General features: G+C 49.2%; 105 protein-coding genes, 7 tRNA genes and 2 pseudogenes (2 of these 114 only partly in view). 47 read left to right on the forward strand and 67 right to left on the reverse strand.

Features of this window, described 5'->3' with window-relative positions; translation table 11 throughout:
• The 6 genes from HA49_RS14900 to HA49_RS14925 form a co-directional block, all read right to left on the reverse strand.
• Positions 1-1,948, reverse strand: the 5' portion of a protein-coding gene (locus HA49_RS14900) for a calcium-binding protein (RefSeq protein ID WP_169748778.1). 539 nt of this gene lie to the left of the window's left edge; only the first 1,948 of its 2,487 coding nucleotides appear in the window; it begins with the start codon at positions 1,946-1,948; its stop codon lies off the left edge, out of view.
• The gene (locus HA49_RS21620; RefSeq protein WP_038018952.1) at positions 1,860-2,336 is read right to left on the reverse strand and encodes a hypothetical protein; all 477 of its coding nucleotides are present in this window, start codon (positions 2,334-2,336) and stop codon (positions 1,860-1,862) included. The genes HA49_RS14900 and HA49_RS21620 overlap by 89 nt, the downstream gene beginning before the upstream one ends.
• Positions 2,326-2,973, reverse strand: coding sequence for a hypothetical protein (locus tag HA49_RS14910; RefSeq protein ID WP_038018954.1), 648 nt, complete (start codon positions 2,971-2,973; stop codon positions 2,326-2,328). Before HA49_RS14910 ends, HA49_RS21620 begins: the two co-directional genes overlap by 11 nt.
• Positions 2,974-3,064: 91 nt before the next feature.
• A complete protein-coding gene (locus HA49_RS14915) occupies positions 3,065-3,715 on the reverse strand; it encodes a hypothetical protein (RefSeq protein ID WP_038018957.1) in 651 nt (216 codons plus the stop codon).
• Between the two features lie 92 nt (positions 3,716-3,807).
• Entirely contained in the window at positions 3,808-4,455 is a 648-nt protein-coding gene (locus tag HA49_RS14920; protein ID WP_038018959.1) for a hypothetical protein, read from the reverse strand.
• 92 nt (positions 4,456-4,547) lie between these two features.
• Positions 4,548-5,195, reverse strand: a complete 648-nt coding sequence (locus HA49_RS14925; RefSeq protein WP_046791846.1) for a hypothetical protein — start codon at positions 5,193-5,195, stop codon at positions 4,548-4,550.
• A gap of 440 nt (positions 5,196-5,635) precedes the next feature.
• Between HA49_RS14925 and HA49_RS14930 the strand changes: the two genes are divergently transcribed.
• From HA49_RS14930 to HA49_RS14940, 3 genes are read left to right on the forward strand one after another with little or no spacing between them, the layout of a single operon-like run.
• Positions 5,636-7,420, forward strand: a complete 1,785-nt coding sequence (locus tag HA49_RS14930; protein WP_052752522.1) for a type I secretion system permease/ATPase — start codon at positions 5,636-5,638, stop codon at positions 7,418-7,420.
• A gap of 1 nt (position 7,421) precedes the next feature.
• The gene (locus HA49_RS14935; protein ID WP_046791847.1) at positions 7,422-8,747 is read left to right on the forward strand and encodes an HlyD family type I secretion periplasmic adaptor subunit; all 1,326 of its coding nucleotides are present in this window, start codon (positions 7,422-7,424) and stop codon (positions 8,745-8,747) included.
• Positions 8,747-10,081 (forward strand): TolC family outer membrane protein, encoded by a 1,335-nt coding sequence (locus tag HA49_RS14940; RefSeq protein WP_038018963.1) that lies wholly within the window; start codon positions 8,747-8,749, stop codon positions 10,079-10,081. Before HA49_RS14935 ends, HA49_RS14940 begins: the two co-directional genes overlap by 1 nt.
• 174 nt (positions 10,082-10,255) lie before the next feature.
• Here the strand turns inward: HA49_RS14940 and HA49_RS14945 are convergent, their stop codons facing one another.
• Positions 10,256-11,161 (reverse strand): alpha/beta fold hydrolase, encoded by a 906-nt coding sequence (locus HA49_RS14945; protein ID WP_038018965.1) that lies wholly within the window; start codon positions 11,159-11,161, stop codon positions 10,256-10,258.
• Between the two features lie 340 nt (positions 11,162-11,501).
• On the reverse strand, positions 11,502-12,407 hold the full coding sequence (locus tag HA49_RS14950) for a LysR family transcriptional regulator (RefSeq protein ID WP_052752523.1): 906 nt from the start codon (positions 12,405-12,407) through the stop codon (positions 11,502-11,504).
• Positions 12,408-12,505: 98 nt separating this feature from the next.
• On the opposite strand from HA49_RS14950, the gene HA49_RS14955 reads away from it, so the two are divergent.
• The gene (locus tag HA49_RS14955) at positions 12,506-13,411 is read left to right on the forward strand and encodes an alpha/beta fold hydrolase (protein ID WP_038018968.1); all 906 of its coding nucleotides are present in this window, start codon (positions 12,506-12,508) and stop codon (positions 13,409-13,411) included.
• A 75-nt stretch (positions 13,412-13,486) separates the two neighbouring features.
• Here HA49_RS14955 and kdpE read toward each other — a convergent pair whose 3' ends face one another.
• The 6 genes from kdpE to kdpF are packed head-to-tail and all read right to left on the reverse strand — an operon-like array spanning position 13,487 to position 21,264.
• A complete protein-coding gene (gene kdpE / locus HA49_RS14960) occupies positions 13,487-14,167 on the reverse strand; it encodes a two-component system response regulator KdpE (protein ID WP_038018971.1) in 681 nt (226 codons plus the stop codon).
• Between the two features lie 5 nt (positions 14,168-14,172).
• Positions 14,173-16,851: a two-component system sensor histidine kinase KdpD gene (kdpD, locus tag HA49_RS14965; RefSeq protein ID WP_038018974.1), complete on the reverse strand. Its 2,679-nt coding sequence runs from the start codon at positions 16,849-16,851 to the stop codon at positions 14,173-14,175.
• Between the two features lie 8 nt (positions 16,852-16,859).
• Positions 16,860-17,435, reverse strand: coding sequence for a potassium-transporting ATPase subunit KdpC (gene kdpC / locus HA49_RS14970; protein WP_038018977.1), 576 nt, complete (start codon positions 17,433-17,435; stop codon positions 16,860-16,862).
• Positions 17,432-19,462, reverse strand: coding sequence for a potassium-transporting ATPase subunit KdpB (gene kdpB / locus HA49_RS14975; protein WP_425427738.1), 2,031 nt, complete (start codon positions 19,460-19,462; stop codon positions 17,432-17,434). The genes kdpC and kdpB overlap by 4 nt, the downstream gene beginning before the upstream one ends.
• 33 nt (positions 19,463-19,495) lie before the next feature.
• On the reverse strand, positions 19,496-21,175 hold the full coding sequence (gene kdpA / locus HA49_RS14980) for a potassium-transporting ATPase subunit KdpA (protein ID WP_038018983.1): 1,680 nt from the start codon (positions 21,173-21,175) through the stop codon (positions 19,496-19,498).
• On the reverse strand, positions 21,175-21,264 hold the full coding sequence (kdpF, locus tag HA49_RS14985) for a K(+)-transporting ATPase subunit F (RefSeq protein ID WP_038018986.1): 90 nt from the start codon (positions 21,262-21,264) through the stop codon (positions 21,175-21,177). Before kdpF ends, kdpA begins: the two co-directional genes overlap by 1 nt.
• 550 nt (positions 21,265-21,814) lie before the next feature.
• Between kdpF and HA49_RS14990 the strand changes: the two genes are divergently transcribed.
• From HA49_RS14990 to HA49_RS15000, 3 genes are all read left to right on the forward strand, one after another.
• Positions 21,815-22,198 (forward strand): hypothetical protein, encoded by a 384-nt coding sequence (locus HA49_RS14990; protein WP_245610211.1) that lies wholly within the window; start codon positions 21,815-21,817, stop codon positions 22,196-22,198.
• Between the two features lie 278 nt (positions 22,199-22,476).
• Positions 22,477-23,295 (forward strand): sugar phosphate isomerase/epimerase family protein, encoded by an 819-nt coding sequence (locus HA49_RS14995; RefSeq protein WP_038018992.1) that lies wholly within the window; start codon positions 22,477-22,479, stop codon positions 23,293-23,295.
• A gap of 143 nt (positions 23,296-23,438) precedes the next feature.
• On the forward strand, positions 23,439-23,810 hold the full coding sequence (locus HA49_RS15000; protein ID WP_038018995.1) for a hypothetical protein: 372 nt from the start codon (positions 23,439-23,441) through the stop codon (positions 23,808-23,810).
• A 71-nt stretch (positions 23,811-23,881) separates the two neighbouring features.
• Here the strand turns inward: HA49_RS15000 and HA49_RS15005 are convergent, their stop codons facing one another.
• Positions 23,882-24,598 carry an AraC family transcriptional regulator gene (locus HA49_RS15005; RefSeq protein ID WP_038018998.1) on the reverse strand — a complete coding sequence of 239 codons (717 nt, stop codon included), beginning with the start codon at positions 24,596-24,598 and terminating at the stop codon, positions 23,882-23,884.
• A gap of 93 nt (positions 24,599-24,691) precedes the next feature.
• On the opposite strand from HA49_RS15005, the gene HA49_RS15010 reads away from it, so the two are divergent.
• The 3 genes from HA49_RS15010 to HA49_RS15020 all read left to right on the forward strand — a co-directional run bounded on the left by HA49_RS15010 (position 24,692) and on the right by HA49_RS15020 (position 26,358).
• A complete protein-coding gene (locus HA49_RS15010) occupies positions 24,692-25,081 on the forward strand; it encodes a nuclear transport factor 2 family protein (protein WP_038019001.1) in 390 nt (129 codons plus the stop codon).
• A gap of 74 nt (positions 25,082-25,155) precedes the next feature.
• Positions 25,156-25,584: a secondary thiamine-phosphate synthase enzyme YjbQ gene (locus tag HA49_RS15015; protein ID WP_038019494.1), complete on the forward strand. Its 429-nt coding sequence runs from the start codon at positions 25,156-25,158 to the stop codon at positions 25,582-25,584.
• Positions 25,585-25,776: 192 nt separating this feature from the next.
• Entirely contained in the window at positions 25,777-26,358 is a 582-nt protein-coding gene (locus HA49_RS15020; RefSeq protein WP_038019003.1) for a YceI family protein, read from the forward strand.
• 34 nt (positions 26,359-26,392) lie between these two features.
• Here HA49_RS15020 and HA49_RS15025 read toward each other — a convergent pair whose 3' ends face one another.
• Positions 26,393-26,965, reverse strand: coding sequence for a sugar O-acetyltransferase (locus HA49_RS15025; protein ID WP_038019006.1), 573 nt, complete (start codon positions 26,963-26,965; stop codon positions 26,393-26,395).
• A gap of 218 nt (positions 26,966-27,183) precedes the next feature.
• Here HA49_RS15025 and leuA point away from each other — a divergent pair, with 218 nt between their 5' ends.
• Entirely contained in the window at positions 27,184-28,869 is a 1,686-nt protein-coding gene (gene leuA, locus HA49_RS15030; RefSeq protein ID WP_038019008.1) for a 2-isopropylmalate synthase, read from the forward strand.
• Between the two features lie 7 nt (positions 28,870-28,876).
• Here the strand turns inward: leuA and HA49_RS15035 are convergent, their stop codons facing one another.
• Complete coding sequence (locus tag HA49_RS15035) at positions 28,877-29,650, reverse strand: AraC family transcriptional regulator (RefSeq protein WP_038019011.1); 774 nt, start codon at positions 29,648-29,650, stop codon at positions 28,877-28,879.
• A gap of 92 nt (positions 29,651-29,742) precedes the next feature.
• On the opposite strand from HA49_RS15035, the gene HA49_RS15040 reads away from it, so the two are divergent.
• Positions 29,743-30,159 carry a lysozyme inhibitor LprI family protein gene (locus HA49_RS15040; RefSeq protein ID WP_038019013.1) on the forward strand — a complete coding sequence of 139 codons (417 nt, stop codon included), beginning with the start codon at positions 29,743-29,745 and terminating at the stop codon, positions 30,157-30,159.
• Between the two features lie 66 nt (positions 30,160-30,225).
• On the opposite strand, the gene HA49_RS15045 is transcribed toward HA49_RS15040, so the two are convergent.
• Entirely contained in the window at positions 30,226-30,522 is a 297-nt protein-coding gene (locus HA49_RS15045) for a hypothetical protein (RefSeq protein WP_038019015.1), read from the reverse strand.
• A 42-nt stretch (positions 30,523-30,564) separates the two neighbouring features.
• Here HA49_RS15045 and HA49_RS21505 point away from each other — a divergent pair, with 42 nt between their 5' ends.
• The 3 genes from HA49_RS21505 (at position 30,565) to HA49_RS15055 (ending at position 34,170) form a co-directional block, all read left to right on the forward strand.
• Positions 30,565-30,723 (forward strand): hypothetical protein, encoded by a 159-nt coding sequence (locus tag HA49_RS21505; protein ID WP_156994674.1) that lies wholly within the window; start codon positions 30,565-30,567, stop codon positions 30,721-30,723.
• A 298-nt stretch (positions 30,724-31,021) separates the two neighbouring features.
• Entirely contained in the window at positions 31,022-33,142 is a 2,121-nt protein-coding gene (locus HA49_RS15050; protein WP_084706434.1) for a TonB-dependent receptor, read from the forward strand.
• Positions 33,142-34,170: an ABC transporter substrate-binding protein gene (locus HA49_RS15055; RefSeq protein WP_084706441.1), complete on the forward strand. Its 1,029-nt coding sequence runs from the start codon at positions 33,142-33,144 to the stop codon at positions 34,168-34,170. Before HA49_RS15050 ends, HA49_RS15055 begins: the two co-directional genes overlap by 1 nt.
• Positions 34,171-34,209: 39 nt before the next feature.
• Here HA49_RS15055 and HA49_RS15060 read toward each other — a convergent pair whose 3' ends face one another.
• Complete coding sequence (locus HA49_RS15060) at positions 34,210-35,274, reverse strand: NAD(P)-dependent alcohol dehydrogenase (protein WP_038019019.1); 1,065 nt, start codon at positions 35,272-35,274, stop codon at positions 34,210-34,212.
• A gap of 128 nt (positions 35,275-35,402) precedes the next feature.
• Here HA49_RS15060 and HA49_RS15065 point away from each other — a divergent pair, with 128 nt between their 5' ends.
• Positions 35,403-35,804 carry a winged helix-turn-helix transcriptional regulator gene (locus HA49_RS15065; protein WP_038019021.1) on the forward strand — a complete coding sequence of 134 codons (402 nt, stop codon included), beginning with the start codon at positions 35,403-35,405 and terminating at the stop codon, positions 35,802-35,804.
• A 118-nt stretch (positions 35,805-35,922) separates the two neighbouring features.
• On the opposite strand, the gene HA49_RS15070 is transcribed toward HA49_RS15065, so the two are convergent.
• Positions 35,923-36,342: a DoxX family protein gene (locus HA49_RS15070; protein ID WP_038019023.1), complete on the reverse strand. Its 420-nt coding sequence runs from the start codon at positions 36,340-36,342 to the stop codon at positions 35,923-35,925.
• A 310-nt stretch (positions 36,343-36,652) separates the two neighbouring features.
• Complete coding sequence (locus HA49_RS15075; RefSeq protein WP_038019026.1) at positions 36,653-37,606, reverse strand: aldo/keto reductase; 954 nt, start codon at positions 37,604-37,606, stop codon at positions 36,653-36,655.
• Positions 37,607-37,902: 296 nt separating this feature from the next.
• Between HA49_RS15075 and HA49_RS15080 the strand changes: the two genes are divergently transcribed.
• The 5 genes from HA49_RS15080 to HA49_RS15100 all read left to right on the forward strand — a co-directional run bounded on the left by HA49_RS15080 (position 37,903) and on the right by HA49_RS15100 (position 42,160).
• Positions 37,903-38,229 (forward strand): YnfA family protein, encoded by a 327-nt coding sequence (locus HA49_RS15080; RefSeq protein ID WP_038019028.1) that lies wholly within the window; start codon positions 37,903-37,905, stop codon positions 38,227-38,229.
• A gap of 90 nt (positions 38,230-38,319) precedes the next feature.
• Positions 38,320-39,126, forward strand: a complete 807-nt coding sequence (locus HA49_RS15085; RefSeq protein WP_038019497.1) for a shikimate dehydrogenase family protein — start codon at positions 38,320-38,322, stop codon at positions 39,124-39,126.
• A 489-nt stretch (positions 39,127-39,615) separates the two neighbouring features.
• Complete coding sequence (locus HA49_RS15090) at positions 39,616-40,452, forward strand: ABC transporter substrate-binding protein (protein ID WP_038019033.1); 837 nt, start codon at positions 39,616-39,618, stop codon at positions 40,450-40,452.
• 124 nt (positions 40,453-40,576) lie between these two features.
• The gene (locus HA49_RS15095; RefSeq protein WP_038019035.1) at positions 40,577-41,440 is read left to right on the forward strand and encodes a phytanoyl-CoA dioxygenase family protein; all 864 of its coding nucleotides are present in this window, start codon (positions 40,577-40,579) and stop codon (positions 41,438-41,440) included.
• A 159-nt stretch (positions 41,441-41,599) separates the two neighbouring features.
• Positions 41,600-42,160 (forward strand): YbhB/YbcL family Raf kinase inhibitor-like protein, encoded by a 561-nt coding sequence (locus HA49_RS15100; protein WP_038019037.1) that lies wholly within the window; start codon positions 41,600-41,602, stop codon positions 42,158-42,160.
• A 67-nt stretch (positions 42,161-42,227) separates the two neighbouring features.
• Here the strand turns inward: HA49_RS15100 and HA49_RS15105 are convergent, their stop codons facing one another.
• The 6 genes from HA49_RS15105 to HA49_RS15130 form a co-directional block, all read right to left on the reverse strand.
• The gene (locus tag HA49_RS15105) at positions 42,228-42,749 is read right to left on the reverse strand and encodes a Csu type fimbrial protein (RefSeq protein WP_038019500.1); all 522 of its coding nucleotides are present in this window, start codon (positions 42,747-42,749) and stop codon (positions 42,228-42,230) included.
• A gap of 393 nt (positions 42,750-43,142) precedes the next feature.
• Positions 43,143-43,661 (reverse strand): Csu type fimbrial protein, encoded by a 519-nt coding sequence (locus HA49_RS15110; protein WP_038019040.1) that lies wholly within the window; start codon positions 43,659-43,661, stop codon positions 43,143-43,145.
• A gap of 13 nt (positions 43,662-43,674) precedes the next feature.
• A complete protein-coding gene (locus HA49_RS15115) occupies positions 43,675-44,751 on the reverse strand; it encodes a spore coat protein U domain-containing protein (RefSeq protein WP_046791848.1) in 1,077 nt (358 codons plus the stop codon).
• Positions 44,742-46,640, reverse strand: coding sequence for a fimbria/pilus outer membrane usher protein (locus tag HA49_RS15120; RefSeq protein ID WP_156994675.1), 1,899 nt, complete (start codon positions 46,638-46,640; stop codon positions 44,742-44,744). The genes HA49_RS15115 and HA49_RS15120 overlap by 10 nt, the downstream gene beginning before the upstream one ends.
• A 299-nt stretch (positions 46,641-46,939) precedes the next feature.
• Positions 46,940-47,176 (reverse strand): hypothetical protein, encoded by a 237-nt coding sequence (locus HA49_RS15125; protein ID WP_046791850.1) that lies wholly within the window; start codon positions 47,174-47,176, stop codon positions 46,940-46,942.
• Positions 47,177-47,219: 43 nt separating this feature from the next.
• Positions 47,220-47,849: a fimbria/pilus periplasmic chaperone gene (locus HA49_RS15130; protein WP_084706436.1), complete on the reverse strand. Its 630-nt coding sequence runs from the start codon at positions 47,847-47,849 to the stop codon at positions 47,220-47,222.
• A 712-nt stretch (positions 47,850-48,561) separates the two neighbouring features.
• Between HA49_RS15130 and HA49_RS15135 the strand changes: the two genes are divergently transcribed.
• Positions 48,562-49,650, forward strand: coding sequence for an endonuclease/exonuclease/phosphatase family protein (locus HA49_RS15135; RefSeq protein WP_038019046.1), 1,089 nt, complete (start codon positions 48,562-48,564; stop codon positions 49,648-49,650).
• 70 nt (positions 49,651-49,720) lie between these two features.
• Here the strand turns inward: HA49_RS15135 and HA49_RS15140 are convergent, their stop codons facing one another.
• The gene (locus HA49_RS15140) at positions 49,721-50,800 is read right to left on the reverse strand and encodes a malate/lactate/ureidoglycolate dehydrogenase (protein WP_038019049.1); all 1,080 of its coding nucleotides are present in this window, start codon (positions 50,798-50,800) and stop codon (positions 49,721-49,723) included.
• Between the two features lie 464 nt (positions 50,801-51,264).
• Between HA49_RS15140 and pagP the strand changes: the two genes are divergently transcribed.
• The 3 genes from pagP to tatE all read left to right on the forward strand — a co-directional run bounded on the left by pagP (position 51,265) and on the right by tatE (position 52,603).
• Positions 51,265-51,792 carry a lipid IV(A) palmitoyltransferase PagP gene (gene pagP / locus HA49_RS15145; RefSeq protein WP_046791875.1) on the forward strand — a complete coding sequence of 176 codons (528 nt, stop codon included), beginning with the start codon at positions 51,265-51,267 and terminating at the stop codon, positions 51,790-51,792.
• 149 nt (positions 51,793-51,941) lie between these two features.
• Entirely contained in the window at positions 51,942-52,151 is a 210-nt protein-coding gene (cspE, locus tag HA49_RS15150) for a transcription antiterminator/RNA stability regulator CspE (protein WP_038019505.1), read from the forward strand.
• A 248-nt stretch (positions 52,152-52,399) separates the two neighbouring features.
• The gene (gene tatE, locus HA49_RS15155) at positions 52,400-52,603 is read left to right on the forward strand and encodes a twin-arginine translocase subunit TatE (protein ID WP_038019054.1); all 204 of its coding nucleotides are present in this window, start codon (positions 52,400-52,402) and stop codon (positions 52,601-52,603) included.
• Positions 52,604-52,795: 192 nt separating this feature from the next.
• Here tatE and lipA read toward each other — a convergent pair whose 3' ends face one another.
• The 22 genes from lipA to miaB form a co-directional block, all read right to left on the reverse strand.
• Complete coding sequence (lipA, locus tag HA49_RS15160) at positions 52,796-53,761, reverse strand: lipoyl synthase (protein WP_038019057.1); 966 nt, start codon at positions 53,759-53,761, stop codon at positions 52,796-52,798.
• 140 nt (positions 53,762-53,901) lie between these two features.
• On the reverse strand, positions 53,902-54,564 hold the full coding sequence (gene lipB, locus HA49_RS15165) for a lipoyl(octanoyl) transferase LipB (protein ID WP_038019060.1): 663 nt from the start codon (positions 54,562-54,564) through the stop codon (positions 53,902-53,904).
• Between the two features lie 75 nt (positions 54,565-54,639).
• A complete protein-coding gene (gene ybeD / locus HA49_RS15170; RefSeq protein ID WP_038019064.1) occupies positions 54,640-54,903 on the reverse strand; it encodes a DUF493 family protein YbeD in 264 nt (87 codons plus the stop codon).
• A 94-nt stretch (positions 54,904-54,997) separates the two neighbouring features.
• Entirely contained in the window at positions 54,998-56,209 is a 1,212-nt protein-coding gene (gene dacA / locus HA49_RS15175) for a D-alanyl-D-alanine carboxypeptidase DacA (protein ID WP_038019069.1), read from the reverse strand.
• A gap of 117 nt (positions 56,210-56,326) precedes the next feature.
• Positions 56,327-57,532 carry an endolytic peptidoglycan transglycosylase RlpA gene (gene rlpA, locus HA49_RS15180; RefSeq protein WP_038019072.1) on the reverse strand — a complete coding sequence of 402 codons (1,206 nt, stop codon included), beginning with the start codon at positions 57,530-57,532 and terminating at the stop codon, positions 56,327-56,329.
• Positions 57,533-57,542: 10 nt separating this feature from the next.
• A complete protein-coding gene (gene mrdB, locus HA49_RS15185) occupies positions 57,543-58,661 on the reverse strand; it encodes a peptidoglycan glycosyltransferase MrdB (protein WP_414716486.1) in 1,119 nt (372 codons plus the stop codon).
• Positions 58,662-58,663: 2 nt separating this feature from the next.
• Entirely contained in the window at positions 58,664-60,568 is a 1,905-nt protein-coding gene (gene mrdA / locus HA49_RS15190) for a peptidoglycan DD-transpeptidase MrdA (protein WP_038019075.1), read from the reverse strand.
• A gap of 35 nt (positions 60,569-60,603) precedes the next feature.
• Positions 60,604-61,074 (reverse strand): 23S rRNA (pseudouridine(1915)-N(3))-methyltransferase RlmH, encoded by a 471-nt coding sequence (gene rlmH / locus HA49_RS15195; RefSeq protein WP_038019080.1) that lies wholly within the window; start codon positions 61,072-61,074, stop codon positions 60,604-60,606.
• Positions 61,075-61,077: 3 nt separating this feature from the next.
• Positions 61,078-61,395 carry a ribosome silencing factor gene (gene rsfS / locus HA49_RS15200; protein WP_038019511.1) on the reverse strand — a complete coding sequence of 106 codons (318 nt, stop codon included), beginning with the start codon at positions 61,393-61,395 and terminating at the stop codon, positions 61,078-61,080.
• Positions 61,396-61,487: 92 nt separating this feature from the next.
• Positions 61,488-62,132 carry a nicotinate-nucleotide adenylyltransferase gene (gene nadD, locus HA49_RS15205; protein ID WP_038019083.1) on the reverse strand — a complete coding sequence of 215 codons (645 nt, stop codon included), beginning with the start codon at positions 62,130-62,132 and terminating at the stop codon, positions 61,488-61,490.
• A complete protein-coding gene (holA, locus tag HA49_RS15210) occupies positions 62,125-63,156 on the reverse strand; it encodes a DNA polymerase III subunit delta (RefSeq protein ID WP_038019513.1) in 1,032 nt (343 codons plus the stop codon). The genes nadD and holA overlap by 8 nt, the downstream gene beginning before the upstream one ends.
• Entirely contained in the window at positions 63,156-63,752 is a 597-nt protein-coding gene (lptE, locus tag HA49_RS15215; protein WP_038019085.1) for an LPS assembly lipoprotein LptE, read from the reverse strand. The genes holA and lptE overlap by 1 nt, the downstream gene beginning before the upstream one ends.
• Before the next feature lie 14 nt (positions 63,753-63,766).
• Positions 63,767-66,349 carry a leucine--tRNA ligase gene (gene leuS / locus HA49_RS15220; RefSeq protein ID WP_038019087.1) on the reverse strand — a complete coding sequence of 861 codons (2,583 nt, stop codon included), beginning with the start codon at positions 66,347-66,349 and terminating at the stop codon, positions 63,767-63,769.
• Between the two features lie 260 nt (positions 66,350-66,609).
• Positions 66,610-67,335: an amino acid ABC transporter ATP-binding protein gene (locus HA49_RS15225; protein ID WP_038019089.1), complete on the reverse strand. Its 726-nt coding sequence runs from the start codon at positions 67,333-67,335 to the stop codon at positions 66,610-66,612.
• On the reverse strand, positions 67,335-68,012 hold the full coding sequence (gltK, locus tag HA49_RS15230; RefSeq protein ID WP_038019091.1) for a glutamate/aspartate ABC transporter permease GltK: 678 nt from the start codon (positions 68,010-68,012) through the stop codon (positions 67,335-67,337). The genes HA49_RS15225 and gltK overlap by 1 nt, the downstream gene beginning before the upstream one ends.
• Positions 68,012-68,752 carry an amino acid ABC transporter permease gene (locus HA49_RS15235; RefSeq protein WP_038019093.1) on the reverse strand — a complete coding sequence of 247 codons (741 nt, stop codon included), beginning with the start codon at positions 68,750-68,752 and terminating at the stop codon, positions 68,012-68,014. Before HA49_RS15235 ends, gltK begins: the two co-directional genes overlap by 1 nt.
• Before the next feature lie 150 nt (positions 68,753-68,902).
• Positions 68,903-69,811, reverse strand: coding sequence for an amino acid ABC transporter substrate-binding protein (locus HA49_RS15240; RefSeq protein ID WP_038019095.1), 909 nt, complete (start codon positions 69,809-69,811; stop codon positions 68,903-68,905).
• Positions 69,812-70,230: 419 nt separating this feature from the next.
• Positions 70,231-71,763, reverse strand: coding sequence for an apolipoprotein N-acyltransferase (lnt, locus tag HA49_RS15245; protein WP_038019098.1), 1,533 nt, complete (start codon positions 71,761-71,763; stop codon positions 70,231-70,233).
• 6 nt (positions 71,764-71,769) lie between these two features.
• Complete coding sequence (gene corC, locus HA49_RS15250; RefSeq protein ID WP_038019101.1) at positions 71,770-72,651, reverse strand: CNNM family magnesium/cobalt transport protein CorC; 882 nt, start codon at positions 72,649-72,651, stop codon at positions 71,770-71,772.
• Between the two features lie 86 nt (positions 72,652-72,737).
• The gene (gene ybeY / locus HA49_RS15255) at positions 72,738-73,217 is read right to left on the reverse strand and encodes an rRNA maturation RNase YbeY (protein ID WP_038019104.1); all 480 of its coding nucleotides are present in this window, start codon (positions 73,215-73,217) and stop codon (positions 72,738-72,740) included.
• On the reverse strand, positions 73,214-74,266 hold the full coding sequence (locus HA49_RS15260; protein ID WP_038019106.1) for a PhoH family protein: 1,053 nt from the start codon (positions 74,264-74,266) through the stop codon (positions 73,214-73,216). Before HA49_RS15260 ends, ybeY begins: the two co-directional genes overlap by 4 nt.
• A gap of 195 nt (positions 74,267-74,461) precedes the next feature.
• Complete coding sequence (miaB, locus tag HA49_RS15265; RefSeq protein WP_038019516.1) at positions 74,462-75,886, reverse strand: tRNA (N6-isopentenyl adenosine(37)-C2)-methylthiotransferase MiaB; 1,425 nt, start codon at positions 75,884-75,886, stop codon at positions 74,462-74,464.
• A 171-nt stretch (positions 75,887-76,057) separates the two neighbouring features.
• On the opposite strand from miaB, the gene ubiF reads away from it, so the two are divergent.
• On the forward strand, positions 76,058-77,230 hold the full coding sequence (gene ubiF, locus HA49_RS15270) for a 3-demethoxyubiquinol 3-hydroxylase (protein WP_038019109.1): 1,173 nt from the start codon (positions 76,058-76,060) through the stop codon (positions 77,228-77,230).
• A gap of 213 nt (positions 77,231-77,443) precedes the next feature.
• Here the strand turns inward: ubiF and HA49_RS15275 are convergent.
• From HA49_RS15275 to nagB, 12 genes are all read right to left on the reverse strand, one after another.
• Positions 77,444-77,518: transfer RNA gene (locus HA49_RS15275), tRNA-Gln, on the reverse strand.
• Between the two features lie 25 nt (positions 77,519-77,543).
• Positions 77,544-77,618, reverse strand: a tRNA-Gln gene (locus tag HA49_RS15280).
• 8 nt (positions 77,619-77,626) lie between these two features.
• Positions 77,627-77,703 (reverse strand) — tRNA-Met (locus HA49_RS15285).
• Positions 77,704-77,722: 19 nt separating this feature from the next.
• Positions 77,723-77,797 (reverse strand) — tRNA-Gln (locus HA49_RS15290).
• A 34-nt stretch (positions 77,798-77,831) separates the two neighbouring features.
• Positions 77,832-77,906, reverse strand: a tRNA-Gln gene (locus HA49_RS15295).
• A 28-nt stretch (positions 77,907-77,934) separates the two neighbouring features.
• Positions 77,935-78,019 (reverse strand) — tRNA-Leu (locus tag HA49_RS15300).
• Positions 78,020-78,025: 6 nt separating this feature from the next.
• Positions 78,026-78,102: transfer RNA gene (locus HA49_RS15305), tRNA-Met, on the reverse strand.
• Between the two features lie 333 nt (positions 78,103-78,435).
• Positions 78,436-80,100: an asparagine synthase B gene (gene asnB / locus HA49_RS15310; protein WP_038019112.1), complete on the reverse strand. Its 1,665-nt coding sequence runs from the start codon at positions 80,098-80,100 to the stop codon at positions 78,436-78,438.
• A gap of 359 nt (positions 80,101-80,459) precedes the next feature.
• On the reverse strand, positions 80,460-81,212 hold the full coding sequence (locus HA49_RS15315) for an HAD-IIA family hydrolase (protein WP_038019115.1): 753 nt from the start codon (positions 81,210-81,212) through the stop codon (positions 80,460-80,462).
• A 38-nt stretch (positions 81,213-81,250) separates the two neighbouring features.
• Positions 81,251-82,471, reverse strand: coding sequence for a DNA-binding transcriptional regulator NagC (gene nagC / locus HA49_RS15320; protein WP_038019118.1), 1,221 nt, complete (start codon positions 82,469-82,471; stop codon positions 81,251-81,253).
• Positions 82,472-82,478: 7 nt separating this feature from the next.
• Positions 82,479-83,627 (reverse strand): N-acetylglucosamine-6-phosphate deacetylase, encoded by a 1,149-nt coding sequence (gene nagA, locus HA49_RS15325; protein ID WP_038019121.1) that lies wholly within the window; start codon positions 83,625-83,627, stop codon positions 82,479-82,481.
• Positions 83,628-83,698: 71 nt separating this feature from the next.
• Positions 83,699-84,499, reverse strand: coding sequence for a glucosamine-6-phosphate deaminase (gene nagB / locus HA49_RS15330; protein ID WP_038019122.1), 801 nt, complete (start codon positions 84,497-84,499; stop codon positions 83,699-83,701).
• Between the two features lie 336 nt (positions 84,500-84,835).
• Between nagB and nagE the strand changes: the two genes are divergently transcribed.
• Positions 84,836-86,872 (forward strand): N-acetylglucosamine-specific PTS transporter subunit IIBC, encoded by a 2,037-nt coding sequence (gene nagE, locus HA49_RS15335; RefSeq protein ID WP_038019519.1) that lies wholly within the window; start codon positions 84,836-84,838, stop codon positions 86,870-86,872.
• Positions 86,873-87,024: 152 nt separating this feature from the next.
• A complete protein-coding gene (glnS, locus tag HA49_RS15340; RefSeq protein ID WP_038019125.1) occupies positions 87,025-88,692 on the forward strand; it encodes a glutamine--tRNA ligase in 1,668 nt (555 codons plus the stop codon).
• A gap of 388 nt (positions 88,693-89,080) precedes the next feature.
• On the opposite strand, the gene fur is transcribed toward glnS, so the two are convergent.
• The 4 genes and pseudogenes from fur to HA49_RS15360 form a co-directional block, all read right to left on the reverse strand.
• Positions 89,081-89,527 carry a ferric iron uptake transcriptional regulator gene (gene fur / locus HA49_RS15345; RefSeq protein ID WP_038019128.1) on the reverse strand — a complete coding sequence of 149 codons (447 nt, stop codon included), beginning with the start codon at positions 89,525-89,527 and terminating at the stop codon, positions 89,081-89,083.
• A gap of 340 nt (positions 89,528-89,867) precedes the next feature.
• On the reverse strand, positions 89,868-90,398 hold the full coding sequence (fldA, locus tag HA49_RS15350) for a flavodoxin FldA (RefSeq protein WP_038019132.1): 531 nt from the start codon (positions 90,396-90,398) through the stop codon (positions 89,868-89,870).
• Positions 90,399-90,531: 133 nt separating this feature from the next.
• Positions 90,532-90,807 (reverse strand): LexA regulated protein, encoded by a 276-nt coding sequence (ybfE, locus tag HA49_RS15355; protein ID WP_038019138.1) that lies wholly within the window; start codon positions 90,805-90,807, stop codon positions 90,532-90,534.
• A 146-nt stretch (positions 90,808-90,953) separates the two neighbouring features.
• A pseudogene (locus HA49_RS15360) lies at positions 90,954-91,737 on the reverse strand (alpha/beta fold hydrolase).
• 240 nt (positions 91,738-91,977) lie between these two features.
• On the opposite strand from HA49_RS15360, the gene seqA reads away from it, so the two are divergent.
• The 9 genes and pseudogenes from seqA (at position 91,978) to aroE (ending at position 100,989) form a co-directional block, all read left to right on the forward strand.
• The gene (seqA, locus tag HA49_RS15365; protein ID WP_038019142.1) at positions 91,978-92,529 is read left to right on the forward strand and encodes a replication initiation negative regulator SeqA; all 552 of its coding nucleotides are present in this window, start codon (positions 91,978-91,980) and stop codon (positions 92,527-92,529) included.
• A 29-nt stretch (positions 92,530-92,558) separates the two neighbouring features.
• A pseudogene (gene pgm / locus HA49_RS15370) lies at positions 92,559-94,198 on the forward strand (phosphoglucomutase (alpha-D-glucose-1,6-bisphosphate-dependent)).
• A 207-nt stretch (positions 94,199-94,405) separates the two neighbouring features.
• On the forward strand, positions 94,406-95,188 hold the full coding sequence (locus HA49_RS20675; protein WP_169748779.1) for a YbgA family protein: 783 nt from the start codon (positions 94,406-94,408) through the stop codon (positions 95,186-95,188).
• Entirely contained in the window at positions 95,185-96,639 is a 1,455-nt protein-coding gene (phrB, locus tag HA49_RS15380) for a deoxyribodipyrimidine photo-lyase (RefSeq protein ID WP_038019145.1), read from the forward strand. The genes HA49_RS20675 and phrB overlap by 4 nt, the downstream gene beginning before the upstream one ends.
• A complete protein-coding gene (locus HA49_RS15385; protein ID WP_038019148.1) occupies positions 96,632-97,375 on the forward strand; it encodes a type 2 GTP cyclohydrolase I in 744 nt (247 codons plus the stop codon). The genes phrB and HA49_RS15385 overlap by 8 nt, the downstream gene beginning before the upstream one ends.
• A 291-nt stretch (positions 97,376-97,666) precedes the next feature.
• Positions 97,667-98,323: a 5-oxoprolinase subunit PxpB gene (gene pxpB, locus HA49_RS15390; protein ID WP_038019150.1), complete on the forward strand. Its 657-nt coding sequence runs from the start codon at positions 97,667-97,669 to the stop codon at positions 98,321-98,323.
• Positions 98,317-99,246: a 5-oxoprolinase subunit PxpC gene (gene pxpC / locus HA49_RS15395; protein WP_038019152.1), complete on the forward strand. Its 930-nt coding sequence runs from the start codon at positions 98,317-98,319 to the stop codon at positions 99,244-99,246. Before pxpB ends, pxpC begins: the two co-directional genes overlap by 7 nt.
• A complete protein-coding gene (gene pxpA / locus HA49_RS15400; protein ID WP_038019155.1) occupies positions 99,243-99,977 on the forward strand; it encodes a 5-oxoprolinase subunit PxpA in 735 nt (244 codons plus the stop codon). The genes pxpC and pxpA overlap by 4 nt, the downstream gene beginning before the upstream one ends.
• Before the next feature lie 157 nt (positions 99,978-100,134).
• Complete coding sequence (gene aroE, locus HA49_RS15405) at positions 100,135-100,989, forward strand: shikimate dehydrogenase (RefSeq protein ID WP_038019158.1); 855 nt, start codon at positions 100,135-100,137, stop codon at positions 100,987-100,989.
• A 34-nt stretch (positions 100,990-101,023) separates the two neighbouring features.
• Here the strand turns inward: aroE and HA49_RS15410 are convergent, their stop codons facing one another.
• The gene (locus HA49_RS15410) at positions 101,024-102,307 is read right to left on the reverse strand and encodes a citrate synthase (protein ID WP_038019159.1); all 1,284 of its coding nucleotides are present in this window, start codon (positions 102,305-102,307) and stop codon (positions 101,024-101,026) included.
• Between the two features lie 594 nt (positions 102,308-102,901).
• On the opposite strand from HA49_RS15410, the gene sdhC reads away from it, so the two are divergent.
• The 10 genes from sdhC to cydB form a co-directional block, all read left to right on the forward strand.
• Complete coding sequence (gene sdhC, locus HA49_RS15415) at positions 102,902-103,291, forward strand: succinate dehydrogenase cytochrome b556 subunit (protein ID WP_038019162.1); 390 nt, start codon at positions 102,902-102,904, stop codon at positions 103,289-103,291.
• The gene (gene sdhD, locus HA49_RS15420; protein ID WP_038019165.1) at positions 103,285-103,632 is read left to right on the forward strand and encodes a succinate dehydrogenase membrane anchor subunit; all 348 of its coding nucleotides are present in this window, start codon (positions 103,285-103,287) and stop codon (positions 103,630-103,632) included. The genes sdhC and sdhD overlap by 7 nt, the downstream gene beginning before the upstream one ends.
• The gene (gene sdhA, locus HA49_RS15425) at positions 103,633-105,399 is read left to right on the forward strand and encodes a succinate dehydrogenase flavoprotein subunit (RefSeq protein ID WP_038019167.1); all 1,767 of its coding nucleotides are present in this window, start codon (positions 103,633-103,635) and stop codon (positions 105,397-105,399) included.
• Between the two features lie 17 nt (positions 105,400-105,416).
• Entirely contained in the window at positions 105,417-106,130 is a 714-nt protein-coding gene (locus HA49_RS15430) for a succinate dehydrogenase iron-sulfur subunit (RefSeq protein WP_038019170.1), read from the forward strand.
• Positions 106,131-106,529: 399 nt separating this feature from the next.
• The gene (gene sucA, locus HA49_RS15435; RefSeq protein ID WP_038019173.1) at positions 106,530-109,337 is read left to right on the forward strand and encodes a 2-oxoglutarate dehydrogenase E1 component; all 2,808 of its coding nucleotides are present in this window, start codon (positions 106,530-106,532) and stop codon (positions 109,335-109,337) included.
• Between the two features lie 15 nt (positions 109,338-109,352).
• A complete protein-coding gene (odhB, locus tag HA49_RS15440; protein WP_038019178.1) occupies positions 109,353-110,573 on the forward strand; it encodes a 2-oxoglutarate dehydrogenase complex dihydrolipoyllysine-residue succinyltransferase in 1,221 nt (406 codons plus the stop codon).
• 67 nt (positions 110,574-110,640) lie between these two features.
• Positions 110,641-111,807 carry an ADP-forming succinate--CoA ligase subunit beta gene (gene sucC, locus HA49_RS15445; protein ID WP_038019181.1) on the forward strand — a complete coding sequence of 389 codons (1,167 nt, stop codon included), beginning with the start codon at positions 110,641-110,643 and terminating at the stop codon, positions 111,805-111,807.
• Positions 111,807-112,682 carry a succinate--CoA ligase subunit alpha gene (gene sucD, locus HA49_RS15450; RefSeq protein ID WP_038019184.1) on the forward strand — a complete coding sequence of 292 codons (876 nt, stop codon included), beginning with the start codon at positions 111,807-111,809 and terminating at the stop codon, positions 112,680-112,682. Before sucC ends, sucD begins: the two co-directional genes overlap by 1 nt.
• A gap of 723 nt (positions 112,683-113,405) precedes the next feature.
• On the forward strand, positions 113,406-114,974 hold the full coding sequence (cydA, locus tag HA49_RS15455; protein WP_038019187.1) for a cytochrome ubiquinol oxidase subunit I: 1,569 nt from the start codon (positions 113,406-113,408) through the stop codon (positions 114,972-114,974).
• 15 nt (positions 114,975-114,989) lie between these two features.
• Positions 114,990-115,343 carry the 5' portion of a cytochrome d ubiquinol oxidase subunit II gene (gene cydB / locus HA49_RS15460; protein ID WP_038019190.1) on the forward strand. Its footprint extends 786 nt past the window's final position, so the window shows 354 of its 1,140 coding nt (coding positions 1-354); its start codon is at positions 114,990-114,992; the stop codon falls past the right edge of the window.

A 115,343-nucleotide genomic window follows, 5' to 3' on the forward strand; every position in this document is an offset into this window, starting at 1 on the left:
GCCATTCCACACCGGTCTCATAACGGCCCGAAGCGGCCTGACCCACCAGCCGTACCGAGCCGCCGTCACCGGCCCCGGCGCTACTTTCGGCAATGATCAGCAGCATATCGGCCCCGTCACGACTGACCGTCACCTGCGAGGCGGTAATGTCTTTCAGCCACAGCCGGTCGTCAGTCCCTTTGTAGGAAGATTCCTCAATTGTGTCATGGCCGTCACCGCGGGCGTAGATATACAGGTCATTGCCGTAGCTGCCATTAAGGTAGTCGTCGCCTCTGTTGCCATATAACGTATCAGCAAATTTTGAACCGGTGAGTGTGTCGTTGCCATCCAGTCCATACATCACAGAGGCCTGATTCCCGGCGGAAAGAGTGTCGTTACCGAAATTACCAGTCAGCCGGTGGGATGAAAGATCGGGCAATAATAGATCCAGTAATCGCTCAAAAGTATCCCCCTCTGCATTGCTAAGCACCGAGAGTTGTTCCGTCAGTTGACGGGTAAAATCAGTGTTCAGGGATTTTATAACAATGAATAAATCGACTAACTGATCCCCGGCGGTCAGATCGGACTGATTTATCCCTTCGCGGAGTGTCCTGATAAGTTCGCTACTATCAGCAACGATCTGCTGGTTTTCTATATCCCAGTTAACCTGACCGATTAACGGGGCCAGGTGGGTTTGCACGGTTAATTGCGCATAAAAGTTATTCAGTAAAATATCATAAGCAGATTCAAGACGTTCGGCTGCCTGACTCAAGGGATTAGGATTACCATTTTGTCTGAATTCACTGCCTAAAAAGGCTTCCAGAGCAAACAGCTTCTGGCCATTAAAAAATGGCCCGCGACTGTCTTCAGCGTAATTACTGGCTCCGCTCATCTGTCGCATGATTTTATCGGCCAGCTGATAACGTAATTGCTGGTCAGGTTGCTGAATAAACTGTTCCACCAGATCTCTGAGGACATTGTCCCCCCGGGCGATAAGCTGATGTAAATTACTGACATTACCGGTAGCGGTAATATCTGGCAGGCTGGCAATATCGTCACTCACCGCGACTTTGTGTTTATCCCGGGTGTGACTGCTGGTTTCTCTGAACCAGACATCGGTGATTTCTGCCAGACTGCCATCGGTTTTAATGTACTGGCCTTGCTGGCGGAACTCATTTCCGTATTCATCGGCGAGTTTACTGTTTCTCCAGTTCAGCTGAATAGCCGCAATCCCTGCCTGTTCCATACTGAGAAGTTCACCTTCATCGGTCATGCCGTTTCCGTTACGATCCTGCCAGACTTGCAGGCTGGTGAAAATCTGGTCTTCGCTGTTAATCATCCCATCGCCATTGCTGTCATAATCTGCCAGCGCCAGGAAACCATTCGCTGCTTTTTTGCCGGTGGAGTTTAACGTGTTATTACCAAACAGCTCACTGCCATCATCAATGATATGGTTACCGTTACGGTCCAGCACCAGTAAACCATCGTCTTTACCAACCCAGCCGGAAAGTTGTGCGTAACCATTGCCGTCGTGGTCGAAATAAACCGGATCTTCTGCCGTTTCCACACCGTCACCGTCAAGATCGACAATCAGCGGGCTGGCCTGGCTGGCAGCATCGTCAGCGGCATCCGTTGCCTGGCCGGCAGCGCCATTGGCGGCATCTTCGGCCGCATCGCCGTAAAAAGACCTGGCAAGATCGGCGAGCGATTTCATTGCATCGTTCATATAATCCGTCAGCGCATCAAAGGCATTAGCTGCGGAATCCAGCCCGGCCGACAGGGTTTTTATGGCACTATCATATGCATCGCCCAGCGAATCACTGAGTGGTTTTAAGGCATCCCTGATATTTTCTATATACTTAGCGGGGTCGATAGCGCCGTCAGCCGCCATACTGGCGATTGATAGCACACCTGCAATAACGGTTAATACTCCGGCAGCTCCCAGCGCAAGGGGGGGCAGAGGCTGCACCTGCGGCGACAGCCAAAGCGACTGCACTGGCGACAGAAGCAACATTCCCGAGAGCTGAGTAAATATCACTGGTTTTAATCTTTCCTTCGGATTCTAATGTTGTCTGCATAGAAGATAAATCTGTCAAAACTCCTAGCATTGACAAAATCACTGAAGCAGCCGGAATACTTTTTCCGGCGATATTCATTAAAGGCAGTTTTTTTCCCATCATGCTTAAAAAGGATTCGGCGGTTTGTGAGGTACTGACTCCCACTTTAAGATAATCATTTAGTGATGCGTTATCTTTATTAGCATTAACAATATTATAAATTGATGATGCAGTGTTGGTCTTGGTGCTAATCGCTGATAGTAAATTACCAAATCCTGCCTCGATTACTTTATTGCTCATTTTTAATCTCCTTATTTAATATTACCTGCCTGGTTATTACAAAGGTGAATAATATGAATGGCAATGACATTGCTATATTAATCCACCAGTCATCATGATTGCTGATAATGGTTTTTCTTACATTTTCACCTGAAACGACCTCTTCGCCATCGATGATGACCCGGATAACTTTTTTGTCGATGCCAAATATACTGTATCGCTGCCAGAACCAGCTAATTATTGCTGGTTTATCCTGCCATTGTTGATATAGTTTTGGTTCTAATATTACGTTCGTCCTTTTATTATTCTTTTTTAAATGTTCTTTTAGCTTGTCGTAATATTTGCGATCTATTTCGCAAAGGTTAGGGCTAAGATAAGATGATTTGCAAGAGAAAAATTCAGTGCTACTACCTGTCCTGACGCCAATCTGATAGTTTTTATTGACTGCATCCCTGTAAGTAAACAGGCCTTCGGAATAATGAATGTCTTTTTCTTCCGGAAAATCAGTCGCTAATGCATAAAATATCGGAGTAAGTACGCAGTAAACACAATAAAATATAGTTATCAGACAAAACAAAACATGCCCGGCAGGGCGGTCCAGTATCAGATAACGATGTTCAGTAATATTTTTAGGCTTTTCGCTATGTTGATTATTCATAATTTATACCTACCTGCCATTAGGAACAGTAAGTAACTTTAATGTTTCAAAGGGATAACGTAAGTTGCCAAAGAATACGGCTTCTATGATTCTATTCTCCATAGAAAATATCCTTTTTGTTTAAAATTAAATTTATGGTGAGGTAGAGAGTAAGAATTAAAAAAGGTGATGAGGTTATTATATTAAAAACCCAGTCGTTATTACTCCTAAGCATATCTTTATTTACGCTCTCATTTGAAACTATTTCTTTACCATCAACGATGACCTGGATAACTCGTCTGTCGGTGCTGAATAAGCTATATTTTTGCCTGAACCAGCCAATTTTTGCTGGTTTTCCCTGCCATTTTTTATATATTATTGGTTCTAGAATTACGTTAGTTGGTTTTTTGTTTTTCTTTAATTCTTCTTCTAATTGCGTACGGTATTGTCGATCTATTTCGCAAAGGTCTGTACCAAAATAAGATGACTTGCAAGAAAAGAATTCAGTATTATTCTCTGTTTTTACCCCAACTTGGTAATGTTTCCTGCCGGACTCTCTGTAAGTAAATAAACCTTCAGTGTAGTGGATATCCTGCTCTGTCGGGAAGCTAATTGCTGATGCATAATATATCGGGATAAGTATGCAATACAGATAATAGATGATTGCACCCAGACAAACTAACAATCGGTCGGCAGGGCGGCCCAGTATCAGATAACGATGTTCGGTAATATTCTTAGACTTTTCGCTATGTTGGTTATCCATAATTTATACCTACATGCTATTTAGGAACAGAAAGTAACTTGAATTTTTGTAAGGGGGGATGTGAGTTATCTAAGCACTCTGATGTGATGGATTTATTTTTCATCATTAGTTCCCTTGTTTGAAATTAATACTGTAGTGAGATAGGCTATCCCTATGAGAAAAGGGAGTGACACGATAAGATCAATAAACCAGTTTTTTTTTCGCTTGTTAATGATATTTTTCACACTCTCATTTTTAACAACCTCTTTACCGTCAACGATGACCTGGACAACTCTTCTCCTGGTGCTTAACAAACTATACCTTTGACTGAACCAGCCAATTTTTGCTGGTTTCCCCTGCCATTGTTGATATAGTTTAGGTTTAAGGTCTATATTCGTCCGTTTATTATTTTTTTCTAAATATTCTGTGAGTTGGTCGTAATAAATTTTTTCTATTTCACAAAAGTGTGGTCCGAGATAATTTTGTTTGCATGAGAAAAATTCAGTTTCTCTACCAGTTTTGACGCCTATCTGATAATATTTTCTGCCCACCTCTCTGTAGGTAAAAACACCTTCAGTATAGTGGATATCTTTGTCCGTCGGGAATTGAGTTGCTAATATGTAAAATACCGGTATTAGTATGGAGTAGACGTAATTGACGATTGCAGCCAGACAAAGCAACAATAATCCAATCGGTCTTCCCAATATCAGATAACGATGTTCGGTAATATTCTTAGACTTTTCGCTATGTTGATTATTCATAATTTATACCTACCTGCCATTGGGGAACAGATGGTGACTTTAATGTTTCAAATAGATGATATAGGTTACCTAAACATCTTGCTGAGATTGATTTATTTTTCATCTTTAATCTCATTATTTAAAATGAGATTCCTGATAAGATAGAGGATAATTATCAGCATGGGTGATGACACTATTACACTAAAATACCAGTCATTGTGATTTCTTTTTATGCGTTTATTTACATTCTCGTTTGAAACTATCTCATTACCGTCAATGATTAACTGGACCACTCTTCTGTCGGAACTAAATAAATTATACCTCTGTGTGAACCAGCCAATCCTTGCTGGTTTGTTTTTCCATTGTTGATATAATTTTGGTTCGAGTGCAATGTTTGTATTTTTATTGTTTCTTTTTAATTTATCTTCCAATTTTTTATAATACTGACGGTCTACTTCACAAAGATCAGGTGCAGGATAATATGGCTTACATGAGAAAAATTCATTACCAGTAGTTGTTCTGACGCCCACCTGGTAATTCTTTCTTCCCACTTCCCTGTATATAAACAGGCCTTCAGTGTAGTGGATATCCTGTTCTTCCGGAAAATGGGTCTTTAGTACATAAAATATCGGGACAGGTACGCAGTACAGGTAATAGACGATCGTGGCCAGACAAAATAACAACTGGCCGGCCGGTCTTCCCAGTATCAGGTAACGCTTTCCGGTAATAACTTTCGGATTTTTTCCAGTACTATTATCCATAATGACCTTTTCCTTGTACCCTGAAAAAACGTCAGACACTGATTCCTAAAAAACTTCCTGTTGTGAGAAGTCTGATATAATAAGTATGATAATCTGTCGATGTTTTAATGATTGGCGATAAAATAACACTGCTGATATCCTTCCAGGAATGTGAGTATTTCAATAAAAAATAAAAAATACGCAATATTCTTAATGGATAAACACCCTGGGTGGAGTATTGAGAGTAAAATTAATTTGTTCGTGGCTTTAATTTAATGAATTTATTAATGATTTTAAAATAAACAGTGAGTAAATCAGTAATCATGACCCGGGGGTCTCGACAAAAAATTATTTTCTTGCCATTATCCGGGTATTCACTATGGACAGTTAATACCAGCATTCAAACCGTTGTGCCGCCGGGGAGTCAGGCTTTGAGGTGTTATCACTGACAGGGATAGTCAATGGAAAAAATGAGACATTACTTTTCTGAATTTTCCGGGAAGAACGAGTTAGTCGCTTGTGTATTACGCTGCAAAAAAGAGCTGTGGAGTATCGGTTTTTTTAGTGTAATTATTAATCTTCTGATGCTGACTCCCTCGGTGTATATGCTCCAGGTGTATGACAGGGTATTATCTTCCGGAAATAAAGTAACCCTTATTATGTTAACGCTCATAGTTATCTGGTTATTTTTTTCAATCGGTGTTGTCGAATGGATTCGAAATATATTACTGATTCGACTGGGGGCTTATTTAGATACCAGAATAAACAAACGTATATTTTTCAGCGCATTTGAAGGTTTTCTTCGTCAAAGTACCGCACATGCCTCACAGTCTCTGGCTGACCTGACCCTGTTAAGGCAGTTTGCCAGTGGCAATGCATTATTTGCGTTTTTTGATGCCCCCTGGTTTCCTGTTTACCTGCTGATCATATTTTTGCTTCATCCCTGGCTGGGAATTATGGCACTGGTCGGAGCCATAATTTTAATTCTGCTGGCGTGGCTGAATCAACGTCTGACACACGATGCCATGAATCAGGCAGGATCGATCTCTGCCGCAGCGACTCTGCAGGCGAATACCTGTTTACGTCAGTCAGAAGCCATAGCAGCGATGGGCATGCAGGAGGCGATGTATCGTAAATGGCTGACACAGCATGAGGCATTTTTACAGCAACAAAATCTGGTCAGTGAAAAAAGCGCCCTGGTCGCGGCGGCGACCCGCTTTATCAGACTGGCGTTACAGTCCGGAGTTTTAGGGCTCGGCGCATTGCTGGTACTGAAAGGCGAGATTACCCCGGGGATGATGATTGCCGGGTCAATCCTGTCTGGTCGGGTTCTGGCGCCTGTCGATCAACTGATCGCTGTGTGGAAAGGCTGGGTGCAAGCCCAACAGGCATGGCAACGATTAAGTGCACTGTTAGAACAGTTCCCGCCAGGTAAACAGGCGATGCCTCTGCCTCCACCTGACGGAAACCTGCGGGTGGAGAATCTCTCGGCAAAACTGCCTGGTCTGGCTAAATATCCGCTTCGTGATATCAGTTTTGAATTGCAGCCTGGTGACGTGATGATGGTTACCGGTCCTTCCGGTGGCGGGAAATCGACGCTTGCCAGGTTGTTAGTGGGTGCCTCTGAACCTTTTGCGGGGTCAGTCCGGCTGGATGGCGCAGAGATTCATCAGTATGACCCGCTGACCCTGGGGCCTTACCTCGGCTATCTTCCCCAGGATATTCAACTTTTTGAAGGCACTGTGGCTGAAAATATTGCCCGTTTCGCTGAGCCGGATGAAGAAAAAATCGTGGCGGCAGCCCGTCATGCAGGTATCCACCGGATGATACTGCAACTGCCGGCAGGTTACGATACGCCACTGGGACCGGGCGGGATAATACTGTCAGGCGGTCAGAAACAGCGTTTGGGCCTGGCCAGAGCCCTGTATCATTCTCCACGGCTGATAGTGCTGGATGAACCGGATGCCAGCCTGGATGATGAGGGAAAGCAGGCATTAATTACCGCCATCAGGAGACAACAAGCTGCCGGCAGTACACAAATCATCATCACTCATACCCGATTGCTGCTGCCCTGCAGTAATAAAATACTGATTCTCAATAACGGACGGATCAGTCATTGCGGCACTACTCAGCAGTTTATGCAGCGCGTGGCCACTCCCGGTCAATCTCTGCCAGGTCGCGCCGGCAAAAAGAATCGCTCCCCGGACAGCATGCCTGATTCCAGCCGCCCAGCGGGAATTAACTGACATGCTAAAACCGCGACCGGAGCAGAGAGCTCAGTTTACCCGACCGCTGAAGCTGGTGCGTTACGGTGTCGTCAGCGTGGCTTTTTTATTTACAGGCATGCTGGTGTGGGCATTATGGGCACCGCTGGATAAAGGCGTGATGGTTCCCGGCGTGGTCATGGTGGCGGAAAACAGAAAGGCGGTACAACCCGTGTCGGGAGGCAGGATAGCCAGGCTGGATGTGCGTGAAGGGCAATATGTCCGGCGCGGTCAGGTACTGGTGGTACTCGACAATACCTCCGCACGGGCACTGCGGGATAATCTGTTACATCAGCGATTTGAGGCCAGGACCAGCCAGAGTCGCCTGCTGGCAGAACGTGATGATTTGCCCGTGGTCATCTTTCAGGAGGAACCGGTTAACACAGCGACAGTGCCTGACCCGCAGTTTATGTCAGAGTTACGCGCAGCAGAGCAACAGCTTTTCCTCAGCCGCCGGGTTTCACGCCAACAGGAAACCACCGCCATACGTTCAGCCATTGACGGAACGACTGCGCAAATCTCCGGCGCGCAGGCCATGGCAGATAACTACCAGTCACAATGGCAACTGCTTCGCCAGCAGATCCAGCGATTACGGCCGCTGGCAGAGCAGGGGTATGTAGCGACTAATCGCCTGTCAGAGCTGGAGCGACAATGTTATCAGTTATCCGGGGCCCGGCAGCAGGAAAGCAGCAATATTGCCAGGCTGCAGCAACAACGTACTGAACTGCAACACACACTGGTACAACGTAACAGCGATTACCAGAAAGAGATTCACGGCCAGTTGATTGATATTCAAAATATTCAGCAGGACCTGAGTCAGCGTTTACGGGCTGCTGAATATGAACTCGATAATACAGTGATTACTGCGCCGGCCAGTGGCCTGGTGGTGGGGCTGGCATTACATACCGAGGGGGGCGTTGTCGGTAGCGGTCAGGTACTGATGGAAATTGTTCCTGATAAACAACCGTTACAGATAGCCGCGCAATTGCCGGTGAACCTGATAGATAAAGTTTCACCGGGCGCTCAGGCAGAACTGCTGTTTACCGCGTTTAATCAAAGCACGACCCCACGCATTAATGGCCGTATTACGTTAGTCGGCGCAGACCAGTTACAGAATCCTGCCACGGATCAGCCTTATTACGCGCTCTATATCCGGGTGGAAGGAGAGAATAATGACTTTATTAACACCTTCAATGTTCGCCCGGGCATGCCTGTCGAAGCTTTTATTCGAACCGGTGAGCGCTCATTGTTCAACTATCTGTTCAAGCCGTTGTCCGACCGCCTGAAACCGGCTTTCACGGAAGAGTAATGATGAAACTGACTTCGCAACAGGCAAAATATTGCTTTTGGCTGATCCTGATATGGACTCAGTCAGTTGATGCATTGGGGATCACAGAAGCCTGGCAGCGTGCCCTGGTGAATGATCCGCAATACCAGTCGGCGCTTCAGGCCAGCCAGGCCGGCAAGGAGCAGGAGCTTATCGGGCTGTCGGCACTATTGCCTAAAGTGGTTTATGACTATCAGAAGTCGTATAACGATTCCAGGGTGACTTCAGGCAACCGCAGTAGTGAACGCCAGTATGGCAGTTATGTTTCGTCATTATCCTTACGTCAGCCACTGCTGGATTATGAAAGCTGGTCGGTTTACCGGCAGGGGATAGCGGGGGCAGAGCAGGCAGAGCAACTGCTGCGTGATCAGCAGCAGAGATTACTGTTGCGGTTGTTCAACGCCTATACGTCAGCATTGTATCAGGCAGAACTGACTCAACTGGTTGAGCAGCAACAACGCGTTTTTACCGAACAGTATCAACTTAACCAGCGCCTGTATCAGGCCGGTGAAGGAACACGGACCGATATTCTTGAAACTGAGGCGCGACTTAATCTGGCCAGTGCTGAAAAAATAGCTGCACAAAATAATCTGGAGCTTAGTCTGCAGGACCTGGAGTTAATCACCGGAACTACAGTAAATATTGCAGAACTTACTCCACTGCTGAAAAATCCAGCGGTACTGCGTTCAGAATCAAAAAGTTACCAGCACTGGCTGACGTTGGCGATCAGGCATAATGCACAACTGCTGGCGCAGAATCGTTCTCTTGAGATGGCTAAGCAGGAAATTGAGAAGCAGCGGGCCGGGCATCTTCCGCGCGCCACCTTAATCGCCAGTTACAGAAACACTTACTCAGAGGGTGAATCAAATTACCTTCAGCGCTATGACACCGGCACTGTAGGAATACAAATCAGTGTGCCGATTTTTTCCGGCGGCGGTACCGCAGCGGCGACCCGCCGGGCTCAGGCGCAATATCAGCAAGCGATTTACGGTAAGGATTTACAGACCAATGAAATCCGCAAACAGATAGCTAAACAATATCATTTGCTGAAGAGCTCGCGGGCAAAAATTACCGCCCTTCAGCTTGCGGAGAAAACTCAGCAGACCCTGATAGTGGCGACAAAGAGCAGTGTTCAGGGAGGAGAACGTATCAATTCTGATGTGCTGAATGCAGAGTTACAGCTTAGCTCGGTACAAAGAGATCTGTCGGAAGCGCGCTACACTGCAGTCTCTGCCTGGCTGGAACTGCATTATTATGCCGGGGTCCTGGATGACGGGGTGTTAAAGCAACTGGCCTCATTATTTGAGCGCCGGTAAACCGAAGTCCGGTGGCGATGAATACTGGCTCAGCGCCGCTCTGGCGGTTACCGGCGGATAACGCGTTGTCAGTGAGGTTAATCCCCGCCATGCCGGCAATGACTGCTGAACTGCCAGCACCTGATAAGTGACCACGACAGACGGGAGACACTCTGTTGCCGCCAGTCCGACTTGTTAACTGAAAAACTCATTCAGTGCACTGCCCAGGGCGGCGGGTTGTTCATCCGGAATAAAGTGGCCACTGTGAGCAATGGTGATGCCGGTAACATTCTCTGAAAACTGACGTAACGGGGCCGCCATATCGGTGATCGAGCCCTGATCAGCACTGATTGCCAGCAGAGGAACTGTCAGTTTACCCTGGTCACGCAATTGTCGGTTTTGTTCTGCCGACAGCGCTATTTCACGGTAAGGGGCCAGCCCTGCACGCAGTGCTCCATCCTTGCGAAAAATTCGCAGATATTCCGCCATATCACTGTCACTGAAAGCCATCGGACTGACCGTTTTACGGCGTAAAAACCATTCCAGATAAATGTCCTCACGTCCGCGAATCAGTGATTCAGGTAAATCAGGCACCAGATGAAAGGCGAAGTGCCACAATTTCCAGGCATTATCCGGAGAAACCGGTAAAGCCTCGGGTAAGGTAATCCCGGGAATACCGGCATCCAGGAGTGCCAGTTTAGTGACCTGTTGGCTGTATTTCATAGCATAGGGCCAGGCCACCCAGGCGCCCACATCATGTGCGGCCAGAGAGTAACGCCCGATACCTAAAATTTGCATCAGCCCATGAATCTTTCCTGCCAGCGCCAGCGTATCGTAACCATGAAGGGGTTTGTCTGAATCGCCCTGACCAGGTAAGTCGGGGGCAATAATCCGGAAGCGCTCAGCCAGATGTGGCATCACTTTATGCCATGCAAACCAGCTTTGGGGAAACCCCGCCAGCAGTAACAGGACTTCACCTTGCGGATTACCGCCACTGACATAATGTATTCTTACACCTCCCACCGTCTGATAGTGATGATGGAATCCCGGCAGATGATCGACCGGCTGTGACCAGCCCTGTGTGAGAGTGGTGTCTGGCATAAAATAACCTCCTTAATTATGGATTAATCGTTTCCTTATTTTTCGTGATTTTTCAGAATGTCAGCAAGATTTCTGTTAGCTGATATCAACTGGTGTGTAAAATAAGGAAATGAACGATTCCTTAATGGTTGCATATTCCGGTAAAAGAGAAAAGCGCTAATTTTTGGGAGTAAGGAGAAGTCAGTGAGAGTCCCCTGCCGGTGAGAACAATTGTCCCGGAGCTGCCTGAATAGCGGGAAAAGCTATTTATTCACCCGGCGTAATGAGGGTATGACGGGACTGCTGAAGCGGGTCTGTTACCCGCAGACACCGGTTCAACGGTAAGACAGATGCTGGCGGGTTATCTCTGAAAAGAGTACCCCGCCGGGTGAGAGAGTCTGTCCCGGGGGAAAGTTAATTCACTCGCGGCCATCATTTCCATAAATCGTTGTACCCCGGGTTTACCTTCTGAGGATTTTGCTATCGTCAGGGTAAAATAAACTTCTGGCAAAGTCGGCAAACCGGTACTGATTTTGCTGAGTTCTGCAGGAATAAAGCACTCAGCGAGTGGCGCTATAGCAACCCCGGCACTGACCGCTGCATGGATAGCACTTAGCCCCGGACTGGTTACCGTTGTTTCCCAACGTCGTCCCGTACTATTTAATGCGTTGACTGCCGCACGGCGATAGACACAGCCTTCACCGAATAATGCCAGTGGTATGGGCTGTTGCGGATCACGGATAAGTCCCGGGTCTCCTGCCCAGACCAGCGGAGAACTGCCAATGATTCTGCTGTTAGCGTTCAGTTCCAATGATTTAGCCAGAACAATATCACAGGAACCGCGGTCACCACTCTCCAAAAGCTGATCGGTGATACCCACGTTGATTTCCAGACGTACGTTCCGGGTACACTGATGGTAGCGGCGAATGACGTCAGGTAACCAGTAACAGGCAAGGTCATCGCAAATTGCCAGCGTTAAGTGGCCGGTGAGCGCATTGTCCAGCATTCGTGTATGGGCTTCATTCGCCAGTGTTAATATAGAGCGGGCATAATCAATCAACAGGTGGCCGTCTGCCGTCAGGTTTACCGAACGGGTTGAGCGCAAAAACAGAGTTTTGCCTACCCGTTCCTCCAGCCGTTTAATCTGCTGGCTAATCGTTGACTGAGTCAGACTCAGTCTGTCGGCTGCCAGGGTAAAACTTCGACAATCCGCTACGGTGACAAAGGCATTTAGTGCGTCAAGTTCAAATACCGCGGCACTATTCATTAAAATTACCACTTAATTAGTCAATTTATTATTAATTTAACAAATCAATGGGCTGACAGCCATAATCCTGACGAATATTGTTCACTCAGGAGTTAGTTATGTTTGAAGGTTTTGAGGATACCAACATCACCCTGCCGTCAGGACTCAAGCTGCGTGTGCGGATGGGCGGGCAGGGGATACCATTGTTACTACTGCATGGCTACCCACAGACTTCTGCCTGCTGGCACAAGGTTGCACCGGCTCTGGTGGCTCAGGGATTCCGGGTCATAGCTCCTGATCTGCGGGGCTACGGCGGTTCAGATAAACCGGCTTCTGATGCAGAGCATATGACCTATTCTAAACGGGTCATGGCTGAAGACCAGATTAGCCTGATGAAAGTTCTGGGATATCAGTCTTTTATGTTAGCGGGACACGACAGAGGTGCACGGGTAGCATTCCGTATGGCTCTCGATTACCCACAGGCTGTTGAAAAGCTGGCATTGCTGGATATTGCGCCCACCACAGAGATGTACGCCCGCACCAACAGAGAATTTGCTACCGGCTATTATCACTGGTTCTTCCTGATTCAACCCTCCCCGTTACCTGAAAGGCTTATCGGCGCACAAGCCGATTATTATCTGGAAAGTAAACTGAAAGCGTGGGGAAGAAGTGGTATGGCCGTTTACTCGGGCGAAGCGTTAGAGGAATACCGGCAAAGTTTCCGTGATCCTGACGCGATCCATGCCAGTTGTGAAGATTACCGGGCATCTGCAGGAATCGATTTGCTTCACGATGAGGCCGATGTGGGTCACAAGCTGGCGATGCCATTACTGGTACTGTGGGGCACCCGGGGATTGGTCGGCTCGTTGTATCAGGTTGAAACATTATGGCGTCAGCGGGCTGAACAACTGATCGCCAGGGGATTGCCCTGCGGACATTTCCTGCCCGAGGAGCAGCCTGAGGAAACGAGCAGACTGCTGGCTGATTTCTTTAGTCTGGCCGAACGCTCAACAGTAAAAGAATAAAACGCCCGACATCAGGCTTAACGCTGACTAACCGGCTATCAGGCGGAAGGAGGAGGTATTTCCCTTGCGTCTGAATTACTGCAAAATAAACCGATAGCCGATGCCGCTCTCTGTAAGTAAATGACAGGGCCTGGCAGGATCGCTTTCCAGTTTTTGCCGCAGGTGCCCCATGTAAATCCGCAGATAGTGGTTACTTTCGACGGCATTGGGCCCCCATACCTGACTCAGTAACTGGTATCGGGTCAGTACTTTGCCGTGATTCTTCAGTAATACGGCCAGCAGACGAAACTCAATCGGAGTCAGATGCACATGGCTTCCATTGCGGGTTACTGTCCGGGCGGCAAGATCGACGGTGACCTGTGAAAAGGTATAAACCGCTTCACCGGTATCTGGCTGATGTATTCGTCGTTGCAGAACCCTCAACCGGGCGAGAAATTCGCCAATACCAAAGGGCTTACATAAATAATCATCGGCCCCGGTATCCAGTGCAGTAATCTTATCCGCCTCATCGCTACGGGCAGAAAGGACGATAACAGGAGCCTGACTCCACTGACGAAATTCACGGATAAAATCCACACCATTCCCGTCGGGCAGCCCGAGGTCGAGGATCACCAGTTCAGGTTTACGGGTGGCGGCTTCAATCAGGCCCCGTTGCAGGCTATCCGCTTCGTGGACCCGGAAAGATTCAGCTTCCAGTGCTATGCGCAGAAAGCGGCGAATATGCGGTTCATCTTCAATAATAAGTACTGAAATCACCCTGTTTACTCCAGACAGTCCAGCCGTGGTGGTTCGGGCTGCGGCAGAATCACCGTAAATACCGCACCACCTTCCGGACGGTTAGCTGCGGTTATCGTCCCTTCATGCACACTGACAATGGCCTGGCAAATGGCCAGCCCCAGGCCAATACCCGGGATAGTCGACTCTTTATTCCCCCGGGTAAATTTATTAAATATATCCTGCGATAGTCCGGATGGAATACCCGGACCATCATCCAGAATATCGACACGAAATTCGCCCTGATGGATCATAGCCTTTAGCTCTATACTGGCATGTTCACCGGCATATTTAGTGGCATTTTCTAATAAATTCATCATTACCCGTTGAAATAATGCACCGTCCAGCCATACCAGCGCCAGAGGATCCGCCAGGGTTAATTTAACCGCATCGCGCTGAGTTACCTCTGGCATTGACTGCAGGGCGCTGCCGGCCACTTCCTGTAAGGTGATCCATTCTTTATTCAGTACAAAACCGTCAGACTGGAACCGTGCCATATCCAGCAGGTTATTCACCAGCCGTGAAGTACTGATAACCTGCTGGTGAATCTGCTGCGCCTGAGCGGTATGAGTCGATTGTTCACGTAACAGATCGGCGGATAGCATTTCGGCCTGACCGGAAAGTACGGTGAGCGGAGTACGCAGATCATGTGAAAGAGCGGCAAGAAAAGCATTGCGTAATTGTTCCCGTTCGCTGTTCAGGCGAGCCTGCTGTTCACTGCTTATCAGGCGTTGCCGCTCAAGAGCACTGGCAATCAGCATGATAAAGGTCTCCATCAGACGTTGTTGTTCGGGGATCATTAACTGGCGCAGACTAACGGGCTCAATAATCACCAGACCATGGGTTTTGTCAGCGCTGTTCAGAGGGATAATCTGGTAGGGGACTGCGGGCAGAGTATCTGTCCCGGCACCGGCAATCAGACCTTTATCTGCACTCCAGCGGGCAATGCTTTCGTCCCAGGGGGGCATTGACTGCCGCGGAGTCAGTGGCTGCAGGTTGCCCTGTTCATCCGGTAACAATAACTGGCAGGTGGCATTGAAAGTCGCAGCGATAAAATTTTCGCTCACTGTGGCCAGTTCTGTGTTATTTCGGGTATGAGCCAGGGCTTTCGACATTTCATACAACTGGCGGGTTCTCTGTTCCCTGTAGCGGGCAATCCTGGCCTGATGACGGACCCCGGCGGTCAGATTTCCGATAACAATTCCTACCGTCAGCATTACGCCAAAAGTGACCAGATACTGGATATTGGCTATCTCCAGGGTTCCTTTTGGAGCAATAAAAAACAGATCGAAACTGATGACATTAATGATACTGGCAATGACCGATGGCCAACGTCCATACAGCAGAGCGATAATCACCACATTCAGCAGATAAAGCATGACCAGATTAGAATTATCAATCTGTGGCAACCAGCGGCTGGTGATCAGTGTGGTCACGGCGCACAAAAGCAGCGCTATTGCCGAACCCCGAAAATAGCCGCGCCATGAAGTACGGGATAGCGGGGTATCGTGGTTTTTCGCGACCTGAGAACCGGCCGCCTCCTCCGGGGCGATAACGATGATATCCGGCCCCTGCTGACGACGGGTCAGCTGTTCAGCCAGGGTTTTGCGTGGATCCCAGCGAGGCTTTTCTGTCCGTCCGACCATGATTTTTCCCAGCCGGTGTTCACGGGCATAGTGCATAATCGCCTGCGCCCGATCCGGATCGGATAATGTGGCAGTTTCTGCCCCCATATCACGAGCCAGACGTAGTGCTTTAAGAATAGCCCTGCGGCGTTGTTCTGAGAGTTTGTAGAGCGCTGGGGTTTCGACGTATACGGCATGCCATTCGCCACTGAGTTTTCCTGCCAACCGTGCCGCGGTACGGATCAGTTTTTCGTTACCCCGTTCAGAGTCCAGACACAGCAATAATGTATCGCGGCTGTGCCAGAGCTGATCGTGTTCAGGGGTGTTCTGCCACAGGCGGGCCTGCTCATCCACTCTGTCAGCTGCACGGCGCATCGCCAGTTCACGCAGTGCAATTAAATTCCCTTTACGGAAGAAATGTTCAATGGCCCGTTCGGCCTGTGCCGGAATATAGATCTTACCGTCTGCCAGTCGTTGCCTGAGATCGTCAGCGGGCAGATCCACCAGAATAATTTCATCGGCAGCATCAAAAAACGGATCAGGGAGGGTTTCCCTGACTCTGATACCGGTCATAGAACTGACCAGATCATTCAGACTTTCCAGGTGCTGAACATTCAGGGTGGTCAGCACATCGATGCCGGCTTCCAGTAACTCTTCAACATCCTGCCAGCGTTTTGGATGACGGCTGCCAGCAGGATTAGTAAATGCCAGTTCATCCATCAGGATCAGTGCCGGATGGCGGGCGAGGGCAGCATCCGGATCAAATCCGCTGATACGTTTCCCGCGGTGCAGATATTGCTTTGGGGGAAGCTGTGGTAACCCCTGTAACAGACGGGCGGTTTCTTCACGCCCATGGGTTTCTACCACTCCACACAACACTTCCAGTCCCTGATCCCGCAGTCGCCGGGCTTCCTGCAACATGGCGTAGGTTTTACCCACTCCGGCACTGGCGCCAAAGTAGATTTTTAACTTGCCACGGCGGCGGCACTCAGCTTGTTGCAGCAGGGTATCCGGGTCAGGGCGCTGGTTGTGCACTGTCATCAATCAGGTTACCTGGAGTTCAGATTATCGAGATCAGCATTTAACCGGGTCACATTGACATAGGTATCCCCGATAAATGCCGGCCAGGGATGGACGGTATTTTTCTCTATCATAATCTGCAATTGGTGTTCCGTCATTCCCCGGGCTTTCGCCACACGGGGTAACTGCCACTGTGCCGCCGCGGGTGATATCCCATTATCCAGGCCACTGGCAGAGGTGGTCAGTAAATCGGTGGGAATTTTGCCATGGGCTGACGGGTTTTGCTGACGTAACAGCGTAACCTGCCGCGCGATCCTGGAATCAAGCAACGGATTGCTGATAGCCAGGTTGCTGCCACCGGAGGCCAGCGGATTGTAAGCAAATCCGCTGGTGGCTGAAGGCCGGCCTTGAAAGTAGCCGGTTGAGGTAAAATCTTGTCCCAGCAGAGCCGAACCACGGATCTGGTCGCCGGTTCTGATCAGTGATCCCCGGGACTGGTACGGAAACCACCACTGGCCGATCAGCGTGGTCAGTAACGGATAGACTCCGGCGGTCATCAGAAATAAGCTGGTAAATACAATAAGTGCAGGGCGTAGCTGTCTCATAACACCTCCGGGATCCGTTCGAAAAATGTTAACAACAGATCGATAATTTTGATGCCAACAAAGGGTACGACTAATCCTCCCAGCCCGTAGATCCACAGATTACGCCGTAACAAGGCTGAGGCACTCATCGGTTTCCAGGGCACTCCTTTCAGTGCCAGCGGGATAAGGAAAACGATGATCAGTGCATTAAAAATGACGGCACTGAGGATGGCGGATTCCGGCGAATGAAGTCGCATAATATTCAGCGTATTTAGCTGAGGATAGCTGGCCGCAAAGGCCGCCGGAATAATAGCGAAATATTTCGCTACATCATTGGCAATACTGAAGGTGGTCAGTGAGCCCCGGGTCATCAGCATCTGTTTTCCAATTTGAACGATTTCAATAAGCTTGGTGGGATTCGAATCAAGATCAACCATGTTTCCGGCTTCTTTTGCGGCACGGGTCCCGGAGTTCATCGCCACCGCGACATCGGCCTGAGCCAGTGCAGGGGCATCGTTGGTACCGTCACCGGTCATGGCAACCAGTCGTCCTTCTTTTTGATACTGACGGATAAGTGCCAGTTTGGCTTCAGGGGTCGCTTCAGCCAGAAAGTCATCAACTCCTGCCTCTGCCGCAATTGCCGCAGCCGTCAGACGATTATCCCCGGTAATCATCACGGTTTTAATCCCCATGGCCCGCAACCGTGCAAAACGTTGTTTAATGCCTCCTTTGACAATATCTTTCAGGGCGATCACTCCCAGAACATGACTACCTTCTGCCACCACCAGAGGGGTTTCTCCCCGCCGTGCGACCTCACTGACCGCCTGTTCGACAGCAGCAGGAAACGGGTTGCCCGCGGCTTCGATATAGCGTTGAATAGCATCCACCGAACCTTTGCGGATGATCCGCTCGCCTATATTGATACCACTCATTCTGCTCTGGGCGGTGAATGGTACAAAGGTGGCTGCACCAACATCCCGCTCTTTCAGACCGAACCGTTGTCTGGCAAGAACCACGATACTGCGTCCTTCCGGAGTTTCATCTGACAGTGACGACAGCAGTGCGGCATCTGCCAGTTGTTGCTGACTAATCCCGGGGGCAGGAATAAAATCGGAGGCCTGACGATTCCCCAGGGTGATGGTGCCGGTCTTATCCAGTAATAACACATCGATATCTCCGGCGGCTTCCACCGCCCGGCCACTGGTCGCGATAACATTTGCGCCCAGCATTCGGCTCATTCCCGCCACACCAATCGCCGATAATAAACCCCCAATGGTGGTGGGTATCAGACATATCAGCAGCGCTATCAGCGAGGTGACTCCGACGGCAGTACCGCTGTAGGCCGAAAATGGCCATAAGCTTGCCGTGACTAACAGAAAGATCAGAGTTAACGCGACCAGCAGGATAGTCAGGGCAACTTCATTTGGCGTTTTACGGCGCCGGGCACCTTCTACCATAGCGATCATCCGGTCGAGAAAAGTTTCCCCGGGGTTGGCTGTACAACGAATCACCAGCCAGTCAGACAGTATTCTTGTGCCTCCGGTAACTGACGCAAAATCCCCCCCGGATTCGCGAATGACAGGAGCCGATTCACCGGTGATCGCACTTTCATCGACTGACGCGCCCCCCTGAATGACTTCACCGTCGCATGGGATGATGTCTCCGGCTTCCGCCAGTACCACATCGTCTTTGCGTAACGCAGAAGCAGGGGTAAGTTGCCTGGCTGAACCGTAATAAGCATCGGCCAACTTTTTAGCCATTACCGTTTGTCGCGCATCCCGTAACGCGCTGGCCTGAGCCTGACTGCGGCCTTCGGCCAGTGCTTCGGCAAAATTAGCAAACAGCAGTGTCAGCCAGAGCCAGCCGCTGATGGACAGGGTAAACATCAGATGACCCCCGGTCAGGCCAGATAAGGCCAGCAGGGTGGTGAAAATGCTGCCAGCCAGTACAATAAACATCACCGGATTACGCCACTGGACCCGCGGATTCAGTTTGGTGAATGAGACGATGATTGCCTGACGAATCAGCTGTGGATCGGCAAACAGCATGGAAGATGATTTCATAGCTAAGCTCCGGCTTGCTCAGTGTGAGGATAAGTAATCTGCGACCGGGCCTAATGCCAGGGCAGGGACAAAAGTCAGAGCACCAATCAGCATGACGCTGCCAATCAGTAAGCCGATAAATAACGGACCGCAGGAGGAGAGTGTTCCCGGTCCCGCCGGCTGGCTCTTTCTGACTACCATCGACCCGGCAATCGCCAGCACCGGGACTATCACCGCAAACCGACCCGCCAACATGCAGAATGCTAACAGCAGGTTCCAGAATGGAGTCGTGGCGTTAAGTCCGGAAAAAGCGCTGCCATTGTTATTGGCGGCAGAAGAGAGGGCATAGAGGATTTCGGTAAATCCGTGCGCCCCGGGATTAAGAATCGCGCTCTGCCCTTCACCGGTCAGCAGCACCAGGGCGGTACCTGCCAGTACCAGTGCCGGGCTGACCAGGATGGCGAGTGCAATCAGTTTCATTTCACGGGCAGTGATTTTTTTGCCCAGATACTCGGGTGTGCGTCCAATCATTAACCCGGCAATAAATACCGCCAGCAGCACAAACAGTATCATGCCGTAAAATCCGGAGCCGACACCGCCAAAAATGACTTCGCCAATCTGCATCAGCCAGAGGGGGATCATTCCGCCCAATGCGGTGAACGAGTCTGGCATTGCGTTAACTGCCCCACAGGATGCCGCTGTGGTGATGACGGTAAATAGCGCACTGACCGTAATCCCGAAACGGCTCTCTTTGCCTTCCATATTGGCCGCGGATAATGCGCCCCGGGTCAGTAAATCGGGATTACCCTGCCATTCGGCATGGATCACCAGTAACGCACAGAAAATAAATACCAGACTCATTGCCCACAGCAGGCTATGCCCCTGACGATGATCGTTGACAGATTTACCGAAGGCAAAACAGAGTGCGGCCGGAATAAGAAAAATGGCCAGCATCTGTGCGAAATTACTCAGTGCGGTTGGATTTTCGAAGGGGTGAGCTGAGTTGGCGTTAAAAAAGCCTCCTCCATTAGTCCCCAGCATTTTAATCGCTTCCTGAGAGGCTACAGGGCCCATTGGCAGACATTGATGTAATCCCTGCAGGGTAGTGATCGGCTGGCAGGCCGAGAAATTTTGTAATGATCCCTGCCAGATGAAGAATATTGCCAGCAGGAAAGCGAGCGGGAGCAGCAGGTAAAGCGTGATACGCAGCAAATCATACCAGGCATTGCCTAACATGTGGGTCTCACGTCGACTGAAGGCCCTTATCAGTGCAAAAGCGACGGCGATTCCCGTGGCCGCTGACAGGAAGTTTTGTACGGTAAGCCCTGCCATCTGGCTGAAATAACTGAGGGTGGTTTCGCCGGCATACGCCTGCCAGTCGGTATTCGTCACAAAACTGACTGCGGTGTTCAGTGCGAGGTGCCAGCTCATCCCGCGGAAATGCTGAGGATTCAGAGGGAGATGGCCCTGAGTCATCAGAATCAGGAACAGTACCACCAGACCTGAGAGATTAATCAGTAGCAGGGCAGACAGATACTGACGCCAGTTCATCTCATTATCACGAATCCCGGTCAGTCCTCCGACCCACTGCTCCAGCCTGGCCACCGGTTTTCCGGGAGAGCCGGCGATCAGTAGTGCAATAAAATGACCCAGTGGTTTTGCCAGCAGCATCAGAATACCCATAAAGGCTGCCAGTAAATAAATAACAGAGGTATTCATCAGAATTCCTCCGCATGGATCAGAGCATAAATCAGATAACCTGAAAGCAGGATTACCAGAATTACGCCACCCACAATATAAGCTGTCATTGCCGTTCTCCGGGGCAGAATTAACAGCTGACGAGTGTAGGATTTCAGAGGAAAAAAAAGGGTAAAAATGTACCGGTGATGCCGTAAAAAAAATATAAAAATTGCCGGTTTTATCCTCATCCTGGCCCTAAGAATTGCAGAACAGCGCAACTGAAATAGCAGACTTCGACAGAGAAACGTCACATCCCTTACCGGGCAATTTGTAGATCTCACTATTAATACCGGGTGTTTTCACCAGTTCGCCTGCGGATGACCCGGGTATTTTGGATGCAGGTTCCGGTAAGCGACAGCGTTATCAATTGAGTCACCAGAGTTACCGGATTGAACAGGGATATTGAAAGTTTCGGGGGCATTGATGAAATATCATTTTTTTATACTGGTGCTGGTATGTATTACCCTGGCGGGTTGTACCACACTTTATTATCGGTAGCAGGGGATGAGAGGCGTAATCATACTCTGTGTGCTCCTGCTGAGCGGTTGCATTAATATTTATGGTCCGGAGAAAAGTGAAGGTCAGGAAAATAAAACGAGCGATGCTGGTAACACAGGAATGCCAGAAAAAGTACAAACCTTAACCCTGTCCAACCGATCACCTGAAGAACTGACCTCAGCTGTGGTCCGTTATTATCGCCTGAAGGGAGTTTCTCTGTCGGTCCAGGATAGCGGAAGCGGAATAGTGGCTGCCAGTGGAAATGATCCGCAACAAGCTGCTCAATGGCTTGACTGCGGATCGTTCAGCCAACCGGACAAACTGACGCTGGATTATCGGCTGGTAACACAAGTCTGGTCGGCGGGTGAGGGGAGCCATGTCATGATCCAGGTAACCGGTACTGCCGGTAAAGTCGGCGGAGATGGAAATGACAAGGTGAAACCACTGGAATGCTCCTCAACCGGAGCCTTTGAGAGAGAGTTGGCGGAGGTGCTAAGAAAATAACTTTATCCTGCTTTCTCTGTCTGGCATTAATCACCGATATTCAGAAAAAATTTGGCATTATTATCTCCACTGAGAGTTTGACATTTTATCTCAACTCTTTAAGGTCTGTAATGCGTTTTATCGCACGGAGATATTTATTGTGCGTTTAATTATCTATGATTCATCGCCATAAATATATTACAGACTAGCTGGCAGGTGTTTAATAATCTTTCTGAAATTATACGGAATGTGTTTTTTTATTTCAGTCAGAGAGTAACACCCTGCCTGAGGAGGATTAAATGACAGGTAAACATCCGTTATTCCTGAATACCATTTTGCTGGGGGGGACAACAGAGCAAAAAATTGAGGCTGCCGCCGCCGCCGGATTTTCGCAGATTGAGCTTTGGCAACAGGATGTCTGGCAAACAGAGGGAAAAGCTCATCAGGTAAAACAGTGGCTGACAGAGTCAGAGATGACGCTCACCGACTATCAGGTTTTGCTGGATTTTGATGGTGCCTCAGAAACTCACCGGCAAACTAAACGTCAGGAAGCGCTGGATATACTGGATACTGCAGTCTGTGTCGGGGCGCATACGGTGCTGGTTCCGGCCAACACTTCTGCGGATTGTCAGCAAAGCAATATTATTACCGATTTACGCTGGCTGGTGGATCAGGCTGTGCAGAGAAAATTGCGGATTGCCTATGAGGCGATGAGCTGGAGCACTTTTATTAACACCACACCGAAAGCCTGGAAGATAGTTCAGGAAATCGACTCGCCGTCAATGGGACTGGTGATTGATGCCTTCCATATTTTTGCCCTGAACAGAACGGCCGATGATCTCAGGGATATTCCGGCTGACAAAATTTTTCTGGTGCAACTCTCGGATGTCAGTGAAATTCCATCACGTGACCGTCTTATCGGGGTAGCCAGACATAACCGTCTGTTACCAGGGGACGGTGTTTTTCCGATAAACACATTATTACGTCGCCTCGCTGAGATGAATTATCAGGGGCCTGTGGGTCTGGAAGTCTTTAATGAAAAGCTGAAAGCACAGGAACCTCATCAGGTGGCGCGCCAGGCCTTCGCCGCACTGAATAACATTTTTAGCAGTGATTAACAGATGACTGACCAAAATGCGGTGAGAGATAACTTACCGCTTATTATTCTCCCCGTTTTTGCTGAAACAGGGGGCAATTTTCTTTTCTGGCAGAAAATTACTGCTATTCTGAAACTAAATAGTCCTGACAGAATCTCTGTTTAATGAAAGATCTGCTGCTTATCCTGGTGTTTAGCCTGACGATGCTGACTTTGGTCGGAATGTCTCTGTTGGGGACATGGATAGCTCAGATAAATATTGGGTTTGATGAAGATCAACGAGCCTGCCCGGGTTTAACCTCGCAGCAGGTGGTTGACGGCGTGATGAGTAATCTGCTGCGTAAGCGTGAAACCCGCGGGGAATGGTATTTGCTGAGCCGTGACGAGATTATTATCAACCCTGCCGACGTTAAGATTGGCAAATCAGATTTCTTCGTACCCTTTCATTATACCCGTAAACCTGGCATGGTATATGACGCGATGGGGGGATGTGCTTACCCGAATTCGGTGGAATACGCTGCAGGTCATCCTGACTAACATCATGACCCGCAATCTGTGACCGCACCTTTTGAAATCCTGCTTTCAGCAGGTGATAGCGGATGCCGCTGCTATATCTGTTGCCGGAATTTTGCCGGTGTCTGCCCAAAGTGCCGCCGGAATGCTGCAATATAAGCACTAATATTAGTGTAACCAAAGTCGGCCGCAATCATTTCAATTCGCCCTCCCGCCAGTACCGATTCCAGAGAAGCGACCAGTTTCGCCTGTTGCCGCCACAGGCTGAAACTCAGCCCGGTTTGCTGGCGAAATAGTCGGCTGAGGGTCCGTTCGCTGAGCCCTTGTTTTGCTGCAAGTTCTGTCCGGGTCAGAGCAGAATCCGGATGGTTAATGATAAATATTGCCACCGCTTTTGCCCTGCGATCCCCTGGCAGAACAATATGATGTGGCAGTGACGGAGCCGCTGAGATTTCATAAGCCAGCAGCGCCAGCCCTGACTGACCATAGCCCTTGTCGGGATTATCGCGGAGTCTTTCCAGTAATTGCGGAATAAATGTCCCTGCGCGAAACAGGTGTGGAATGGCCGGAAAGCGCAGATTATCTGTGGCATGAAAATAGATATTTATTCCTGACACCTGATTGCCGGCTGTTGAACGGTGATCCGTGCCGGGCGGAAACCAGGCCAGAGTTCCTGGCGTAACCAACCATTGTGCACTGAAGGTTTCGATCATCATGGTTCCGGATAGCGGATAATAAAGCTGACCGCAACTGTGCTGGTGCCAGTCGGTGTGCTGCTGTGGCTGATATTCAAAGTCACGAAAGGTCAACATGGCCGGTTATCCGTATTTTTTGTCCTGATCAGGATAACAGGTCATCACCGCACTGTGCCAGACTGGTTTTGGGTCAATATTTGAGGAACTGAGATGAATAATTCTCTGAAACTGGTTAGCCAGGCATTAGAAACCGTGATTGCCAGTGTCGTGCATGATGAGTCTGTATTGCAGCAATTTTTTAGTCATGATTATCAGCAGTATGTAGATGATAAGGTACTTAATTTTCGTCAGTTTGTGAGTCATATGCAGACGCTGAAACAGCACAGTCTGCAGAGGCAACTCCGGATAATCGCCTGTGCCGCAGCGCAGCAGACAGTATTTACCCGCCATCGGGTGGCAGTGACCCACGACGACGGACAGGTCAGTGAATTTGAGGTCATGGCTCAGTTTGAATTGCGCGACGGCAAAATCTGTCGCTGCCATGAACTCACCCGACAGATCTTCGGCCCTGAGCAGCATCGGGATTTAGGCAGCCGCTAAAACACCGGCGGAGATGAACTGTGATAACCGCTAATGATATCCTGTCTGCGAACTCTGTTATTGAAGGTGAGCTTATGTGGATTCAGAAAACCGTAAAACTTGCCCCGCGTAGTCGGGGTTTTCACCTGATCACTGCTGAAATTGAGCGGTCCTTGCCTGAGATGGCACAAATAAGGACAGGTCTGTTGCATATTTTTATTCAGCACACATCAGCCTCTCTGACCATTAATGAAAATGCTGATCCGACGGTCAGAGGGGATTTCGAACGTTTTTTTAATCATGCTGTGCCGGAAAATGAGCCTTATTACCAGCATACTTATGAAGGCAGTGATGATATGCCAGCGCATCTGAAAAGTAGTCTGCTGGGGCCGGCGCTGATGATCCCACTGACTCATGGCGAGCTGAATTTAGGGACATGGCAGGGTATTTATTTATGTGAACACCGTAATCATGGTGGTAGCCGGACTGTGGTACTGACATTACAGGGTGAACCGTTCCGTTAAACTTTGCATTTAATTACATTGTTAAATACGGAAAATTAGTTTTTATGAGTTATTGTTTACTACTGATATTACTGAATGAATTTGATGATAATCAGCAAAAATATTGGCTATGAATTTGGTTATGAATAAAGCTTAAATGATTAGAGTGTTGCAAGGATATCAATATCACACTTCATTTATCCGGAGTATTTAATGAGACTCAATAAAGCCCTTTTACCTCTGATGACGTTAGCAAGTTTGTATATTCCCCTGTCACAGGCTCAGGAGTTGACCTATCAACTGGACCCTAATCACACTTCAGTCATTGTGACATGGAACCATTTTGGTTTTTCTCACCCGACAGCCAATATTCCCTCTACTTCAGGGACTCTGGTATTTGACCCTCAACATCCGGACAAAGCTAAACTTGATGTGACTATTCCGGTGAATCAGATAGATACACATGTTCCTGCGCTGACCTCTGAATTTCGCGGTGACAAATACTTTGATGTTGCCAAATATCCGACCGCGACTTTCCGCAGCACCAAAGTGGTCGAGAAAGGCCACAATAAATATGATGTTTTTGGGGAGCTAACCTTAAAAGGCATTACAAAACCAGTCACGTTGCACGCCACACTGAATAAACTGGGTGAACAGCCGATGCTGAAAAAACCCGCGGTAGGATTTGATGCAACAGCCACACTTAAACGTTCTGAATTTAAACTGGATCAGTATGTCCCGCAGGTTGCTGATGAAGTGACACTGACTATTTCTACCGAAGCACACGGTCAGTAATCAGACAATAAATTTACGGTAAAAGAGCCGGTGATTAATTCACCGGACTCTGATTAATTTCACGTAACACTCTGCAGGGGTTACCTGCGGCTACCACATTTGCCGGGATATTTTTAGTCACCACGCTGCCGGCACCAATGACACTGTTATCCCCCACAGATACTCCGGGAACGATATTCACGCCTGCCCCAATCCAGACGTTATTACCAATAGTGACTGGCAGTGCATATTCCAGTCCCTGGTTGCGGGTCGGATAATCCAGCGGGTGGCCCGCAGTATGTAATCCGACATTGGGACCGATAAACACATTGTCGCCAATGGTAACTTTGGCGGCATCAAGAATAATCAGGTTGTGGTTGGCATAGAAATTTTCGCCAAGAAAAATATGCGAGCCGTAATCACAATAAAATGGGGGTTCGATAACAATATTCGGTCCGCATTTTCCGAGCAGATTTTTTAACATACGGCGCCTTAACTCAGTGTCCTCGGCCGGCGTCTGGTTGTAACGAGCACAGGCCTGTTTTACATGCGTTCTCAGCGCCAGAATGGCCGAATCGTGGTTAGCATCATACAACTGACCATCAGCGACCCGGGTAATCTTATTCATGGTTATTATTCCTTGTCATAGGGAAAGTGGAATTTTCACTGCGCCTGATGAGCATAGGGTAATTATCTGTCTGTGTAGTGTTCTTTTTATCTGAATTGCGCGATGAGAGGGCAAATTGTCCGTTATGCAAAGATGGCTGTCAGTTAAGGCGGCGCAACTGCTTATCGTTTGGGACATACTCTGTGTATATTCCGATGTTGAGCAAATGGAGCGTCATTATGTTAGCTGACCCGTCAAAGAAATATTTGGCCTATCCGGTCGTCAATCTGCCCGATCGTCAGTGGCCCGGTAATACGTTAACTAAAGTTCCCCAGTGGTGCTCCAGTGATTTACGTGACGGTAACCAGTCACTGGCAGAACCCATGGATAACCCGCGTAAACGACAGTTTTTTGAGATGCTGGTTCGTTGCGGGTTTAAGCAAATTGAGGTGGCTTTTCCTTCAGCTTCGCAAACGGATTTCGATTTTGTTCGTGGCCTGATTACTGATAAGGCTGTTCCGGACGATGTGATTATCCAGGTGCTGACTCCTTCGCGTAATGATCTGATTGAACGTACTTTCGAAGCGTTAAAGGGTATTCCTCAGGCGATTGTTCATCTCTACAACGCCACCTCACCGTTGTTCCGTGAAGTCGTGTTTAACCAGGATAAAGCAGCGACCCGGGAACTGGCGGTCAGAGGCGCAAAACATATTCGCCGGCTGGCTGAGCAATATCCGCAGACCCGCTGGACCTTCGAGTATTCACCAGAAACCTTCTGTTTTACTGAACTGGATTTTTCGCTGGAAGTGTGTGAAGCCGTCGCTGAGGTCTGGGACCCTTGTGACGAACGACCGATGATTATTAATTTGCCGGCGACGGTTGAGGTCAATACTCCGAACGTTTATGCCGACCAGATTGAGTGGTTCTGCCGCCATTTCAGCCGCCGGAAACAGGTGTCCATCAGTGTCCATCCACATAATGACCGGGGCACCGGCGTCGCCAGTGCAGAACTGGCGATGCTGGCCGGAGCCGATCGCGTTGAAGGTTGCCTGTTTGGTAATGGTGAGCGCACCGGTAATGTGGATCTGGTCACTCTGGCACTGAATCTCTATACCCAGGGGATTTCACCCGGGCTGGATTTTAGTAATCTGCCGGAGATTGTTGAACTGGTAGAGCAGTGTAATCAGTTACCCGTACACCCACGTCATCCTTATGCCGGTGAGCTGGTGTTTACCGCGTTCTCAGGTTCTCATCAGGATGCTATCAAAAAAGGCTTTGCTGTCCGCCAGCAGAATCCGGATCAGCCGTGGCAGATCCCTTATCTGTCACTGGATCCCGTCGATGTCGGTTGTAATTATGAAGCCGTGATCCGAGTGAACAGTCAGTCCGGCAAGAGTGGGGCGGCCTGGTTGCTGGAACAGAATCATGGACTGAAATTACCGCGAGGGGTACAGATCGATTTCAGCAAAGTGGTACAGCGCGAAACGGATGCTACCGGTCGGGAGATGAGCAGTGGCGATATCTGGCGGTTATTCCGTCAAAGTTACGGGTTGAATGAACAACCGGTCATTGAATTGCTGAGCTATGAAATTCGCAGTGATGAGCGTGATATTCGTCATTTCACGGCTACGGTCGGATATCAGGGAGGGCAGCGCCAAATCCGCGGTAGTGGTAACGGGCTGCTGTCGGCGGCGGTGGATGCCGTATGTCACAGTTTTGATATCCAGGCGCAGATTGGTGATTACGATGAGCATACTTTGGGTCATCAAAGTCACAGCCGGGCGGTGGCTTATGTCAGTTGCCAGTCCGGCAACGGTGAACGCTTAATCGGTGTAGGTATTGATAACGATGTTTCTGCTGCATCTTTGCAGGCTCTGTTTAATGCCTGCGGTCAGTTGGAAAGCATTAAAGGCGTTAAGGCCTGACGGTCGGTTAGCCTGGTGACAGCCCCGGTGAAGCACTGTATTCACTGGGGGAAACTCCCAGTACCCGCCGGAACATCACACTGAAGGCTGCCGGACTGTCATAACCGGCTTCCAGGGCAGCTTCCAATACCGAATGACCCTGGCTCAGTGCATTCATAGCGGCAATAATTTTTGCCCGTCTTACCCAGTCACTGAAACTCAGGCCGGTTTCGCGCTGAAAGCGGCGCGACAGGGTTCTGCCGCTAATACCAAGCTGGTTTGCCACCTGTTCGAGTTCGTAGTTTTCCGCGACATTCTGTTTTATCTCTTCACATACCGCCAGTAGCTGCAGACAGACAGGTTCGGGTAAATTTAGCGGGAGTATTGGCATTATCCGAAGCTCATCAAGAATCAACTCAATAATTCGTTCATCACGGCCGCCGGAGAGAAAGTGGGCCGGAATACCCAGTGATGCATTAATCAGTTCCCTGAGCAACGGGGTGATTTGTACCACCTGACACTGAGCTGGCAGGTCAGCACGGGCCAGCGGGTCGACAAACAACGTCCGGGCCCGGACATGGCCGGTAAATTTCAGGCTGTGAACTGTTCTGGCGGGTAACCAGACACCGCGGCCAGGCGGGACCAGCCAGTCTCCGGCAGGCGTGGTGACTCTGACCAGACCACTGAGAAGATGAATCAGCTGACAGCAGCGGTGGCTATGGCCGGGTTCTGCGGCACCATGCGGATAATCTATCGCGACGGTCGTCAGTGACTGGCCGGGAGCCAGAAAGTCATCGTGCATGAAGTTACCTTTACACATCCGTGGGCTATTATTGACTGAAACTATAGTCGGTTTGGGAAAGACTATAACCGGTAATCTCCCGGGGAGTGGTGATGATGTTGAAAATGATAATAGTGAGTGGGCTATTTTTTTCTCTGCCGGCACTGGCAGAGCCGGAATTTGCCGTATCGATCGAGAGTTCGTTGAAAGAGTGTAGCCAGAAAGCCGTCACTACGCTTGACAGTGTGGACTGTTATTCTGCGGCTGAAAAGGCATGGGATAAAGCTCTGAATCGGCAGTACCGGTTGCTTATCGAGGGGCAGTCGCCGGAATTCCGGGCGGCAATGAAAATCTCACAGCGCGCATGGCTAAACTACCGCGACCATTATCTTGATTCCTTACGGTCATTTTACCGGCAGCAACAGGGCACTATCTGGTCGATTATAATGAGTGAGGCCAGTATGCGTCTGACCCGTAACCAGGCGATAGAGCTATATACATTACGCCACAGTACTGATCTGCAAGGCTGAGTATGCCCCCGCGTGAGTCGTCCGGAGGCATAACACGACTCTGCAGATCAGATAAAACACATTATATTAATGTGCAGCCGCTGGTTTTTCGGGTTTTGGCGGCAGTGGTAACACTTCGATCCTTACCTGGTATTTACCGGCATCGACCTGAGGAACCTGAGCCACCAGATTTTTCAGTGTTTCGGCGGGTGTCGAGGTTGTTTCGGTCACTGCGTAGACCGGCATGGGATGCGGAGGATGCATGCCACCGTACATGTGATGTTCAAAATCATGGTGGTCATCAGACTGTGGGCCCGGCGCAGCATAAGACAATGCTGAGACCAGTAACAGTGGTGCAGTAAGACAAATCGCCAGTTTTTTCATGATGAACTCCTTAAAATTTAAGTCCTCAGCAGGATCGGTGAAGTGCTGCCTGTTCTTCAACCGTTTTTGCATGTTGTTTACCTGTTTTTCGATATCCCAACAGTTGTTTCTGTTGGCGGAAAAAATGCGGTTTTGGTCGCCAGCGGGCTTCTGGCTGAGAGCATTTTCAGTGGGGGCGACATCTCCGAATCATCAAAATAGCGGCGGTGTTTTCTGCTGTAGTAAACGAGGTTCAATCTGCAAAGCTGCATGCCGTCAACTCAGTGGTCCCGGGGGGATAACTGAGAGTGGCATCAGGTGCAGGTGACTGCGTGGGACATCACATTCAGAGTTTTTGTGAAAAGCCGGATAACGGCGAATAAACATCCTGAAACGTTTTAATTTATTTAATCGTTATATAACTTGTTATACAGCGTTATATTGCTTTCCTGGCTCCCGAAAGGCAATGACAACCCTTTGTTTCGGGAAAAATTAAATAAAAAAAGTAGCGAAAATAATAATGCTAATCTGTAAGCAATTTCAGGGAAAAAAAAGTCTGCTGTGTCTTTCGTTGTTGGCCAGTATCTCAGCATCGGCTGCGGTTCAGGAACCCGGAAAAACGCTGGTGGTCTCAGCAAAACCTACCCAGGGTGCTGATGCCACCCAACAACAGGCCACTCCCGGTAACCTGGGAAAAACCCGCGTTAAAGATGTCCCCTGGTCTGTACAGACGGTTTCTGCGCCCATGATGAAAGCTCAGCAGTTAAAGAGCGTTAATCAACTGTACCGGTATATGCCCTCGGTCCAGGGAGATGGTGCCCGGCCACAGACCCGTGGGATGCAAGGTAGTGTGGTACAAAACAGTATGATTGACGGATTAAATGTGGTGTCGACTACCGATTATCCGGTAGAACAGTTTGACCATATTGAAGTTCTCGATGGTCTGGCGGGATCACTCTATGGACCCGCAAATCCGGCGGGGCTGTTTAATTTCGTCTCAAAACGCGGCACGGATACTCCATATCATTCCATTACCCTTGGCGGAGGGACCGGACTGACCCATAAGCTGGCTGGCGATTTTAGTGGTCCGCTCGACAGTAATGACAGAATCCGCTACCGCGCTAATGTGCTGGATGATGAAGGTGACGGTTATGTTAAAGGCAGCAAAATTCGTCGTCAGATGTTTAGCCTGGCGCTGGATGCTAACCTGACCGACAACACCCTGCTGGAAACCAATTTCAGTTATTACCACTATTACGATAAAGGTCTGCCGGGGAAATTTGCGCTGGCCAGCGGAGTTTCTTTCCCTTCAGCCCCGAACCCGAAAACAGCGCATCTTGGGCAGTCGTATGCCGGTAATAACAATCATACGCTGACTGCCGGCATCCATCTGAAACATGATTTTAATGGCAACTGGCTCGGCGAGATTGGTTTTTTGCGTCAGATTGCCGATCGTGAATCTACCGCAGTCACCAATACCCTGACCGATAACGCCGGCGACTACACCACGACATCTTCAACCAGTACAGCCAGCCGTTTCACCATTAACAGTTATATGGCGAATATCAGTGGCGAAGAGGAGACCGGACCGGTGACTCATCAGATTTCTGCGGGGATTCGTGGTTTTTCATGGAAAAACTATAACCCGGTGGCGGGTGGGACTAAAACGCTGGGCAGCGCCTCACTGGATAATCCACAAGCTTTTACTGAGCCGGAATATCCTGACTTTACTCACCGTTATCATTCGGCCAGTACCACTCAGACGTCATTGCTACTCAGCGACACTCTGACGTTTTCACCAAAGTGGAGTACTATTCTGGCAGGCAGTGAAAGCCAGTTAGCGACCTCAAACTATGGGGCCAGCGGATCAAGGACCAGCGATTCGTCTGACAGTGGTTTCAGTGGTTCTGCCAGTCTGTTGTATAAACCCATCGAACCCCTGACACTTTACGTAACCTATGCCGACAGCCTGCAGCAAGGGGATACGGCACCCACTGGCGCCACCAATGCCGGTAACATTCTGGCCCCTTACCGCAGTAAACAAATTGAAGCCGGCAGTAAACTGGCCTTAGGCCGGATGCTGCTGACTGCCGCGCTGTTTCAGATTAAACGTCCGTTTGCTTATACCGACAGTGATGGCGTGTATGCGTTGGACGGTGAACAACGCAACCGGGGTCTGGAGTTAATGGCTGAAGGTGATGCCACCCAACGAATTCATATTTATGGGGGGATGACCTGGCTCGACCCTCGTTTGCTGGATACGGCGACTACCACTACCAGTAATAAGCAGGTGGTCGGTCTGCCCCGTTATACTGCCAGCCTGTTCGCTTCTTATGATCTGCCGCTATTGCAGAGTTCTGAAATCCATGCCGGGGTACGTTATGTCGGACGTCGCGCCACGGATAACACGAATACCCGCTGGGTAGGTAGCTATACCACTCTGGATGTGGGGAGTTCATGGAAAACCCAACTGTTTGCCAAAGCAACAACCTTCCGGCTGGATATCACTAACCTGACTAACCGCCATTACTGGACCAACATTGTACCTGGTGGCCTTAACGGTTATACCGGTGCGGGTTATGCCAGTGCCTCTGTAGGTGAACCACGGATGGCCGAAGTCTCAATGCAGGTGCAATTTTGATAAAAATTAAACTACCGGGAAAACTTCCGGCCTTAACGACCTTGCTGTTCAGTCTGTCTGTCAGTCCGTGGGCAGCCGCACAGACGGTTACGGATGATGCAGGACACCAGGTGACGGTGCCTGCCAGTGCTCACCGGATTGCTGATGGCTGGTTTGCTCACCACTCACTGTTGATGACGTTAGGGGCAGGAGACCGTATTGTGGCTACGGTAAACCACCCTAAAGATCGTCCCTGGATGTTCAAAGTGCAACCTTCTTTGTACAAAGCACTTCAGACGCCTGGCCATGAGTTTTCCAGTGAAGCGCTGGTACTCAGGCATGTGGACGTGGTGTTTGTATCGAAAAATGATCCGGCAGCGCAGAGCTACCGTCAGGCCGGAATTCCCGTGCTGATGATGAATTTTGATGACTTTCCCTCTATGGAGCGTTCGTTACTGACGACGGCGGCGGTCGTGGGTACGCCACAGGCCCGTCAGCGTGCCGAAGCTTATAACCATTACCTTAACCAGCAAATTGCGATGATTAGTCAGAAAACCCGTGGGCTGAGCCAGCAACAGCGTCCGACAGTGTTACATATTCAGTCGCTGAAACCGCTGAAAGTTGACGGACGCAATACGCTGATAGACACCTGGATCAGGCTGGCGGGGGGCAGAAATGTTGCCGCGACAGTTGACGGTAATATGAAGGAGATTACCCCTGAACAGGTCCTGGCCTGGCAACCGGATTATATTATTCTGGATGCGTCGGCAGGAACCCTGGAGCAGTCACCCTTTCAGGGGATTTTTAGTCAGTTACGCGCGGTTAAGCAACATCATGTAGTGCGTAATCCTTCCGGGGTGTTTCCCTGGGATCGCTACGGAACCGAAACTGCCCTGCAAATCCAGTGGGCCGCCCGGTTACTGCACCCTGCATTATTCAGGGAGCTGGATATGGTTCGCCAGACCCGTGATTTTTATCAGCAATTTTTCGACTACCCACTGACTGACGATCAGGCGAAGCGCATCCTGGCTGCTTTGCCACCACAATAAGCAGTATGCCGCCCGTCAAATATACGGGCGGCACGATACTTATCCGGCAGCGACATCCCAACGGGTTCGTTGCATATCAATGACGAAGCGATACTTAATTTTTCCCGCAAGCATACGGTTAAATGCTTCTTCAATGTCCTCACCCCCTATCACTTCAACGTCTGCCGTAATATTGTGCTGTCCGCAGAAGTCGAGCATTTGCTGAGTTTCTGCAATGCTACCGATGGACGAGCCGCCGATGCTCAGACGTCTGAAAACCATTGGAGTGATTTCCGGGCCCGGATGTGGATTATCAGGAATACCCACCAGCACCATCCGACCATTAGTTTTCAGCGTGTTCAGATAAGGATCCAGCGAGTGTGGGGCAGCAACGCAGTCAATAATCATATCCAACTGCTGGCTGTACCCGGCCATCTGCGCCGTGTCCGTTGAGACCACCACCTGAGTGGCACCCAGCCGCAGAGCATCGGCACCTTTCTGCGGGGAAGTTGTGAATAAGGTCACTTCAGCACCGAGAGCACTGGCCAGTTTGACCGCCATATGACCGAGTCCCCCTAATCCAATCACCCCCACTTTCTGGCCGGGTTGCAGATTGTAATGTTTCAGGGGAGACCAGACCGTGACTCCGGCACAGAGCAGTGGCGCCACGGCATGTAAGGGCAGATTGTCAGGAACCGAGACAACAAAATTCTGGTCAACGATAATCTGCTCAGCATAGCCGCCGTAGGTTGTTTTTCCGGTGTGACGATCGGTACCGTTATAGGTGGGCGTAAAACCCTGGCGGCAATATTGTTCTTCCTGCTGCCTGCAGAACTGGCACTCTCCGCAGGAATCAACCATCACTCCGACACCGACGTAATCACCGGCCTGAAACCGGCTGACCGCCGCTCCCGTTTCTCTGACTCTGCCGACAATCTCGTGCCCCGGCACCAGGGGATACTGGCTGACTCCCCATTCATTGCGTGCCATGTGTAAATCGGAATGGCAGACGCCGCAATAGAGAATATCAATACGGATATCCCCGGGCTGAAGAGGGCGGAGAGAGAGGGAACCGGTTGTCAGTGGCGCTTCAGGGTTCAGGGCCATAAGAGAGTTAATTTGCATAGGATACCTGCCAGCGGGTTATTGCCGCGTAGTGTTATAGGGTAAAAAGAGTGGCACACTATAGATATGCAGAACCTTTAATGGTAGTAGTTACCTTTTGGTGACCATGGATTATCGCGGAGCAGAACATGCCGGAATGGGTCGGAGATAAGCTGTTTTTTTATGCAGATTCGGGGCCGCGCAGGCTGATGGATCTTTTTTCGGTGAAATGGAGCAGTATGGTACTGCATGCTCTCTGGCACTGGCCTCAGGGCGCAGCCAGAACAGGGGAGCTACAACGCAGTCTGCAGGGTATTTCCAAAAAAATGTTGTTTCAGACGTTGAAAGAACTGGAGATGCGTGGACTCATCCATCGGGAAGTGTTTAGTGTTGTCCCGCCGAAAGTGGAGTATTCGTTGACTGCGCTGGGTAAAACAGTGGCAGAGCCTGTCGAACAGTTATATTTGTGGGGACTGGCTAATCAGCAGGCACTGGATGAAATGTCTGAAAACCTGCTGCGTAATACCCAACGTCATGCAGGGCAGGAGTAGGTGCCGGATAAAAAAACTGCCGGCAGATTCGCCGGCAGTCAATGACAACAACTGATGACACTGTCAATATTTCCTGTTGGACACAGACTGGCAGGAAATTTTTGGGTAATAACAATAGTTACTGGCGGGAGATACTGTATTTACCCGCGCCGAGCAGCATAATGATCAGACCGCCAAAGAAATAAAGGGCTTCAGTTTCCAACGCCCAGGCTCCCACGTCGGTAGTTTTGAAGAAGTTACCCCCCACCACCAGTACCACCGCAAATACCAGGTTAATGGCATATACCAGCCCGGCGACGCGGGTCCAGACGCCCAGGATAATTAATAACGGTGCCGCGATTTCGCCAATGTAAGCACCATAGGCTACAAACCCTGGTAAGCCATGGGCCGCCAACATCGGTTTTATCCAGTCGACCCCATGTACCAGTTTAAAACTGCCGTGAAACAGCATCAGCAAGCCAAACACCAGGCGCAACAGGAGTTTGGCAAAATCAGGATGATCTACAGCACGATCAAAACCAGTAATCAGCTTATTCATTAAAAATTCCCCGTTTAAAAGGCGTAAGGTACGTTAAAAGCTCTTAAAACATCACCGGTATTTTTTGAAAGAAAACATCAAAAATTTAGAGTGGTAATTTTTATTTTTGCGCATCGCAGGCTATCCTGTCGGGCAGTCCGGAGAGATGATGCTCTGCGACGAAGCCCCTCTTTAAATAACGAGGGGATTTCACCGCTGAGGAGCATTATTAGCAGTAAACGTAGTCTCTGGCAGGCAGTCAGAGGATCACGGATATAAAGAGATTTAAGGGGCCAGCATGGCCCCTCTGAATGGCTTTGAGCTCAGCAGACTATTGGCTGACGGTATCCAGTAGTGATAACTGTTGAGGTGTCAGCGAAAGCTGCAAAGCTTTGGCAAAGCTTTCGACCTGACTGATGCTGGTGGCACTGGCAATCGGTGCCGTAACGCCTTCGCGTGCAATCAGCCAGGCCAGTGCAACCTCAGCCGGCTTGACATTATGTTCTTCTGCCACGCTGGTCAGGGTATCCACAATTTTAAAGCCACGTGGATTCAGGTATTTACTGATTCCTGAACCGCGTTTGCTTTGTTGTAAATCGTCCTGTTGGCGATATTTTCCGGTCAGAAAACCCGATGCCAGGCTGTAATAGGTCACAACACCAATATTTTTCTTAATACACAGATCGCGCAGTGGGCCATCAAAACTGCTGCGATCATATAAGTTATACTCCGGCTGTAGCACCTGATAGGCCGGTAGTGAGTGTTGAGCGGCAACATTAAGGGCATCAGACAATTGGGTGGCATCCAGATTGGAGGCACCTACTGCACGAATTTTTCCTTCTGCCAACAGGGTTTTATAGGCTTCCAGCGTCTCTTCGTAGGGAGTTTCAGGGTCCGGCCAGTGGGAAAAGTAGAGATCGATATAATCGGTGTTCAGACGGCGTAAGGAATCTTCTACTGCCTGGATGATCCATTTTTTAGAAAGTCCTTTATGGCCTTCAATCCCTAAATCTGCACCGACTTTGGTGAATAATTTTATCTGCTCACGGCGGCCCGGGTGGGCTTTCAGCCAGCGACCGATGATGGTTTCGGATTCTCCCCCCTGGTTACCTTCAGCCCATCGGGAATAAACGTCGGCAGTATCGATAGTATCAAAACCGTGATCGATAAAAGCATCCAGTATTTTAAAACTGGTTGGCTCATCAATGGTCCAGCCGAACACATTGCCGCCAAACACTAGTGGGGTGATGGACAAATCAGTCTGCCCGAGAAGTCGTTTAGTCATCTCTGAAATTCTCCTGATAGTCATACATAGTCAGTCACTGACAGCGACTCAGCCTGATATTTACTGTATCCGCTCAGCGGCGGGATTTTCTGAAGACACTCCTTAGCATAACGTGACTTTTGCTACCTGGCAGAACCAATGTTGCGAAATAACCTGAAAATGCCTCAACTTCTGACGGTCAAAAATGTTCAAAACAGATACACTAAAAGAGAAGAAACACTGCCAGCCCCTGAAAAGACTGGCTTGTGACGAATAGTGCATAGCAAAAAATAATCTCCGGGAGTTTATCAGGACGCATGTTGTTACTAAAAACTGGTTTGTTATTTGTACTGACTGCCGTCGCTGAAATCGTCGGATGTTGGTTTCCGTATCTGGTATTACGTGAACATAAGAGCCCCTGGCTACTGCTGCCCGGGCTGTTCAGTCTGATGATATTCGCCTGGCTACTTACGTTTCATCCGACCGGAGCAGGCAGGACCTATGCGGCTTACGGCGGGGTTTATATTTGCGTTGCTCTGGGATGGTTAAGAATTGTCGAAGGAATTGTGCTGACCCGCTGGGATATCGCTGGTGGCCTGGTGGCACTTGCAGGGATGCTGATCATTGTCTGTCAGCCATCCTAAAGAGTCACCGTTTCCGGTGCAATGGCAAATCTGCGCGGTCTGTTATACTCAGGTGAGGCCCTGAATTCTATTATTCACGGAGAAAGGAATATGTCATCTGTTGAGTCTGTGAGTGGGTTAACACGATTATTGGCGATTATCGGTGACCCTATTGCCAGGGTCAGGGCTCCACAGTTAATCAACCGGGAGCTGATTTCTCAGCAGCGCGAAAATGTGCTGATGATTCCTTTGCATGTTGCCGCTGACGGACTCAGGGAGACACTCGAAGGGCTACGGCATTGTCAGAACTTTTCCGGGGCAGTGATTACTATGCCGCATAAACGTGCGGTCATCGATCTGTTGGATGATATTTCGCCCGAGGCTCAACTGGCGGGGGCTTGTAATGTGATTAAACGGCTTCCTGACGGAAAATTAAGCGGTACCCTGTATGACGGTGAAGGATTTGTTGCTGGGTTGCAGTTGCGGGGATACGAGGTTGCCGGTAAGCGGGTCTATCTGGCAGGTGCTGGAGGCGCAGCCAGTGCTATTGCTCATGCGCTGGCGAGTCATGGTGTCACCGAGCTTATTATATACAATCGTTCAGAACCTGCGGTGCTGGAACTGGCGGCGAACCTGGCCCGTCATCATCCGGGGTTAGTGGTTATCCATGGCACCCATAGCCCTGCCCATTGCGATATTGTGATAAATGCGACACCGGTCGGTATGGGTGAAGATACAGAGCAGGCATTCTCGTTGCAACATTTAGCCCCGGGTACTCTGGTGTGCGACATTATTATTTACCCGGAGAAAACGCCATTGTTGCTGGCTGCTGAACAGGCCGGACTGCCGGTTCATACCGGGGAGGCCATGCTGTCGGCCCAAATTTCTCTGATGCTTAAATTTATGCTGGAGTCCTGACTCTAATTTTTCACCCTGTTTATCTGAGAATACCTGAAGGCAGGATCCTGACTTTTAGGGGCCTGTCATTTTTGGTTCTGCTGCTTATAGCAGGTATAAGTATTTACTTATATATCGCTAAATGGACTCCGTATTTCCAAATGTCCGTTTATTGCAGTATCTCCTGTCTGTGGGTTTTTAATTAATTCCGACCTTTGTTTACTATGACATTTTTTTATTATTTTGTTCTCCCCCCTGGCGATATTTGGCAGTCGCATTTATTTGAGGGGCGATGGGGATAATAATTTTTTCCTCTGGATAACCGGGGCATTTTTTTTCGTGGATCTGACAATAAATTTCGTACTTTCCCTGCAGGCAATATTTGGATGAAAGTAGTTACAGCCGCAAAGTTTCTGCGGATGTTACCGGGGAAGTAATGATCTGCCCCCTTGAGCTACCCCCCGACAGAAAAATGTTATTCCACGGCAATTGTCTCAGCAGGAGAGTCTTATGAACGTAAATCATTCGTTGTTCTCAGCACGGTATCTAAAAGCAGCGTTAGGTTTAGGATTGCTGACTTTAGTCAGCCAGGCGAATGCTGACTTTCTGAAACCAGGGGTAATCACCGCCGGTTCAGATATTACTTTTGCGCCCTACGAATATATGCTGAACGGAAAGCCTGCCGGATTCGATATCGAGATGCTGAAGGGTATCGCTGCGTCCTTAGGAAAAACCTCAGTCAATGTGGATACCCGTTTTCCCAATTTGATTCCGGGACTGCAAGGTAAACGTTTCGATATTACTAACTCTTCAATGTATATCACGGCAGAACGCCTGAAAGTCATTGATATGATTCCTTACCTGAAAACCGGTGAGAAGATTGTGACTTTGTCAGACAGTCAATATAAGCCTGAAGATCCTGCCGAAATGTGTGGTCATAAAATTGGTACTATGGCGGGTACCTCTTTCCTGCAAGGCTTGATGAAATTCTCTCAGGACTCCTGTGTAGCTAAAGGCAAACCGGCCATCACCATTAGCGAATACCCGACTGACCCTCAGGTGACCCAGGCATTGCTGTCCAAGGCGGTAGAAGCACAGATTACCGATGTTGCAGTGGCACAGGGTGTCGTTGAGCGGCTTAAAGGTCGGGTGGTTATCACCTCGGACAAATTGCTTTATCCGGTTCTGATTGGATTCGGGGTGCGTAAAGATGATCCGGTAGTGAAAAAAGCGATGGAAGAAGGGTTAAGTAAATTCAGTAAGACGGCAGAGTACAAGCAACTATTTGAAAAATATCATTTTACTCCGGTGACCGCTGAAGATATTAAAACGATTGAAGCCAGCTAATTTAATTTCCGCACCAGCAAAGGTTTAACGTCAGTCACTCCTGCCAGCGTTAAACCTGCTGAATGCATCAGTTTAATCGCCGTGGTGGTAAGGCAGGTAGCTCTGCGGCAGTGAAGAGGCAGTTATGATTGAACAATGGCAGGTCGATCAGTTTCATGAGCAGGGCGTACTGGTAGTAAATCAGGTATTTTCAGCTGAAGAGATTGATGCACTACAGACGGTATTTGCCGCCTGGGCTGAAGAGAGTCGTCAGCATAGCAGTGCCTATGGCGAAACGATCGACGGGCGTCCGCGCTTTGATGTTGACAGCGATCACTCAGCAGATCATCCTTCCTTACGCAGGATTGCCTCGCCCACAGAAATATCAGGACTCTATTATCAGGCGGCTTGCCAGTCGCGGATGAGCGAGATTGCAGCACAGTTGATTGGCCCCGGAGTACGTTTTCACCACAGTAAAATTAATTCTAAATTACCCGGCACCAAAACCGAGGTGAAATGGCACCAGGATTTTCTGTTTACCCCGCATACCAATGATGACCTGGTCACGGCCTTACTGATGGTCAGTGAAGTTACGGCAGATAATGGCCCGTTGCAGGTCATCCCGGGCAGTCACAAGGGGCCCCTACATAACCACTGGCAGGCAGGTAAATTTACCGGTGCCGTGGATGAGCAGGTGGTGCAAGAACTGTGTGCAGAGCCGGTAGCCTGCCTGGGACCTGCGGGTAGCGTCTGCTTTATGCATACCCGTCTGTTACATGCTTCGGCACCCAATAACAGCCCATTGCCGCGGACTTTGTTTATTACTGTCTATTCAGCCGAAGATGCATTACCGCTGGCTGAAAATCCGTTGCCTTCACAACATGAACGTCAGGTCGTTGCAGGTGAAGAGAGTGGGAACATTCGTTGTGTGGACAATCAGTTCCGTTTGCCACAAAAGCCTAAAGGTGCTTCATTTTTTGTGCAGCAGGCCGGAGAAGACCCGCGTTGATCGCTGTTAACCAAATGTTTTTCTGAAATTTTACGTCGCCGGGGCGCAGGTCCCCGGCACAACCATTGTGTTTTTCGGTATTTTGGTTCAGGGTGGAGCGACAGATTTGTATTCAGCGCTTGCCGGTATGGCCGGCAGAACCTTTTACCGGAATGACTGATGAATAAAACGTTGACCAGTGTGTTGTTTGCCAGCCTGAGCATAGCGGTAGCCTCTGCCGCCGTAGCGGCACCTTTCACTTTATCTTCCCCTGATTTTACTTCCGGTCATTTTATGCCGTCGGCAATGGGGGGAAATTTTCCCCATATCAAAAGCTGCCACGGACAAAATATTTCTCCGCCACTGAGCTGGGAAAATCCGCCAGCAGCCACACAAAGTTTTGCACTCATTATTCAGGATGCGGAAGGGCGAAACGGATTGGGGGCGACCCATTTAGTTGCTTATGGTATTCCGGCGACTCAGCATCAGTTTCTCAGAACAGCTCTGGCTAATGGCCAGGGTTTTACTGGCGGGAAAAATAGCTTTGGAAAACTGGCGTATAATGGCCCTTGTCCTCCGACGAATGGTGATACCCACACTTACACCTTTACTCTGATAGCCACAAATTTACCGGCGGACAGTTTGCCGGAAGGCCTGACTCAGGCGGAACTGTTGCAAAAACTGGAAGGGCATGCACTGGGGGCAGCGGGGATGTCGGGATTATTTTCAGGTAAAAAATAGTCTGCCCGCATAAACGGGCAGACCGGGGATGACTACCGGTTACGGAGGACTGATGCCTCCGTCACACTTAGTAAGTAATCGTCATGGTGACGGTATCAGAGTAGGCACCTACTGAAGGCAGGGTGCTACCGGCAGGAATACGACCATAAATATCGTAAGACTGCAGGGTACCCGTCCCTGTACCGGACAGCGCAGTAGTGTTAACCCCAATCGCCGTGGTGTAGCCGCTGTCAGAGTATAGGTTATAAGGGATGTATTCGGTATCGCCCCCTTCCATCTGACGCTGTGTTGTTCCGCTGATATTAGAACCACCATCCATTGCCAGAGTCCATGCAGTACCGTTGTTACACAATACTCCGACCTGGCTTCCGCCGGTAGAAGAGGTGTTGGCATCAGTATTTGCGGCGAAAGAAGACACAGTACCAAAGTTCAGTACCGCGTTAGTGGTTGTCCCGGTAGAACTGGTATTGACTGTACAGCTTGCGGCAACGGTGGCCTCCACTGTTAAAGTACCACTATTTGTTGCTGCTTCGACTGCAGGGACTGCGAAAACAGTGGCAGCTGCAGCTGTTATTAATAATTTACGCATAAAAACCTCGATTATCAGTATGTTACGGTTACCACGACCGTATCGGTGTAACTGCCAGGCGTGGTCGGGATTTAACTCCCTTAGGTTTACGTCCATAAACGATAAACGTCTGGTTAGCCCCTGAGCCGGTGAATGTTACGCCTCAACTTCCCCCGGAAAATTTATCGTTACCCGGGTATTTCCCGCACAGTGGCAAGTGCGGAATCTGGTACTGAGTTTGCTTGCAAATATCGGCAGCATAACCCCCTGCCAGTCACGCTGTGAGTAGTGCTTAGCGACTACACAAAGCGGAATGGCGCTATCTTTTACAGACACAGCGGGCTGGATACTGCCTGCTGAACGACAGAAGTGGCTTTGAACGTTATTTGCGTTCGCCTCAACACCCGGCTCTGATTAATAAGTCAGTGTCATAGTTACTGTGTCGGTATAAGCCCCTGGTGTCGCCAGAGTACTGCCGGCAGGAATACGCCCGTAAATATCGTATGACTGCAGAGCTCCGGTGCCGGTACCGCTCAGTGCGGTAGTATTAATCCCGATGGCAACGGTACGGGCACTGTCTGAATACAGGTTATATGGCACATACTCCGTGTTTCCGCCCAGCATCCGGCGCTGTGTGCCACTGACATTCGATCCGCCATTCATCGCTAATGTCCAGCCGGTACCGTTACTGCACAGCACAGTCACTTTGCTACCACCGGTAGACGAAGTACTGGCATCAATATTGGCCGCCATTGAAGTGACGGTACCGAAATTGAGGACAGCAGTGGTAGTGGTCCCGGTGGTACTGGTGTTTACAGCGCAACTGGCCGCCAGCGTTGCCGAAACAGTCAGGCTGCCGGTCACAGTGGCGGCCTCAGTAGCAGGTATGGCTATCAGGCTTGTAACAGTCGCTGCAATTAATAGCTTACGCATTTGTTTTCCCCGGTCAGTAAGTGACTGTGACGACTACCGTATCGGTATAAGATCCGGGCACCGTCGGGAGGGTGACTCCCTTTGGTATCTGCCCGTAAACCACAAAGGTTTGATTAGCTCCGGTGCCCGATGATGTCACACCACCGCTGCCACCGGTCGCGGTGGTTCCTCCGGTGGCATCCCAGACACTGGAGTATGTCGAATCCTTATAAAGCTGATAGGGCATCAGATAACTGCCATAAGCCATCCGACGGTAGCTGCCAGAGATACGGTTATTCCCGTCACCCAGATAGATGGTATAAGCCGTGCCGTAATTGCACTTGGTGACTACCGCACCGGTGGCATTATGGTTTGTCAGTGCGGTGCCAATGTCAGTAATGGTGCCAAACGCAACAGTACTGGTGGACACCAGCGAACAAACACTGGGAACCACTATGTTAAAGGTGAGTACCTGAGTACCAGAGTCCCAGCCACCACCGGAGGCTCCCTCACAAACAGAGCTGCTGTTGGCCTGCATATCCACGTAAAGGCTGACGGTGGTGGTATAGGTTCCCGGCGGAAAAAAGGTGGTTGAGGCCGGTGCCGTTATGGTGACTGTACTGGCAAGGTTTTTGGTACCGCTCACCGTCGTGGTTGTTGCAGGGCCGTAATAAGTTCCGGAGACTGCGCTGGCGGCAGTTACCGCTCCACCTGCCGCAGCATACGTGGTGTAGGAGATCGCGCTTCCATTAATCGTGTTAGTCGTGCCGGTAAACGTTGCCCGGATACAAATATACGGGCTGGTTGAAGCAGTGGTCGTACTGCCGTTATAACAGGCCCAGTTGCCGGTAATCGTCATCGACGATGCGGAAGATATTGTGGCTGATGTCAGCGTCTGCGTCTGTGAAGTTCCCCCGGTGGAGGTTGCCGTGAACGTGCATGTAGCCCAGGCTTTACCCGGAAGAAACAAGCCTGCCAGTAGCAATAAACCAAAAACTGCTAACCGGAACAGGGGGGAAGCAGTGGCTTTGCAGACAAATGACTTCAGAGCACCCGTTAACGGTGCAGAATCAAATCTGCTATAAGCCGGATAATTAAGGGTTACTGACATACATAAGGCCCTATTTTAACTGTAGATGAATTTGCAGAATCGTAACTAAAACGGGTGGTACAGGTCCCTTTATCCAGCAGATTGACTGTCAGGGTGTTATTACGTTTAAGTTGTTGCAAATAAACTTCACCGCTGTAGCCCGTCATGCTTTCGCTGCTGTCGTTTAGCATCACTTTATAGCCAGGAGGCAGTGGCTGATGGTTGATGTCAACCAACAGCACTGTTGCTGAAACAACCTTTTCGCTTTTGAAATTCACTAAGCTTCCTTGCTGATACGCCGAGATAGCGGTTTGCTCTGTATCCTGTGTCTGCCAGTCAATCGGCAGGTTGGTGGTATCCAGGAAAATATGGTTGGCGATATAAGGTGTCATATCGGTAATCAGGAAATGACCTGAACTGTCCGCCGTCCCTAAATCCACCCCGCCGTTAAGAATATGTGTACCGGGGCCCGCGTTTTTAACCAGTGCGAAACTCTGACCCACTTCGTTTGCAGGATAGACACCCATATCAGCAAATATCAGGGCACCGGTGGTCGATACCGTGGTTTGTGTCTGGCTGCCGTACTGCTGTACGCTGGCGTTATAAGTGCCGTAACGGCCACGGAAATTACCGTACAGTTGGTAATCATTATCTCCACCCTCATACTGAGTGGCAGAGGCACCCCAGGATCCGGTATTAATCCCCGAATCAGCAATACTGTTAATTTGTTCGGTGTAGCCATTACGGCCATTATCACGACTGACAGAAGAAGAAATATTGTATTTATTATCAAAGTTATAGGTCAGTACGATATAACCACCGGTATCATTCCCTGAAAGATTTTTATACAGGTTGGCCGAAATATTCAGGTTTGGGATAATCCCGGTATTTACGTTAAACGAAACAAGATTATAACGACTACCTGAATAAACTAACCGGTTGAAGTAAGTACCAAAGGTCCAGCCCAGAAAAGGAGAGTAGTTAATGCCCGCCCGGGTGATTTCATTAGCCTGTGAAGTATAGGTGATAGCCGTATATTCGTCCTCATCGACATTTCTCTGGTATTTCTCCTGGTAAATTAAATTAGAAACTCGTGCGAGGTCATAATAATTGCTGTTTGATTTCTGATAACTGGAGTTAAAGGTAATATTGTCAGAGATGCGACCATCAAGGCTGGCCTGACCCAGCATACCGCTCCTGTCTTTATAATGACTGCCTGCGGCGGCAAGGCTTAATACACCGTGGCCAAATAAACCCTGCGCAATACCAATACCACCATTGCTTAAGCCATTGGTGGTGCCCTGGCCATTAACTGTCAGTGTCGTGCTGTCAGATAAACCATATTTACTGGATGCTGAACCAAAGACCACTTTGTTGTCGTAGTCAGAGGATTCGGCATCGTAGTTAAACCGCGGAATACCAATATCCACAGAAAACTCATTAATCCCCTGACGTAACAGGTCCGGGGAGTAGTAATAGGCGTGGGTAGAGCTGACCTGCTGGCCGTTAGCGTCCTTCGTGACTATGGTGACATCATTACCGGAGACAAAAGGCAGGTTTTTAATGTCAAAAGGTCCTGAGGGGATATCCCCGGAATAGATCTTCTGCTGATCAACGAACAAATCGAGTGTCGAAGGAACAGCCGAAGACCCTGAAAACTGCGGCAGGGCAGTGGTGACGATATCCGAACGCTGTGAATAGGCACTGGCCCACTGAAATCCAGCTACCCTGACGCTGGTGCCCCAGTTAACGGTATTAGTCGTGAAATCACCCAGCGTATAAGAACGTATTTTTTCAGGATCGATATACTGCCAATACGAATCCAGCCGTACGGTACCTTCGGTGCCGTAATAAGATTTATTGTTATACACGCCGGAGGTGTAAAAGTTACCGACACCGGTATTCAACAATCCCTGCACACTGGCAGAGATAAAGTCGTCACTATTGTAGTGAGTGTTATACAGGCTGTAGTTAATGATAGCCGATGTCAGGGCATTTTTTTTCAGTAACTTGTAATTAGTCTCCGGGCCATTGTTCAGCGAGATTTGATAAGGTGTCAGCCTGGCGTCCGGGATATATAAATTCAGTATCTGATCGTCGGGGACATAAACGGTTTTAACTCCGGGTAATTTGCTGACATCAACCCAGGGATTACCAGCCGGAATGTCCTTAAAGTTGAGGCGTAAACTCTTCAGGTCTTCGGCACGAATTAAAAATGTTTTTTTTGCTGGTTGTACTTAACATTCACCAGGCTCTGAGTCGAAGCGTCATTTATTTTAATTAATAAATATAATGACATATCACCGGATTGCTGCTGGCCGCCCGGTGGTATTGTGGGAATGTCATTTAAGCTATATACCTGAGACGCCATTACAACCCCTGAAGATAATGCTTCACAGGTGAATAAAGTGCAGATAACGGCTTTTTTAGTGTTGCGCTTACTCATGGTAGCTGCCGTTCCTTACTATCATCAAAATTTTATTTTTGCGCTAAAGGGTGCTCTTCTCAGGCTGTCGGTTAACTTTGTAAGTCACCTGATATTTATCCCCCGGAATATAAAATCCGCGAGCTATTGGATAGTTTTTATATGAATTTTGTAGGACATATCCGTTAACGGTATTCACTGTCAGCCTGAGCTTTTTTTGGGTGTTTAGATTAGTTATCTCAACATCGGACAATAATGCATGGCGGGTACCATTATTGGTCATTATCAACCCTGAATCTGAAATCGAAGGCTGAACCTTTGGTATCGCGGAATCGTTTACGACAAACAGTGGCAATGAGTTCCTGATAAGAATACCGACACCAGTACCGATACTGCGTTTATCCTGAGGTTTTGGTAGTTCATCGATAATGACCCGATAACTCTGTTCAGCATTCACTTTCGCATCGTTGGTTCTGACGACTCTGAAATTAAATGACCCGCCAGGCGGCAGAGTAATAAATGGCGGACTGGCGATAATGTCATCCGTATCCGTCAGATTATCGTTACCGTTAGACTGGGTCCACTTGAATACGCGCACCTGCAGATTACTCGTTTCATCAGACATATTAAACAATGTAATCAGGCTTGCCCGATCCTGAGACGCGATGTCCACAGTAATAGGAGAAATACGAATCCCTCCCGCCTGACTGAAGAGAGGCTAGGTCAGTAATGAGAATGATGCTGGAATAATTATTTTTTTAATCAATGAGTTATATAACTTCATTGCTGTGCTCAGTGTGTTGTTATTGAGTTAAATATAGAACACTATTTATGGTTTTCCATCAACTATTTATTATTTAGTTGTTAAGGTTTTGAAAATAAATGATACATATTATGATAACCTGCTCTCATTTGTTTATTATTCCTTATATGTTGATTTGTGTGATATTTAGGTGTTTTATACTGAATTTATTGGTATTTGTGGTTTTATAAACTAATTTGGTTTTTTTACTGATTCCTGAAATTAATTGATCTGATTAAAAATCAATCACTTTAGTAAGGGAGAGTAATAGTTTAATTAACCTGATATTTAAAAGATGAAATTCCAGGCGGTGCAGGTTTTTTATGCTGGCTTTTGCATAGAGTTTCGTGTTGTTAATCTTGTTTGTTTGATAATTTTAAATTAATTATCTGTTGATAATTTTATCAACGGGGCACGAACTTTTGCATAACACGATTAAATGTAAGGTTATGGTGAAGATTAGTGTCTGCAGGAATACTGGTTCGACCTTTACATAACTGTTGGCCGGAAAATTGCCGGCATCAGCTGCCATACTGATAATCTGTACTATTATCAGCTGTAATTGCTCAAAAGTCGTATAACTGGCATCGCGGAAGGAGTGGTTGTGATCTATCTGGATTGTTTTTTAACTTTACTACTGATGCTGGTAAGTCTGGCATCTCTGTCACGTCATTCTGCCTGGTGGGTAAGGATCTGGGATTTTCCCAGGGTACAGCTGCTGGTAATTTCCGGGGGGCTGATTTTGATGCAATTCTACGTATGGCAAGATGCACCATTGCTTTGCGGAATCTTATTGATAATTACCTTACTATGTTTTGTTTATCATGGCTGGTGGGTATTGCCTTACACCGGTTGGGGTAAGAAGCAGGTCAGAGATGCCAGCGGCTATATCAGACAACCTGGAATACGTCTGCTGGTGTCGAATGTTCTTACGCCAAACCGTGGCGCGGACAAACTCCTGAAACTGGTAAGTACTGAACGTCCGGATATTCTGGTGGCTGTGGAAACTGATTTGTGGTGGGAGCAGCAACTGAATGTGCTGGACGGAGATTATCCATACAGTCTTAAGTGCCCGAAAGATAACCTTTATGGCATGCATGTCTGGTCAAAACTCCCTCTGAGTGATGTACAAATTCAGTATCTGGTCGATGATGAAATTCCGTCAATGCATATGCTGGTAAAACTTAATGATGAGGTTTCAGTCCGCCTGCATTGTCTTCATCCTATGCCGCCAAGTCCTACTGAAAATGATGAGTCGACTGACAGAGATGCAGAACTGGTGATGGTAGGGAAAAGTGTCGCAAATACCCGTCTGCCAACCATTGTCACAGGTGATTTGAATGATGTGGCATGGTCGGCCACCACTCGTTTGTTTCTTAAGCTCAGTGGCCTGTTAGATCCGCGCAGAGGCAGAGGGATGTTTTGCACTTTTCATGCCGGTTACCCGATTTTCCGCTGGCCCCTTGACCATGTGTTTCATAGTCAGGATTTTGTACTGGGTGCTCTTCGACGTCTGGAGAGTATCGGTTCCGATCATTACCCTTTTCTTGCCCATCTCATCTATTCACCAGAGAAAGGGGAGGAACAGCAAAGTCTCGAAAAGGCCCCTGAGGATGAGCAAATGGCCCGGGAGATTCTGGCACAGACTGATTCAGAAGTCTCTGCAGTTCATACGCCTGGTGAACGGTTTTAATTTAGTTTCAAACAGGGTTTCAGCCAGTGTCAGCTGGCTGAAACCAGGATGAAATGTCCTATCCACCACCTCAGCGGCAAACAGGAATTTCATTCTCAGGCATACCGGCAATCCTGGCAGCAGCCACGATATCGTTCCAGCTTTGAATATCCAGAGGTATGCCCTCCCGCTGTCTGATTTCACGATTCATAGCTTCCCATTCGCCCGGCACTTTAATTTGCTGATGACCGGCTTCAGGGGATTTTTTCACCCACTCGATAAAAGCTTCTGCTTCCTGTTCCATATGTGGAGCCCCGAAAGCTTCAGGATTAATAATGACTGAGGTCATACAGTTGAATATTGCGTCATGGCTGGGTTGTAGTGTTTCAGTGTAGGTTGTCTGACCACCGGAAAGTGCACCTCCCAGTATTTCGCACATGACTGCCAGGGCATAACCTTTATGGTGGCCGAAAGGCAACAGGGCACCATAAGGAGACTGATGCATGACAGCAGGTTCGCGGGTGGGTTGTCCGGTGCTGTCAATCAGAGAACCTTCGCCCACCAGGACACCCTTGTTCCATGCCACTCTGGTTTTACCGAAGGCGATAGCGCTGGTAGCAAAATCAAGCAACAGGGGTGGTTTGCCGGGTCTGGGGAAAATGGCACAGAAAGGATTGGTGCCGAAACGACGATCACTGCCACCAAACGGAGCTACCATCGGGTCACCGGTGACATTAACAAAGTGAAATGATACCAGTCCATGTTCAGCACAGGCCTCCGCCCAATAACCGATGCGTCCGATATGGTGAGCGTTATGCAAACCGACGGCTGACATTCCAAATTTTCGGGCCCGGTCGATACCCGCGTCAATAGCCTGGCGGGCGGCAACCTGTCCGAATGCTGACTGACCATCAAAGGTCAGAATAACACCGCTGTCTTTCACCAGGCGTGCTTTCTTATTGAGTTGCAGATGCCCCTGCTGTAAGGATCTCATATAAGAAGGGACCATGCCTGCTCCGTGAGAGTCATGTCCGACAAGATTAGCGGAAATCAGATGGTCTGCAATGAGTTGTGCTTCTGTAGCTTCACTTCCCGCATATTGCCAAAGAGAAAAAATAAACTGGTGTAGTTCACTGGCTGAGATAACCACTTCATTTTCTGAGACTGACATCTGTTAACACTCCTGTCTGAAGGTACAGTAAATAAACACCGCCGGCTGACGGCTAACCGTTTGTCGGGAACCCTGTATTACCCATTTTCTGGCATCTGGTGACATTCCAAAACTCTGCACCTCCTGTCGGTTAGCATTTTTTTACAACCGATAACTGGCATTTTTGGGAAATCTGTCTGATACCCATAGAGATAGTGAAATTTTATCTATCATATACAGCACGTTATTTAAGAAATGTCGTCTTTTTTCTGACCAATGCCTGGTGTTTAATTTCCGGCTAAGGTGGAAGGAATATGATGACATGCTCCCTCAGGGCGTTTCTGGCGGGGAGATAATATCGTTAATCGTCGGGATCTGAACGAGCCACTGGGCCTTCAGGGAACCACAATTTAGAAATCATTATCTGGCAGGTCAATCTGGTGTATACAAAGAGAACGATCAAAATGGCTGTGGTGCTGGCAGGAATGCTGGGAGTTTCAGGGGTACAGGCCGCGGGAGTCGGGCAGACAATATCTCAGAACTGGGATACTTTTACCGGCAATGTTGCTGAAACGTGGAAATCACCGCAATCTGTCGATTTATATCTGCCTGCCATCACATGGCATAACCGTCTGACTTACGATCGTGAGCATATTGACCGGTATAACGAAAGACCCTGGGGCGCCGGGGGGGGTATTTCGCGTTATGATGATAAGGGAAACTGGCAAGGTCTTTACCTGATGGCGTTTAAAGACTCCTTTAATAAATGGGAGCCGATAGGTGGATATGGATGGGAGGCCACATGGCGGCCATTCAGTAACCAGAAGTTTCATCTGGGGGCCGGCTATACTGCCGGAGTAACGGCGCGGAATAACTGGAACTATATACCAATTCCGCTGGTATTACCGCTGGCATCAATTGGTTACGGCCCGGCAAATTTTCAGATGACCTATATTCCAGGTACGCATAACAACGGAAACGTTTACTTCGCGTGGTTAAGATTGCAGTTTTAGCTATCGTTGTTGTGCAAAAAGTGCCCTGTTGTGAAAAAATTGGGACATTTATCACTTTTTCTTTAAATGGCGCTGGACAAATTGCACCGGAATTGATGTACTGGATGCCGACACAGTTTAGTGTCCATTTTTCATGTAAAGGTAATAAGATGTCCAAGATTAAAGGTAACGTTAAGTGGTTTAATGAATCTAAAGGATTCGGTTTCATTACTCCTGAAGATGGCAGCAAAGATGTATTCGTACACTTCTCTGCAATCGTGAGCAATGGCTTCAAAACTCTGGCTGAAGGTCAGCGTGTAGAGTTTGAAATTACTGACGGTGCTAAAGGCCCATCTGCTGCTAACGTTATCAGCCTGTAATTTTCAGTCAGAATCTCTAAAACCCGCCACTGGCGGGTTTTTTATTGCCTGAATTTCACCAGAATAGCCTGCAGCGGTAGAGAAAATCAGAGAGTGGCTACCGGGTTTGGGTCTGTTCTGTAAGGATTGGGAAGGCTTTCGGTATGATTAGTGCTATTCGTAGTCTGTTACAGAATTGTTTTGTGTTATACTCAGAATTGCGTATTAATGTAGATGTAACGATCTTCGCAGAGGTTTAAAGGTATATTATGGAAGGTATCAGTATTGCAAAACTGCTGATCATTGGTGCTCTTATCGTATTGCTTTTCGGCACTAATAAATTACGCTCATTAGGCGGTGACCTGGGTAGCGCAATTAAAGGCTTTAAAAAAGCCATGAAAGATGATGATTCAGCCGTTGTCAAAAGTGAAGCAGAGGAAATCCCTGCGGAACGTGTGACTCATAAAGAATAATGGTAAGTCCCGCAATAAATACCCGTATTTATTGTCAGTAAAAACCAGATAGCCAGACTGTCTGGTTTTTTTGTTTTCTCAGGCATCGCAACAGTATGCCGTATCACCAAATCTTTATTAACGCAGTTATTCGGTAACCTTCCCCGGGAAGAACAGCAGAGGCCGCTTTCGTTTGCCCCTGCGCCAGCGAAATTACTTAATCTCGATGCCCTGTGCCTGCATATCGGCGTGGTAAGAAGACCGCACAAAGGGTCCGCAGGCAGCATGAGTAAAGCCCATTGCCATAGCTTCAGCTTTCATTTCATCAAACTCATCCGGACTTACATAGCGCTGTACCGGCAGGTGATGTCGGCTGGGTTGCAGGTACTGGCCGAGAGTCAGCATGGTAACGCCGTGACGGCGTAAGTCGCGCATAACCTCAATAATTTCCGAATTGGTTTCACCCAGACCGACCATCAACCCTGATTTTGTCGGGATATCAGGATGGGCCTGCTTAAATCTTTCCAGTAATGTCAGCGACCATTGATAATCGGCTCCTGGCCTTACCTGACGATAAATCCGTGGCACGTTTTCCAGATTATGGTTAAACACATCGGGCGGGGTTGCTGTCAGAATATCGAGTGCACGGTCCATCCGGCCCCGGAAGTCCGGGACCAGAGTTTCAATTTTAATATCAGGGCTCTTTTCGCGAATTGCCGAGATGCAGTTAGCGAAATGTTGTGCACCGCCATCCCGTAAGTCATCTCTGTCAACGGAGGTGATGACCACATAGCGCAGTTTCATATCGGCGATAGCCTGGGCCAGTTTACCCGCTTCGGCAGCATCCGGAGGCAATGGTCGCCCATGAGCAACATCGCAAAACGGGCAGCGACGGGTACAAATAGCCCCCAGTATCATAAAAGTCGCTGTACCATGATTAAAACATTCTGACAGATTCGGGCAGGAAGCTTCTTCACAGACGGAATGCAGACCATTTTTGCGCATGGCCGCTTTGATACCCTGAATCCGGCTGGAGTCAGCAGGAAGCTTGATTTTCATCCATTCCGGTTTTCGCAGTAATTCCTGGCGCTCACTGACAACTGTTTTAACAGGGATCAGGGCCATCTTATCTGCATCACGATATTTGACGCCGCGTTCTATCTGAACAGGTTTACTCATTTCTGCGGGTTCCGTTTGCTGATTGTCTACAGGACTGTCTGTATTCAACTAATTTCGTAACATTGAAAAAAGTATATCATTTTGCCTGCAACGGAGCAGCCCCGTGAGGCTGCAAAAGTTACATATTTGTAAAGCTATGGTCAAAGTAACAGTGGGGCTTGCTGTGTAAACCCGATATGCTGATAGCTTACCTGTTGGGTAAAATGATCCACCAGCCGGTGGGGGACTTCACTTAACCGTTGGTCATCGGCCAAATCCGCCAGCCGCGTCATTTCCATTCCGGCATAACCACAGGGGTTAATTCTCAGGAATGGTCCCAGATCCATATCAATATTCAGCGCCAGTCCATGAAATGAACAGCCTTTGCGGATTCGCAGGCCCAGAGAGCATATTTTTTTTCCGTCAACATAGACACCCGGGGCATCTTCACGCGAACGGGCTGTCACAGAATAATCGGCCAGTGTATTAATCACCGTTTGTTCAAGTATCGTGACCAGTTGCCTGACTCCAAGCTTACGACGGCGAATATCGATCATCACGTAGAGAATTTGCTGACCCGGCCCATGATAGGTAACCTGGCCTCCTCTGTCGCTTTGCATTACAGGGATATTACCGGGAGATAACAGATGTTCCGCTTTACCCGCCTGGCCCTGGGTAAATACGGCAGGGTGCTGAACCAGCCATAGCTCATCACTGGTCTCAGCCGTTCGCTGATCGGTAAACTGATGCATTGCCTGAGAAACAGCATGCCAGTCACGTAATCCTAGCTGTCGGACAATAAGATGTTCAGACAAGGGGTTAATCCGGTAGAGAACAGGTAAGGGGAGTATAGCGCCGGGAGTCGAGGCTGAACATCAGCCATTACCCGGCGCAGGGGGTTACAGCACCATACGAACAATTTCGATGTTGCCGAGTTCTTCGTAAAGCGTTTCGACCTGTTCGATATGAGTCGCATTAATCGTAATAGAAACTGAGTGATAATTGCCTTTGCTGCTTGGTTTCACATCCGGTGAGTAATCACCGGGGGCATGGCGTTGTACCACTTCAATCACCTGATCAACCAGCTCTGGCTGTGCCAACCCCATAACTTTATAGGTGAACGGGGTAGGGAATTCGAGCAATTCATTAAGTTTGGTTTTCATAGTGACTCCGTGAACAAAAGATGCCCCCGAAAATTCGGGGGCATGGTAATACTTTACTATATTGGGGTGGTTACGGGGAATTCAACCCGCCAGGTTACCCCAGCCAGTGGTGGAACATCAGTTTAATATAATCGATTATCCGGCTAAAGAAACCACCCTGTTTCACCTCATTCAGCACCACCAGAGGTTCTTTGGCAATTGTTTTACCATCAAGCTGGAAGTCAATGGTGCCGATGACCTGATTTTTAGCCAACGGAGCATGCAGCTCAGTATTATTCAGCACATAACTGGCTTTAAGATCTTTAGCCCGACCCCGCGGTACAGTCAGCCAGACATCTTTTTCTACACCGAGCTGAGCATGATCACTGTTACCAAACCACACCGGCTCTGATGCGAAATCTTTTCCTGCTTTCAGCGGCGACACTGTTTCAAAGAAGCGGAATCCCCAGGTCAGCAATTTCTTGCTTTCGGTTTCACGGCCTTTATAGGTACGCCCGCCCAGGACAGCTGAAATCAGCCGCATCTGTCCTTCTTTCGCTGATGCCACCAGATTATAGCCGGCTGAGTTAGTATGGCCGGTCTTTATGCCGTCGACATTCAGACTGGTATCCCATAACAGCCCGTTACGGTTAGTCTGACGTATATTATTGAAGGTAAATTCTTTCTCTTTATAGATAGCATACTCTTCAGGAACATCGTGGATCAGTGCACGGCCGATAAGTGCCATATCACGGGCTGAGCTGTACTGACCCTCGGCATCCAGTCCGTGGACCGTTTTAAAATAAGTGTTCTTTAACCCCAGAGCCTTAACATAGTTATTCATCAGTCCGACAAAAGCGTCCTGTGAACCGGCAACATAGTCAGCCATAGCGACACAGGCATCATTACCGGATTGCAGCACAATGCCCCGGGTAAGTTGTGAAACAGGGACCCGGTCACCCGGTTTCAGAAACATCAGAGATGAACCTTTAAACACAGGATTACCGGTAGCCCAGGCATCCTGACCAACCGTAACCATATCATCCTGATGAATTTTACCCGCTTTTATTGCCTGGCCAATAACATAACTGGTCATCATTTTTGTCAGGCTTGCGGGATCGCGGCGGGAATCGGCATTCTTTTCGGCCAGCACAGTGCCGGAATTATAATCGATCAGAATATAGGCTTCTGCATCGATGTCCGGTACACCCGGGATCATAGTTTTTAAATTAACTTCATCAGCCAGAGCTGAGTGGCTCAACAGTAACGCGGCCAGAGATACTGCACTGAATTTAGAAAATAAGTTAAAAGAGGTCTTTCTGTTCATTTTTAGAATAACTTTATCTGCGGACAGGAATGTTTGTCACAAACTATAACAGGATGCCTGACAGACAGGCATCCTGCTTTACTTAAGTTTATGCTTTTACACGCAGTAAAGGGAAAATTAATGTGCGGTGGTCACAAATGAAGCGATTTGCTCACTTGCTAACCGTTGCTGTAACGCGACGGCTTGCTTGCGATCGGTATAACCGCCCAACTGAACACGGTAGACATTTCCGTTGACGACTTCAGTACGGCCGGTAACGCCAAAACGCTGCCCCAGTTTTTGGGCCAGTTGTGTTGCACGTTGCTGATCATTGATAGCTGCCACCTGAACCACAAATCCATGACCTTTGCCGGCAGCAACCGCAGGGGCTTTAGCTGCCGGGGTTTTGGCTGCAGGTACAGGTGAAAAGACGGGACCGGGGTCTGGTGCTGTTACCGCTGCTGCTTCTGCAGCCGCTTCTGATTGTGGTGCCGTATGGGCTGGTGCTGCGGCAGTAGCCGGAGCCGCCGGGGTGTCGGATTCCAGAACACCACTGGCCAAGGGTTGTGGTGCACCAAGGAAGCCATTGCTGTGTACCGGCGCACCCATACTATTATTCGTTTGCAGGGTACTGTTAGACACTGGCATTACGTTATTCTGAGCATCACTATTTTCTGCCGCAGGTGCTGTTTCAGGCAATGCAGTACTGCTGCCACTTATGGCAGGGGCGGATGGCATCGGGCTGTCAAGATTTGGTCGTGCCGGCAGATCATAACTCTGGATAGCGACTTTAGTTCCCACGGTGCCCGGGCCGGATAACGTTCCGTCCGGCGACACGATAATGGGATCGACACGCACGCGGGTGTTGTCAGAGATATTCAGACGGTTAGCAGAAGATGAAGACAGGTCAATGATTCTCCCCTGGACAAAAGGACCCCGGTCATTAATTCGAACCACCAGTTGGCGACCGTTAGCCAGGTTAGTTACCCGGGCATAGCTGGGAATTGGCAGGACAGGGGAGGCCGCAGTGTAAGCATTAGGATCAAAGGGTTCTCCGGAGGCTGTGGTATTTCCGGCAGACTCCTGACCATAAGAGCTGGCAAGGCCGACCTGGCTAAAATTAGAGGTATCTTTTACTACGGTATAACTGGAACCATTGACCTTATAATCCTGATTAGCCGATGGGATTAATGCTTCATACTTTGGCTGTACCCCCGGAATTTCGACCACAGGGCCAGTCCAGGCGGGTTGAGGAGGAGCCGCATACTGTTGCTCCTGGTTGCCGGAACACCCCGCCAACACTAACGATGCCAGTCCAATACTGATCAGCAATTCCTTACGCATGTATCGCCTCTTAAACGCTTTTTGATAACATTTTTCGATGAGTATGGATCGACATTACGATGCCAAATCCTGCCATTAATACAATCAGTGCTGAACCGCCGTAGCTGATTAACGGTAGCGGAACACCTACAACCGGCAAAATACCACTTACCATACCAATATTAACAAAGACATAGACAAATAATATCAGCATGATGCCACCCGACAGCACACGACCAAAGGTTGTTTGTGCTTTGGCTGCAATCACCAGCCCGCGCATAATTAATAACAGATACAGTGCCAGTAATGCCAGTACACCGACCAGCCCCAGTTCTTCTGCCAGTACCGCAAAAATGAAGTCAGTGTGTCGTTCAGGCAAAAACTCAAGTTGTGACTGTGTGCCGTGCAACCAGCCTTTACCGTGAAGGCCGCCTGATCCAATAGCAATTTTTGACTGAATAATATGGTATCCAGCCCCCAGCGGATCACTTTCAGGATTGAGCAACATCATCACCCGGTCACGCTGATAGTCGTGCATCAGAAAGAACCAGAGAATAGGGATAAAGGCAGCAACCAGTATTAGCGCAATGGCAATCAGTTTCCAGCTCATTCCAGACAGGAACAGTACAAACAGCCCTGAAGCTGCGATCAGAATAGCCGTACCGAGGTCGGGCTGAGCGGCCACCAGCAAAGTCGGTAAAAAAATCAGTATCAATGCTAATGCGGTATTTTTGAGTGTCGGCGGACAGACATCCCGGTTGATAAACCGGGCTACCATCAGAGGAACCGCGATTTTGGCTATCTCAGAAGGTTGGAAACGAATAAAACCAAGGTCAAGCCAGCGCTGCGCCCCTTTACTGATATGTCCAAAAGCATCGACAGCCACCAGCAGGATAATACTCAGGATATACAGGTAGGGCGCCCAGCTTTCATAAACACGTGGCGGAACCTGGGCCAGTACCAGCATCAGGGTCACTCCCATAGCTATCTGGCCCAGCTTACGTTCCATCATCCCGGGATCCTGACCACTGGCGCTCCAGATCACAAATCCGCTATAGGTGAGCAGGGCAAAAATTATCAGTACGAACAGAGGATCGATATGGATACGGGTCCAGATCGAATTCTTCTGCGGACTATCACTCAAAGACATATTTACTCACCTTCGTAACCTGGAGGAAGCGGTGCAGCCTGCGGGAGATCTGTGTTGTTGTCTCCCAGCATAATGTGATCCAAAATCTGTCGCATAATGGTGCCGACTGCGGCACCCGCACCGCCGTTTTCTAAAATCATAGTGACAGCAACCCGTGGATTATCGTAAGGAGCAAAGGCTGTCATAAGCTTATGGTCCCTGAGTCGTTCTGCAATCCGGTGGGCATTGTAGGTTTCATTCTCTTTAAGACCAAAAACCTGGGCGGTGCCCGATTTGGCCGCGATTTTGTACGGAGCATTGTCAAAACTTTTACGCGCCGTGCCATTTGGCCGGTTCGCGACGCCATACATGCCATCTTTGGCAATTTCCCAGTAACCCGAATCGATTTCACCGACGCGACCCGCCTCAGCCGGTCGGAATGGAATAATTTCGGAGCCGCGGCTTTCAGCGACCAGAAAATGAGGAACTTTGACCACGCCATCATTAATCAGTGTCATTAATGCCTTATTCATCTGCAACGGTGTGGCTGTCCAGTAGCCTTGTCCTATCCCCACCGGAATGGTATCTCCCTGGTACCAGGGTTTTTTATAGCGGCGTAACTTCCATTCACGGGTCGGCATATTGCCGGCACTTTCCTGGGGTAAATCAACCCCGGTACGGGAACCGTAACCGAATTTCTGCATCCATTCTGACAACCGGTCGATCCCCATATCATAGGCGACCTGATAGAAAAAAGTATCTGCAGATTCTTCAAGAGATTTCGTGACATTTAGCCGGCCATGACCCCATTTTTTCCAGTCACGATAGCGTTTATCGGAGCCCGGCAGTTGCCACCAGCCAGGATCGAATAATGAGGTGTTACGATTAATTACACCTGCGGATAATGCTGAAACAGCGACATAAGGTTTTACCGTAGAGGCTGGCGGATAGGCGGCCTGGATGGCCCTGTTGTACAAGGGACGGTTCTGATCGGTCAGGAGTCCTTTGTAGTCGGTAGCCGAAATACCGTTAACAAACAGGTTGGCATCGTAACTCGGGTTTGAAACCATCGCGAGTATTTCGCCGTTGCGGGGATCGGTCACGACCACCGCGGCACGACTGCCCTGTAACAACGTTTCAATATATTGTTGTAGTTTCAGGTCCAGGCTCAGGTAGATATCGTGACCAGCAACGGGTGGTTCCTGATTTAGCTGACGAATTACCCTGCCACGATTATTGACCTCGACTTCTTCATAACCTGTTTTCCCGTGCAGCGTGTCTTCGTAGTAACTCTCAATACCCAGTTTTCCGATATCATGAGTCGCCGCATAGTTACCGGTTTTCCCTTCCTGATCGAGCCGCTGGACGTCACGATCATTGATTTTTGAAACGTATCCCACGACATGGGTTAGGGTGGCACCATAAGGATAATAGCGCCGCTGATACCCTTTAATTTCAACCCCGGGATAACGATACTGATTGACGGAAAAACGGGCTATCTGCAAATCGTTAAGATTACTTTTCAGCGGGATAGAGGTAAAACGCCGGGAACGTTTACGCTCTTTTTCAAATGCATCAAGATCTTCCTGGCTTAAATTCAGGACCGCCTGTAACTCACGTAAAGTTTGTGACAGATTAGCCACTTTTTCAGGAACCAGTTCAGCCTGGTAGATGGTCCGGTTGACTGCCAGCGGAATTTTGTTCCGGTCGTAAATGATTCCCCTGCTGGGGGCAACCGGTACCAGTTTAATACGGTTCTGATTCGACCGGGTACTGTAATCATCAAAATGCAGAATTTGCAGATGCCAGAGATTAAACGCCAGAATCGCACTCAGCATAAAAATACCGAGAAAAGCAATTAACGCCCGTCTGGCGAACAATTGTTGTTCGGCACTGTAATCCCTGAAAGCACTTCTGGTTAAATTCATCCGCGGCCTGTCAGTCCGGAAGTTACCTTATCGGGCTATTCGCGGTGATAAGGGTGGTTGGTAGTAATACTCCACGCCCGGTAGAGGCTTTCTGCGACCAGAACACGCACCAGCGGGTGAGGGAGTGTAAGTGCTGATAAAGACCAGCTTTGTTCGGCGGCAGCTTTACAGGCCGGAGCCAGTCCTTCCGGCCCGCCGATGAGCAGGCTGACATCCCGACCGTCCTGTTTCCAGCGCTCCAGTTGCTGTGCCAGCTGTGGGGTTTCCCAGGGGTGCCCCGGGATATCAAGAGTGACAATCCGGTTACCTTTTCCGACAGCAGCCAGCATTGCATCGCCTTCTTTTTCCAGAATGCGTTTAATATCTGCATTTTTACCCCGTTTACCGGCAGGAACTTCAGTCAGTTCAAACGGCATATCTTTGGGGAAACGGCGCAGATAATCCATAAATCCGGTCTGGACCCAGTCAGGCATTTTAGTGCCGACGGCGACAAGTTGCAGTTTCACCCATCAGCCCCAGAGTTTTTCCAGTTCGTATAACTGGCGGCTTTCTTCCTGCATCACATGGACAATAACTTCACCGAGATCGACAACCACCCAGTCACCGCTCTCTTTACCATCGGTGCCCAGCGGGCTGACTCCGGCTGCACGTGATTCCTGGACCAGGTGATCAGCAATGGACACTACGTGACGGTTGGAGGTACCGGTACAGATAACCATACAATCGGTGATGCTGGATTTACCCCGGACATCAATAGCTATGATATCCTGAGCTTTAAGGTCATCGACTTTATCGATAACAAAGGATTGGAGTGTCTGGCCTTGCAAAAGGTTCCCCTCGTGATGAACTGACAAAACAGAATGCCCGTCGTTTCTGCCGACCGGCTGAATTTGAAGCGGCGCAGTATAGCATGCCACAATCAATCGCGATATAAGCCAGCCTGTTCGATGTAGTTTATCACCGGTTGCGGTAATAAATCCGCACAGGAAAGACCTGCATGACGACGTTGACGAATTTCGGTCGCTGATATTGAGTATAGCGGAGTATCCGCCAGCAGGATCAGTCCGGAAGGTTGCTGATGTAATTGTTGTACATCATGGGTCAGATGCTGGTTGATCCAGTGCTGTAGTTCAGCAGATTCAGGGGGGTGCTGATAGCCAGGACGACGGCAAACCAGCAAGTGGCATAATGATGTCAGTTCCTGCCAGCGGTGCCAGGTATTCAGAGTCAGCAAAGAGTCCTGACCAATAATAAAAGCCAGGGGCTGTGTGGCTCCGCGTTCGGCACGTAACATTTCCAGAGTGGTGACTGTCCGGGATGGTTCATCGCGCCGCAATTCCCGGTCATCAATCTCAAATAAGGGTAAGTCAGCTATGGCACAACGCAGCATCGCAAGACGTTGTTCAGCACTGGCATCCGGCTGCGGCCGGTGAGGCGGCAGATTGTTCGGCAGCAATGTGACTTTATGCAACCCGGTATCAGCGGCCAGAGCTTCCACCGCATGCAGATGACCATAATGAACAGGATCGAAGGTGCCACCAAACAGCGCATGAAGTTCAGACATGATCAAGTGCCGGTGAACTTTGGTCAAGGGAGAGTTGCAGCGTCAGAGTGCTGAGTGCCGGCCAGACATCACTACCGAAATCCTGTTTGATCATCAGTTCGATAGCTGCCAGCAGACGAATTGACTGATGAAGCCGTGCTTTATTCAGCCGTTGGAGGGCTGCACTAAACAGCGGCCTACGGTTTTGCCAGATACGGTGCTGGTCCATCAGTTGACGAACCGGCTGAGAGCCCTGGTCCTGCTGTAAACGAAGCAGTGTCATGACTTCGCGCTGTAATGTCCTTAGCAGAATGACGGGTTCGACAGCTTCTTTTTGCAGTTGCTGTAAAATATGCAACGCCCGTTTACTTTTTCCACCAAGGATCGCATCCACCCAATGATACGGGGAAAAGTGAGCGGCATCATTGACTGCCTGCTCGACTCTGGGCAAGGTGAGCTGACCTTCCGGCCACAATAAAGATAGACGCTCCAGTGCCTGTGAAAGCGCCAGTAGATTTCCCTCATAGCAGTAACACAATAAATTGATGGCCTGTGGGTCCACTGACAGCCCGAGTGCAGTACAACGCTGGCTCACCCAACGTGGCAGTTGCGCCTGTTCCGGGGTTGTGCAGGGAACCATGACTCCGTTGCCGGACAGGGCCTTAAACCACTGGCTGTTTTCCTGAGCCTTCGAGAGCTTATTCAGATGAACAATCAGTATCAGATCGCTGTGCAGCATTTCGGCCAGTTGTACCAGCCGGGTGGCCAGCGCCGTGGCCGGGCCATTTTCCGGCATTTCAAGTGTCAGTGTCTGACGCTGGGTGAACAGGCTAAGGGACTGGCAGGCAGTAAAAAGGGCATCCCAGTCAGTGTGGTTGTCCACACTGAATCTGAGATTTTCGAGAAACTGATGCTGTCGGGCAGCCGCGATAATGGCATCGTGGCTCTCCTGACGGAGTAAGGGATCATTGCCACACAGAAAATAACTGCCGCGCAATCCCTCAGAGAGTTGCGCGGCGAGTTGTTCAGGGTAAATCCTGATCATCATTGTGAGGTCGCGGAACCTGCAGTATCACTCTGCTGCCCGGAGTGCGATGTGATCGTTTCCGGGGCTGGCAAAGTTTCTGCTGTGTTGAGCTGTGCCGCGTGTACCGCGATTAACTGCCGAACCAGCTGCTCAGCAGCCCGCACCCGCATTTCCTGATAAATCATGTCCTGCTCAGAATCCTTCGCCAGCGGAACCCCGGAGTTATCAAAGAAAGTCCGGTAAACCGTAGTACTCAATGGATAGATTCCTTTACCCGGTAACAGGACCTGTGCTGTCACGGTCAGGTGCAGCTGATACTCTGCAGCGGTACCATCAATGAAGACAGAGGCAGTAGAGCGACCGGTATTTTCTGCCTCAAGACGTAATGACGGAATGCTATTACGTCGGTCAGCACTATCATCAACCAGAGTAATCGCATTTAACCGTAATTCCTGACGCACGGTTCTGGCCAGAGGGCCATAGGGATCATTACTGGTTAAAATCATGGTCTGCATTTCCTTCGGGATCTGTGTTGTCCCGCGGGTATGAAAACCACAGCCTGCGGTGGCCAACACAGCCACCGCAAGTATCAGGGTTGAAAAAAATTGTCGCACATTGCCTCCTGCGCTTAACCTACAACCAGGTTAAGCAGTTTACCCGGAACGTAAATAACTTTACGTACAGTCACGCCTTCCAGATATTTTGCCACAAGATGTTCTTTAGCAGCCAGTGCCTGAACCTGTTCCTGGGTTGCGGTGACCGGGACTGTAATTTTGCCACGAACTTTACCATTCACCTGAACCACCACCAGTAAGGAGTCTTCAACCATGGCACTCTCGTCAGCGACCGGCCATTCGGCATTATCGATAGTGTCTGTGTGACCCAGTGTCTGCCATAATTCAAAGCAGGCATGTGGAGTGAATGGATACAGTAACCGGACCACAGAATCCAACGCCTCCTGCATCAGTGCCCGATCCTGATCGGTATCCTGAGGCGCCTTCAGCAATTTATTCATCAGTTCCATGATAGCAGCAATGGCGGTGTTAAATGTCTGACGACGGCCAATATCATCCGATACTTTCGCAATAGTTTTATGAACATCGCGACGCAGTGCCTTCTGGTCTTCGTTGAGTACATCAGCCTGCAGAGCAGGAGCGCTGCCTTTACTGCTGTGATCGTAAACCAGTTTCCAGACACGTTTCAGGAAGCGGTTAGCGCCTTCAACTCCGGACTCCTGCCATTCCAAAGTCATATCTGCCGGAGAAGCAAACATCATAAACAGACGTACGGTATCAGCACCGTAGCGCTCAACCATCAGTTGTGGGTCAATACCGTTATTTTTAGATTTTGACATCTTACTCATACCGGCGTAAGTCACTTCACGCCCGTCTTTGTCTGTTGCACTGGTAATCCGGCCTTTGTCATCGCGTACCACTGAGACATCGACCGGGGAAACCCAGTTACGCTCTCCGCTGGCACCGGTGTAGTAGAAGGCATCAGCCAGAACCATTCCCTGACATAACAGGCGTTTGGCTGGTTCACTGGAATTCACCAGACCTGCATCACGTAATAACTTGTGGAAGAAGCGGAAATACATCAGGTGCATGATGGCATGCTCGATACCGCCTACATACTGATCCACCGGCAGCCAGTAGTTAGCCGCCGCCGGGTCCAGCATTCCTTTATCATAATCAGCACAGGTGTAGCGTGCGTAGTACCATGAGGATTCCATAAAGGTATCGAAGGTATCTGTTTCGCGCAGCGCCGGCTGACCGTTGACGGTGGTTTTCGCCCACTCAGGATCGGCTTTGATCGGACTGGTGATACCATTCATTTCGACATCTTCCGGCAGAATGACCGGCAGCTGGTCTTCAGGTGTCGGGATAACGGTACCGTCTTCCAGGGTCACCATCGGGATCGGCGCACCCCAGTAGCGCTGGCGGGAAACACCCCAGTCACGCAGACGGTAGTTGACTTTACGTTCGCCTACACCTTTGGCTGCCAGAGCATCGGCAATGGCATTAAAACCGTCTTGATAAGAGAGACCATCGAACTGTGCAGAATTAAACAGAGTTCCTTTGCTGGTCATTGCTGCTTCAGAAATGTCCGGTTCACTGCCATCTTCGTTGAGGATCACCGCTTTGATTGGCAGGTCATATTTATGGGCAAATTCCCAGTCACGCTGGTCATGGCCAGGTACTGCCATCACCGCACCGGTGCCATATTCCATCAGGACAAAGTTAGCGACCCATAGCGGTAATTTTTCACCGGTCAGCGGGTGAACCACAAACGTCCCGGTCGGGTGACCTTTCTTCTCCATGGTTGCCATGTCAGCTTCGGCAACTTTGGTATTCCGGCATTCATCAATAAATGCTGTCAGGTCCGGGTTATTCACCGCTGCCTGCTGCGCCAGTGGGTGTCCGGCGGCGACTGCCACATAAGTCGCCCCCATAAAAGTGTCCGGACGGGTAGTATAAACGGTCAGTGTTTCGCGGCTGTCCGCGACATCAAAGGTGATTTCAACCCCTTCGGAACGACCGATCCAGTTGCGCTGCATGGTTTTAACCTGTTCAGGCCAGCCTTCCAGCGTATCCAGGTCATTTAACAGCTCTTCTGCGTAGGCAGTAATTTTAATGAACCATTGCGGGATTTCTTTACGTTCAACTTTGGTATCACAACGCCAGCAACAGCCTTCGATAACCTGTTCGTTCGCCAGTACGGTCTGGTCATTCGGGCACCAGTTCACCGCAGAGGTTTTTTTGTAGACCAGGCCTTTCTCGAATAATTTGGTGAAGAACCACTGTTCCCAGCGGTAATATTCCGGCTGACAGGTGGCCAGTTCACGGCTCCAGTCATAACCAAAACCCAGCAGTTTCAGCTGGTTTTTCATGTAGGCAATATTTTCGTAGGTCCATGGGGCAGGGGCGGTATTGTTTTTCACCGCAGCACCTTCCGCAGGCAGACCGAAAGCATCCCAGCCTATCGGCTGCAGAACATTTTTTCCGAGCAGTCGCTGATAACGGGCAATAACATCACCGATAGTGTAGTTACGCACGTGTCCCATGTGTAGACGACCAGAAGGATAGGGTAACATTGACAGGCAGTAGTACTTCTCTTTCCCTTCCTGTTCAGTGACTTTAAAGGTTTCCTGATCGTGCCAGTGTTTCTGGACTTTAGATTCTATCTCTTCCGGGCGGTATTGCTCTTGCATGGCAGCCTGTGGTCCTTGTTGAATTGCGCGAAGCTAACTGCAGTGATTTTTCTACGATCCGCATAGCATACCCATAAGCCCGGTGCGCAACAACACCCGCATGACTTCGGGAGGAGATTTATCCGGTAAACCGGAGAAGGACCGCGTTGGAAAACGGAGTATTTCAGGGCGGAAGAACAACATCAGTAAGCAAAAAGCGATTGCTGTGCCAGTAATAACGGCATTTCACCGCCGCTGCAGTGAAATGCCGGAACTGAAGATTAGTGAATTATTTTCGCCAGGAAATCTTTGGCCCGGTCTGAGGCGGGATGATTAAAAAATGCATCCTTATCAGAATCCTCGACAATTTTTCCCTCATCCATAAAAATGACCCGGTTTGCTACCTTACGGGCAAAACCCATTTCATGGGTGACTACCATCATTGTCATGCCTTCATTGGCCAGTTCTACCATGACGTCCAGCACTTCATTAATCATCTCCGGGTCCAGTGCCGATGTGGGTTCATCAAACAACATGGCGATGGGATCCATACAAAGTGCTCTGGCTATTGCCACCCTTTGTTGTTGTCCACCAGATAACTGTCCGGGAAATTTCTCTGCATGAGCTGCCAGCCCAACCCTGGCCAGGAGTTTCAGTCCTTTCTCCCGGGCTTCTGTTTTATTTCTGCCCAGGACTTTCACCTGAGCCAGCGTCAGGTTATCGACAATACTCAGATGCGGAAACAGTTCAAAGTGTTGGAATACCATGCCGACTTTACTGCGCAGTTTCGCCAGATTAGTTTTCCGATCATTGACTTCAGTACCGTTGACCAGAATACTTCCCTGCTGAACCGGCTCCAGACCATTCACTGTTTTGATCAGTGTTGATTTTCCCGACCCTGACGGGCCGCACACCACCACAACCTCACCTTTTTTAACTTCCGTGGTGCAGTCTGTCAGCACCTGAAAGTGACCATACCATTTAGAAACATTTTTCAGGTTAATCATCAGACGGCCCTTCTCTTTTTCATATAACTGACCAGCAGCGAAATGCTCAGACTGATAACAAAGTAGACCAGACCGGCAAACAGTATCATTTCTACCTGGGTACCATCCCGATCGCCGATGGTGGAGGCGGTACGGAAGAAGTCAGCCAGGCTGAGGACATAAACCAGGGAAGTATCCTGAAACAGTACTATCCCCTGGGTGAGCAGTAATGGCACCATGGCACGGAAAGCCTGGGGCAGAATAACCAACCGCATGGCCTGCCAGTGGGTCATTCCCAAAGCCAGTGCTGCACCGGACTGCCCCTTGCCAATACTCTGAATTCCGGCGCGGATGATCTCGGAATAGTAGGCGGCTTCAAACAGCGAAAATGCCACCATCGCGGAAATCAGCCGGATATCGGTTTTCGGTGACAAACCGAGTACCGATTGCAGAAACCCGGGAACTATCAGGTAAAACCATAACAGCACCATGACCAGCGGTACCGCCCTGAAAAGATTGACATATAGTCGCGCCAGCCAGCTAATGACCCTGACTCCGGACAAGCGCATAACGGCAAGTAATGTGCCCCACAGAATGCCGAAGACGATGGCACAGACGGTAATTTTAAGCGTCACTATCATTCCGTCAGCGAGGAAGGGAAGGCTTGGCGGTATGGAGCTCCAGTCAAATGAATACATTATTTACTCCCTATATGGCCAGGTAAGCGTAGTTTGCGTTCCAGCAGACTCATGACCAGCATGATGGCAGCATTGATAATGATATAAGCCACAGTAATGGCGGTGAACGACTCATAGGCGTGCGCAGAGTAGTCCAGCAATTTACCAGCCTGTGCAGCCATATCCACCAGCCCGATAGTCGAGGCAATGGCAGAGTTCTTCACCAGGTTGAGCATTTCTGAAGTCATTGGCGGGACGATGATGCGGTAAGCATTTGGCAATAACACGTAGCGGTAGCACTGTGGGAGTGTCATACCCAGAGCCATACTGGCATTTTTCTGACCACGCGGCAGTGACTGGATAGCGGTCCTGACCTGCTCACACACACGGGCCGCAGTAAACAGCCCCAGGCAAATCACGGAACTGATGAAAAACTGAATATTTGGGTCGAGTTCAGATTTAAACCACATCCCGAGGTTTTCCCCCACCAGTTCCGGAGCGACCAGATACCAGAAGAAAAACTGAACGATCAGTGGAATGTTACGAAACAGTTCGACATAGCAGGCTCCGATGGCTGAAAAAAAGCGATTCGGCAGGGTACGCAAAATTCCAAACAGCGAACCGACCAGAAATGCTACCACCCATGCACATAACGAGACAGCAATCGTGACCTGGAAACCGGACCATAACCAACCCAGATAAGTGGTATTGCCGAACGGGGCCTGTTCAAAAAATATGCCCCAGTTCCAGTTTGTGCCCATAATCAACTCCCGGTAAAAAGGATAGCATGGCTACCCCGAAGACTGATGAACCCAGCCATATTGACGCCACCGCTGGCACTAAGCTGTGCGAACGGTAGCGCCAGAAGCCTCAGTTATTTCTGAAGCACTTCATTGCTTTCAGGGTTGTGGTTAGTTGAGTGCTTTATCATTAGGCGATTTAAACAACGCTTTCATGTCTTCAGACATGTCGAAGTTCATAATCATATTTTTTGGCGGAATAGGCTGTTTGAACCAGCGATCATACCATTTGGCGGCTTCACCAGAGGTCTGTGCCTGAGCAATGGTGCTGTCCATCAGTTGTTTAAAGTCAGGATCATTTTTGCGCAGCATACAACCATAGGCTTCATGGGATTGTGGGGTACCGACGATCACCCAGTCTGCAGGTTTTTTAGCCTTGGCTCGTTCACCTGCCAGTAACGCATCATCCATCATAAACGCGACGGCGCGGCCTGTCTCCAGAGTACGGAACGAATCGCCATGATCTTTGGCACTGATGATCCGCATCCCCATTTTTTTCTCATCATTAAGTTTATTCAGCAGAATTTCTGAAGTAGTTCCTGAAGTCACCACCACCGTTTTACCTTTCAGATCGGGGAAATCTTTAATCGGGCTGCCTTTTTTAACCAGCAGTCGAGTACCCACGACGAAAATAGTATCCGAGAAATCAGCCTGCTTTTGCCGTTCCAGGTTGTTAGTCGTTGAACCACATTCAAAATCATAGGTTCCGTTTTGCAGCAACGGGATACGGTTCTGTGAGGTTATTGGTAACATTTTTACCGTCAGATCGGGTTTATTCAGTTTCTTTTTAATCGCGTCGACAATGGCGTTGGAATAATCCTGTGAATACCCCACGACTTTCTGTTGATTATCGTAGTAAGAAAAGGGCACAGATGACTCGCGGTGGCCTACTACGACGACGCCATTTTTAGCAATTTTATCGAGCGTCGGGGATTGGGCTGAGGGGGCATCCGCGGCATATACCACACCAGACAGAATACCAGTGATCGCAAGGCCAAGGGCCAGTTTCCGTAATTTCATATCCGGGCTCCTTTTGTCTCCCGCTTTCAGCCAGCGGGAGGCAGAAATAGATGATTGAGTGAGTTTGCTGTAACTGGTTACAGTTTTACCTTAGTTGATTGTTAATTAAATGAAACACTATTGTTTCTTAACTGAGACGCCGAACGCAATCTGAACAATAATCTGCATAATTAACCATCAGGTGTCAGTGTTTGCACAATATTGGTGCGAATTGCGCCTTGCCGGGCTATTTCAGTATGTTTCTAAGCATCGCTAATCATTAAGCAATATGTATGCCATCAGTGAGGCAGTAAAAACAATCAATTCAGGTACAACGAAGAGAGCAGATGAGGTGGGTAATAAGAGAGAAGATTTCCGGGAACCAGAACGGACAGGAGCAAACCGAGGATAACTGCCGGAGTCAGGCTCCGGCAGTTAGTTTAACGTCGGCGGCGCAAGACTAGTGCAGCAACGACAGCGAATGCCGAAATCAGCCAGACGGTCAGATTACCGGTACGGGCGTAAGGGGTAATCCCCCGTGTCGGGGTCACTTCAGCCTGCAGGACACCTTCACTAAATTGTGGGATTTCCCGGGTAATATTACCCTGTGCGTCAACTATAGCGGTGACACCGTTATTAGTATCTCTTAGTAAAGGCCTGCCAAGTTCCAGTGCGCGCATTCTTGCCATTTGCAGATGTTGCCATGGACCGATGGAGTGACCAAACCATGCATCATTAGACACCGTCAGCAGAAAATCTGTATCGGGACGGAAGTTATCTCTGACATGTTCACCGAGGACGATTTCGTAACAGATGGCAGTGGTTAGCTGATAACCATCAAGATTTAAGGGGGGTTGAACATACTTTCCACGACTGAAACCGGACATCGGTAAATCGAAAAATGGAGCCAATGGCCTGAGCAGGCTGGCCATGGGAACAAATTCGCCAAAGGGTACCAGATGATTTTTCTGATAACGATCCTGGCTCTGATAACTGTAAGGCTGTGGATTACCCAACACGACAACACTGTTGTAATCATGGTAACGGTTATCCGACTGCAATCTTGAATCAACAATACCGGTTGCCAGTGTACTTCCGTGATTGCGCAGTACCTGATCCAACTGAGTCAGGAAGGGCTGTTGATTGGTCTCAAGGTCTGTGATGGCAGATTCCGGCCAGATGATAATTTTAGCACTACCCAGCAGCGGACGGGTCAGGCGCAGATATGTGTTGAGTGTGGACTGTAGTTGTTGAGGGTCCCATTTCATCGACTGGGGAATATTGCCCTGAACTAACGCGACCGAAACCTTGCGGTCGTATTGTGGCTGATACCACTGCAGATAGCGCAACGGCCAGCCAATAATCAGGATAGCTACGGCAACCAGCAACGTCCGCAGCTTTCTCTGTACCAGGCTATAGGTAATCAGCCCGGCGATGACCATTAATACCAGAGTGATACTCTCAACCCCGGCGATAGGTGCCAGACCTTTCAGAGGACCCTCTATCTGGCTGTAACCGAACTGCAGCCACGGGAATCCGGTCAGGACCCAGCCACGTAAAAATTCAGTCACCTGCCATAATGCGGGTGCAGCCAGAACCAGGCGAGTCAGACTTGCTGCAGGCCAAAACCGGTTCAGCACGGCGCTGAATAGCATCGGAAACAGAGACAGCCAGGCCGCCAGCAACACGACAAGGAAGACGTTCACAGGGCCTGGCATGCCGCCAAAGGTCGCTATGCTGACATATACCCAGTTAACTCCTGAACCAAACAGACCCATACCCCAGACAAAGCCAATGGCCAGCGCCTGTGGAGTGGAGCGTTTCAGCGTTAATGCCTGCAGTCCCGTAAGGGATAACAGAGCCGCAGGCCAGAAATCATAAGGAGAGAACGCCAGGGTGCCAACGGCACCCGTAAGTAAAGCCAGCAACAAGCGCATTTTCTGTTGCCGGAGTAACTGATTCAATGCCGTCATAGGCTGTTATTCATCTTCCGGTTGAGGTGTAGTCGCATCGTCTGGAATTTTTACATGAACCTGCAGGATCCGACGTCGGTCAGCCATCGCTACTTTAAACTGATAACCTTCCAGGGTAATACTTTCGCCTCTGGCCGGCAGGTGGCCAAAGCTTTGCATGACCAGACCGCCAATGGTATCAACTTCTTCATCGCTGAAGCTGGTACCAAATAGTTCGTTAAAGTCTTCTATCGGGGTCAGGGCCCGTAACGAATAAGTATGGCGGCTGAGCTGGCGAATATCGCTGTCATTTTCTTCGTCGTACTCATCTTCAATTTCGCCGACGATCAGTTCAAGAATATCTTCGATGGTCACCAGTCCCGAAACACCCCCAAATTCATCGATGACGATCGCCATATGATAGCGCTGTGAGCGGAATTCTTTCAGCATACGGTCGACACGTTTACTCTCCGGCACGACCACCACAGGGCGCAGAACATCAGCAATACTGAACGGAGCAGAATTACTACGCATAAAGGGCAGTAAATCTTTGGCCATCAGAATACCTTCCACATGATCTTTATCTTCACTGATCACAGGGAACCGGGAGTGTGCAGACTCAATAATCACGTCCAGGCACTCTTCGAGTGACTGCTCTTTTTTCAGGGTGATCATCTGGGAGCGGGGGATCATAATATCTCGTACCCGTTGCTCGGCGATTTCCATCACGCCTTCCAGCATGTCGCGGGTATCCTGGTCAATCAACTCATTCTGTTCAGAATCCCGGATTAGCTCCAGTAATTCATCACGGTTTTGCGGCTCACCGTGAAACAGTTGATTAATCAGTAATGAGAAGAATCCCTTTTTACTACCGGGGGTGTCGCTGTTTTGAGAATGGTCATCGCTCATGGCGTATTTATTTAGTACTCACTGTATTTGAATTTTACGCTGTCAGGTAACGACACTGACAGCAGGGGGCCGGGGTTAACCGGACATCAATCGATGTCTTTCTCGGAAATGTACGGGTCAGGATAGCCCATAGCAAGCATTATCTCAGTTTCTATCCCTTCCATCTCTTCAGCTTCTTCATCTTCTATGTGGTCATAGCCTAACAGATGCAGAGTTCCATGCACGACCATATGTGCCCAGTGGGCTTCAGGCAACTTCTGCTGCTCTGCGGCTTCCCGCTCTACCACCTGTCTGCAGATTATCAGATCGCCAAGTAGCGGCAGGTTATCGATGCCTGGCGGTGCCTCAAACGGGAACGACAACACATTGGTGGGTTTATCCATTCCCCGATAAGTCAGGTTCAGTTCATGGCTTTCGGCTTCATCCACCAGCCGGATAGTCACCTCACTCTCCGGCTGAAACGGGGAAACCGCTGCCGTCAGCCAGCGCAAAAATAATGCTTCATCGGGCAACCCCTGAGTGTCTTCACAGACATTCTGCAAATCCAGTGTTACGGTACTGCTCATACATTCTCCTGAGGGGGGGACAGCGCATCACGTTTACGCTCTTCAGCCAGGCGCTCACGGCGTTTCTGGTCTGCTTCTTCCCAGGCTTCATAGGCCACCACAATCCTTGCAACAACAGGATGGCGTACCACATCTTCGCTGTGGAAGAAATTAAAACTAAGTTCTTCTACTCCGGACAACACTTCAATCGCATGTTTCAGTCCGGAACGGGCATTTCGCGGTAAGTCGATTTGTGTCACGTCGCCGGTGATCACCGCTTTAGAGTTAAAGCCGATACGGGTCAGAAACATTTTCATCTGCTCGATGGTGGTGTTCTGGCTCTCATCCAGGATGATAAAGGCATCGTTGAGAGTACGTCCACGCATATAAGCCAGTGGAGCGACCTCGATAACATTACGCTCAATCAGTTTTTCAACCCGTTCAAAGCCGAGCATTTCGAACAAGGCATCGTAAAGGGGGCGCAGATAAGGGTCTACCTTCTGGCTAAGGTCCCCCGGTAAAAAGCCCAGTTTCTCACCGGCCTCTACCGCAGGGCGGGTCAGCAAAATACGACGAATTTCCTGGCGTTCCAGTGCATCGACAGCGGCGGCTACCGCCAGATAAGTTTTACCGGTACCGGCAGGACCAATGCCAAAGGTAATATCATGATCCAGAATATTGGCAATATAGCTGGCCTGATTAGGTGTGCGCGGTTTTATCACACCACGTCGGGTCTGTATGTTGACCGCTTTACCATAGTCCGGCACGCTCTCCGCGGTTTGTTCCAGAACGCGACTCTCTTTGATGGCCAGGTGAATATCTTCAGGATCGATATCCTTATTCTGACCACGGACCGGGGCAGTATCGACATACAATGTCTTCAGAATATGTTCTGCGGCATCGACGCACAGAGGTTTCCCTGACAACGTAAAACGGTTATCACGCCGGTTAATTTCTATCCCCAGTCGACGCTCCAGATGTTTCAGATTATCGTCAAAAGGGCCGGTCAGACTGAGCAGACGTTGATTGTCTGCGGGTTCGAGGGCAATTTCGCGGGTTTCGATATTCAAAGTAATCCTATGGGTCGCTTAGGGCCGGTTAGTCAGCAACGAATGTTCCTTCTGATTCAAGGAGACATAGCAAAGTATTTATGCTGTTTACGAGAGATGCAATGGTAAAACAAGATATCGGGGCTGGATCGGGAAATTCCAGCCCCGGACAGGTAAATTTGCGGCAACAGAGTGCAGCCGCAACAGACAGGCAAATCAGGGTTGCCAGACACCAACGCCGGATTCATTCTCTTTACGGGTACGGGCGATGACAGAGGCCGGTGATTCAGTGACTCGCAGTCCCATATCTTTTTCGGTCAGTACTACCACACCACGTAGTGAGTTCGGATAAACATCGACAATTTCGACATCAACAAACTTACCGATCATCTCCGGAGTCCCTTCGAAGTTAACCACACGGTTATTTTCGGTACGTCCTGACAATTCCATCAGATTCTTACGGGAGGTACCTTCTACCAGCACACGCTGAACGGTTCCCAGCATCCGACGACTCCATGCCATGGCCTGTTGATTGATTCGTTCCTGCAATACCCACAGACGCTGTTTTTTCTCTTCTTCACTGACATCATCAGGCAAATCCGCTGCCGGTGTTCCCGGACGGGCAGAATAAATAAAGCTGAAGCTCATATCGAAATTAACATCAGCGATCAGTTTCATTGTCTTTTCAAAATCTTCGCTGGTTTCACCCGGGAAACCGACAATAAAATCTGAGCTGATCTGAATATCCGGACGGGCCACCCGCAGTTTACGGATGATAGCCTTAAATTCCAGTGCGGTATGGGCGCGTTTCATCAGTGTCAGGATACGGTCGGCACCACTTTGTACCGGCAAATGCAGGAAACTGACAAGTTCCGGAGTATCACGATAGACATCGATGATGTCATCGGTAAATTCAATCGGGTGGCTGGTGGTAAAGCGAATGCGGTCGATCCCATCAATAGCGGCCACCAGACGTAATAAGTCAGCAAAACTGCACTCTGAGCCGTCAAAGTTTTCACCACGATAGGCGTTAACGTTCTGGCCAAGCAGATTGACCTCACGTACGCCCTGTGCGGCCAGTTGGGCAATTTCAAACAGAATATCATCGCTTGGACGGCTGACTTCTTCACCACGGGTGTAAGGCACCACGCAGAAAGTACAGTATTTATTACAGCCTTCCATAATCGAGACGAAAGCCGTCGGGCCATCGGCCCGTGGTTCCGGTAAACGATCGAATTTTTCAATTTCAGGGAAACTGATATCGACTACCGGGCTGCGGTCACCCCGGACGCTGTTAATCATTTCCGGCAGGCGGTGCAGAGTTTGCGGACCAAAAACAATGTCCACATAATGGGCGCGCTGACGAATATGGTCACCTTCCTGGGAAGCAACACAACCTCCGACCCCGATAATCAGGTCCGGATTCTTCTCTTTCAGTGTTCTCCAGCGTCCCAACTGGTGGAACACTTTCTCCTGGGCCTTTTCCCTGATGGAACAGGTATTGAGCAACAATACATCGGCTTCTTCCGCATTTTCGGTCAGCGTAAAGCCATGGGTAGTGTTCAACAGGTCTGACATTTTAGATGAATCATACTCATTCATCTGACAGCCCCAGGTCTTAATATGCAATTTTTTTGTCATCAAACTGGCCATTAATTCAGTGCAAGGATGTGCAGGCGACACATTGTAATGCTTTGCTGCTGTTGTGACCAGTGTAGCGGCTTTTCTGATTGTCAGAGAATTTTCCGGTACACTGTCCTGAGTAACGTTACCCGGTCATCAGCGGGTATCTGTCTTGGGAAGGATAATAACATGCAGCAACAGCAGTTTGACGTGGTCATCACCGGTGCAGGCATGGTGGGTGCCGCACTGGCCTGCGGTCTGGCCAGACATCACTTCAGAGTGGCGGTCATTGAGCATCAGCAGCCACGTCCTTTTGACTCCCGGCGCCCACCAGATGTGCGGATTTCAGCGATAGGTGCTGCGTCTGTCGCTCTGTTGAAAGAACTTGAAGTCTGGGAGTCTATTGCAGCGATGCGCTGTGCGCCTTATCGCCGTCTGGAAACCTGGGAGTGGCAAAACGCCCACGCAGTATTCGATGCAGATTCGCTCGGGTTACCCGAATTAGGCTATATGGTGGAGAACAGTGTCCTGCAATGGGCGCTGTGGGAAAAAATGAAGGAACAGGGCATCACAGTGATTTGTCCGGCAGCCATATCTTCTGCGCAATATCAGGGAGACTCCTGGCAACTGACCCTGGATAATCATCAGCAGTTAACCACCCGACTGTGGACCGGGGCTGACGGAGCCAATTCGCAGGTTCGGCGTCAGGGCGGGATTGGCGTCAGTGGCTGGGACTATTCACAATCCTGCATGCTGATTTCGGTGGAATGCGAAGACGCGCCGGGTGACAGCACCTGGCAGCAGTTCACCCCTCAGGGGCCACGGGCTTTCCTGCCACTGTATGGAAATTTTGCTTCTCTGGTATGGTACGACAGTGTGTCGCGCATTCGCCAGTTAGTGAAAATGACGCCGGAACAACTCACGGAAGAAGTTTCCCGTCATTTTCCATCACGACTGGGTAAAGTCAGGGTGCTGTCTGCAGGCGCATTTCCCTTGACCCGACGTCATGCCAGCCAGTATGTTCGCCCGGGACTGGCTCTGGTGGGTGATGCGGCTCATACCATAAACCCTCTGGCGGGGCAGGGCGTTAACCTGGGTTACCGGGATGTTGATGCACTGATTGAGGTACTGGCCGACGCCAAACGTACTGGCAGTGAATGGTGGCAAATGTCGGTACTGAAACGCTACCAGCGCAAACGCTATAAAGATAATCTTCTGATGCAGAACGGGATGGATTTATTCTATCTGGCATTTAGTAACCAGAGCCATCCGTTGATGCTGGCAAGAAATCTGGGACTGATGGTTGCTCAGCGCGGAGGGTGGCTAAAGAAAAAGGCCCTCAGTTATGCTCTGGGATTATAATCACGCGATGATACGGCAATATCAGCCCGCTCTGCGGAAACTAAAACGACCCTTGGGTCGTTTTTTTACGTCTTATGCAGGATGCATCAGGGGCTGACAGAGGCGCTTTGCTGGCAGTAATCAAGGTTTTTAGCCGGAAAGTTCAGGGAGCAGCGCGGAACGATGAAAGAAGAGGTTAAAAAGAAAAAAGCCCACCGAAGTGAGCTTTCAAAATGGCTGGGGTGCAGGGATTCGAACCCCGGAATGCTGGTATCAGAAACCAGTGCCTTACCGCTTGGCGACACCCCATTTGGTGCTTTTTTAATTATAAAATTGGCTGGGGTGCAGGGATTCGAACCCCGGAATGCTGGTATCAGAAACCAGTGCCTTACCGCTTGGCGACACCCCAATAGTGTCTGGTGGCTACGACGGGATTTGAACCTGTGACCCCATCATTATGAGTGATGTGCTCTAACCAGCTGAGCTACGTAGCCATAATACAACTATTCAATGTGGCTGGGATACCTGGATTCGAACCAGGGAATGCCGGTATCAAAAACCGGTGCCTTACCGCTTGGCGATATCCCATCTTCGATTTAGGGAACTCAAAGCACATCAAAATTGGCTGGGATACCTGGATTCGAACCAGGGAATGCCGGTATCAAAAACCGGTGCCTTACCGCTTGGCGATATCCCACCTGCTAAACTCTGAAGATAACGTAAAATGGTGCGGGAGGCGAGACTTGAACTCGCACACCTTGCGGCGCCAGAACCTAAATCTGGTGCGTCTACCAATTTCGCCACTCCCGCAAAAACTGGTGGCTACGACGGGATTCGAACCTGTGACCCCATCATTATGAGTGATGTGCTCTAACCAACTGAGCTACGTAGCCATGTTTTTATGCGTTACCTTCATCGGCGTTGCGGGGCGCATTATGCGGAGTTGACCCATGATCGTCAACAAATTTTTTGACGTTTTTTGCCAGAATGGGTTTGTTTGACTGGTGAATAACCATTATGGCGAATTGTTAATCGCTTTATGCGACAACTTTGCTCCGGGGCGGTTTATTGATGTCGACAATGCGTGACAGGAGTAAAAGGGATTCAATACGTTGCGGATGAAAGCCAGAGGGAAAACTGAACTAAAAGAGGCCAGTAAAAAGGATATAACACCTGAAAAAAAGGCCGCGATGAGCGCGGCCTTAGAGTGAAATTGTTTACAGAGCTCAGTAAGCGGACTGGTGGACGCCTACCGCACGTCCTGAAGGATCGTCCATGGTTTTGAACGCTTCGTCCCATTCAATCGCTTTAGCGGAAGAACAAGCCACCGACGGGCCGCCCGGTACACATTCTGCGGCGCTGGCGACAGGGAACAATTCTTCAAAGATTTCACGGTACAGGAACGCTTCCTTTGAGGTTGGCGTATTGTACGGGAAACGGAAGTGTGCCATCTCCAGTTGCTGGTCAGTGACCTGTTTTGCAGCGACTTCTTTCAGGGTATCAATCCAGCTGTAACCCACGCCGTCAGAGAATTGCTCTTTCTGGCGCCAGGCAACATTGTGGGGCAGATAAGAGGAAAAGCATTCGCGCAGGATGTGTTTTTCCATCTTGCCATTGCTGCCACACATCTTATCTTCAGGGTTGATACGCATTGCCACATCCAGGAAGTTCTTATCCAGGAACGGGACTCGTGCTTCTACGCCCCAGGCAGACATCGCTTTGTTTGCTCTGGCACAATCGTACATGTGCAGTGCCGCCAGTTTGCGCACGTTTTCTTCATGAAACTCTTTAGCGTTTGGCGCTTTATGGAAATACAGATAACCGCCAAACACCTCATCAGCCCCTTCGCCCGACAGGACCATTTTGATACCCATCGCTTTGATCTTACGTGACATCAGATACATCGGGGTCGATGCCCGGATAGTCGTGACGTCATAAGTCTCAATGTGATAGATAACATCACGGATCGCATCCAGACCTTCCTGTTCGGTAAAGTGAATTTCATGGTGTACGGTACCCAGTGAATCCGCGACTTCTTTAGCTGCTTTCAGGTCTGGTGCACCTTTCAGACCAACCGCAAATGAGTGCAACTGAGGCCACCAGGCATCACTTTTATCCTGATCTTCAATACGTTTAGCCGCAAAACGTTTGGTCACTGCGGAAATGATCGATGAATCCAGACCGCCTGACAGTAAAACACCATAAGGAACATCAGACATCAGGTGACTTTTCACCGATTCTTCCAGGGCTTCTTTCAGTGCTGCTGCATCGGTTTTGTTATTCGCGACATTTTCATATTCCATCCAGTCACGCTGATAGTACTGGCGAATTTCCCCGTCGGTGCTGGACATATAGCTTCCCGGAGGGAATTCACTGATAGTACGACACACTGGGACCAGCGCTTTCATTTCAGAAGCAGCAAACAGGTTACCGTGCTCATCATAGCCAATGTACAGAGGAATAATGCCGATATGGTCACGGCCGATAAGCCAGCTGTTTTTCTCTTTGTCGTAGAGGATAAAAGCAAACATCCCCTGCAGATCATCAAGGAAATCAATGCCTTTTTCCTGGTACAGCGCCAGAATCACTTCACAGTCAGAATCGGTCTGGAACTGATAACGGTCGCCCAACTCTGCGCGTAATGCACGGTGGTTATAGATTTCACCGTTAACGGCCAGAACATGAGTTCCGGCAGCATTGTACAGTGGCTGCGCTCCGTTATTGACGTCTACAATTGATAAGCGTTCATGTGCCAGAATCGCCTTATCATCGGCATAAATACCTGACCAGTCAGGGCCACGATGGCGCATCAGACGGGAAAGTTCCAGCGCTTTTTTACGCAATTCAACGGGATCAGTTTTCAGATCCAGAACCCCAAAAATCGAACACATAATCTACTCCTGAGTTCACATACGGTAATATTGTTGATACAAAAATCGTGATTTATAGCCGCCTGTCCGGGCGCGATGTATAAGAAAATGCGCTATTTCACCTAACCATTGCAAGATATTTAGCCCGGGAATTGAAAATAATCGCAGCCCAGCAATAAATTTTGATTTTCATTCATTTTTTTGGCTGATTTTTTGGATGAAATTTAATAAAAACCCCTGTGTGATTGTTTTTTAATCTACAGGGTATCAGGCAGCAGAAGAGCAAACCGGTGAATACAAGACTGGTTTAGGTCTGACAAACCGGTGCCACAATCGCTGACTGCGATTGGCGGGCCACCGGTTATCAGTAAAAGTTATGATCAGAAAAGATCAATATCGGCAACTGACGGGAAAATCCAGTCCGGGCGGAACGGCATATCGTTGACATCTGCCGCCTGAGAAACACCCGATAACACCAGAATAGTTTTGAGTCCGGCCTGGAATCCGGCCAGAATATCGGTACGCAGATTATCGCCAATAATGACAGTGTCTTCTGAGTGAGCATGCATTTTATTCAGTGCAGCCCGCATAATATATGGGCTCGGTTTGCCCACCACAAAGGGACTACGTCCGGAAATTCGTTCAATACCTGCACACAATGCACCGCAGGCTGGCACATATCCCCGGCCATGAGAATCGGGATTAGTGGCAATAAACCGGGCACCACCGGCAATAAAAAATGCTGCTTTGTGCATCATTTCCCAGTTGAAAGAGCGCGTTTCACCGACGATCACAAAATCGGGATTGATATCGGTAATGGTAAAACCGGCTTTATACAGTTCATGGATCAGCGCGCCTTCGCCAATCACATAGGCTTTTTTCCCTTGTTGCCGTTGCATAAAATCGGCAGTCGCCATGGCAGAAGTATAAAATACTGACTCTGGCAGGTTTATTCCGGCTGAGGCGAAACGATTCGCCAGGTCCTGTTCTGTCTGGGAAGGGTAGTTGGTAAGTACCACCAACGGAATCTCTTTCTCCAGTAATCCATGTAAAAACTCTTTTGCGCCTTTGACGGCGGTGTTGTCATGCATTAACACACCATCAATATCGCAAATCACATTTTTAAGCGTCATCAGTTGTCGTCCGGAAGTAGCAGTACAAAGTTGAGAGATTATTCTTCGAGTAAATGCTGGAGCAGTACACCATTAAGCATTGCTCGCTTAGCCAGGGCAAAAGCACCGATGGCGGAGCGGTTATCCAGTTGCGAACGGACGACCGGCAGATTCTGACGAAAATCGCACAGTGCCTGGGTATCAATACAACGCTGGATTACCGGGAACAGGATGGCTTCAGCCTCGGTTAATTCACCGGCCAGTACAACTTTTTGAGGATTAAACATGTTAATGGCAATGGCTAACGCCTTGCCAAGATGAGTGCCGACTTCTTTAATTAATCCCTGAGCCAGGGGATCCCCCTGGTTTGCTGCCTGACAGATATCTGAGATGGTCATCGTCGACTCGTTCAGTTTGCCGGGATATCCCTGTGCGACCAGCGTTTTCGCTTTCTGCAGGATAGCATTATTCGATGCGATAGTTTCCAGACAGCCAAAATTGCCGCAGTAGCAGCGTTCCCCCAGTGGATCGACCTGAATATGCCCGATTTCACCAACATTTCCGTTAGTGCCCAGGAAAATATTACCATTGACGATGATTCCGGCACCGGTTCCACGATGAATCCGAACCAACAGTGAGTCAGCACAATCCCGGGTAGCACCAAAATAGTGTTCGGCAAGTGCCAGGCTTCGGATATCGTGGCCGACAAAACTGGCGGTATTAAAGCGGGCGGTAAGATTGTCGACCAGAGGCCAGTGGGTTTTACCAATATGCGGCATGAAACGTACAATGCCCTGAACCGGGTCGACCAGGCCTGGCAGAATAACCGAAATAGCGATCAGTTCATCCAGCAGAGGCCGTTGCTGAGCAATAAATGCCTCAATAGCGCTAAACAATGCCTGTTCAACCGCCTGTTGATCGGTCTGATCAATGGGGTAGTGCTGTTCAGTCAGCAACTGACCGCCAAGATCAAACAGGGCCAGTGTGGCATCCTGGCGCCCCAGTCGTACCGCAATGGTATGAAAACCGCGACTTTCAGTGATAATGGAAATGGCCCTGCGTCCACCGGTGGAAGCTTGCTGATCAACTTCTTTAATCAGACCACGCTCAATCAGCTGACGGGTTATTTTAGTGACACTGGCGGGAGCAAGCTGGCTTATCTCTGCAATCTGGATACGGGATATGGGTCCCTCCTGATCAATCAGCCGATACACTGCTGCGCTGTTTAACTGCTTTACAAGATCAATATTGCCAATTTGCGTCTGTCTGCCAGTGCCCATTAAATACTTACCCGCTGAAAACCTCGTTACCGTTAACGATGGTTTTTAATATTTTAAACTCACGTGAAAATACAGTCAGGTTAGCCACTTTATCTTGCTGAATGGTTCCCAGCTGTTTTTCTACACCCATGGCGCGGGCAGGATACAGGGTTGCCATTCTCAGTGTCTCTTCCAGAGAGATACCGAGATGTTCAACGCTGTTACGTACTGCCTCAATCATGGTCAGAGAAGAACCACTCAGCGTACCGTTTTCATCCACACACAAGCCGTCACGATAGTATATTGTTTTACCGGCAAAAATGAACTGTTCTATGTCAGCACCTGCCGGAGCGGTCGCATCTGTGACGAGGATCAACTTATCGCGTTTCAAATGTTTAGCATTTCGAATATTTGCATAGTGGACATGCAGGCCGTCAGCAATCACTCCACAATAGACCTGTGGGGCATCAAATATAGCCCCTGCCAGTCCGGGTTCACGCCCGGAGGCTGCGCTCATCGCGTTATACAGATGGGTAGCGCTGGTAATTCCGGCATCGAATCCGGCCATCGCTTCGGCGTAGGTTGCATTAGAATGTCCGGCTGAGACCACGATACCCGAATCGCATAGTGCACCAATATCCTGAGCGCTGACATTTTCGGGGGCCAGCGTAATCTGGCAAACGGCATCGGCGTTATCACAGAGAAATTGCAATAGCTCAGGTGAACAGGGACGAATCAGATCCGGATTATGAGTCCCTTTTTTGGCTTTGTTCAACCAAGGGCCTTCTATGTGCAACCCCAGAGCCTGATGCTTATGCTTTGCCAGCCATTGCTGCATAGTAGCGACTGCTTTATGGATCATTTCGTCCGTGCTGGTGATAAGCGTTGGCAGAAAACTGGTACAGCCGGACTTCTCGTTAGCACGCTGCATGATCTCCAGTGTTTCGATGCTCAGCGCTGACAGATCATCATTGAACTGTACGCCTCCACAACCGTTCAGTTGCAGATCAATAAAGCCGGGAGAAATAATGGCCCCGGCGACATCACAGCGACGGGTATTTTCCGGTAACTTGCTGACGGGGCAAAGCCGTTCAATCAGTCCGTTATTGATCACTACCGCATGATCATCAAGCACCTGGTATCCGGTATAAATACGGCCATTAACTAAAGCGTACATTCGATTTCTCCACGAGATAACCAATACCTGTTTTCACCGGCAGGTATTAGTTATCTGCATTACTTACTGAGTTAAATATCTTTAATATTATCGGCTTCCATCTCACGGAAGTACTTCACTGTTTTGACTTTGAGTTCCTGGGTGGCAGGTTCATCGCAGACGATAATCGATTTCGCATGAAGTTGCAGACAACTTATGGTCCACATGTGGTTAACATTGCCTTCGACGGCAGCCTGCAGAGCCTGAGCTTTTACCTGACCATTGACCAGAATCATCACTTCTTCGGCTTCGAGCAGGGTACCGACGCCGACAGTCAGAGCATGTTTAGGCACCAGGCTGACATCTCCCCCAAAGAAGCGGGAATTTGCCACCCGGGTTTCATGGGTCAGTGTTTTAATTCGTGTTCTCGACGCCAGAGAGGAAGCCGGTTCATTAAAAGCAATGTGCCCGTCGTTACCCACGCCCCCCATAAACAGATGAATTTTGCCGTACTGGCGAATTTTATCTTCATAACGACGGCACTCTGCATCGACGTCTGCCGCGGTGCCATCCAGTAAATTAATGTTTTCAGCGGGAATATCAATATGATTAAAAAAATTCTGGTACATAAAGGTATGATAGCTTTCCGGATGGTCGACCGGTAACCCGACATATTCGTCCATATTAAAGGTGACAACATGTTTGAAACTGACCTCACCATTTTGGTGCATTTCGATCAGGAATTTGTACGTTTGCTGAGGTGTGCTGCCGGTCGGAAGACCGAGAACGAAAGGACGGTCAGCCGTTGGGCGAAAAGCGTTAATACGTTGCGTGATATGTCTGGCTGCCCAGCGTGCAACACTGGCAGAGCTTTCCAGCGGAATAAGTCTCATACATTACCTCAATTTAGTGTGTAAATCGGTAAACGGTGAGGTTGTGCCGGTGGCCGGTGGCTTAACATCAGACACAATAGCACCGTGATCCGGATGCTGTATCGATAATTAAAATCATAAAATAAGTGGTGATTTATTGCTAGTGGCATCCATATTGCAAAGTGGTTTTTGTTGATCCTGGTCATGATAAAATGGGAATTAATTTGCGAAGCGAATTAAAAACTACATACACTCAATCACAGAGTTTACATGCTGGCACTGTCTGAACGTCTGATGAGATGAAGTTCAGCAGGCATATGCGTTTAAAGGCCTGTGTTAAGGGGGAATTTGGTGAAAATACTTGGTTATTTACAGAAGGTTGGTCGTGCGCTGATGGTGCCGGTAGCCACATTGCCCGCCGCTGCTATCCTGATGGGGGTAGGCTACTGGCTGGACCCTGAGGCCTGGGGTGCCGGCAATGCATTAGCGGCTTTGCTGATTAAATCCGGTTCGGCCATCATTGATAATATGTCGGTGCTGTTTGCTATTGGTGTCGCTTACGGTTTATCAAAAGATAAAGATGGTTCGGCGGCACTGACCGGATTTGTCGGATTTCTGGTGGTGACCACACTTTGTTCACCCGCCGCAGTCGCCATGATTCAGAAAATCCCGGTTGATCAGGTGCCTGCTGCATTTGGCAAAATTAATAATCAGTTCGTCGGTATTCTGGTGGGTATCCTATCGGCGGAGGTCTATAACCGCTTTAGTCATGTCGAACTACCGAAGGCACTGTCGTTTTTTAGTGGACGTCGGTTGGTCCCGATCCTGGTATCTTTTCTGATGATCCTGGTCGCGTTTATTCTGATGTACGTCTGGCCGGTGATCTTTGGTGGTCTGGTGTCATTCGGTGAGCATATTCAGAAAATGGGCGCGGCCGGGGCGGGTATTTATGCTTTCTTTAATCGCCTGTTGATTCCTGTCGGATTACATCATGCTCTGAACTCTGTGTTCTGGTTTGATGTTGCGGGGATTAATGATATTCCCAAATTCCTGGGAGGTGCGGAATCTATTGCTAATGGTACAGGTATTGTCGGCATCACTGGTCGTTATCAGGCAGGTTTCTTCCCGATAATGATGTTTGGCCTGCCGGGGGCTGCGCTGGCCATCTGGCAATGTGCCCGCCCTGAGAACCGGGCAAAAGTGGGCAGTATCATGCTGGCGGCCGCCTTTGCAGCATTTTTCACCGGTATCACGGAGCCGCTGGAATTTTCCTTTATGTTCGTGGCGCCGGTGTTGTATGTGATCCATGCGGTACTGACCGGAATTTCGGTGTTTATTGCCGCGTCGATGCACTGGATTGCCGGATTTGGTTTTAGCGCTGGATTAGTCGATCTGGCACTTTCAACCCGTAACCCATTGGCGACCCACTGGTATATGCTGATACCCCAAGGGCTGGTGTTCTTTGTTATCTACTATGTGGTATTCCGTTACACCATCATCAAATTTGATTTGAAAACACCCGGCCGGGAACTGGCGGTGAGTGGCGATGAGGCTGACGGTTATGATGAAGATGTTGACCATTCTGTCAGCAATGATTCAGACACTGAAGCTTTGGCGCGCCGCTATATTGGTGCGGTTGGCGGTTCAGGCAATCTGACCAATATCGATGCCTGTATTACAAGGTTACGCCTGAATGTAGCGGATGCTGATCAGGTGAATGATGCCCAGGCTAAAAAACTGGGGGCAGCGGGTGTCATTCGGTTGAATAAGCAAAGCGTTCAGATTGTGGTGGGTACCCAGGCTGAAAGCATTGCCAGAGCAATGAAAACGGTGTTGAGTAAAGGTCCGGTGGCAGCAGCCGGTGGGGCAGTCATTCAGGAAAGCCGTCAGAAAGCGATCCCACCGGTCCAGGCGGTACGTAATGCTACATTGCCGGTAGTGGCCACGCTGGTGGCTCCGGTCAGTGGAGAGGTCATTGCCCTGGAAGAAGTACCGGACGAAGCTTTTGCCTCTAAAGCTGTCGGTGACGGACTGGCCATCAAACCTAGCAGCGGGACAGTAGTGGCACCACTGAATGGTACCGTCGTTAAAATTTTTGAAACCCATCATGCGTTTTGTCTGATATCGGAAGAAGGAGTTGAAGTGATTGTGCATATGGGGCTGGATACGGTATCGCTCCAGGGACAAGGTTTCACCTGCTTGATTAATGAAGGTGATAATGTCGTCACCGGCCAGCCGGTACTGGAAATGGATCTGGATTATCTGAACACACATGCGAAATCGATGGTGAGTCCGGTGGTGGTCAGTAATATCGAAGATTACAGCGGGCTTAAAATGCTGGCAGGGAGTCAGGTAGTTGCGGGTGAAACAGCCATTTATGAAATAAAAGGCTGATTCAGCCTCAAGGGTTATCAGGCAGGAAGCAATTCCTGCCTTTTTTTATCTTTGTTTATCAACAAACGGTTGTTTCCCGGTGTCGCTTTGTGGATCATATCCGTTAACTGTTATGGGTAAAGTACCCTGATCTACGTACTGAGGAAATTGAGATGAGTGAGGCTGAAGCCCGCCCAACTAACTTTATTCGTCAGATAATTGACGAAGATTTGGCGAGCGGTAAGCACAACACTGTGCATACACGTTTTCCACCCGAGCCGAATGGCTATCTGCATATTGGTCACGCAAAATCCATTTGTCTGAATTTTGGAATTGCAGAGGACTACCAGGGACAATGTAATTTGCGTTTCGATGACACAAACCCCGTTAAAGAAGACGTTGAGTTTGTGGAGTCGATTAAACGTGATGTGCAGTGGCTGGGCTATCAGTGGAACGGTCAGATTCATTATTCTTCAGACTATTTTGATCAGTTATATCACTATGCGACAGAACTGATTCAGAAGGGACTGGCTTATGTTGATGAACTTTCTCCTGATCAGATTCGTGAATATCGCGGTTCACTGACCTCTCCGGGTAAAAACAGCCCTTACCGTGATCGTTCGCCGGAAGAGAATCTGGCGTTGTTCGAAAAAATGCGTAACGGTGGCTTTGCTGAAGGTACCGCCTGTCTGCGTGCCAAAATCGATATGGCCTCAAGCTTTATGGTGATGCGCGACCCGGTACTGTACCGGATTAAGTTTGCAGAGCATCATCAGACCGGAAATGCATGGTGCATCTACCCGATGTATGATTTTACCCACTGTATTTCGGATGCGCTGGAAGGCATTACTCATTCACTCTGTACGCTGGAATTCCAGGATAACCGTCGCCTGTACGACTGGGTACTGGATAATATCTCTATTGAAGTTCACCCACGTCAGTACGAGTTTTCCAGGCTTAATCTGGAATATGCGGTCATGTCAAAACGAAAACTGACTCAGCTGGTGTCTGATAAAGTCGTGGAAGGGTGGGATGATCCGCGCATGCTGACCGTATCAGGTCTTCGTCGCCGGGGTTATACTGCTTCTGCTATTCGCGAGTTCTGTCGCCGTATTGGCGTGACTAAGCAGGACAATATCGTTGAGATGGCATCACTGGAATCCTGCATTCGTGATGATTTGAACGAAAATGCTCCCCGTGCGATGGCGGTGTTGGATCCTGTTCGTGTGATTATCGAAAACCTGCCGGAAGGGCATACTGAAGTCCTGACTATGCCAAATCATCCTAATCGTCCGGAAATGGGGAGCCGTGAGGTTATCTTCAGCCGTGAGGTGTGGATTGATCGCGCGGACTTCCGTGAAGAAGCGAATAAGCAATATAAACGTCTGGTCACGGGTAAAGAAGTCAGGTTGCGTAATGCTTATGTGATTAAAGCTCTGCGGGCGGAAAAAGACGCTGAGGGCAATATCACTGCCATCTACTGCCAGTGTGACCCTGATACATTAAGCAAGGATCCTGCTGATGGTCGTAAAGTAAAAGGTGTCATCCATTGGGTATCAGTGGCTGCGGGCGTCCCTGCTGAATTCCGTCTGTATGACCGGTTGTTCAGTGTGCCGAATCCAGGCGCTGAAGATGACTTCCTGTCAGCGATTAACCCTGACTCCTTACAGATCCGTCAGGGATATGCAGAACAGAGCCTGAAAAATGCGGAAGCATCTTTCTCTTATCAGTTTGAGCGTGAAGGCTATTTTTGCGCAGATAGTGTCTATTCAGGCCCTGAAAAATTAGTCTTTAACCGCACCGTAGGCTTGCGGGATACCTGGACGAAAGTCGGTGTCTGATAGTGATGACTGACCAAAAAGCGCCACAGTTGTGGCGTTTTTTTTAATAAAATTTATGGCATAAATTTTTATGAAATTCTGTGATCTTCCCGTTTATTATGAGCTAATACTATGAATTTATTGGGATTATCCCATAACCTATGTTAAGGCATGCTTCGGTAAGTCGTTATTTCACAAAGCGATAATATGACTCTTTGATATCATGAAAAACTGCAACAGCAACCAGATCTATGTGAATGTTTTTGTTGATTTGAATAATACCCGGGCAGGGCAGAGTAATAAGAAAAGCGGGCAATAAAAACCCGCAAAGTATGCGGGTTTATCAGGTGATTGTGCTACCGGCGGCAGACTATCTGAGCAACTGCTGAATAATCAGTAGGAATACTGATTATTTATCGTTATGCAGTGACTCATCTTCGCGGCAATCGCCTTCGGTACAGTGGCCATACAGATACAGGCTATGGTTCGTCAGCTTAATGCCAAACCGTGTCGCGATTTCACGCTGGCGTTGTTCAATTGACTCATCACTGAATTCAATGACTTTACCGCAGTCGAGGCAAATCAAATGGTCATGATGCTGTTGTTGAGTCAATTCAAAAACTGACTTCCCGCCTTCGAAGTTGTGGCGCGTTACAATACCCGCGTCATCGAACTGGTTAAGCACACGGTACACCGTGGCCAGACCAATTTCTTCACCCATATCGATCAGGCGTTTGTACAAGTCTTCCGCACTGACGTGGTGGCATTCTGGTTCCTGAAGTACTTCCAGAATTTTCAGTCTTGGAAGTGTCACTTTCAGACCAGCCTTCTTCAATGCGGAGTTGTTGTCAGTCATGCAGTTTGTGTCCTGTTACTTTTGAAAAATGACTTTGGCAAGAAGCCCTGAAGTTTGGTTAATGACCTTATAATTTTTAATCCATTATAGAACTGATGCACCGAAATTGAAACTACAGCCCTTAAACACTCGCGGAGAAATGCCCAGCGGACAAGGAACTGTCAGAGAAAAAACAGACAGTTTATCGCTCTCAGGTAATTTCAGTCTTTGTTCCCTGAACCCCTGAAAACTCCGTGTCTGTATTATGTGTTGAAGAAATTAATGCGGGTGCTACTGGCCATCTTAGTCATTCCCGCAGGTGCTGAAGCTAACAGTACCACAACTCTGATGAAAAACCCTATTAAGCGTCGAGGATTTCTTTCAGTTGCAACTCGTCTGCCACCTGGTTCACCCACTGGCTAACTCGCTGACTGGTAAGTTCCGGCTGACGGTCTTCATCAATAGCCAACCCCAGGAAGTGGCTGTCATCTGCCAGGCCCTTGGAGGCTTCAAAATGGTAACCGGCAGTTGGCCAGTGACCAACAATCACGGCACCGTTTGGTTCGATAATGTCACGTATCGTGCCCAGGGCATCACAGAAATATTCCGCATAATCTTCCTGGTCACCACAACCGAACAGAGCGACCAGTTTGCCGTTAAAATCAATCTCTTCCAGGGTAGGGAAGAAATCATCCCAGTCACACTGTGCTTCGCCGTAATACCAGGTCGGGATACCCAGCAACAGAATATCGAAAGCTTCCAAATCTTCTTTGGTACTTTTCGCGATGTCGTGCACTTCAGCAACGTCTTTACCCAATTGTTTTTGGATCATTTTTGCGATGTTTTCAGTGTTGCCGGTATCGCTGCCAAAAAAGATGCCTACGATTGCCATGTGGGTATAACCTCTTGAATCTTCAGATCAGATAATTGTAATTTCAGTACAGATATGCAGATGATAGCAGACCTGTGTGGTGTGAGAAACTTGTAAACCGGCCAGATTTGCTCCTGAGTGCGGTTGCCCGAACCTAATCTTGTTTTAATTGAGCCAGGATAATTTGTTCTATGAGTTCACTTCGACTCAGGTTTTGTTCCGCCGCCAGAGAGTTCAGAGCATCGACAATGTCACTGCTCATCTTGAGTTCAACCCGCTGTAGTCCACGGACTTTATCGCGCTTTAGCTGATTGCGTTTATTTATCCGCAGTTGCTCATCCCGTGAGAGCAGACTGGTTTTGGGACGACCCGGCCGGCGTTCGTTGGCGAACAAATCGAGCGTAGTACGATCCGTATTTTCTTTTGCCATGATTTTTGAAACTGAACACCTGCGTTGTATCAGATACACGCAGCAAAATGATGAATGAACACAGTTATCATGTTAAAAGCACACGATAAAAATTTAGCGCGCAATCATACTCCAGTGCGATGAATGACGCCAATACTTATACAGTTTCACTCCGCAGTTTTCGCCGCCAGTGACAGAAAACGTTGTACTGCACTGATGACCGCCCGGGGGTTTTTCTGCATGCACCCAGTGCCCGGCCCCGGCGACAATATGCGCTTTGGCCTGCGGGAACTGGGCCAGTAATTCAGTCCGGTAGCTATTATCCAGGTAGGGTGAGTTGCCACCTGCAATAAACAAGGCTGGACCAGGCCAGGCAGGACAAGTTTTCCAGCCGGTAATGGCTTCATAATTGTCCCAGAGTACCGGAATATTAAATAGCCATTCGCCCTGATGGAATGATTTCAGCAGAAAGTTAATGACCATTTCATCATTAAGAACAGGGCGCATTAATTCTGCCGCAGATTCTCTGCGTGTAACACCGGTATCACTCACGATACGTAGTGCCGTAAAAATATCATCATGTCGTCTGAGGGGATAATTAACCGGAGCGATATCGATCATTATCAGGCGGCGTACTCTGTGCGGGGCCAGCGCAGCCAGTGCCATTGCGATTTTTCCACCCATAGAGTGACCAATCACATCCACCTGATCCAGTTGGTAGTGATCGAGGGTGTCTGCCATATCCTGAGCCATCGCTGAGTAATTCATTTCCGTGGAGCGGGGCGAGTGGCCGTGATTTCTGACATCCACCTGTAATACCCGGGTGAGAGGTTTCAGGCTGCGGGCCAACCCACCCAGATTATCCAGACTGCCGAACAGGCCATGTATTAGCAGGGCCGGGGTCGAATTTTCATCAATTTGCTCAGTTTGCAGACGGCTGTTTAAAATCATGGCAAAGTTCTTACAGTGGAAAGACTTGCTTAGGGTATCATGGTTTAATCTTTCAGGAACTCAGCGGCTAATCTTTAGGGCATTTTCTGACTTTTAGCGGAATTGCTATTCAGCTCTATCGGCGGGTTTGAGTTTAATTTTATAATCAACAGGTAAAATACCGCGCACAGAATCCCCGGAAATTTCCGGTATACTGATGTTTACAGGATTTTTACCTCAGTCATAACAGTACGGAAAAAGATGAAAACGATTGAAGTAGACGATGACCTTTATCGCTATATTGCCAGCCACACCCGTCATATTGGCGAAAGTGCCTCAGATATTCTGCGCAGAATGTTGAAAGTTTCTGAGCAGGCAGTTTCTGGTACAGACCAGGACAAGGCAGAAGCGGAAAAGGATGATGCACCTGCACTGGCTGCTGTGCGCAGTAATGTTCGTCCGCAGGATCGGGTTCGCACTGTACGTGAACTGCTATTATCCGATGAATATGCAGACCAGAAGCGTGCCGTTAACCGGTTTATGATGGTGCTGTCAACACTGTACCGGCTGGAACCCCAGGAATTTCAGTTGGCAACCACGACCATGCAGGGGCGTACCCGGGTCTATTTTGCGGGTGATGAACAGACACTTTTACAGAATGGTACACATACCAAACCAAAACATATCCCGGGGACTCCGTATTGGGTTATCACCAATACTAATACCGGGCGCAAGTGCAGCATGATCGAACATATTATGCAGTCAATGAAGTTCCCTCAGGAACTCGCTGATAAAGTTTGCGGTACAATCTAATCCGAACATAAGCGTTAGGGAGAAATGCCATGGCCAATCACCCAAGAGCAGGGCAACCCGCTCAGCAGAGTGACCTGATTAATGTTGCACAACTGACATCACAATATTATGTGCTAAAACCGGATATTGATAACAGTGAGCATGCTGTTAAGTTTGGAACTTCCGGTCACCGTGGCAGCTCAGCCCGTCAGAGTTTCAACGAAACTCATATCCTTGCTATCGCTCAGGCCATTGCCGAAGAACGTAAAAAAATGGTATTACCGGGCCTTGCTATGTCGGTAAGGACACGCATGCGCTTTCAGAACCGGCGATCCTTTCGGTGCTGGAAGTACTGACAGCTAACGGGGTGAGGGTGATTATCCAACAGGATAATGGCTATACACCAACGCCCTCGATCTCTAACGCGATCCTTGAACATAATAAACACCACAGCTCACAGGCTGATGGTATTGTGATCACGCCGTCACATAACCCGCCGGATGATGGTGGCATTAAATACAATCCACCTAATGGCGGGCCTGCTGATACTAACGTCACTAAAGTGGTAGAAGCGCGAGCCAACCAACTGATTAAAGACGGCCTGCGTGATGTCAAACGCTTCACTCTGAGTCAGGCTTACGAAAGTGGTCTGATTAGCGAGCAGGATCTGGTACAGCCTTATATCGAAGGTTTGGCAGAGATCATTGACTTTGATGCCATTAAAAAAGCGAATCTGACGATTGGCGTTGATCCCCTTGGTGGTTCCGGCATTGGCTACTGGCCACGGATCGCTGAGCACTATCAGCTAAATATTACCCTGGTTAACGATGCCATTGATCAGACCTTCCGCTTTATGCACCTCGATAAGGATGGCGCAATCCGGATGGATTGCTCTTCTGAATGTGCGATGGCAGGACTGCTGGCACTGCGTGACAAATTCGATTTGGCTTTTGCCAACGATCCTGACTATGACAGGCACGGTATCGTTACCCCGTCGGGCCTGATGAACCCCAACCATTACCTTGCCGTCGCGATTGATTATCTGTTCCGCCATCGTCAACAGTGGTCAGCCGATGTGGCTGTCGGGAAAACCCTGGTTTCCAGTGCCATGATTGACCGTGTCGTGAATGATCTGGGCCGTAAGCTGGTGGAAGTTCCTGTGGGCTTTAAATGGTTTGTTGATGGGTTATTTGATGGCACCCTTGGTTTCGGTGGTGAAGAGAGTGCCGGAGCTTCTTTCCTGCGTTTTGACGGTACGCCATGGTCAACCGATAAAGATGGCATCATTATGTGCCTGCTGGCTGCTGAAATTACCGCAGTGACAGGTCTGAACCCGCAGCAGCATTACGACAATCTGGCGGCTAAATTTGGTTCTCCAAGCTATAACCGAATTCAGGCGACGGCCAGTTCCGCTCAAAAAGCCGTGCTGTCTAAGCTGTCTCCGGAGATGGTCAGCGCAGACACGTTGGCAGGTGATCCGATTATTGCCCGCCTGACCGAAGCTCCGGGTAACGGTGCATCCATTGGGGGATTGAAAGTGATGACCAAAAACGGCTGGTTTGCCGCCCGTCCTTCAGGTACCGAAGATGCTTACAAAATTTATTGTGAAAGCTTCCTTGGCGCTGAGCATCGCGAAAAAATTGAACAGGAAGCGGTTAAGATCGTCAGTGAAGTTCTGAAAAATGCCTGACAGCTGATACTTTTGTGAAGAAAGCGCCCGATGGGCGCTTTTTTTGTGCCTGAGTTATATATGAACAGAGGCTGTTGGCGGACAGACAGATCTTTTGGGACGGGAACCTGCCGCCGGATTCAGTATAAAAACAGTACAACAGAGGAATTTCTTCACTGGCAGGATTATACTATAAACCTGTACAAGAATATTAAACGGTACAAGTTTATGAACATTCCGCTAATCATTGGTGTCCTGTCCGGTGAGGAGAGTCACCGGATTGCAGAACGAAGCAAACAACGGCTGCCCGGCGCATTTTCCGTGCAGCCTGTCATGTTGCAACAACAGGACGACAGAGTCGAAATTCGTGGGAAAATTGATGGTATTACCCCGGGATTCTCCGACGGCCAGGTTCTGACAGTCTATGGCATCATCACTGAACATCCTTTACCCTCTGGGTTTCCGGCAGATATACCTCTCTGTACTGAGAATTCATTGCTGGATTCCGATCAGCGGCATTCATTTATCGCAGCTGTTTGTGCCGGTGCAGAATTTGATGCCCTGTGTGCTGAACCTCTGACCGCCCACAAACTTATCCAGTTTCACAGCCGCTATAAGATGTTGTTACTGGCGCATTCACAGCCATTATACCGTGAGCTGGGGCCACTGGTCGCCGGAGTCACAGCCTGTAGCAGCCTGAAGGAATTTTCACTACTTTACCGTCGTAAACTCATGCAGATACTGATGTTACCGGCAAATCGTCGTGATAATACCAATGCCCTGATGCATATGCAGGGCTACTTCAGACCCTTTATCGCAGGAGAACGACGTCGGCATCTGGCTGAGACGATTGATCAATACCGGCGTGGGGTCGTGTCTTTATCGGTAGCAATTGATGAACTGCGTGATTTACAGGCTGAATATCCTCATCCCTGGCTGGCTTCTCAACGATTTTTATTCCCCTGGTTGCCTGACTCCCAGGCAAGGGAAACACCACAGGAGATAGCGTGAAAACCCATTTTGTCTGGCTTAGAAATGATTTACGACTTCATGACCACCCGGCTCTTTATGCCGCCTGCCAGGACCCGCAGGCCCGGGTTATTGCGTTATTTATTGCCACACCGGGCCAGTGGCAGCAGCATAATGTTTCCGGAAGACAACTCACTTTTGTCACAGATGCACTGCAATTACTCAGTGAGGAACTGCTTTCCCTCGGGATACCCTTGTTATATGCCACGGCTGACAATTTTACCGACAGCGTCAGGTGTCTTAACGAAATCTGCGTCAGCTATCAGGCGACACAGCTGTTTTATAATTATCAGTATGAACTTAATGAACAGCGAAGGGACCAACTGGCTGAGAAAGTGTTAGCTGAGAGTCACATTATCTGCCAGGGATTTCATGACGGGACGCTCCTGCCGCCAGGCAGTGTTCTGACCGGCAAGGGGACAATGTATAATGTTTACACCCCGTTCAGTAAAGCACTGAGTAAGGCTTTGGTGGCAGAGTTGCCGGAATGTTATCCGGCGCCGGCAGCCAGGACGTTACCGAAGGATATTACCGCAGATACCATTCCGTCACTCAGCCCGCACAGTGGTGACTATGACCGTCAGCTATTCCCGCCAGGCCATCGTGCAGCATTGCAACGGTTGCGTGCTTTCAGCCAGCACAATATCGGGAATTATGCCAGGGACCGTGATTTTCCGGCCTCCGATGCGACCAGTTGCTTGTCTCCCTATCTGGCGACCGGGCAAATTTCCGCCCGCCAGTGTCTGTACCGTATTCTTCACGACCACCCGCAGGCGCTTAGCGGGGGACCAGAATCGGTCTGGTTGAATGAACTTTTCTGGCGTGAGTTTTACCGTCATTTGCTGGTGGCTTATCCGCGGTTGTGCCAACATCAGCCATTTACTGACTGGACGCGTCATATTCAATGGCGACAGAATGAAAAACAATTGCTGGCCTGGCAGCACGGTAACACCGGATTTCCGATTGTTGATGCCGGAATGCGACAACTGCGGGAGACCGGTTGGATGCACAACCGCCTGAGAATGATTGTTGCCAGTTTTCTGGTCAAAGATCTGCTGGCAGACTGGCGCGAAGGTGAACGCTATTTTATGACCCAATTACTGGACGGTGATCTCGCGGCAAACAACGGAGGCTGGCAGTGGGCAGCTTCAACAGGGACCGATGCGGCCCCTTACTTTCGGATTTTTAATCCGCAGCTTCAGGGAGAACGGTTTGACCCGCAAGGCGATTTTATTCGACGCTGGGTCCCTGAGTTGGCCATGATTCCGGGAAAAGAAATTCATGAACCACACCGCTGGGCAAAAAAACAGCAGGTGGCTCTGGATTATCCGTTACCCATTGTCGATCACCGACAGGTACGGCAGACTACTCTGCAGGCATTTGAGGCCGCACGACGTGGTGGCACATCAGTACAGGAAAAAAAACATGAATAATACCCTGCTTGAACAATTGATTAATCAGCGACTGAATAGCCAGAGTTTCAGTGATTATGCCCCGAATGGTATGCAGGTTGAAGGTCGAAGTGAGATCAAACGAGTGGTGACCGGCGTGACTGCCTGCCAGGCTTTACTGGATGAAGCTGTCCGTTTACAGGCTGATGCACTGATTGTCCATCATGGGTATTTTTGGAAAAATGAATCTCCTTTAATTAAGGGAATGAAACGCCAGCGATTACGAACATTACTGTTGAATGACATCAACCTGTTCGGCTGGCATTTGCCACTGGATGCCCATCCTGAATTAGGAAATAATGCTCAACTGGCGAAACTTCTGGGGATTGTTCCGGAAGGGGAAATTATACCTCTGGTGCCTTATGGCCGGCTGGAAACTCCGCTTAACGGAGAGGAATTTGCCTTACTGATTCAGGAGAAACTCGGGCGTACCCCGTTACACTGCGGGGATAATGCACCACAGCTTATCCGGTCAGTCGCCTGGTGTACCGGTGGAGGCCAGGGTTTTATAGATGATGCTGCGGACTACGGTGTGGATGCATTCATCAGCGGAGAAGTCTCCGAAAAAACAATTCATACTGCACGTGAGCGTGGATTGCATTTTTTTGCTGCAGGACACCATGCAACCGAGCGTGGCGGTGTGAAAGCGCTTGGTGAATGGTTAGCAGAGTCGCAGGGACTGGAAGTGATTTTTGTGGATATTGATAATCCTGCCTGATTTTTCCTCTTGTCAGGGGAGAGAGACACTCTTACAGGCGAAGCTGACCCGGCTTCGCCTTTTGCCACACTGGCCCGCAGTTTTAACACTTTTCCCCGCATGTTCACCGCAAGGGCGGCCTGTTTACGGAGGTTAAAATTTGCCGTGAATCAGACCACTAATTAAAATTATTGACACTTCTCGTCGGGTTGCGGATAACGTAAGCAACAGATCTGTTCATTGCGGTCATTCCGGCGCAGGCTGGCTGGTGCCTCAGAGTCAGGTCGTAAGGATCTTAGTGGAGGCAGGGTAGTGCAGCAAATCAGATTTTATATGTTGGGTGAGCAGGCCGCGGTTCTGGAATTGTCCCCGCCGGTGTCGCTCGAAGCCCAGCAACGGATATGGGGCTTAGCACGTCATCTTTCCTCGCTCGAAAAGGTACGTGAAGTCGTGCCTGGCATGAATAACCTGACGGTCATCTTCCAGAATATTCCTGATGATGTCAGTGCGCTGTTACTGCAATTAAATAGCTGGTGGGAGGACAGTGAGGTGGAGGTCCCACCTTCGCGCACTGTGGATATTCCGGTCGTTTACGGCAAAGAAGCCGGACCGGACCTGCAGGAGGTCGCCCGTCACTGTCAGCTTTCAGCTTCTCAGGTGGTTGAACTACACAGTTCAGCCCTTTACACCGTGTATTGCATTGGTTTTCAGCCGGGTTTTCCTTATCTTGCCGGGCTTGATCCCAAAATTCACTGTCCGCGTCGGGCTGAACCCCGTGTTGCTGTCGCCGCAGGAAGTGTCGGAATCGGTGGCAGCCAGACGGGAATTTATCCGCTGGTGGCACCAGGAGGGTGGCAACTGATAGGCAGAACCACCGTGTCACTGTTTATGCCGCAACGTACGCCTCCGGTTCTGCTGGCTCCGGGAGACCGTGTACGTTTTGTTCCGAAAAAGGAGGGGCAATGTTAACTGTCATTCGTGCCGGGATGGCGACGTCAGTACAGGATGCCGGACGCCCGGGCTATGGTCAGTCAGGAATCAGTCTTACCGGTGTGATGGACAGACCTGCGATGGAGACTGCGAATCTGCTGGCGGGCAATGCTGCGGACAGTGCGGTGTTAGAAATTACGCTGGGACAGTGTCAGTTCCGTTTTGAACGCGACAGCTGGTTTGCTCTCACCGGGGCTGGTTGTCACGCGGAACTGGATGGCAAAGCAGTCTGGACCGGCTGGAGAATCCCCGCCAGGCAAGGGCAGGTTCTGACATTAACCCGCGCTATCCGCGGGGTTCGTAGTTATCTGGCCGTCAATGGCGGATTCGATATTCCGCCGGTGATGGGGTCATGCAGTACAGATGTGAAAGGTGGTTTTGGGGGCTGGCAGGGCAGATATCTTCGCGACGGAGATATGCTACCGCTTAATTTACCTACGCGTAATTTTTCGCAGAGTGTCGGTGTCAGGCAATTACTGTGGGGGAACCGCATCCGTGTGTTGCCGGGACCGGAATACCGGGAATTCAGCCCGGAAGCGCAACAGGCATTCTGGAGAACCGGTTGGGTACTGTCACCGCAGAGCAACCGTATGGGATACCGGTTACAGGGGCGAACCCTGCAACGCACTAAACCAAGAGAGTTACTATCGCATGCGGTCATTCCCGGCACCATTCAGGTGACCAATGGCGGGCAGCCTGTGGTTCTGATGGCAGATGCACAGACCACCGGCGGATATCCACGTATCGGGGTGGTTATCTCTGCCGACTTATATCATCTGGCGCAAATCCGTCCGGGTGAACCGGTTCACTTTATTTACTGTACGTTAGACGAAGCCAGGCAGGCGAAACAGCACCAGCAGCATGCTCTGGATATGATGAAATGGGGACTTATCGGTTCATGAAAATAGATTTAAATGCCGACCTTGGTGAAGGCGGTAAATTCGATCAGCAGTTATTGCAACTGGTGAGTTCGGCCAATATAGCCTGCGGTTTTCATGCCGGAGATGCACAGACGATGTTGCAGTCAGTGCGCTGGGCGAAAGAGTATCAGGTAAAAATCGGTGCTCATCCCTCATTTCCTGACAGGGAAAATTTCGGCAGGACAGCCATGACACTGCCACCTGCTGACATTTATGCACAGCAACTGTTCCAGATTGGCGCATTACAGGCGATGGCTGTCAGTGAGGGAACCCGATTATTTCATGTGAAACCTCACGGTATGCTGTATAACCAGGCCGCCCGTGAGCCTCAGTTGGCAGATGCTATTGCCCGTGCGGTGGCGGCGTTTGACCCACAACTGGTATTGGTTGGGCTGGCTAACAGTGAACTGATTAAGGCCGGTCGCCACTATGGCCTGACCACCCGTGAGGAAGTCTTTGCTGACAGAGGCTATACCGCCAATGGTCAACTGGTACCTCGTGGCCAGCCCGGAGATTTGCTGAGCAATGCTGAGCAGGCTATCGCTCAGACACTGATGATGGTCAGCTGTGGAGAAGTTGTTGCGGTGAGTGGTGAGCGGGTCAAAGTGAATGCTGAAACAGTTTGCCTGCATGGTGATGGCGAGCATGCTCTGGAATTTGCCCGCGAACTGAATCATGCCTTTCAACGCAAAAACATTAGTATTTCTGCATAATAATTTCTGCACTTGTGGTCAGTGGTTGCCGGCAGGGAAGCCGGAATTTGGCGGGTCTCCTCAATTAATGCTATGATCAATATACTAATTATTCAGGAAGAAAGTCTTATTATTTTGTCCAACCCTTAAATGGCCCGATAAAATTCAGGAGCAAATAATGGCTGAACAACAAAATTTTCTCAGCGAACTTACCGGATCTTTTTCCTCCCCCTGCAATGAAAATCCGACCGTGGCAATGATGGAGGAGGCTTATCGACATCAGGGCATCAATGCCCGTTATATTAACTGCGATGTCGGTAAACAACAGCTGGAAATGGCTGTTGCCGGAGCGAAAGCGATGGGCTGGCGCGGGTTCAATTGTTCTATTCCGAATAAACAAGCCATTTTGAGTTACATCGATGAGGTGGGAACATCGGCCAAAGTTATCGGCGCTGTTAACTGTGTCATTATCCGTGAGGGTAAGCTGACGGGAGAAAACACCGACGGTAAAGGATTTGTGGAGGCACTGAAACAGCAAATTGACCCGGAAGGTAAAAAACTTGCTCTGCTGGGGGCTGGAGGAGCGGCGCGGGCTATTGCAGTTGAATCAGCCCTGGCGGGCGTCAGCGAAATTACCATCATTAATCGTGATAAAGCTAAGGGTGAGGCTCTGGCTGAGCTTATCAATGCCAACACCGATGCGACGGCGACCTATGTTGAATGGTCTTCCGGACTGAAAGTCGATAAAAATTTCGATATTCTGGTGAACGCCACCTCAGTCGGGCTGGATGATGCAGAAGCCATGCCGGATATTGATACCGATAGCCTGTCTGAAGAGTTATTTGTTGCCGATGTTATTCCTAATCCACCACAGACCGCTCTGTTACGTGCTGCTTCCGACAAAGGCTGTCGGACGCTTAATGGGTTAAATATGCTGGTGAATCAGGGAGCATTGAATCTGGCTTACTGGTTTGATACCACAGCCGATAAAGCACCGATGCGCAAAGTTCTGCAAACACTTTTCACCGGCTGACAGAAAGAAGGTGCCTAAGGGCACCTTCACAGGCTTATTTTTTCAGCCGGGACTGGAATTCACGTTCGGTATACCCCGTATACAACTGACGTGGACGGGCAATTTTCATACCTTCTTCATGCATTTCAATCCAGTGGGCTATCCAGCCTACGGTACGGGCCATCGCGAAAATAACCGTAAACATGGACGTTGGGATACCCATCGCCTTGAGGATCAAACCTGAGTAGAAATCGACGTTCGGGTACAGTTTACGTTCAATAAAGTACGGATCGTTGAGGGCGATATGTTCCAGAGCCATCGCCACTTCCAGCAAATCATCCTTCATATTCAGTTCTTTCAGCACTTCGTGGCAGGTTTCACGCATCACGGTAGCTCGTGGATCATAATTTTTATAGACGCGGTGACCAAAGCCCATCAGGCGGAATGAATCGTTTTTATCTTTGGCGCGACGGATAAATTCCGGAATATGCTCGACGGTTTCAATCTCTTCCAGCATTCGCAGAGTTGCTTCGTTGGCGCCGCCATGCGCCGGTCCCCACAATGAAGCTATCCCGGCAGCGATACAGGCAAACGGGTTTGCTCCGGAGGAACCCGCGGTGCGGACGGTAGAAGTCGAGGCATTTTGTTCATGATCGGCGTGCAGAATCAGGATTCTGTCCATCGCTCTTTCCAGCACCGGGTTCACCACATAGTCTTCACACGGCGTGGCAAACATCATATGCAGGAAGTTACCGGCGTAAGAGAGGTCATTACGTGGATAGATAAACGGCTGTCCAAGCGAATATTTGTAACACATCGCAGCAACGGTTGGCATTTTTGACAGCAGGCGGTAAGCAGCAATATCTCGGTGACGCTGGTTATTGACATCCAGCGAGTCATGATAAAATGCGGCCAGAGCACCGGTTACCCCGCACATCACCGCCATCGGGTGTGAATCACGGCGAAATCCGTGGAACAGCCGGGTGATCTGCTCATGAATCATGGTATGGCGGGTGACAGTGATTTTGAATTGCTCATACTGTTCCGGAGTCGGAGCCTCACCGTACAGCAGGATATAACAGACTTCCAGGTAGGTGGAATTTGTCGCTAATTGTGAAATAGGGTAACCACGATGTAACAGGATCCCCTCATCACCATCGATGAAAGTGATCTTTGATTCGCAGGACGCGGTGGAAGTAAAACCCGGGTCAAAAGTATATAATCCGCTGTTGCCAAGAGCACGAACATCTACCACATCCTGGCCCAGTGTACCTTTTAGGACATCGAGCTCTACAGACGTTGTTCCCTCCAGGGTTAACGTCACTTTCTTGTCTGTCATTTTGGTCTCCTTTAGCGTCTCATTGCAACCATCAAGAACGCCAAAATATGCGCAATACTGGCCTGAAAAACATACCTCACATTACATTACTGCTCAGGTTGATTACATTTTTTAAAAAACCTGTGACCGCAGAAAGGTCTATGATTGTGATTGTCCGCTGAATTTTGGCATTGAGATGTCTCTATAATAATTGCCTAAGCGATGTGCTTCCGAACAGTTATATAACGTACGGTTATCGGAAAGTCTATCCTGATCAACGTAGGACTATGATAACGATTTCCTGAACAAATATGTGAAAAAAATGTTTGTTTAATGTAAATTGGCTGGGAGGTATCGGCCAGGTTGTTAGTATCGTGATGCTGATCACCCTTCTGCCGAAATTTACCCAAACAGTTTGTAGGGTAATTGTAATCAGAATGTGATCAACCTATACTTTATGAAGGTCTCCGGAATTACCTGCAATCAGGAGTCACCCAGCGTTTTTACGCGTCATTTAACACTGGATGTTACTGTCAGGGGGTCGGAAAGGTCAGGCTACAGGCTGATTTTTGCGTTCCTGCAGGACCGGAGGAAGCTAAAATAATAAAGAGCTGTGTGGGCAAAACCTTGAAAAAACAAAGACCTGTCAACCTTGATCTCTCAACGATCAAGCTCCCCTTGACTGCAATAGCGTCCATCCTCCACCGCGTATCCGGCGTGATTACCTTTGTCGCTGTCGGCATCCTGCTCTGGTTACTTGGATTATCTCTCTCCTCCCCCGAAGGTTTTCAACAGGCTGCAGCCATCATGAGTGGTTTTGTGGTCAGATTCATTGTCTGGGGCATTCTGACGGCACTGGCGTATCACATTGCCGGCGGTATTCGCCATCTGTTGATGGATTTTGGCTTTCTGGAAGAAACCCTGGCTGCGGGTACTCGCTCTGCTCAGGTGACTTTTGGAATCACTGTTGTTCTTTCTGTTCTGGCGGGAGTTCTTGTATGGTAACTAACGCATCTGCACTGGGCCGTAACGGTATTCACGACTGGTTACTGCTGCGAGGTGCTGCTATCGTCATTGCCCTCTATGTGGTCTATATACTGGGTTTCTTTATCTTTACCAGCCACATCACCTTTGATGTCTGGCACGGTTTCTTCTCTGCAACATTTACCCGTGTATTCACTCTTCTGACGTTATTTTCGATTCTGATTCATGGCTGGATCGGTATGTGGCAGGTGCTGACCGATTATGTCAAAAATGTAGCATTACGGCTGGTAGTGCAGGGCCTGGTCGTCCTGGCGTTATTAACGTATGCGATTTACGGAACGATTATCGTGTGGGGTGTGTAAATGAGTTTGCCAGTCAGAGAGTTTGATGCCGTAGTGATTGGTGCCGGCGGCGCAGGTATGCGTGCAGCACTACAGATTTCTCAGTCAGGGCAAAGCTGCGCCCTGTTATCAAAAGTTTTTCCTACCCGTTCTCATACAGTATCTGCGCAGGGCGGTATCACCGTCGCGCTGGGGAACACCCATGAAGATAACTGGGAATGGCACATGTACGACACTGTAAAAGGGTCTGACTACATCGGTGATCAGGATGCTATCGAGTATATGTGTAAAACCGGACCGGAAGCTATTCTGGAACTGGAACATATGGGCCTGCCGTTTTCCCGTCTGGATGATGGTCGCGTCTATCAGCGCCCGTTCGGCGGGCAGTCGAAAAATTTTGGCGGTGAGCAGGCAGCACGAACTGCGGCGGCCGCTGACCGTACCGGTCACGCCTTGTTACACACCCTGTATCAGCAGAACCTGAAGAATAAAACCACCATTTTCTCCGAATGGTATGCACTGGACCTGGTAAAAAACCACGAAGGTGCCATCGTTGGTTGTACAGCACTTTGTATCGAAACCGGAGAGGTGGTCTATTTCAAAGCGAAAGCGACCATCCTGGCGACCGGCGGTGCCGGGCGCATTTATCAGTCAACCACTAATGCTCATATTAATACCGGGGACGGTGTAGGAATGGCGCTGCGTGCTGGCGTCCCGGTTCAGGATATGGAGATGTGGCAGTTCCATCCGACAGGTATTGCCGGTGCCGGTGTTTTGGTGACAGAAGGTTGCCGCGGAGAAGGGGGTTATCTGCTGAATAAGCACGGTGAACGTTTTATGGAGCGTTATGCACCGAATGCCAAAGACCTGGCTGGCCGTGATGTGGTTGCCCGTTCCATGATGATTGAGATTCGTGAAGGCCGCGGTTGTGATGGTCCGTGGGGACCTCACCTGAAACTGAAACTTGACCATTTAGGCAAGGAAGTTCTGGAGTCTCGTTTACCGGGGATTCTGGAGTTGTCCCGTACCTTTGCTCATGTCGATCCGGTCAAGGAACCGATTCCGGTGATCCCAACCTGTCACTATATGATGGGCGGTATTCCGACCCGTGTGACAGGCCAGGCACTGAATATCGACGAGAATGGCAACGATGTGGTGATTCCGGGGCTGTTTGCGGTGGGTGAAATTGCCTGTGTTTCTGTACACGGTGCAAACCGCCTGGGCGGTAACTCCCTGCTGGATCTGGTGGTGTTTGGTCGTGCAGCCGGATTGCATTTACTTGAATGTATTGAAGAACAGGGCCCTCTGGCCGATGCCAGCGAAGAAGAGATCAATGCGGCTCTGGCTCGCTATCAGCGTTGGGATAATAACACCTCTGGTGAAGATCCTGCGGAAATTCGTAAAGCCCTGCAAACCTGTATGCAGCATAACTTCTCGGTATTCCGTGAAGGTGATGCGATGGCAAAAGGTCTGGAAGAGCTGAAACAGATTCGCGAACGTCTTAAATCAGCGCGTCTTGATGATCGTTCCCCGGATTTCAACACCCAACGTGTTGAGTGTCTGGAGCTGGATAATCTGATGGAAACAGCGTATGCCACCGCAGTGGCAGCGAACTATCGTACTGAAAGCCGTGGTGCCCACAGTCGCTTCGACTTCCCGGACAGGGATGATGAAAACTGGTTGTGCCATAGCCTGTATTTGCCACAAACCGAGAGCATGACCAGACGCGAAGTCAACATGCAGCCTAAGTTACGTCCGGCGTTTCCGCCGAAAATCCGTACTTATTAATCGGTGGAGAAAAACGAATGAAACTAGAATTTTCGCTGTACCGGTATAACCCTGAAGTTGATGATGCCCCAAGGATGCAGGATTACACCCTGGAGGCAGAAGAAGGCAGGGATATGATGTTACTGGACGCGCTGATCCGCCTGAAAGAACAGGACCCGACACTGGCTTTTCGTCGCTCCTGCCGTGAGGGAGTCTGTGGTTCCGATGGCCTGAATATGAACGGTAAAAATGGTCTGGCATGCATTACGCCGGTTTCAACTTTACGTGGGAAAGGGAAAATTGTAATCCGTCCTTTACCGGGGCTACCGGTCATTCGTGACCTGGTGGTGGATATGGGGCAGTTTTACGCCCAGTACGAGAAAATTAAACCGTTCCTGCAAAATAATGACCGTAATCCTCCGGCCCGTGAAAATCTGCAATCACCTGATGAGCGTGCTCACCTGGACGGATTGTATGAATGTATCCTGTGCGCCTGTTGCTCAACGTCCTGTCCGTCATTCTGGTGGAACCCGGACAAATTTGTCGGACCTGCAGGTTTGCTGGCGGCTTATCGTTTTCTGATCGACAGTCGCGATACTGAAACCGATGCGCGTTTAGATGACCTGGATGACGCATTCAGTGTTTTCCGCTGTCATAGCATTATGAATTGTGTGAACGTTTGCCCGAAAGGACTGAACCCAACCCGCGCAATTGGTCATATTAAGTCTATGCTGTTGCAGCGTGGTGCCTGAAGTCGCTACCGGGAAGCCTGTGCTTCCCGGTACTTCATGGAAACCTCTTTAAACCTTTTATCTCCCTGGCCGGCTGATAAAGGGTTTACAAAGGTTCCCTTGCGGACAAAAGAAGAATTTCTGTGTTCGCTTCGTTGAACCTGAGAGGCAGTGTGGCTGTTGAAAGTAATCTTGCATGTCCATAACACCTTGTTTAATGGTATAAAATAAGGTGACGGCCATGGCAGGCAGCCGTTGAGGAGAAAGGTTAGCTCCTGACCGGGTGTCTGAAATGAATGGATGGACTCCCATGCAGAGTTTACTGCGGAATGGCATTCATCGGCCGACGCATTGTCCCGGAACATCCGTGAAAACGGCAACAACAACTACGAAAAGCATGATAATGCATAAGGGATCACCATGCAGAACAGTGCAATGAAACCCTGGCTGGATTCTTCCTGGCTGGCGGGCGCGAACCAGTCATACATAGAACAGTTGTATGAGGATTACCTCACCAGCCCTGATTCTGTGGAACCTGTCTGGCGGGAACTGTTTGATCAATTCCCTGCAAATGACCTTCGTCCGGAACAGTTTCATTCGACAACCCGTGAGTATTTCCGCAGACTGGCGAAAGATTCCACCCGCTATACCTCCTCTGTCACCGACCCGGCAGCCAATTCAAGGCAGGTAAAAGTATTGCAGTTAATCAATGCTTTCCGGTTTCGTGGACACCAGCAGGCGAATCTCGACCCACTGGGACTGTGGAAGCAGGAGCCAGTCCCCGATCTGGACCCGGCATTTCACGAGCTGACCGCAGAAGATTTCGGCGAAACTTTTAACGTAGGTTCCTTTGCCATAGGCAAAGACACCATGAAACTTGCCGATTTATATGAAGCACTGAAACAAACCTATTGTGGTTCGATAGGTGCTGAGTATATGCATATTAACAACACCGAAGAAAAACGTTGGATCCAGCAAAGGATTGAATCGGTGGTTGGGCATGCCAGCTTTACTCAGGCCGAGAAAAAAGGCTTTCTGAAAGAGCTGACGGCGGCCGAGGGTATGGAAAAATACCTTGGGGCAAAATTTCCGGGTGCTAAACGTTTCTCACTGGAAGGTGGTGACGCGTTAATTCCTTTGTTGCGTGAAATGATTCGTCACGCAGGAAAACACGGTACCAAAGAAATGGTTCTCGGGATGGCTCACCGTGGTCGTCTGAATGTACTGATTAACGTTCTGGGTAAGAAAACGCAGGATTTGTTTGACGAGTTCGCCGGAAAGCACAAAGAGCATCTGGGCACCGGTGATGTCAAATACCATATGGGCTTCTCCTCAGACGTCGAAACAGAAGGCGGACTGGTGCATCTGGCTCTGGCTTTCAACCCGTCGCATCTGGAAATTGTCAGCCCGGTAGTCATGGGTTCTGTACGGGCGCGTCTGGACCGTCTGGCTAAACCCTCTATTGATCAGGTTCTGCCTGTCACTATTCACGGTGATGCTGCAGTCACTGGCCAGGGCGTCGTTCAGGAAACCCTGAATATGTCTCAGGCCCGCGGCTATGAAGTGGGCGGAACTGTACGGATTGTGATTAATAATCAGGTGGGATTCACCACCTCTAATCCGCATGATGCCCGCTCAACACCGTATTGCACTGATATCGGGAAAATGGTGCTGGCGCCGATTTTTCACGTGAATGCCGACGATCCGGAAGCGGTGGCTTTCGTCACCCGTCTGGCTCTGGATTATCGTAATACCTTTAAACGCGACGTGTTTATTGATCTGGTGTGTTACCGCCGTCATGGTCATAACGAAGCTGATGAGCCAAGTGCGACTCAGCCGATCATGTATAAGAAAATCAAAAAACACCCGACCCCTCGTAAGATTTATGCCGATCGCCTGCAGGAAGAAGGGGTGATCAACGGTGAAGATGCCACGGAAATGGTTAACCTCTACCGTGATGCGCTCGACGCTGGAGAGTGCGTGGTCGAAGAGTGGCGGCCGATGAGTCTCAATACTTATACCTGGTCACCGTATCTTAACCATGAGTGGGATGAAACCTATCCGGCAACCGTGGATAAAAAACGGTTACAGGAGCTGGCACGGCGGATCAGTCAGATCCCTGAAGGTATTGAAGCTCAGTCAAGGGTACTGAAAATCTACCGTGATCGTCAGGAAATGGCCGAAGGCAGTAAACCCTTCGACTGGGGAGGGGCTGAAAACCTGGCCTATGCCACACTGGTCGATGAGGGAGTGCCGATTCGTTTGTCAGGTGAAGATACCGGACGCGGCACCTTTTTCCACCGTCATGCGGTTATCCATAACCAGATTAACGGTTCTACCTATACTCCGCTGCAGCATGTCCACAATGGCCAGGGCAAATTTAAAGTCTGGGACTCCGTGTTGTCTGAAGAAGCGGTTCTGGCCTTTGAGTATGGCTACGCGACTGCGGAACCCCGCACTCTGACTATCTGGGAAGCTCAGTTTGGTGACTTTGCTAACGGCGCTCAGGTGGTGATTGACCAGTTCATCAGTTCCGGTGAGCAAAAGTGGGGCCGGATGTGTGGCCTGGTGATGTTACTACCGCATGGCTATGAGGGACAGGGCCCGGAACACTCATCAGCCCGCCTTGAGCGCTATCTGCAACTCTGTGCTGAACAGAATATGCAGGTTTGTGTGCCATCTACACCGGCCCAGGTCTACCACATGCTACGTCGTCAGGCGTTGCGCGGTATGCGCCGTCCGTTGATTGTGATGTCACCAAAATCTTTGCTGCGTCATCCGCTGGCGGTGTCCGGGCTGGACGAACTGGCAGAAGGTTGTTTCATGCCGGCGATTGGCGAAATTGATGAGTTGGATCCGAAAAATGTCCGTCGGGTGGTGATGTGCGCCGGTAAGGTTTATTACGATTTACTTGAGCAGCGTCGTAAGAATGGTCAGCAGGATGTCGCCATTATTCGTATTGAGCAACTGTATCCGTTCCCGCATCAGGTTGTGCAGGAAATCCTGCAGTCTTATTCACATGTCACCGATTTCGTGTGGTGTCAGGAAGAGCCGCTGAATCAGGGCGCGTGGTATTCCAGTCAGCATAATTTCCGTGAAGTAGTTCCGCAGGGAGCGTCATTGCGCTATGCAGGTCGTCCTGCATCAGCCTCGCCTGCTGTGGGGTATATGTCTGTTCACCAGCAGCAGCAGCAAGAGCTGGTAAATGATGCGCTGAACGTCGATTGATTATAAGGAAAGATAATGAGTAGCTTAGATATTCTCGTTCCCGATTTACCGGAATCTGTTGCCGATGCCACCGTGGCAACCTGGCATAAAAAACCGGGCGATAGCGTCCAGCGCGATGAAGTGCTGGTAGAAATTGAAACCGACAAAGTCATCCTGGAAGTCCCGGCTGTGGCAGACGGAGTTTTGGAAGCGGTACTGGAAGATGAAGGCGCGACAGTGACTTCACGTCAGCTGTTGGGTCGGCTGAAAGAAGGTAACAGTAACGGTAAAGAATCTACGGTGAAAACCGAAGCTGCAGAATCCACTCCGGCTCAGCGTCAGACTGCTTCACTGGAAGAAGAGTCCAACGATAGCCTGAGCCCGGCTATCCGTCGCCTGATTGCCGAGCATTCTCTGGATGCTTCACAAATTAAAGGTAGCGGTGTCGGTGGTCGTCTGACCCGCGAAGATATTGAGAAACACCTCGCAGCTCAGCAGAAGCAGGAAAAACCGGCAGCAGTCAGCGCCGCTCCTGCTGTACAACCTGCTCTGGCTAACCGCAGTGAAAAACGCGTTCCAATGACACGTTTGCGTAAACGTGTGGCAGAACGTCTGCTGGAAGCCAAAAACAGCACCGCCATGTTAACGACCTTCAATGAAATTAACATGCAGCCGATTATGAATCTCAGAAAACAGTACGGTGAAGTTTTTGAGAAACGCCACGGTGTGCGCCTCGGCTTTATGTCTTTCTACATCAAAGCGGTGGTCGAGGCTCTGAAACGTTATCCGGAAGTGAATGCTTCCATCGATGGCGATGATGTCGTTTACCACAACTATTTCGATGTCAGCATTGCAGTTTCTACCCCTCGCGGTCTGGTGACCCCGGTATTGCGTGACGTAGACGCGCTGAGCATGGCGGAAATTGAGAAGAAAATTAAAGAGCTGGCGATTAAAGGCCGTGATGGCAAACTAACTGTTGAAGAGCTGACCGGCGGTAACTTTACGATTACCAACGGTGGTGTCTTCGGTTCGTTGATGTCTACGCCAATTATTAACCCGCCACAGAGTGCCATCCTTGGGATGCACGCCATTAAAGATCGTCCTATGGCGGTCAACGGTCAGGTAGTTATCCTGCCGATGATGTACCTGGCTCTTTCTTACGATCACCGTTTAATTGACGGACGCGAGTCTGTGGGTTATCTGGTAGCGATTAAAGAGCTGCTGGAAGATCCGGCACGCCTGTTGCTGGATGTCTGATTTTTAGCCTGGCGCGTCTGAGACGCGCCTGTTTTTTTTCTTTTCAGAACTGAATGGACAGAACATCATGAATCTACATGAATATCAGGCAAAACAACTGTTTGCCCGGTACGGTTTACCTGCTCCTGTTGGGTATGCCTGCACAACGCCACGTGAAGCCGAAGAAGCTGCGTCGAAAATCGGTGCCGGCCCGTGGGTGGTAAAATGTCAGGTCCATGCCGGCGGACGAGGTAAAGCGGGTGGCGTTAAAGTCGTCAACAGCAAAGAAGATATTCGCGCATTTGCGGAGAGCTGGTTAGGTAAAAATCTGGTGACTTACCAGACTGATGCCGCGGGTCAACCGGTTAACCAGATTCTGGTGGAAGCCGCGACGGATATTGATAAAGAGCTCTATCTGGGAGCGGTAGTCGATCGCAGTAGTCGTCGTATTGTCTTTATGGCTTCTACCGAAGGCGGTGTTGAAATCGAAAAAGTGGCTGAAGAGACTCCGCACCTGATCCATAAAATGGCGATTGACCCACTGACTGGCCCGATGCCTTATCAGGGTCGTGAACTGGCCTTCAAATTGGGTCTGCAGGGTAAACAAGTCAGCCAGTTTGCTAAGATCTATATGGGGCTGGCAACTCTGTTCCTGGAACGTGATCTGGCTCTGGTTGAAATTAACCCGCTGGTGATCACCAAAACTGGAGATCTGATCTGCCTGGATGGCAAACTGAGCATCGACAGTAACGCGATGTTCCGTCAGCCGGAACTGCGTGAAATGCATGATCCAAGCCAGGAAGACGCCCGTGAAGCTCAGGCTGCGCAATGGGAACTGAACTATGTGGCTCTGGAAGGTAACATTGGCTGTATGGTTAATGGTGCCGGACTGGCGATGGGTACCATGGATATCGTTAAACACCATGGCGGACAGCCAGCTAACTTCCTGGATGTTGGTGGTGGCGCGACGAAAGAGCGTGTGACCGAAGCCTTTAAAATTATTCTGTCTGACAGTGCTGTGAAAGCTGTATTTGTTAACATTTTCGGCGGCATTGTACGTTGTGACCTGATTGCTGACGGTATCATTGGTGCTGTTGCCGAAGTGGGCGTGAGTGTGCCTGTGGTGGTACGTCTTGAAGGAAACAACGCAGAGCTGGGCGCGAAAAAACTGGCAGAAAGTGGTTTAAATATTATTGCAGCAACCAGTCTGACTGACGCGGCTCAACGCGTGGTTGCAGCCGCGGAGGGCAAATAATGTCAATTCTGATCGATAAAAATACCAAAGTTATTTGTCAGGGCTTCACTGGCGGGCAGGGGACATTCCACTCTGAGCAGGCCATTGCTTATGGTACTCAGATGGTTGGTGGTGTTACGCCGGGTAAAGGCGGAACCACACACCTGGGACTGCCGGTATTCAACACCGTGCGTGAAGCCGTAGAGCAGACCGGAGCTACCGCGTCGGTAATTTATGTTCCGGCACCTTTCTGTAAAGACAGTATCCTTGAAGCTATTGATGCCGGCATTAAACTGATCATCACCATCACTGAAGGTATTCCAACCCTGGATATGCTCACCGTTAAAGTGAAACTGGATGAAGCGGGCGTGAGAATGATCGGTCCAAACTGCCCGGGGGTTATTACTCCGGGTGAGTGTAAAATTGGTATTATGCCAGGCCATATCCATCTGCCAGGCCGTGTGGGTATTGTGTCCCGCTCCGGAACACTGACTTATGAAGCGGTTAAGCAAACTACCGACATTGGCTATGGTCAGTCTACCTGTGTTGGGATCGGTGGTGACCCGATTCCGGGATCAAACTTTATCGACATCCTGAAGATGTTTGAGCAGGATCCTCAGACCGAAGCGATAGTCATGATTGGTGAAATTGGCGGAAGTGCTGAAGAAGAGGCGGCAGCCTACATCAAAGAGCATGTGACCAAGCCGGTTGTCAGCTATATCGCTGGTGTGACTGCACCTAAAGGTAAACGCATGGGCCATGCGGGTGCCATTATCGCCGGGGGTAAAGGGACTGCAGATGAGAAGTTTGCTGCGCTGGAAGCGGCTGGCGTGAAAACCGTTCATAGCCTGGCAGACATTGGTGATGCGGTGAAATCGGTATTACCTGCCCGCTAATGAGTCGTGGTATTGAAAAGCCATCGGTCTGAGTGACCGGTGGTTTTTTTTGCCTGGCAGGGCCGGTGTATTTTACTGAGTGATGAAGATTAACTAATTGTAATCACGGAGGAAAAATTTACTCAGCTAATCGTGATGTTTATTTGTTGTTGAAATATCATTAAACTGTAAATGAAATATATCAAAATCAATCGTAATGCACTAAGCTGTATTCTGTGGTTAATGAATTGCGGAATTTAAGTTACCTCCTTTATTTTTCAACGGAACTGAATGGCTCTCTGATCCGGTTCTCTTACACTGCTCTCTGGCTTTTTGATTGTTATGCAGAGTACGTTTTCATCTAACAAACTTTTTATCGACAAATAACGATTTAGATCAATAAACCATGATTTATATCTATTTTATCCGCTGGCTATAAATAAGCATTTTGGATTAAATTGTCTTACGTCAATTTGGTTTTTTCTTTGAGTTTATTCCGTTAATTACTGTTTGATAAAAATCAATTATTTACGCCTGAAGAACTGCTGAGGAGACCAGAAGGGTGCCAGGTATCACCTGTCAGCCTGCAGATATCCAAGGTTGACGCAGAATAACCGGTTAATTAACTGCCGGAGTACCGGTCGAACCATTAACCGCTAAAAGTAACGGCTTATTCTCTGAAGACCGGAAGCAACAATTTGTTATCTGAAGAGAATTATTTATTAAAAAGAGCAAGGAGTCAGGATGTTTGATATCGTCGAACTGTCTCGCCTACAGTTTGCCTTGACTGCAATGTACCACTTTCTGTTTGTGCCACTGACGCTAGGCATGGCGTTTTTACTGGCTATCATGGAAACAGTATATGTATTGAGCGGCAAACAAATTTATAAAGATATGACGAAATTCTGGGGCAAACTGTTTGGGATAAACTTCGCCCTCGGTGTTGCTACCGGATTGACGATGGAATTTCAGTTCGGGACGAACTGGTCATATTATTCCCATTATGTCGGAGATATCTTTGGTGCGCCGCTGGCCATCGAAGGTTTGATGGCATTTTTCCTCGAATCAACGTTTGTGGGTTTATTCTTTTTCGGTTGGGACCGGCTGGGAAAAGTACAGCATTTGTCTGTGACCTGGCTGGTGGCATTGGGTTCAAATATGTCCGCCCTGTGGATTCTGGTTGCTAACGGATGGATGCAGAATCCGGTTGCCTCAGAATTTAACTTTGAAACCATGCGTATGGAGATGGTGAGTTTTTCTGAATTAGTGTTGAATCCAGTGGCACAGGTCAAATTTGTGCATACCGTCGCTGCGGGCTATACCACCGGAGCGATGTTTATTCTCGGGATCAGTGCTTACTACCTGCTGAAAGGGCGGGATATTGCTTTCGCGAAACGTTCATTTGCGATTGCGGCAAGTTTCGGAATGGCGGCGGTATTATCAGTGATTATCCTGGGTGATGAATCAGGTTATGAAATCGGTGATGTGCAGAAAACCAAGCTGGCTGCCATCGAAGCTGAATGGGAGACTCAACCTGCTCCGGCTTCCTTTACTCTGTTTGGTATTCCTGACCAGCAGACTGAGAAGAATAACTACTCCATCCGGATACCTTACCTGCTTGGGTTGATTGCTACACGCTCGGTGGATACTCCGGTGACAGGGTTAAAAGATCTGCTGGCGCAGCATGAAGTCAGAATCCGTAACGGTATGAAGGCCTATGCCTTACTGAATGAACTGCGGAACGGCAGCCAGGATCCAACGGTGCGTGCTGAATTTAATCAGACTAAAAAAGATCTGGGTTACGGATTATTGCTGAAACGCTATACCCCAAATGTCACGGATGCCACCGAAGCTGATATTGCCAAAGCGACCAAAGACTCTATTCCACAGGTTGCTCCACTCTATTTTGCCTTCCGAATTATGGTTTTGTGTGGTGTGTTATTACTGGCAGTCATTGCGATCTCTTTCTGGAGTGTCATACGTAACCGTATTGGTAAAAGCCGCTGGTTGCTGAAGGCAGCATTATACGGCATTCCGTTACCCTGGATTGCTGTCGAGTCTGGCTGGTTTGTTGCTGAATATGGACGCCAACCCTGGGCTATCGGCGAGGTATTACCGACCGCGGTAGCAAATTCTTCGTTAACGGCAGGGGACTTGTTGTTCTCAATGGGATTGATTTGCGGCTTGTATACCCTGTTCCTGGTGGCAGAAATGTACCTGATGTTCAAATTTGCGCGACTGGGTCCGAGTAGTCTGAAAACTGGCCGTTATCATCACGAGAAGTTGTCAGCAACTACGCAGCCGGCACGATAACTCAGGAGAGCTCACATGTTTGATTATGAAGTATTGCGCTTTGTCTGGTGGCTGCTGGTCGGAGTGTTATTGATCGGGTTTGCCGTCACCGATGGTTTTGATATGGGGGTAGGAATGCTCAGCCGCATTATCGGACGAACAGATACTGATCGCCGGATAATGATCAACAGTATTGCCCCACACTGGGATGGTAACCAGGTATGGCTGATTACAGCTGGCGGAGCGCTGTTTGCCGCCTGGCCGACAGTTTATGCCGCTGCCTTTTCCGGATTTTACATCGCAATGATTCTGGTACTGGCATCACTGTTCTTCCGGCCGATTGGTTTTGACTATCGCTCAAAACTGGCTGACAGCCGTTGGAGAGGGATG

It is taken from the genome of Tatumella morbirosei (genome assembly GCF_000757425.2).
GTDB classification, from domain to species: domain Bacteria; phylum Pseudomonadota; class Gammaproteobacteria; order Enterobacterales; family Enterobacteriaceae; genus Tatumella; species Tatumella morbirosei.

Coding starts and splice junctions, on each gene's coding strand:
- HA49_RS21620 (WP_038018952.1), bottom strand. CDS start 2,336: ATGAGCAATAAAGTAATCGAGGCAGGATTTGGTAATTTACTATCAGCG.
- HA49_RS14910 (WP_038018954.1), bottom strand. CDS start 2,973: ATGAATAATCAACATAGCGAAAAGCCTAAAAATATTACTGAACATCGT.
- HA49_RS14915 (WP_038018957.1), bottom strand. CDS start 3,715: ATGGATAACCAACATAGCGAAAAGTCTAAGAATATTACCGAACATCGT.
- HA49_RS14920 (WP_038018959.1), bottom strand. CDS start 4,455: ATGAATAATCAACATAGCGAAAAGTCTAAGAATATTACCGAACATCGT.
- HA49_RS14925 (WP_046791846.1), bottom strand. CDS start 5,195: ATGGATAATAGTACTGGAAAAAATCCGAAAGTTATTACCGGAAAGCGT.
- HA49_RS14930 (WP_052752522.1), top strand. CDS start 5,636: ATGGAAAAAATGAGACATTACTTTTCTGAATTTTCCGGGAAGAACGAG.
- HA49_RS14935 (WP_046791847.1), top strand. CDS start 7,422: ATGCTAAAACCGCGACCGGAGCAGAGAGCTCAGTTTACCCGACCGCTG.
- HA49_RS14940 (WP_038018963.1), top strand. CDS start 8,747: ATGATGAAACTGACTTCGCAACAGGCAAAATATTGCTTTTGGCTGATC.
- HA49_RS14945 (WP_038018965.1), bottom strand. CDS start 11,161: ATGCCAGACACCACTCTCACACAGGGCTGGTCACAGCCGGTCGATCAT.
- HA49_RS14950 (WP_052752523.1), bottom strand. CDS start 12,407: ATGAATAGTGCCGCGGTATTTGAACTTGACGCACTAAATGCCTTTGTC.
- HA49_RS14955 (WP_038018968.1), top strand. CDS start 12,506: ATGTTTGAAGGTTTTGAGGATACCAACATCACCCTGCCGTCAGGACTC.
- kdpD (WP_038018974.1), bottom strand. CDS start 16,851: ATGACAGTGCACAACCAGCGCCCTGACCCGGATACCCTGCTGCAACAA.
- kdpC (WP_038018977.1), bottom strand. CDS start 17,435: ATGAGACAGCTACGCCCTGCACTTATTGTATTTACCAGCTTATTTCTG.
- kdpB (WP_425427738.1), bottom strand. CDS start 19,462: ATGCTGTTTGCCGATCCACAGCTGATTCGTCAGGCAATCATCGTCTCA.
- kdpA (WP_038018983.1), bottom strand. CDS start 21,175: ATGAATACCTCTGTTATTTATTTACTGGCAGCCTTTATGGGTATTCTG.
- kdpF (WP_038018986.1), bottom strand. CDS start 21,264: ATGACAGCTTATATTGTGGGTGGCGTAATTCTGGTAATCCTGCTTTCA.
- HA49_RS14990 (WP_245610211.1), top strand. CDS start 21,815: ATGCCAGAAAAAGTACAAACCTTAACCCTGTCCAACCGATCACCTGAA.
- HA49_RS14995 (WP_038018992.1), top strand. CDS start 22,477: ATGACAGGTAAACATCCGTTATTCCTGAATACCATTTTGCTGGGGGGG.
- HA49_RS15000 (WP_038018995.1), top strand. CDS start 23,439: ATGAAAGATCTGCTGCTTATCCTGGTGTTTAGCCTGACGATGCTGACT.
- HA49_RS15005 (WP_038018998.1), bottom strand. CDS start 24,598: ATGTTGACCTTTCGTGACTTTGAATATCAGCCACAGCAGCACACCGAC.
- HA49_RS15010 (WP_038019001.1), top strand. CDS start 24,692: ATGAATAATTCTCTGAAACTGGTTAGCCAGGCATTAGAAACCGTGATT.
- HA49_RS15015 (WP_038019494.1), top strand. CDS start 25,156: ATGTGGATTCAGAAAACCGTAAAACTTGCCCCGCGTAGTCGGGGTTTT.
- HA49_RS15020 (WP_038019003.1), top strand. CDS start 25,777: ATGAGACTCAATAAAGCCCTTTTACCTCTGATGACGTTAGCAAGTTTG.
- HA49_RS15025 (WP_038019006.1), bottom strand. CDS start 26,965: ATGAATAAGATTACCCGGGTCGCTGATGGTCAGTTGTATGATGCTAAC.
- leuA (WP_038019008.1), top strand. CDS start 27,184: ATGTTAGCTGACCCGTCAAAGAAATATTTGGCCTATCCGGTCGTCAAT.
- HA49_RS15035 (WP_038019011.1), bottom strand. CDS start 29,650: ATGCACGATGACTTTCTGGCTCCCGGCCAGTCACTGACGACCGTCGCG.
- HA49_RS15040 (WP_038019013.1), top strand. CDS start 29,743: ATGATGTTGAAAATGATAATAGTGAGTGGGCTATTTTTTTCTCTGCCG.
- HA49_RS15045 (WP_038019015.1), bottom strand. CDS start 30,522: ATGAAAAAACTGGCGATTTGTCTTACTGCACCACTGTTACTGGTCTCA.
- HA49_RS15050 (WP_084706434.1), top strand. CDS start 31,022: ATGCTAATCTGTAAGCAATTTCAGGGAAAAAAAAGTCTGCTGTGTCTT.
- HA49_RS15060 (WP_038019019.1), bottom strand. CDS start 35,274: ATGCAAATTAACTCTCTTATGGCCCTGAACCCTGAAGCGCCACTGACA.
- HA49_RS15065 (WP_038019021.1), top strand. CDS start 35,403: ATGCCGGAATGGGTCGGAGATAAGCTGTTTTTTTATGCAGATTCGGGG.
- HA49_RS15070 (WP_038019023.1), bottom strand. CDS start 36,342: ATGAATAAGCTGATTACTGGTTTTGATCGTGCTGTAGATCATCCTGAT.
- HA49_RS15075 (WP_038019026.1), bottom strand. CDS start 37,606: ATGACTAAACGACTTCTCGGGCAGACTGATTTGTCCATCACCCCACTA.
- HA49_RS15080 (WP_038019028.1), top strand. CDS start 37,903: ATGTTGTTACTAAAAACTGGTTTGTTATTTGTACTGACTGCCGTCGCT.
- HA49_RS15085 (WP_038019497.1), top strand. CDS start 38,320: ATGTCATCTGTTGAGTCTGTGAGTGGGTTAACACGATTATTGGCGATT.
- HA49_RS15090 (WP_038019033.1), top strand. CDS start 39,616: ATGAACGTAAATCATTCGTTGTTCTCAGCACGGTATCTAAAAGCAGCG.
- HA49_RS15095 (WP_038019035.1), top strand. CDS start 40,577: ATGATTGAACAATGGCAGGTCGATCAGTTTCATGAGCAGGGCGTACTG.
- HA49_RS15100 (WP_038019037.1), top strand. CDS start 41,600: ATGAATAAAACGTTGACCAGTGTGTTGTTTGCCAGCCTGAGCATAGCG.
- HA49_RS15105 (WP_038019500.1), bottom strand. CDS start 42,749: ATGCGTAAATTATTAATAACAGCTGCAGCTGCCACTGTTTTCGCAGTC.
- HA49_RS15110 (WP_038019040.1), bottom strand. CDS start 43,661: ATGCGTAAGCTATTAATTGCAGCGACTGTTACAAGCCTGATAGCCATA.
- HA49_RS15115 (WP_046791848.1), bottom strand. CDS start 44,751: ATGTCAGTAACCCTTAATTATCCGGCTTATAGCAGATTTGATTCTGCA.
- HA49_RS15125 (WP_046791850.1), bottom strand. CDS start 47,176: ATGAGTAAGCGCAACACTAAAAAAGCCGTTATCTGCACTTTATTCACC.
- HA49_RS15140 (WP_038019049.1), bottom strand. CDS start 50,800: ATGTCAGTCTCAGAAAATGAAGTGGTTATCTCAGCCAGTGAACTACAC.
- pagP (WP_046791875.1), top strand. CDS start 51,265: ATGCTGGGAGTTTCAGGGGTACAGGCCGCGGGAGTCGGGCAGACAATA.
- cspE (WP_038019505.1), top strand. CDS start 51,942: ATGTCCAAGATTAAAGGTAACGTTAAGTGGTTTAATGAATCTAAAGGA.
- tatE (WP_038019054.1), top strand. CDS start 52,400: ATGGAAGGTATCAGTATTGCAAAACTGCTGATCATTGGTGCTCTTATC.
- lipA (WP_038019057.1), bottom strand. CDS start 53,761: ATGAGTAAACCTGTTCAGATAGAACGCGGCGTCAAATATCGTGATGCA.
- ybeD (WP_038019064.1), bottom strand. CDS start 54,903: ATGAAAACCAAACTTAATGAATTGCTCGAATTCCCTACCCCGTTCACC.
- dacA (WP_038019069.1), bottom strand. CDS start 56,209: ATGAACAGAAAGACCTCTTTTAACTTATTTTCTAAATTCAGTGCAGTA.
- rlpA (WP_038019072.1), bottom strand. CDS start 57,532: ATGCGTAAGGAATTGCTGATCAGTATTGGACTGGCATCGTTAGTGTTG.
- mrdB (WP_414716486.1), bottom strand. CDS start 58,661: ATGTCTTTGAGTGATAGTCCGCAGAAGAATTCGATCTGGACCCGTATC.
- mrdA (WP_038019075.1), bottom strand. CDS start 60,568: ATGAATTTAACCAGAAGTGCTTTCAGGGATTACAGTGCCGAACAACAA.
- nadD (WP_038019083.1), bottom strand. CDS start 62,132: ATGTCTGAACTTCATGCGCTGTTTGGTGGCACCTTCGATCCTGTTCAT.
- holA (WP_038019513.1), bottom strand. CDS start 63,156: ATGATCAGGATTTACCCTGAACAACTCGCCGCGCAACTCTCTGAGGGA.
- leuS (WP_038019087.1), bottom strand. CDS start 66,349: ATGCAAGAGCAATACCGCCCGGAAGAGATAGAATCTAAAGTCCAGAAA.
- HA49_RS15225 (WP_038019089.1), bottom strand. CDS start 67,335: ATGATTAACCTGAAAAATGTTTCTAAATGGTATGGTCACTTTCAGGTG.
- gltK (WP_038019091.1), bottom strand. CDS start 68,012: ATGTATTCATTTGACTGGAGCTCCATACCGCCAAGCCTTCCCTTCCTC.
- HA49_RS15235 (WP_038019093.1), bottom strand. CDS start 68,752: ATGGGCACAAACTGGAACTGGGGCATATTTTTTGAACAGGCCCCGTTC.
- HA49_RS15240 (WP_038019095.1), bottom strand. CDS start 69,811: ATGAAATTACGGAAACTGGCCCTTGGCCTTGCGATCACTGGTATTCTG.
- lnt (WP_038019098.1), bottom strand. CDS start 71,763: ATGACGGCATTGAATCAGTTACTCCGGCAACAGAAAATGCGCTTGTTG.
- corC (WP_038019101.1), bottom strand. CDS start 72,651: ATGAGCGATGACCATTCTCAAAACAGCGACACCCCCGGTAGTAAAAAG.
- ybeY (WP_038019104.1), bottom strand. CDS start 73,217: ATGAGCAGTACCGTAACACTGGATTTGCAGAATGTCTGTGAAGACACT.
- miaB (WP_038019516.1), bottom strand. CDS start 75,886: ATGACAAAAAAATTGCATATTAAGACCTGGGGCTGTCAGATGAATGAG.
- ubiF (WP_038019109.1), top strand. CDS start 76,058: ATGCAGCAACAGCAGTTTGACGTGGTCATCACCGGTGCAGGCATGGTG.
- asnB (WP_038019112.1), bottom strand. CDS start 80,100: ATGTGTTCGATTTTTGGGGTTCTGGATCTGAAAACTGATCCCGTTGAA.
- HA49_RS15315 (WP_038019115.1), bottom strand. CDS start 81,212: ATGACGCTTAAAAATGTGATTTGCGATATTGATGGTGTGTTAATGCAT.
- nagC (WP_038019118.1), bottom strand. CDS start 82,471: ATGGGCACTGGCAGACAGACGCAAATTGGCAATATTGATCTTGTAAAG.
- nagA (WP_038019121.1), bottom strand. CDS start 83,627: ATGTACGCTTTAGTTAATGGCCGTATTTATACCGGATACCAGGTGCTT.
- nagB (WP_038019122.1), bottom strand. CDS start 84,499: ATGAGACTTATTCCGCTGGAAAGCTCTGCCAGTGTTGCACGCTGGGCA.
- glnS (WP_038019125.1), top strand. CDS start 87,025: ATGAGTGAGGCTGAAGCCCGCCCAACTAACTTTATTCGTCAGATAATT.
- fur (WP_038019128.1), bottom strand. CDS start 89,527: ATGACTGACAACAACTCCGCATTGAAGAAGGCTGGTCTGAAAGTGACA.
- fldA (WP_038019132.1), bottom strand. CDS start 90,398: ATGGCAATCGTAGGCATCTTTTTTGGCAGCGATACCGGCAACACTGAA.
- ybfE (WP_038019138.1), bottom strand. CDS start 90,807: ATGGCAAAAGAAAATACGGATCGTACTACGCTCGATTTGTTCGCCAAC.
- seqA (WP_038019142.1), top strand. CDS start 91,978: ATGAAAACGATTGAAGTAGACGATGACCTTTATCGCTATATTGCCAGC.
- HA49_RS20675 (WP_169748779.1), top strand. CDS start 94,406: ATGAACATTCCGCTAATCATTGGTGTCCTGTCCGGTGAGGAGAGTCAC.
- HA49_RS15385 (WP_038019148.1), top strand. CDS start 96,632: ATGAATAATACCCTGCTTGAACAATTGATTAATCAGCGACTGAATAGC.
- pxpC (WP_038019152.1), top strand. CDS start 98,317: ATGTTAACTGTCATTCGTGCCGGGATGGCGACGTCAGTACAGGATGCC.
- pxpA (WP_038019155.1), top strand. CDS start 99,243: ATGAAAATAGATTTAAATGCCGACCTTGGTGAAGGCGGTAAATTCGAT.
- aroE (WP_038019158.1), top strand. CDS start 100,135: ATGGCTGAACAACAAAATTTTCTCAGCGAACTTACCGGATCTTTTTCC.
- HA49_RS15410 (WP_038019159.1), bottom strand. CDS start 102,307: ATGACAGACAAGAAAGTGACGTTAACCCTGGAGGGAACAACGTCTGTA.
- sdhD (WP_038019165.1), top strand. CDS start 103,285: ATGGTAACTAACGCATCTGCACTGGGCCGTAACGGTATTCACGACTGG.
- sdhA (WP_038019167.1), top strand. CDS start 103,633: ATGAGTTTGCCAGTCAGAGAGTTTGATGCCGTAGTGATTGGTGCCGGC.
- HA49_RS15430 (WP_038019170.1), top strand. CDS start 105,417: ATGAAACTAGAATTTTCGCTGTACCGGTATAACCCTGAAGTTGATGAT.
- sucA (WP_038019173.1), top strand. CDS start 106,530: ATGCAGAACAGTGCAATGAAACCCTGGCTGGATTCTTCCTGGCTGGCG.
- odhB (WP_038019178.1), top strand. CDS start 109,353: ATGAGTAGCTTAGATATTCTCGTTCCCGATTTACCGGAATCTGTTGCC.
- sucC (WP_038019181.1), top strand. CDS start 110,641: ATGAATCTACATGAATATCAGGCAAAACAACTGTTTGCCCGGTACGGT.
- sucD (WP_038019184.1), top strand. CDS start 111,807: ATGTCAATTCTGATCGATAAAAATACCAAAGTTATTTGTCAGGGCTTC.
- cydA (WP_038019187.1), top strand. CDS start 113,406: ATGTTTGATATCGTCGAACTGTCTCGCCTACAGTTTGCCTTGACTGCA.